102 protein-coding genes, 4 tRNA genes, 3 rRNA genes and 1 riboswitch (2 of these 110 cut by a window edge) are annotated in these 113,021 nt (G+C 62.3%); of the genes, 62 read left to right on the plus strand and 47 right to left on the minus strand.

Annotation, left to right across the window (positions count from 1 at the left end; genetic code table 11):
* Positions 1-192: the start of a redox-sensitive transcriptional activator SoxR gene (gene soxR, locus HMPREF9696_RS18405; protein ID WP_002714559.1), read on the minus strand. It extends 276 nt beyond the left edge of the window; only the first 192 of its 468 coding nucleotides appear in the window; the start codon lies at positions 190-192; the stop codon falls past the left edge of the window.
* Positions 193-290: 98 nt separating this feature from the next.
* On the opposite strand from soxR, the gene HMPREF9696_RS18410 reads away from it, so the two are divergent.
* Positions 291-680, plus strand: a complete 390-nt coding sequence (locus tag HMPREF9696_RS18410) for an antibiotic biosynthesis monooxygenase family protein (RefSeq protein ID WP_002714560.1) — start codon at positions 291-293, stop codon at positions 678-680.
* 16 nt (positions 681-696) lie between these two features.
* Here HMPREF9696_RS18410 and HMPREF9696_RS18415 read toward each other — a convergent pair whose 3' ends face one another.
* Positions 697-1,485 carry an SDR family NAD(P)-dependent oxidoreductase gene (locus tag HMPREF9696_RS18415; protein ID WP_002714561.1) on the minus strand — a complete coding sequence of 263 codons (789 nt, stop codon included), beginning with the start codon at positions 1,483-1,485 and terminating at the stop codon, positions 697-699.
* 152 nt (positions 1,486-1,637) lie between these two features.
* On the opposite strand from HMPREF9696_RS18415, the gene HMPREF9696_RS18420 reads away from it, so the two are divergent.
* The gene (locus HMPREF9696_RS18420) at positions 1,638-2,855 is read left to right on the plus strand and encodes a multidrug effflux MFS transporter (protein ID WP_002714562.1); all 1,218 of its coding nucleotides are present in this window, start codon (positions 1,638-1,640) and stop codon (positions 2,853-2,855) included.
* 16 nt (positions 2,856-2,871) lie between these two features.
* On the opposite strand, the gene HMPREF9696_RS18425 is transcribed toward HMPREF9696_RS18420, so the two are convergent.
* Both HMPREF9696_RS18425 and HMPREF9696_RS18430 read right to left on the minus strand, forming a co-directional pair.
* Complete coding sequence (locus HMPREF9696_RS18425) at positions 2,872-3,246, minus strand: response regulator (protein ID WP_002714563.1); 375 nt, start codon at positions 3,244-3,246, stop codon at positions 2,872-2,874.
* A complete protein-coding gene (locus tag HMPREF9696_RS18430; RefSeq protein ID WP_002714564.1) occupies positions 3,247-4,110 on the minus strand; it encodes an MJ0042-type zinc finger domain-containing protein in 864 nt (287 codons plus the stop codon).
* Between the two features lie 162 nt (positions 4,111-4,272).
* Here HMPREF9696_RS18430 and HMPREF9696_RS18435 point away from each other — a divergent pair, with 162 nt between their 5' ends.
* From HMPREF9696_RS18435 to HMPREF9696_RS18450, 4 genes are all read left to right on the plus strand, one after another.
* Positions 4,273-4,932, plus strand: a complete 660-nt coding sequence (locus tag HMPREF9696_RS18435) for a cell division ATP-binding protein FtsE (protein ID WP_002714565.1) — start codon at positions 4,273-4,275, stop codon at positions 4,930-4,932.
* Positions 4,925-5,884: a cell division protein FtsX gene (locus HMPREF9696_RS18440; RefSeq protein WP_040301609.1), complete on the plus strand. Its 960-nt coding sequence runs from the start codon at positions 4,925-4,927 to the stop codon at positions 5,882-5,884. The genes HMPREF9696_RS18435 and HMPREF9696_RS18440 overlap by 8 nt, the downstream gene beginning before the upstream one ends.
* Before the next feature lie 224 nt (positions 5,885-6,108).
* Positions 6,109-6,744 carry a YdcF family protein gene (locus tag HMPREF9696_RS18445; protein ID WP_009735215.1) on the plus strand — a complete coding sequence of 212 codons (636 nt, stop codon included), beginning with the start codon at positions 6,109-6,111 and terminating at the stop codon, positions 6,742-6,744.
* 13 nt (positions 6,745-6,757) lie between these two features.
* A complete protein-coding gene (locus HMPREF9696_RS18450) occupies positions 6,758-7,540 on the plus strand; it encodes a lysophospholipid acyltransferase family protein (protein ID WP_002714568.1) in 783 nt (260 codons plus the stop codon).
* Here the strand turns inward: HMPREF9696_RS18450 and HMPREF9696_RS18455 are convergent.
* The gene (locus HMPREF9696_RS18455) at positions 7,531-8,115 is read right to left on the minus strand and encodes a gamma-glutamylcyclotransferase (protein ID WP_002714569.1); all 585 of its coding nucleotides are present in this window, start codon (positions 8,113-8,115) and stop codon (positions 7,531-7,533) included. The two genes, HMPREF9696_RS18450 and HMPREF9696_RS18455, sit on opposite strands and share 10 nt — an antisense overlap.
* A gap of 178 nt (positions 8,116-8,293) precedes the next feature.
* Here HMPREF9696_RS18455 and HMPREF9696_RS18460 point away from each other — a divergent pair, with 178 nt between their 5' ends.
* Positions 8,294-9,421 carry a DUF2125 domain-containing protein gene (locus HMPREF9696_RS18460; protein WP_002714570.1) on the plus strand — a complete coding sequence of 376 codons (1,128 nt, stop codon included), beginning with the start codon at positions 8,294-8,296 and terminating at the stop codon, positions 9,419-9,421.
* Between the two features lie 3 nt (positions 9,422-9,424).
* Here the strand turns inward: HMPREF9696_RS18460 and HMPREF9696_RS18465 are convergent, their stop codons facing one another.
* From HMPREF9696_RS18465 to HMPREF9696_RS18475, 3 genes are read right to left on the minus strand one after another with little or no spacing between them, the layout of a single operon-like run.
* Entirely contained in the window at positions 9,425-10,369 is a 945-nt protein-coding gene (locus HMPREF9696_RS18465; RefSeq protein ID WP_040301611.1) for a prephenate/arogenate dehydrogenase family protein, read from the minus strand.
* Positions 10,366-11,460, minus strand: coding sequence for a histidinol-phosphate transaminase (gene hisC / locus HMPREF9696_RS18470; RefSeq protein WP_002714572.1), 1,095 nt, complete (start codon positions 11,458-11,460; stop codon positions 10,366-10,368). The genes HMPREF9696_RS18465 and hisC overlap by 4 nt, the downstream gene beginning before the upstream one ends.
* A gap of 22 nt (positions 11,461-11,482) precedes the next feature.
* Complete coding sequence (locus HMPREF9696_RS18475; RefSeq protein ID WP_002714573.1) at positions 11,483-12,322, minus strand: chorismate mutase; 840 nt, start codon at positions 12,320-12,322, stop codon at positions 11,483-11,485.
* Between the two features lie 214 nt (positions 12,323-12,536).
* Positions 12,537-12,616, plus strand: a riboswitch (SAM riboswitch).
* An 88-nt stretch (positions 12,617-12,704) separates the two neighbouring features.
* Between HMPREF9696_RS18475 and metX the strand changes: the two genes are divergently transcribed.
* The 3 genes from metX (at position 12,705) to HMPREF9696_RS18490 (ending at position 15,399) form a co-directional block, all read left to right on the plus strand.
* Complete coding sequence (gene metX / locus HMPREF9696_RS18480) at positions 12,705-13,904, plus strand: homoserine O-acetyltransferase MetX (RefSeq protein ID WP_002714574.1); 1,200 nt, start codon at positions 12,705-12,707, stop codon at positions 13,902-13,904.
* A gap of 1 nt (position 13,905) precedes the next feature.
* Positions 13,906-14,568 (plus strand): methionine biosynthesis protein MetW, encoded by a 663-nt coding sequence (metW, locus tag HMPREF9696_RS18485; RefSeq protein WP_002714575.1) that lies wholly within the window; start codon positions 13,906-13,908, stop codon positions 14,566-14,568.
* Positions 14,569-14,778: 210 nt separating this feature from the next.
* Positions 14,779-15,399 carry a TIGR02594 family protein gene (locus tag HMPREF9696_RS18490; protein ID WP_002714576.1) on the plus strand — a complete coding sequence of 207 codons (621 nt, stop codon included), beginning with the start codon at positions 14,779-14,781 and terminating at the stop codon, positions 15,397-15,399.
* Here the strand turns inward: HMPREF9696_RS18490 and HMPREF9696_RS18495 are convergent.
* Entirely contained in the window at positions 15,396-16,160 is a 765-nt protein-coding gene (locus HMPREF9696_RS18495; protein ID WP_002714577.1) for an MOSC domain-containing protein, read from the minus strand. The two genes, HMPREF9696_RS18490 and HMPREF9696_RS18495, sit on opposite strands and share 4 nt — an antisense overlap.
* A 222-nt stretch (positions 16,161-16,382) precedes the next feature.
* On the opposite strand from HMPREF9696_RS18495, the gene clpB reads away from it, so the two are divergent.
* Positions 16,383-19,016 (plus strand): ATP-dependent chaperone ClpB, encoded by a 2,634-nt coding sequence (clpB, locus tag HMPREF9696_RS18500; RefSeq protein ID WP_002714578.1) that lies wholly within the window; start codon positions 16,383-16,385, stop codon positions 19,014-19,016.
* A gap of 72 nt (positions 19,017-19,088) precedes the next feature.
* On the opposite strand, the gene HMPREF9696_RS18505 is transcribed toward clpB, so the two are convergent.
* Positions 19,089-20,723, minus strand: a complete 1,635-nt coding sequence (locus HMPREF9696_RS18505; RefSeq protein ID WP_002714579.1) for a Vgb family protein — start codon at positions 20,721-20,723, stop codon at positions 19,089-19,091.
* A gap of 147 nt (positions 20,724-20,870) precedes the next feature.
* Positions 20,871-22,907 carry a peptidoglycan DD-metalloendopeptidase family protein gene (locus tag HMPREF9696_RS18510; protein ID WP_002714580.1) on the minus strand — a complete coding sequence of 679 codons (2,037 nt, stop codon included), beginning with the start codon at positions 22,905-22,907 and terminating at the stop codon, positions 20,871-20,873.
* A 964-nt stretch (positions 22,908-23,871) separates the two neighbouring features.
* Here HMPREF9696_RS18510 and HMPREF9696_RS18515 point away from each other — a divergent pair.
* The 7 genes from HMPREF9696_RS18515 (at position 23,872) to HMPREF9696_RS18545 (ending at position 31,183) form a co-directional block, all read left to right on the plus strand.
* Positions 23,872-25,360, plus strand: a 16S ribosomal RNA gene (locus tag HMPREF9696_RS18515).
* A gap of 223 nt (positions 25,361-25,583) precedes the next feature.
* A tRNA-Ile gene (locus HMPREF9696_RS18520) sits at positions 25,584-25,660 on the plus strand.
* A 53-nt stretch (positions 25,661-25,713) separates the two neighbouring features.
* A tRNA-Ala gene (locus HMPREF9696_RS18525) sits at positions 25,714-25,789 on the plus strand.
* A gap of 461 nt (positions 25,790-26,250) precedes the next feature.
* Positions 26,251-29,068, plus strand: a 23S ribosomal RNA gene (locus HMPREF9696_RS18530).
* Positions 29,069-29,139: 71 nt separating this feature from the next.
* Positions 29,140-29,254 (plus strand): 5S ribosomal RNA (gene rrf / locus HMPREF9696_RS18535).
* Together the 16S, 23S and 5S rRNA genes with 2 tRNA genes alongside form the textbook arrangement of a ribosomal RNA operon.
* Positions 29,255-29,519: 265 nt before the next feature.
* On the plus strand, positions 29,520-30,134 hold the full coding sequence (locus HMPREF9696_RS18540; RefSeq protein WP_002714581.1) for a hypothetical protein: 615 nt from the start codon (positions 29,520-29,522) through the stop codon (positions 30,132-30,134).
* Between the two features lie 116 nt (positions 30,135-30,250).
* A complete protein-coding gene (locus tag HMPREF9696_RS18545) occupies positions 30,251-31,183 on the plus strand; it encodes a DUF5996 family protein (RefSeq protein ID WP_002714582.1) in 933 nt (310 codons plus the stop codon).
* 5 nt (positions 31,184-31,188) lie between these two features.
* Here HMPREF9696_RS18545 and HMPREF9696_RS18550 read toward each other — a convergent pair whose 3' ends face one another.
* From HMPREF9696_RS18550 to HMPREF9696_RS18580, 7 genes are all read right to left on the minus strand, one after another.
* Entirely contained in the window at positions 31,189-32,280 is a 1,092-nt protein-coding gene (locus HMPREF9696_RS18550) for a hypothetical protein (protein ID WP_002714583.1), read from the minus strand.
* Between the two features lie 7 nt (positions 32,281-32,287).
* Positions 32,288-32,905, minus strand: coding sequence for a glutathione S-transferase family protein (locus tag HMPREF9696_RS18555; RefSeq protein WP_002714584.1), 618 nt, complete (start codon positions 32,903-32,905; stop codon positions 32,288-32,290).
* 72 nt (positions 32,906-32,977) lie between these two features.
* Positions 32,978-33,820, minus strand: coding sequence for a fumarylacetoacetate hydrolase family protein (locus tag HMPREF9696_RS18560; RefSeq protein ID WP_002714585.1), 843 nt, complete (start codon positions 33,818-33,820; stop codon positions 32,978-32,980).
* A 100-nt stretch (positions 33,821-33,920) separates the two neighbouring features.
* Positions 33,921-34,772: an MBL fold metallo-hydrolase gene (locus HMPREF9696_RS18565; RefSeq protein ID WP_002714586.1), complete on the minus strand. Its 852-nt coding sequence runs from the start codon at positions 34,770-34,772 to the stop codon at positions 33,921-33,923.
* 81 nt (positions 34,773-34,853) lie between these two features.
* On the minus strand, positions 34,854-35,639 hold the full coding sequence (locus tag HMPREF9696_RS18570) for an SDR family oxidoreductase (protein WP_002714587.1): 786 nt from the start codon (positions 35,637-35,639) through the stop codon (positions 34,854-34,856).
* Between the two features lie 102 nt (positions 35,640-35,741).
* Entirely contained in the window at positions 35,742-37,349 is a 1,608-nt protein-coding gene (locus HMPREF9696_RS18575) for a GMC family oxidoreductase (RefSeq protein ID WP_002714588.1), read from the minus strand.
* Between the two features lie 72 nt (positions 37,350-37,421).
* Positions 37,422-38,852 (minus strand): coniferyl aldehyde dehydrogenase, encoded by a 1,431-nt coding sequence (locus HMPREF9696_RS18580; protein ID WP_002714589.1) that lies wholly within the window; start codon positions 38,850-38,852, stop codon positions 37,422-37,424.
* A gap of 317 nt (positions 38,853-39,169) precedes the next feature.
* On the opposite strand from HMPREF9696_RS18580, the gene HMPREF9696_RS18585 reads away from it, so the two are divergent.
* A tRNA-Met gene (locus HMPREF9696_RS18585) sits at positions 39,170-39,246 on the plus strand.
* Positions 39,247-39,322: 76 nt separating this feature from the next.
* Here HMPREF9696_RS18585 and HMPREF9696_RS18590 read toward each other — a convergent pair.
* From HMPREF9696_RS18590 to HMPREF9696_RS18605, 4 genes are all read right to left on the minus strand, one after another.
* Complete coding sequence (locus HMPREF9696_RS18590) at positions 39,323-40,600, minus strand: acyl-CoA dehydrogenase family protein (RefSeq protein ID WP_002714590.1); 1,278 nt, start codon at positions 40,598-40,600, stop codon at positions 39,323-39,325.
* A 180-nt stretch (positions 40,601-40,780) separates the two neighbouring features.
* Positions 40,781-41,839 carry a ketopantoate reductase family protein gene (locus tag HMPREF9696_RS18595; RefSeq protein ID WP_002714591.1) on the minus strand — a complete coding sequence of 353 codons (1,059 nt, stop codon included), beginning with the start codon at positions 41,837-41,839 and terminating at the stop codon, positions 40,781-40,783.
* Positions 41,840-42,057: 218 nt separating this feature from the next.
* Positions 42,058-43,998: an alkyl/aryl-sulfatase gene (locus HMPREF9696_RS18600; protein WP_002714592.1), complete on the minus strand. Its 1,941-nt coding sequence runs from the start codon at positions 43,996-43,998 to the stop codon at positions 42,058-42,060.
* A gap of 38 nt (positions 43,999-44,036) precedes the next feature.
* The gene (locus HMPREF9696_RS18605; protein ID WP_002714593.1) at positions 44,037-44,564 is read right to left on the minus strand and encodes a GNAT family N-acetyltransferase; all 528 of its coding nucleotides are present in this window, start codon (positions 44,562-44,564) and stop codon (positions 44,037-44,039) included.
* A gap of 115 nt (positions 44,565-44,679) precedes the next feature.
* Here HMPREF9696_RS18605 and HMPREF9696_RS18610 point away from each other — a divergent pair, with 115 nt between their 5' ends.
* From HMPREF9696_RS18610 to HMPREF9696_RS18675, 14 genes are all read left to right on the plus strand, one after another.
* Positions 44,680-45,921, plus strand: a complete 1,242-nt coding sequence (locus HMPREF9696_RS18610) for an MFS transporter (RefSeq protein ID WP_002714594.1) — start codon at positions 44,680-44,682, stop codon at positions 45,919-45,921.
* 155 nt (positions 45,922-46,076) lie between these two features.
* A complete protein-coding gene (locus HMPREF9696_RS18615) occupies positions 46,077-46,673 on the plus strand; it encodes a superoxide dismutase (protein WP_002714595.1) in 597 nt (198 codons plus the stop codon).
* Between the two features lie 67 nt (positions 46,674-46,740).
* Positions 46,741-47,115 carry a fluoride efflux transporter CrcB gene (gene crcB / locus HMPREF9696_RS18620; RefSeq protein ID WP_002714596.1) on the plus strand — a complete coding sequence of 125 codons (375 nt, stop codon included), beginning with the start codon at positions 46,741-46,743 and terminating at the stop codon, positions 47,113-47,115.
* Between the two features lie 38 nt (positions 47,116-47,153).
* The gene (locus HMPREF9696_RS18625) at positions 47,154-47,738 is read left to right on the plus strand and encodes a permease (RefSeq protein ID WP_002714597.1); all 585 of its coding nucleotides are present in this window, start codon (positions 47,154-47,156) and stop codon (positions 47,736-47,738) included.
* Positions 47,735-48,232, plus strand: coding sequence for a hypothetical protein (locus tag HMPREF9696_RS18630; protein ID WP_002714598.1), 498 nt, complete (start codon positions 47,735-47,737; stop codon positions 48,230-48,232). The genes HMPREF9696_RS18625 and HMPREF9696_RS18630 overlap by 4 nt, the downstream gene beginning before the upstream one ends.
* A gap of 108 nt (positions 48,233-48,340) precedes the next feature.
* Positions 48,341-48,553: a hypothetical protein gene (locus HMPREF9696_RS18635; RefSeq protein ID WP_002714599.1), complete on the plus strand. Its 213-nt coding sequence runs from the start codon at positions 48,341-48,343 to the stop codon at positions 48,551-48,553.
* Between the two features lie 2 nt (positions 48,554-48,555).
* Entirely contained in the window at positions 48,556-49,308 is a 753-nt protein-coding gene (locus HMPREF9696_RS18640) for a metal ABC transporter ATP-binding protein (RefSeq protein WP_002714600.1), read from the plus strand.
* A gap of 7 nt (positions 49,309-49,315) precedes the next feature.
* Positions 49,316-50,185: a metal ABC transporter permease gene (locus HMPREF9696_RS18645; protein ID WP_002714601.1), complete on the plus strand. Its 870-nt coding sequence runs from the start codon at positions 49,316-49,318 to the stop codon at positions 50,183-50,185.
* A gap of 9 nt (positions 50,186-50,194) precedes the next feature.
* Positions 50,195-51,103: a metal ABC transporter substrate-binding protein gene (locus HMPREF9696_RS18650; protein ID WP_002714602.1), complete on the plus strand. Its 909-nt coding sequence runs from the start codon at positions 50,195-50,197 to the stop codon at positions 51,101-51,103.
* Positions 51,104-51,242: 139 nt separating this feature from the next.
* The gene (locus HMPREF9696_RS18655; RefSeq protein WP_002714603.1) at positions 51,243-52,298 is read left to right on the plus strand and encodes a CobW family GTP-binding protein; all 1,056 of its coding nucleotides are present in this window, start codon (positions 51,243-51,245) and stop codon (positions 52,296-52,298) included.
* The gene (locus HMPREF9696_RS18660) at positions 52,298-53,314 is read left to right on the plus strand and encodes a WD40 repeat domain-containing protein (protein ID WP_002714604.1); all 1,017 of its coding nucleotides are present in this window, start codon (positions 52,298-52,300) and stop codon (positions 53,312-53,314) included. Before HMPREF9696_RS18655 ends, HMPREF9696_RS18660 begins: the two co-directional genes overlap by 1 nt.
* A gap of 16 nt (positions 53,315-53,330) precedes the next feature.
* Positions 53,331-54,047 (plus strand): MgtC/SapB family protein, encoded by a 717-nt coding sequence (locus HMPREF9696_RS18665; protein WP_002714605.1) that lies wholly within the window; start codon positions 53,331-53,333, stop codon positions 54,045-54,047.
* 142 nt (positions 54,048-54,189) lie between these two features.
* Positions 54,190-54,525, plus strand: coding sequence for a hypothetical protein (locus HMPREF9696_RS18670; RefSeq protein ID WP_040301615.1), 336 nt, complete (start codon positions 54,190-54,192; stop codon positions 54,523-54,525).
* Between the two features lie 111 nt (positions 54,526-54,636).
* The gene (locus HMPREF9696_RS18675) at positions 54,637-55,377 is read left to right on the plus strand and encodes an acetoacetate decarboxylase (protein WP_002714606.1); all 741 of its coding nucleotides are present in this window, start codon (positions 54,637-54,639) and stop codon (positions 55,375-55,377) included.
* A 139-nt stretch (positions 55,378-55,516) separates the two neighbouring features.
* Here the strand turns inward: HMPREF9696_RS18675 and HMPREF9696_RS18680 are convergent, their stop codons facing one another.
* From HMPREF9696_RS18680 to HMPREF9696_RS18720, 9 genes are all read right to left on the minus strand, one after another.
* Entirely contained in the window at positions 55,517-56,911 is a 1,395-nt protein-coding gene (locus HMPREF9696_RS18680) for a homospermidine synthase (protein WP_051053337.1), read from the minus strand.
* A 160-nt stretch (positions 56,912-57,071) separates the two neighbouring features.
* A complete protein-coding gene (rnk, locus tag HMPREF9696_RS18685; RefSeq protein WP_002714608.1) occupies positions 57,072-57,476 on the minus strand; it encodes a nucleoside diphosphate kinase regulator in 405 nt (134 codons plus the stop codon).
* Between the two features lie 262 nt (positions 57,477-57,738).
* Entirely contained in the window at positions 57,739-59,043 is a 1,305-nt protein-coding gene (locus tag HMPREF9696_RS18690) for a TRAP transporter large permease (protein ID WP_002714609.1), read from the minus strand.
* Positions 59,040-59,558, minus strand: coding sequence for a TRAP transporter small permease (locus tag HMPREF9696_RS18695; protein WP_002714610.1), 519 nt, complete (start codon positions 59,556-59,558; stop codon positions 59,040-59,042). The genes HMPREF9696_RS18690 and HMPREF9696_RS18695 overlap by 4 nt, the downstream gene beginning before the upstream one ends.
* Positions 59,559-59,567: 9 nt before the next feature.
* Complete coding sequence (gene dctP, locus HMPREF9696_RS18700; protein ID WP_002714611.1) at positions 59,568-60,563, minus strand: TRAP transporter substrate-binding protein DctP; 996 nt, start codon at positions 60,561-60,563, stop codon at positions 59,568-59,570.
* Between the two features lie 218 nt (positions 60,564-60,781).
* Positions 60,782-61,168 (minus strand): RidA family protein, encoded by a 387-nt coding sequence (locus HMPREF9696_RS18705; protein WP_002714612.1) that lies wholly within the window; start codon positions 61,166-61,168, stop codon positions 60,782-60,784.
* Positions 61,169-61,241: 73 nt separating this feature from the next.
* Positions 61,242-61,844, minus strand: coding sequence for a GNAT family N-acetyltransferase (locus tag HMPREF9696_RS18710; RefSeq protein ID WP_002714613.1), 603 nt, complete (start codon positions 61,842-61,844; stop codon positions 61,242-61,244).
* A gap of 121 nt (positions 61,845-61,965) precedes the next feature.
* Complete coding sequence (locus HMPREF9696_RS18715; RefSeq protein WP_002714614.1) at positions 61,966-63,108, minus strand: type III PLP-dependent enzyme; 1,143 nt, start codon at positions 63,106-63,108, stop codon at positions 61,966-61,968.
* Positions 63,109-63,763: 655 nt separating this feature from the next.
* Complete coding sequence (locus HMPREF9696_RS18720; RefSeq protein WP_002714615.1) at positions 63,764-64,024, minus strand: hypothetical protein; 261 nt, start codon at positions 64,022-64,024, stop codon at positions 63,764-63,766.
* Between the two features lie 129 nt (positions 64,025-64,153).
* Here HMPREF9696_RS18720 and HMPREF9696_RS18725 point away from each other — a divergent pair, with 129 nt between their 5' ends.
* The 6 genes from HMPREF9696_RS18725 (at position 64,154) to HMPREF9696_RS18750 (ending at position 70,822) form a co-directional block, all read left to right on the plus strand.
* A complete protein-coding gene (locus HMPREF9696_RS18725) occupies positions 64,154-66,229 on the plus strand; it encodes a M3 family metallopeptidase (protein WP_002714616.1) in 2,076 nt (691 codons plus the stop codon).
* Between the two features lie 16 nt (positions 66,230-66,245).
* Positions 66,246-66,896 (plus strand): DUF1007 family protein, encoded by a 651-nt coding sequence (locus HMPREF9696_RS18730; RefSeq protein ID WP_002714617.1) that lies wholly within the window; start codon positions 66,246-66,248, stop codon positions 66,894-66,896.
* Between the two features lie 143 nt (positions 66,897-67,039).
* Positions 67,040-68,158 carry a nickel/cobalt transporter gene (locus tag HMPREF9696_RS18735; protein WP_040301618.1) on the plus strand — a complete coding sequence of 373 codons (1,119 nt, stop codon included), beginning with the start codon at positions 67,040-67,042 and terminating at the stop codon, positions 68,156-68,158.
* Between the two features lie 49 nt (positions 68,159-68,207).
* Entirely contained in the window at positions 68,208-69,245 is a 1,038-nt protein-coding gene (hemH, locus tag HMPREF9696_RS18740) for a ferrochelatase (protein ID WP_002714619.1), read from the plus strand.
* Between the two features lie 138 nt (positions 69,246-69,383).
* Entirely contained in the window at positions 69,384-70,367 is a 984-nt protein-coding gene (locus HMPREF9696_RS18745) for an SPFH domain-containing protein (protein WP_002714620.1), read from the plus strand.
* Positions 70,368-70,378: 11 nt separating this feature from the next.
* Positions 70,379-70,822, plus strand: a complete 444-nt coding sequence (locus HMPREF9696_RS18750; RefSeq protein WP_002714621.1) for an NfeD family protein — start codon at positions 70,379-70,381, stop codon at positions 70,820-70,822.
* Between the two features lie 107 nt (positions 70,823-70,929).
* On the opposite strand, the gene HMPREF9696_RS18755 is transcribed toward HMPREF9696_RS18750, so the two are convergent.
* A complete protein-coding gene (locus HMPREF9696_RS18755) occupies positions 70,930-71,943 on the minus strand; it encodes a KpsF/GutQ family sugar-phosphate isomerase (RefSeq protein WP_002714622.1) in 1,014 nt (337 codons plus the stop codon).
* Between the two features lie 246 nt (positions 71,944-72,189).
* Here HMPREF9696_RS18755 and HMPREF9696_RS18760 point away from each other — a divergent pair, with 246 nt between their 5' ends.
* The gene (locus HMPREF9696_RS18760; RefSeq protein WP_002714623.1) at positions 72,190-73,881 is read left to right on the plus strand and encodes an outer membrane beta-barrel protein; all 1,692 of its coding nucleotides are present in this window, start codon (positions 72,190-72,192) and stop codon (positions 73,879-73,881) included.
* Positions 73,882-74,106: 225 nt separating this feature from the next.
* Positions 74,107-74,310 carry a hypothetical protein gene (locus HMPREF9696_RS18765; RefSeq protein ID WP_002714624.1) on the plus strand — a complete coding sequence of 68 codons (204 nt, stop codon included), beginning with the start codon at positions 74,107-74,109 and terminating at the stop codon, positions 74,308-74,310.
* A gap of 178 nt (positions 74,311-74,488) precedes the next feature.
* Here the strand turns inward: HMPREF9696_RS18765 and HMPREF9696_RS18770 are convergent, their stop codons facing one another.
* The 4 genes from HMPREF9696_RS18770 to HMPREF9696_RS18785 form a co-directional block, all read right to left on the minus strand.
* Entirely contained in the window at positions 74,489-75,814 is a 1,326-nt protein-coding gene (locus HMPREF9696_RS18770) for a serine hydrolase domain-containing protein (RefSeq protein WP_002714625.1), read from the minus strand.
* A 152-nt stretch (positions 75,815-75,966) separates the two neighbouring features.
* Positions 75,967-76,347, minus strand: coding sequence for a BA14K family protein (locus HMPREF9696_RS18775; protein ID WP_002714626.1), 381 nt, complete (start codon positions 76,345-76,347; stop codon positions 75,967-75,969).
* A gap of 162 nt (positions 76,348-76,509) precedes the next feature.
* A complete protein-coding gene (locus HMPREF9696_RS18780) occupies positions 76,510-78,195 on the minus strand; it encodes a glycosyltransferase family protein (protein WP_002714627.1) in 1,686 nt (561 codons plus the stop codon).
* A 240-nt stretch (positions 78,196-78,435) separates the two neighbouring features.
* Positions 78,436-79,548 carry an ATP-dependent DNA helicase gene (locus tag HMPREF9696_RS18785; protein ID WP_002714628.1) on the minus strand — a complete coding sequence of 371 codons (1,113 nt, stop codon included), beginning with the start codon at positions 79,546-79,548 and terminating at the stop codon, positions 78,436-78,438.
* Between the two features lie 185 nt (positions 79,549-79,733).
* On the opposite strand from HMPREF9696_RS18785, the gene HMPREF9696_RS18790 reads away from it, so the two are divergent.
* From HMPREF9696_RS18790 to HMPREF9696_RS18800, 4 genes are all read left to right on the plus strand, one after another.
* A complete protein-coding gene (locus tag HMPREF9696_RS18790; RefSeq protein WP_002714629.1) occupies positions 79,734-80,126 on the plus strand; it encodes a DUF4345 domain-containing protein in 393 nt (130 codons plus the stop codon).
* 6 nt (positions 80,127-80,132) lie between these two features.
* Positions 80,133-80,288, plus strand: coding sequence for a hypothetical protein (locus HMPREF9696_RS21855; protein WP_002714630.1), 156 nt, complete (start codon positions 80,133-80,135; stop codon positions 80,286-80,288).
* A 121-nt stretch (positions 80,289-80,409) separates the two neighbouring features.
* On the plus strand, positions 80,410-81,654 hold the full coding sequence (locus HMPREF9696_RS18795; RefSeq protein WP_002714631.1) for an aminotransferase-like domain-containing protein: 1,245 nt from the start codon (positions 80,410-80,412) through the stop codon (positions 81,652-81,654).
* Between the two features lie 5 nt (positions 81,655-81,659).
* Positions 81,660-82,229, plus strand: coding sequence for an SRPBCC family protein (locus HMPREF9696_RS18800; RefSeq protein WP_002714632.1), 570 nt, complete (start codon positions 81,660-81,662; stop codon positions 82,227-82,229).
* A gap of 320 nt (positions 82,230-82,549) precedes the next feature.
* On the opposite strand, the gene flbD is transcribed toward HMPREF9696_RS18800, so the two are convergent.
* The 8 genes from flbD to HMPREF9696_RS18840 form a co-directional block, all read right to left on the minus strand.
* The gene (gene flbD, locus HMPREF9696_RS18805; protein WP_002714633.1) at positions 82,550-83,926 is read right to left on the minus strand and encodes a sigma-54-dependent transcriptional regulator FlbD; all 1,377 of its coding nucleotides are present in this window, start codon (positions 83,924-83,926) and stop codon (positions 82,550-82,552) included.
* 65 nt (positions 83,927-83,991) lie between these two features.
* Complete coding sequence (fliN, locus tag HMPREF9696_RS18810) at positions 83,992-84,345, minus strand: flagellar motor switch protein FliN (RefSeq protein ID WP_002714634.1); 354 nt, start codon at positions 84,343-84,345, stop codon at positions 83,992-83,994.
* The gene (locus HMPREF9696_RS18815) at positions 84,342-84,989 is read right to left on the minus strand and encodes a FliH/SctL family protein (protein WP_002714635.1); all 648 of its coding nucleotides are present in this window, start codon (positions 84,987-84,989) and stop codon (positions 84,342-84,344) included. The genes fliN and HMPREF9696_RS18815 overlap by 4 nt, the downstream gene beginning before the upstream one ends.
* Positions 84,989-86,089, minus strand: coding sequence for a flagellar motor switch protein FliG (fliG, locus tag HMPREF9696_RS18820; protein WP_002714636.1), 1,101 nt, complete (start codon positions 86,087-86,089; stop codon positions 84,989-84,991). The genes HMPREF9696_RS18815 and fliG overlap by 1 nt, the downstream gene beginning before the upstream one ends.
* Before the next feature lie 6 nt (positions 86,090-86,095).
* Positions 86,096-87,709, minus strand: a complete 1,614-nt coding sequence (gene fliF, locus HMPREF9696_RS18825; RefSeq protein WP_040302175.1) for a flagellar basal-body MS-ring/collar protein FliF — start codon at positions 87,707-87,709, stop codon at positions 86,096-86,098.
* 193 nt (positions 87,710-87,902) lie between these two features.
* Positions 87,903-88,178 carry a CtrA inhibitor SciP gene (gene sciP, locus HMPREF9696_RS18830; protein WP_002714638.1) on the minus strand — a complete coding sequence of 92 codons (276 nt, stop codon included), beginning with the start codon at positions 88,176-88,178 and terminating at the stop codon, positions 87,903-87,905.
* Between the two features lie 193 nt (positions 88,179-88,371).
* On the minus strand, positions 88,372-89,079 hold the full coding sequence (locus HMPREF9696_RS18835; RefSeq protein WP_002714639.1) for a flagellar hook assembly protein FlgD: 708 nt from the start codon (positions 89,077-89,079) through the stop codon (positions 88,372-88,374).
* A 10-nt stretch (positions 89,080-89,089) separates the two neighbouring features.
* Positions 89,090-90,619 carry a flagellar hook-length control protein FliK gene (locus HMPREF9696_RS18840; RefSeq protein ID WP_002714640.1) on the minus strand — a complete coding sequence of 510 codons (1,530 nt, stop codon included), beginning with the start codon at positions 90,617-90,619 and terminating at the stop codon, positions 89,090-89,092.
* A 15-nt stretch (positions 90,620-90,634) separates the two neighbouring features.
* On the opposite strand from HMPREF9696_RS18840, the gene HMPREF9696_RS21960 reads away from it, so the two are divergent.
* The 5 genes from HMPREF9696_RS21960 to HMPREF9696_RS18860 all read left to right on the plus strand — a co-directional run bounded on the left by HMPREF9696_RS21960 (position 90,635) and on the right by HMPREF9696_RS18860 (position 93,443).
* Positions 90,635-90,853, plus strand: a complete 219-nt coding sequence (locus HMPREF9696_RS21960) for a hypothetical protein (RefSeq protein WP_210161307.1) — start codon at positions 90,635-90,637, stop codon at positions 90,851-90,853.
* Between the two features lie 59 nt (positions 90,854-90,912).
* Positions 90,913-92,085: a tRNA 2-thiouridine(34) synthase MnmA gene (mnmA, locus tag HMPREF9696_RS18845; RefSeq protein ID WP_040302177.1), complete on the plus strand. Its 1,173-nt coding sequence runs from the start codon at positions 90,913-90,915 to the stop codon at positions 92,083-92,085.
* A gap of 80 nt (positions 92,086-92,165) precedes the next feature.
* Entirely contained in the window at positions 92,166-92,804 is a 639-nt protein-coding gene (locus HMPREF9696_RS18850) for a class I SAM-dependent methyltransferase (RefSeq protein ID WP_002714642.1), read from the plus strand.
* Positions 92,805-92,856: 52 nt separating this feature from the next.
* Entirely contained in the window at positions 92,857-93,219 is a 363-nt protein-coding gene (locus HMPREF9696_RS18855) for a hypothetical protein (protein ID WP_040302178.1), read from the plus strand.
* Positions 93,220-93,366: 147 nt separating this feature from the next.
* A tRNA-Met gene (locus HMPREF9696_RS18860) sits at positions 93,367-93,443 on the plus strand.
* Between the two features lie 78 nt (positions 93,444-93,521).
* On the opposite strand, the gene HMPREF9696_RS18865 is transcribed toward HMPREF9696_RS18860, so the two are convergent.
* Positions 93,522-95,561, minus strand: a complete 2,040-nt coding sequence (locus tag HMPREF9696_RS18865; protein ID WP_040302179.1) for a YgiQ family radical SAM protein — start codon at positions 95,559-95,561, stop codon at positions 93,522-93,524.
* Between the two features lie 278 nt (positions 95,562-95,839).
* Between HMPREF9696_RS18865 and HMPREF9696_RS18870 the strand changes: the two genes are divergently transcribed.
* Positions 95,840-96,826 (plus strand): Bug family tripartite tricarboxylate transporter substrate binding protein, encoded by a 987-nt coding sequence (locus HMPREF9696_RS18870; RefSeq protein ID WP_002714645.1) that lies wholly within the window; start codon positions 95,840-95,842, stop codon positions 96,824-96,826.
* A 10-nt stretch (positions 96,827-96,836) separates the two neighbouring features.
* On the opposite strand, the gene HMPREF9696_RS18875 is transcribed toward HMPREF9696_RS18870, so the two are convergent.
* Positions 96,837-97,499, minus strand: a complete 663-nt coding sequence (locus HMPREF9696_RS18875) for a GntR family transcriptional regulator (protein WP_040302181.1) — start codon at positions 97,497-97,499, stop codon at positions 96,837-96,839.
* A gap of 222 nt (positions 97,500-97,721) precedes the next feature.
* Between HMPREF9696_RS18875 and HMPREF9696_RS18880 the strand changes: the two genes are divergently transcribed.
* Together HMPREF9696_RS18880 and HMPREF9696_RS18885 are read left to right on the plus strand one after the other, a co-directional pair.
* A complete protein-coding gene (locus HMPREF9696_RS18880) occupies positions 97,722-98,522 on the plus strand; it encodes a phytanoyl-CoA dioxygenase family protein (RefSeq protein ID WP_002714647.1) in 801 nt (266 codons plus the stop codon).
* A 121-nt stretch (positions 98,523-98,643) separates the two neighbouring features.
* Positions 98,644-99,948: an NAD(P)H-dependent oxidoreductase gene (locus tag HMPREF9696_RS18885; RefSeq protein WP_002714648.1), complete on the plus strand. Its 1,305-nt coding sequence runs from the start codon at positions 98,644-98,646 to the stop codon at positions 99,946-99,948.
* A 4-nt stretch (positions 99,949-99,952) separates the two neighbouring features.
* Here the strand turns inward: HMPREF9696_RS18885 and HMPREF9696_RS18890 are convergent, their stop codons facing one another.
* Positions 99,953-100,315: a nuclear transport factor 2 family protein gene (locus HMPREF9696_RS18890; protein ID WP_002714649.1), complete on the minus strand. Its 363-nt coding sequence runs from the start codon at positions 100,313-100,315 to the stop codon at positions 99,953-99,955.
* Positions 100,316-100,508: 193 nt separating this feature from the next.
* Here HMPREF9696_RS18890 and HMPREF9696_RS18895 point away from each other — a divergent pair, with 193 nt between their 5' ends.
* From HMPREF9696_RS18895 to HMPREF9696_RS18935, 9 genes are all read left to right on the plus strand, one after another.
* Entirely contained in the window at positions 100,509-101,675 is a 1,167-nt protein-coding gene (locus HMPREF9696_RS18895) for an acyl-CoA dehydrogenase family protein (protein ID WP_002714650.1), read from the plus strand.
* Positions 101,676-101,785: 110 nt separating this feature from the next.
* The gene (locus HMPREF9696_RS18900; RefSeq protein WP_002714651.1) at positions 101,786-102,319 is read left to right on the plus strand and encodes a cupin domain-containing protein; all 534 of its coding nucleotides are present in this window, start codon (positions 101,786-101,788) and stop codon (positions 102,317-102,319) included.
* A 292-nt stretch (positions 102,320-102,611) separates the two neighbouring features.
* Positions 102,612-103,664 carry an efflux RND transporter periplasmic adaptor subunit gene (locus HMPREF9696_RS18905; protein ID WP_430642321.1) on the plus strand — a complete coding sequence of 351 codons (1,053 nt, stop codon included), beginning with the start codon at positions 102,612-102,614 and terminating at the stop codon, positions 103,662-103,664.
* Positions 103,665-103,700: 36 nt separating this feature from the next.
* On the plus strand, positions 103,701-106,838 hold the full coding sequence (locus HMPREF9696_RS18910) for an efflux RND transporter permease subunit (RefSeq protein WP_002714653.1): 3,138 nt from the start codon (positions 103,701-103,703) through the stop codon (positions 106,836-106,838).
* 28 nt (positions 106,839-106,866) lie between these two features.
* Entirely contained in the window at positions 106,867-107,490 is a 624-nt protein-coding gene (locus HMPREF9696_RS18915) for a TetR/AcrR family transcriptional regulator (protein ID WP_002714654.1), read from the plus strand.
* A gap of 179 nt (positions 107,491-107,669) precedes the next feature.
* Entirely contained in the window at positions 107,670-108,287 is a 618-nt protein-coding gene (locus HMPREF9696_RS18920; RefSeq protein ID WP_002714655.1) for a flavin reductase family protein, read from the plus strand.
* A gap of 225 nt (positions 108,288-108,512) precedes the next feature.
* Complete coding sequence (locus HMPREF9696_RS18925) at positions 108,513-110,774, plus strand: acyl-CoA dehydrogenase (RefSeq protein WP_002714656.1); 2,262 nt, start codon at positions 108,513-108,515, stop codon at positions 110,772-110,774.
* Positions 110,774-112,060 (plus strand): acetyl-CoA C-acetyltransferase, encoded by a 1,287-nt coding sequence (locus HMPREF9696_RS18930; RefSeq protein ID WP_002714657.1) that lies wholly within the window; start codon positions 110,774-110,776, stop codon positions 112,058-112,060. Before HMPREF9696_RS18925 ends, HMPREF9696_RS18930 begins: the two co-directional genes overlap by 1 nt.
* A 10-nt stretch (positions 112,061-112,070) precedes the next feature.
* Positions 112,071-113,021, plus strand: the start of a protein-coding gene (locus tag HMPREF9696_RS18935; RefSeq protein WP_002714658.1) for a 3-hydroxyacyl-CoA dehydrogenase NAD-binding domain-containing protein. Its footprint extends 1,137 nt past the window's final position; the window shows 951 of its 2,088 coding nt (coding positions 1-951); the start codon lies at positions 112,071-112,073; the stop codon falls past the right edge of the window.

The following is a 113,021-nucleotide window of genomic DNA, read 5'->3' on the forward strand; positions in this document are numbered from 1 at the left end:
GATGACGGCGATCCGGCGCAGCACGGCGCGGGAATAGCGGCGCTGGTTGCCTTTGTTGCGCGAGCTCGCGATCAGTCCCTTCGATTCATAGAAGTGAAGGGCCGATACCGTGACGCCGGAGCGGCGCGCGACATCGCCGACAGTCAGTTCGCGGGGGATCGCCGCCGGCTTTCTATCGTTTCCAACCGTCATCGCTTGACCTCAAGTTAACTTGAGGTTGTAGGCTGGCTTGAATGTCGCCGCAAGCATTCGCGGAACCGGCAAGCCACCTAAACAGTCAGGAACCAACGATGAGCAGTCATCACGATCGGACCCAGTCACCCGGCAGCACGCCGCGGCCGTTTGTTCTCATCAACAGCTTCACGCCGAAGCCCGGCAAGCTGGATCAACTTGCCGATCTTCTGGAAGCCGCGCGGGATCGTTTCGCCGACGAGGTGTCCGGATTCCACGGCGGCCGGGTCTATCGCGATGTCGATGGAAGCTCGGCGCTGATGATCGGGGTGTTCGAGACCGAGGATCACTACGAAAGCTGGATCGCATCGAGCCTGTTTGTTCGTTACCGCGAACAAATTCAGCCGCTGATCGACAGCATGGGACAGTCACGGGTAGAGGCGGGCAATGCACGCAAAGCCGCACAGCACAGACCGGCGGATCATCAGGGCGGCGCAGCGGCCTGCTGACCGCTGCTTGTTGCCGTCAGCCGTTGCGGCCTTCGCCGCGCAAGGTCGGCAGGCCGATGCCTGTCGCCTCGAAACCGCCGTCGACGCACAGCATCTGGCCGGTGATGTAGCTGGCGCGGTCGCTGCACAGGAAGAAGATCGCCTCGGCGAGCTCTTCCTCGAGGCCGTAGCGGTTAAGCGGAATAGTGTCATGATAATCGGCGCGGATCGCCGGTGTGTGAACCGCTTTCGCCATGGCGGTATCGACCGGGCCCGGCGCTACGGCATTGACGCGAATACCGAGTCCGGCCAATTCGACCGCGAACTGCTTGGTCAGATGGGCGAGGCCTGCCTTGCTGGTGCCGTAGGCGGTGCGCAGGGTCGAGGCGCGAAGCGCCGAAATCGACGTGATGTTCACAATGGCGCCGCCGCCAGTCTCGCGCATCAGCGGCGCGGCGGCCTGGGTGCAAAGAAACGGCCCGGTCAGATTGACCGCCAGCACGCGGTCCCAGTCGGCCTGTGTAGTTTCGAGCAGCGGCTTGAAGATCGCAATGCCGGCATTGTTGACCAGCGCATCGAGCCGGCCGAAATGTGCAATGACCTGCCGGAACGCGGCATCGACCGCACCGGCGTCGGAGACGTCGCAGTGAATCGCCACCGTCGTATCGGGCGCATTGAGCGCTTTGAAAGTCTGGGCCAGCAACTCCTTCTCGATATCGAGAAGCGCCACATGCCAGCCCTCGGCGAGAAACCGCTTCGCGGCCGCAAGGCCGATACCCCGTGCCGCACCGGTCACCAGCGCAACTTTTACCTGTCCCTTGGTCATATCCCGTTCCGTTTCTTGATTGATGCCTCAAGCGTCCGATCTGGCATTGACCATTTTTCCCGGCGGATCACAACCGCTTCCCGCAGGCCGCACGCCGCCTGACCGCGCGACGGCCCATACAATCGCCCAGAATATCGAGGATATCTCACGTCATGCCGTCCAGTTCGATGTCATCCAGCTTTGTCAGGAACGCGATCGTTCTCGGTCTTCTGTCCGCGATCGGGCCGTTCGCCATCGATATGTATCTGCCGGCGCTGCCGGCGATTGCGACGGACCTGCAGGCGTCCACCGCCGCGACGCAGATGACGCTGATGGCGTTCTTCGTCGCCTTCGGTGTCTGCCAGATCGTCTATGGCCCGGTCTCCGACATGGTGGGCCGCAAGCCGCCGCTCTATTTCGGGATTGTGCTGTTCGCGCTCGGCAGCGTCGGCTGCGGTCTTGCGCCCAGCATCACATGGCTGATTGTCTTCCGCTTCGTGCAGGGCCTCGGCGCGGCGTCGGTGATGGTGATTCCGCGCGCGATCATTCGCGATCTGCACACCGGCGCCGATGCGACACGGCTGATGTCGCTGGTCATGCTGGTGTTCAGCGTCTCCCCGATCCTTGCACCGCTGGTCGGCAGCGGCCTGATCGTGCCGTTCGGCTGGCGCGCGGTATTTGTCGCGGTCACGCTTGCGTCCGTCCTGTCGGTTCTGCTGGTCGCCTTCGTGTTGCATGAAACCCGTCCGCCGGAAGAACGGGTCGAGGTCAGTGTCCGCAGTGTGCTCGAAGGTTTCGGAGAACTGTTCCGTGACTGGCGCTTTCTTGGCCTGACCTTCATCGGCGGCTTCGGCATGGCGAGCTTCTTCGCCTTCCTTGCCAGTTCGTCCTTCATCTATATCGGCCATTTCGGCCTGACTCCGACGCAGTATGGCCTCACCTTTTCCGTTAACGCCATCAGCTTCATCGGCGCATCGCAATTCAGCGGCTACCTCGCCGAACGCTTCGGCATCGCGCGGGTGGTCTCGGTAGCGGTGAGCTGTTTCACGGTCGCGACACTGGCGCTGTTTGCGATCACCGCGGCCGGTGTCGACAGCCTGGCGGTGCTCGTGGTGATGCTGTTCATCGCCAATGCCTGGCTTGGCCTTGTCATCCCGTCCACCATGGTTCTGTCGCTGGAGGACCATGGTCCGATTGCGGGCATGGCATCGGCGCTCGGCGGCACGCTGCAGATGATCACGGGGGCAGTGATGATCGCTGCAGCCAGCGCGTTCTTCAACGGCACGGCGCTGCCGATGGTGGCGACCATCGCGGTCTGTGCGGTCGCCGCTTTCATTCTGACGCGGCTGACATTGCGTTCCGGCAAGGCCGCGCCGCAACTGGCGGAATAACGTGAACTAAAATGTCTCAGGCCTTGCGTGATGCCAGCGCGTCGGCGACCGCAGTGCGGATATCGGCGACGGCAAACGGCTTGGTGATGACATCGTGGACGATGGCGTCCAGCCCCGAGGCCCGCTCGCGCTGATCGGCAAAGCCGGTCATCAGCAGAATAATCACCCGCGGAAAATCGCGCGCTGCCGCGAGCGCCAGCGCGATGCCATCCATCACCGGCATCTTGATGTCGGTGAGCAGAAGATCGAATGCGCCATTGTCGCGGGTGAGGATGTCCAGCGCCTCTGCGCCGTCTTCCGCTGTGACGACGTCATGACCGTCCAAGGCAATCGCGCGCGCGACGAGCAGGCGCATCGACTCTTCGTCGTCGGCAATCAGGATGCGCGGCATTCAGGTTCCTCCGGACGCGATGTCCAGCTTGTGGAAGAACCTGACGGCAATTTCGCGGCCTTCGGCCGGCGGGGATGCAAGGCGCGTCTTGAACCAGGCTTTCTCGCCGGGATTGAGCACCGGTTGTTCCAGCACGGCGTTCCATGCGTAGATGTCCGCGCCCCTGGCGTCGCGCACGATGAACCGCAGCCGCGGAATCTCGACCGGCTTGCGGGTGATATCGACGATCGCGCCCTCGATCAGCAGCACCGGCTTGTTGTTCACGGTCTCTGTGCTGATCTTGAGATCCTCGAACGCGAGACCGCGCAGGTTCACGCCCATGCCGGTCAGCTTGAAGAAAGCGGCGGTCTGCGGCATGGCACGCACCACATCGGTGCGCCAGATCATCAGGCTGAACACCATCGCGCTCAACACCACCGCGACGGTGGACATGTTGAAGGCACGGGGCAGGGCGTTTGACCACGTTCCGAACTGGAGAGAAGGAACCGCCGAGGCCTTGAGCTTCCCGAACCGGGTGGCTTTGGCCGGTGCCGCTTCGATCATCGCATCCTGCCGCGCCAGCGTCGTCCAGGTTCCATCGGCCTCGCTCGCAGGTCCGGCGGTGTCCGGTTCCGGCCATCCCGCGGAGATCGACGGGCTTTCGATGTGAGGGGTAGTTTCGTCACGCCAGTCGTCGGCCGCGCCGGTGGGTGATCCGAAGCCGCTTTGCGGACGGCCGTCCTCGACATCGGAAGAAACCAGCTCTTGCGGCACTGCCAGCCAGATTTCCTGACAGCGCGCGCAGCGGACTTTCCGCCCGCCTGACCCGAAATTGGCCGGATCGACCGCGTAAGATGTCGTACAATGGGGGCAAACGATATGCATGGACGAATCGCCGGAGTGACCAGGAACAGACGCAGCCAGAAGCTATCCTGCGTCCGTTAACGAATCGGAAACCATAACGGCCTCAAAAGCGTTTACGGCGTCCGCTTCCGCGGTTGGGCCACTAGGCGGCGTCTCCATCGGTCATGTCGAACGGAGCTGAGATTGGTCCGGTTCGAAAATGTCGGTTTGCGCTACGGGCTTGGCCCGGAGGTCCTGCGTGACCTGACCTTCCAGATCCCCGCGCGTTCGTTCCAGTTCCTCACCGGACCCTCCGGCGCCGGCAAGACGTCGCTGCTGCGGATGCTGTTCCTGTCGCTGCGGCCGACGCGGGGACTGGTCAACCTGTTCAACAAGGACGTCTCGCTGCTCGACAAGGACGGGCGCGCCGAATTGCGCTCGCGCATCGGAATCGTGCTGCAGGATTTCCGGCTGCTCGACCACATGACGACCTATGAGAACGTCGCGCTGCCGTTCCGCGTGATGGGCCGCAGCGAATCCAGCTACCGCAAGGAAGTCATCGACCTGCTCAACTGGGTCGGCCTCGGCAAGCGTATGGACGCGCTGCCGCCCATTCTCTCCGGCGGTGAAAAGCAGCGCGCGGCGATCGCGCGCGCGGTGATCGCCCGCCCGCAATTGCTGCTGGCGGACGAGCCGACCGGCAATGTCGATCCGTCACTGGCGCGGCGGCTGCTCAGTCTTTTCATCCAGCTCAACAAGTCCGGAACCGCCGTCATCATCGCGACCCACGATATCGCGCTGATGGATCAGTACGAGGCGCGGCGCATGGTGCTCCACGAGTCGCGGCTGCACATCTATGACTGAGCGCAAGATCATGATGGATCTCGGCGACAGCACATCGGAAGTGGCGGCGCATGCGCGCAACATGTCGCCGATCGTGCCGCGCGGGTCGATCGCGGGGCGTGCGCTGATCGCCGTCGTCGCGATCATGACCTATCTGGCCTCGATGACGACCGGCGCGGTGCTGCTGGTGCGGGCGTCCGCAGCCGAGTGGCAGTCCGATGTCTCCAGCGAACTGACGATTCAAGTGCGGCCGTCGCCGGGACGCGATATCGAGCGGGATATCCGCAGTGTGGTGGATGTGACGCAGGCGCAGCCCGGCATTCTTGAGGTGCGGCCCTACACCAAGGATGAATCCGCGAAGCTGCTGGAGCCGTGGCTCGGCGCCGGACTTTCCCTGAACGACCTGCCGGTCCCGCGTGTGATCGTGGTGCGCGTCGCGCCGGGCGCATCTCCTGATCTGGCGGCGCTGCGCCGCAGTGTGTCGCAGGCCGCGCCGTCGGCAACCATCGACGATCATCGCGCCTGGATCGAGCGGATGCGTTCGATGACCGGCGCTATCGTTTTGGCAGGCACCGGCATTCTCATTCTGGTGATCATCGCGACGGTGATTTCGGTGTCGTTCGCGACGCGCGGCGCGATGGCCGCCAACCGTCCGATTGTCGAGGTGCTGCATTTCGTCGGCGCGCAGGATCGCTACATCGCCAACCGTTTCCTGCGCCATTTTCTGCGGCTCGGCCTTGAAGGCGGCCTGATCGGCGGTCTGGCGGCGATGCTGACCTTCGGCTTTTCGGAATCCATCGCAAGCTGGTTTTCCGGCACGCCGGTCGGCGATCAGTTTGCCGCGCTGCTCGGCACCTTCGCGTTGCCGGCGTCAGGTTATCTGGTGCTGGCGGCCCAGACCCTGATGATCGCCGCCGTCACGGCCTGGGCCTCGCGGCGGACGCTGTTCGCGACCCTTGAGGAGATTGACTGAAGGCATTTGCGTGCGGGCGGGTATGGGCTAGAACCTCGTCAAAACATGGTGTTGGCGGTGTTTCAGGCCACAGCCGCGCCGGATTTTGCAATAGACTGGCGGGTGAACGCGCAGCACCCGTCAACAGCACCCGTGACATGCGCCTGAGCGAGTTGGGATTGTCCGAAGCCTCACAGAGTTACAGGACTGGACGCACGCACGGGCGGCTGCGCCACCGTGTCGCGATGCTGGTTTTCTGCGGCCTGCTGCTGTTCGTCGGTCTTGGTTTTGTCGATTTTCTGTCGCGCGTGCCGCCTGCCGAGGAGCGGCCGTCGCGTAATGCCGATGGCATCGTGGTCCTGACCGGCGGATCGTCGCGGATTTCGGACGCGCTCGAATTGCTCTCCGCGGGTTATGGCAAGCGGCTCTTGATTTCCGGTGTGCATCCGACCAACGGCTACAGCGATATCCAGCGCACGCTGCCGGACAGCAAGCGCCTGTTCGCCTGCTGCGTCGACCTCGATTATTCCGCGGTCAACACCCGCAGCAACGCGACAGAGACGCGGCGCTGGGCCACGGAGAGGGGATTCCACTCGCTGATCGTGGTGACGTCGAACTATCACATGCCCCGCGCGATCGTCGAACTGTCCCATTCCATGCCCGATATCGAGCTTGTTCCGTTCGCCGTGGTCGGCGAAAAGTGGCGCGAGGAGCCATGGTGGACGAGTGGCGCGGCATTGCGGCTCCTGCTATCGGAATATGCGAAGTATGTTTTTGCGCAGGCGCGGGTGGCCTTTGGCGGCGTGGGGCAGGGCGGTATGCCGGAAACCGGCATGCAGGCATCACCGCCACCGAAGCCGGCCACCGCATCCGCCAATTAAATCGGATTGATACATGGTTTCGGTCTTTCTGCGGTCGCTGCTCTACAATATCGTTTTCTATCTGAACCTTGCGTTCTGGGTTTTGCTCGGCTTGCCGACCTACTTCATGCCGCGCAAGGGCATCATCTGGATTGCGACCAACTGGGGCAAGACTAGCATCTGGTGGATGCGGATCATCTGCAACACCAAGGTCGAGTATCGTGGCGTCGAGAAAATCCCGAAAGGTCCGCTGATCGTTGCCGCCAAGCACCAGTCGGCGTGGGAAACCTTCGCGCTGCTGCAGTTCTTCGACGAGCCGCTCTACATTCTCAAGCGCGAATTAACCTGGCTGCCGCTGTTCGGCTGGTATCTGCTCAAGGCCGGCATGATCGGTGTCAACCGCAGCGCCGGCGGCCGGACGCTGATCGAGACCACGAAGCGCGCTGCTGAAGAAATCCGGCGCGGCCGTCAGCTCCTGATCTTTCCGGAAGGAACGCGCCGCCCGGTCGGAGCGCCACCGGCTTACAGAAACGGCGTCAGCCTGATGTATGGCGCAGCCGGTGTGTCCTGCATTCCCGTTGCGCTGAATTCCGGTTTGTTCTGGCCGCGCCGGACATTCCTGCGCTATCCGGGAACGCTTGTGATGGAATTTCTGGATCCAATTCCGCCGGGCCTTCCGCGCGATGAATTTGGGCCGCGCCTGCAGGCCGTCATCGAGGAAGCGTCGAACCGGCTGGAAAAAGCCGGGCGCGAAGAGCAGGTCCGGCTGATCGGCTTTTCCGCGCCGATTGCAGCCTCCGCCGCCGATCAGGCGTGACGGTGCAGCGCGGCCTCGCCGTGCAGAAGGGCGGCGAGGCGATGCAGCGGCGCATCGCGGACGCCCTGGGCTTCCAGCGCCGTCACCGTTGCGATGACATACTCGTCGTTCGGCCCGTAGGCACCGTGTCCCTGCCGCACCAGCTTTAGCTGTTCATCCATGGTGAGGCGGCCTGCATACTGTTCGTGGCTTCTGTCCGCGACATAGGCGAGGGCACGGACACGCTGGCGCGCATCGCCCTCAAGCCAGACCGAACGCATCACCTCGCGATAGACCCCGGTGACCTGCTCGCGTTCCCGCAGATAGGCGACAGTGTTCTTTCTCTCGGTGGCGGCGACGCGGAATGCAACGCCCTGACATGCGCCGCCGCGGTCGAGACCGAGCACAAGTCCCGGCTTTTCCGGTGTGCCGCGATGGACCATCGAGTAGATGCAGAGCGAGCGATGCTCGCCGATCAGCCGCGCCGGCTTCTGCTCCAGGAAGGTGAAGCCCGGTTTCCAGATCAGCGATCCATAGCCGAACACCCAGAGGTCGCCCTCGGGAAACTCCGATTCTGAAAGGATTTTTGCGGCCATGGCGAGCTTACCTGAAGGCCCACGCCTATCAGCCCGGCAACCCGCGTGCAACTATCTGGACTTCAAGGAAATTTGCGAGAAAGGTGCAATCTTTCAATTGCCCGATTCCAGTGATCTAGCTTCTGCCATGCCGACATCGCCCATCGCACCTCGCCGCCGTCTCTGGCCCGTTTTTGTAATGCCCGTGCTTGTTCTTGTCGTCGCGGTGGCATGGAGCGGGTTCTGGTTCTATGCGGCCTCGCATGTCGACGAGAAATTCGACGAGTGGCGCACGCGCGAGGCCAGGTCCGGCCGCGCCTATGATTGCGCCAACCGCTCTGTCGCGGGTTTCCCGTTCCGTCTTGAGGTCCGTTGCGGCGATCCGGTGGTGACGCTGACCTCGCAGACCGCGGACCGGACGCAACTTACCGCGCGGCTGAAGGATATTCTGGTGGTCGCGCAGGTTTACGATCCGGCCAAAATCATCGCCGAATTCACCGGCCCGGCCACGGTGAACGCGGGTAGCGAATCGCCGTCGTTCGTCGCGGGATGGACCACCGGCCGCGCCAGCGCGTCCGGTCTTCCGACGCCGCAGCGCGTGTCGCTGGTGTTCGACGATCCGGCGGTCGATCGCATGAACGGCACGACGCAGTCGCCGCTGCTGCGTGCCAAGCATCTCGAACTGCACACGCGCCTGCTGGAAGGCTCGCTGTCGAGCAACCCGGTGGTGGAGACGGCGCTGCAGATCAATGCCGGAAGCCTGCAGGGGCTGCATCCGATCCTCGCCGAACCGTTCGATGCGGATATCCGCGCGCTTTTGCGCGGCCTGAAGGATTTTGCGCCGAAGCCATGGCCCGAGCGCTTTCGCGAAATTCAGGCGGCGGGGGGTCGTCTCGATTTCACCCAGTCGCGCGTGCAGCAGGGCGAGACCATCGCGGTCGCAGCGGGCTCCCTCGGCCTCACGCCGACCGGGTATCTCGACGGCGAACTGACCATGACAGTGGCGGGCATGGAGCGCATTGTTGCGCAACTCGGCATCGACAAGCTCTTGATGGACGGCGTGCCGCAGTCGACGGTGGATCGCATCGCGCCGGGCGTCAGCGCGCAGGATGTCAACAAGGTGATCGGCGCGCTTGACCGGATGATTCCCGGGCTCGGCAATCTGGCGCGGAAGAATGCCAATGCGGGCGTTGTCGCGGGCATCAACATGCTCGGCCAAGCCTCGACGCTGGAAGGCAAGCCCGCACGCGCGTTCCCGCTGAAGTTCACAGAGGGCGTGATTTCCATCGGCCCGCTGCGGATCGCGCAGACCGCGCCACTGTTCTGAGCGTCACTTTCCGTCAGGCTTCGGCAGGTTCGCGTGCTTGCGGCCGAAGTCGGGATCGGCGGTTTCCTGCCCGAGATTGACAATGCCGCGGCGGATCGCGCGGGTTCGGGTGAAATGATCGAACAGCGCCTCGCCGTCGCCGCGCCTGATCGCGCGGGTGAGCTTCGACAGGTCTTCCTGAAACGCGCCGAGCATTTCCAGCACCGCGTCCTTGTTGGCAAGGAATACGTCGCGCCACATGGTTGGATCGGACGCCGCGATACGGGTGAAGTCGCGAAAGCCGCCAGCCGAGAACTTCAGCACTTCGGCCTGCGTCACGTCTTCCAATTCATCGGCGGTGCCGACGATGGTGTAGGCGATCAGATGCGGCAGATGGCTGGTGACGGCAAGCACCAGATCATGATGATCCGCCGCCATGGTCTCGACATTGGCGCCGATCGCGCGCCAGAACGCCGCGAGCTTCTCGACCGCGGCGGGATCGGCGTCCGGCGGCGGGGTGAGAATGCACCAGCGGTTGATGAACAGTTCGGCGAAGCCTGAATCGGGTCCGGAATGCTCGGTGCCCGCGACAGGATGTGCCGGAATGAAATGCACGGTCTTGGGCAGATGTGCGGCCATGTCCCGCAGCACCATGCCTTTGACGGAGCCGACATCGGAGACGATGGCGCCCGGCATCAGATGCGGCGCGATCTCCTCCGCGACGGGGCCGCAGGCGCCGACCGGAATCGACAGGATAACGAGGTCAGCGTCCTTCACAGCCTCGGCGTTCGTCTCCACCACGCGATCGACGATGCCGAGTTCCTGCACACGCTTGCGGGTCGCGGGCGAGCGCGCAGTGGCCACGATTTCGCCGGCAAGCCCCTGAGCGCGGGCCGCGCGCGCAATCGAGCCGCCAATCAGGCCGAAGCCGATCAGCGCAACCCGCTTGAACATCGGCGAGGCGCTCACTTCTGCCCCATGAATTCGGCCAGCGCCGCGACCACGAGGCGATTGGCTTCCTCGGTGCCGACGGTCATGCGCAACGCATGCGGCAGCTTGTAGTTCTTCAGCGCGCGCAGGATCAGCCCGCGCCTGGTGAGAAACGCATCGGCCTCGTCCGCGGTCTTGCCCGCGGTTTGCGGGAAATGGATCAGCACGAAGTTCGCAACGCTGGGCGTCACCTCGAGGCCGAGCTTGCCGATTTCCTCGGTCAGCCAGGTGCGCCAGGTGTCGTTATGCATCCGCGACTTGTTCTGGTGCTCAGTATCTTCCAGCGACGCAATGGCGGCGTCGGAAGCGGGCGTCGAGACGTTGAACGGACCGCGAATGCGGTTGACGGCGTCGATGATGTTGGCAGGGCCGTACATCCAGCCGACGCGCAGTGCGGCAAGGCCGTGAATCTTCGAGAAGGTGCGGGTCATCACCGTGTTGTCGGTGGTGGCGACCATCTCGATGCCGGCCTCATAATCGTTCTTCGAGACGTATTCCGAATACGCCGCGTCGATCACCAGCAGGACATGCGCCGGTAGACCGGCGCGCAGGCGCTTGACCTCGTCGAACGGCACGTAGGTGCCGGTCGGATTGTTCGGATTGGCGAGCCAGACCATCTTGGTGCGCGGCGTCACCGCGCCGAGGATGGCGTCGACGTCGGCGGTATAGTTCTTCTCCGGTGCGATCACGTTGATCGCTCCGTTGCCCATGGTGGCGATCGGGTACACGAGAAAGCCGTGGGTGGTGTGGATCGCCTCGTCGCCCTGGCCAAGATAAGTGTGCGCGAGATAGTTCAAAAGTTCATCCGAGCCCGCGCCGCAGATGATGCGGTCGGGATCGAGGCCGTAGGTGCGCCCAATGGTTTCGCGCAGTTCGCGCGAAGTGCCTTCCGGATAGTCTTCCAGATGATCGGCGGCAGCCTTGTAGGCGGCAATGGCCTTCGGCGACGGGCCAAGCGGCGTCTCGTTGGCGGAGAGCTTGAACACGCGGCCGGTCAGCCCCGCGCCGCTCTTGCCCGGCGTATAGGGTGCGATATCGAGAATGCCCGGCTTCGGCACTGGACGAGACATCAAGGTAACTCCGAAAGAAAGACTAGCTGGCTGCGGCAGCCGGCGGGACCGTATAGCGCGTTGCATGGCTCCCGACGAGGGCCGATGAGCGCACCGAGGCCCCCGCGGCCACCAGCGCGGCGGTGATTTTGGTCAGGCCATCCGTGCCCGGAACCGAGATCAGCAGGGCAGCGCCGTCGGATGCGGTGTCGGGAACGGCGATGATCTCGGAAAAAGGGGAGAGCGCGCGCGCCACATCCGCGCTCCAGCCAGAGACGCGGACGCTCCACATCTCGACCTCGGTGACCATGGCGTCGGCGGCGACGCGCGAGATCACGAACACGGGCAAAGCTGCGGGATGATCGGCGCGTTCGACGAACGGCAGGCGCGCGATGATCTTCGGTGCGCCCGCAGGCTCCAGTGCCAGCCACCATGGCGAGCGGCTGCTCGCCGCCGAGATCAGCGCAAGATCGCCTTTGGATTTGGCGACGGCCTCGACCGCAGCTTCGGCATTGAAGTGCGGAATGAAGGGAACAGTAAAGCCGAAATGAAACCGCGCCGAATCCCGCATCGCGGATTCGCCGGTCGAGAGATCGGCATGCACGGAGAACGGCGCCTGCACGTAAGTGAACGTCGAGATGATGACGCGCCAGATGCTCTCCACCGTGTCGAGCGGCAGGATGCCGCGATGACGCTGCACCAGGCGGCGCATCATGTCGGCCTCGCGCGCAGGCCGGAAGGCCGAGCCGACTTCCTGGGTCTTCTTCACCGAGATCAGGCGGTCGATGATGTCGCCGCGCTTCATCAGCAGCTCATGCACCTGCTCGTCGATGGAATCGATTTCGCGGCGCAGGTCCTGCAGGGATGGCGGTTGCTGGGTCATCGTTTCAACTTGGGCCGAACTTGGTGCCGAACGCGGCTTGCGGCGCGCAGGGCTTCTGGAAATCATCGAAAACGGGATTGGTTGGCCGCATTGATAGGCAGGAGAGAGCCTGAAAGCAAAGAAAACATTGGCAATTCCGCCCTTCAACCCGAGCAGGGGCGCCTTGCGCTTTTGCGCTGCAGCTTGACGAAAAGGCCGTTCGTGACTAGTAACTTAGCCATTCCGTGGTCATTTGAGCCGGCCGGCTTGCAGCCACGTTAAACAACTCGCTAAACAGGCCGGGGATGTAAGTGATCCCGGCCGAACCTCGTTTCAGGCCGGGTTTTTTGTGCCTGATTTCCGACGTTGGTCCTCGCGACCCGCTGAGGAGGCCAGAAACAAGATGGTTAATGTCAAACCGCTGAAGGGCGATACGACGTCCACTGAACGCGCACACGAGGCGGATCATCCGTCGTCATTGGTCGCGCAGTTCGGCGCCGACATGCCGCTGCATCTCGACTGCGGCATTGATCTCGCCCCGTTTCAGATCGCCTATCAGGCTTACGGCACGCTGAACGCCGATCGCTCCAACGCGATCCTGATCTGCCACGCGCTGACGGGCGATCAGCATGTGGCCAACGTGCATCCGGTCACCGGCAAGCCCGGATGGTGGCAGACGCTGGTCGGCCCCGCCAAGCCGATCGACACCGACCGCTATTACGTTGTCTGCTCCAATGTGGTCGGCGGCTGCATGGGCTCGACCGGCCCGTCATCGACCAATCCCGCGACCGGCAAACTCTGGGGCCTGGATTTTCCGGTCATCACCATTCCCGACATGGTGCGCGCGCAGGCCATGCTGCTCGATCATCTCGGCATCGACAAGCTGTTCGCCGTGGTCGGCGGTTCGATGGGCGGCATGCAGGTCCTGCAATGGACCACGGCCTATCCGGAGCGCGTATTCTCCGCGCTGGCAGTGGCATGTAGCACGCGGCACTCGGCGCAGAACATTGCCTTCCATGAGCTTGGCCGTCAGGCGGTGATGGCCGATCCGGACTGGCGGGGCGGGCGTTATTTCGAGGACGGCACTCATCCGCATCGCGGGCTTGGTGTTGCGCGGATGGCCGCGCACATCACGTATCTCTCCGACGCGGCGCTGCATCGCAAGTTCGGCCGCCGCCTGCAGGACCGCGAACTGCCGACCTTTTCGTTCGATGCGGATTTCGAGGTAGAAAGCTATCTGCGACATCAGGGCTCGTCCTTTGTCGAACGGTTCGACGCCAACAGCTATCTCTATCTGACCCGCGCGATGGACTACTTCGACATCGCCGCCGATCATGATGGCGTGCTGGCGGAAGCGTGGCGCGGCACGCGCACGCGCTTCTGCGTGGTGTCCTTCACCAGCGACTGGCTGTTCCCGACCTCGGAATCGCGCGCCATCGTCCATGCGCTCAACGCCGGCAGCGCGCGGGTGTCGTTTGCCGAAATCGAGACCGACAGGGGGCACGACGCCTTTCTGCTCGATGTGCCCGAGTTCATCGAAATCTCCCGCGCGTTTCTGGAGTCGGCGGCGTCGGCTCACGGCCTGAATTCAGCGAGCAGCTAACATGGCACTTCAGGATCAGGCGTTTCGCCCGACGGCAGTTCTTCCCGTCACCGAAAACGGCTATCGCGCGGATCATCTATTGGTCGCGGAGATGGTCGAGCCCGGCTCCAAGGTGCTCGATGTCGGCTGCGGCGAGGGCGATCTGCTGCGTCTTCTGGAGACGCGCGGCGTCGACGGTCGCGGCATTGAGCTGTCGCGCGAAGGCGTCAACCGCTGCGTCGCCAAGGGCCTCGCCGTGGTGCAGGGCGACGCCGATACCGATCTCGTCAACTATCCGGACGACTCGTTCGACTATGTAATTCTGTCGCAGACCCTGCAGGCGACACGTCAGCCCCGCGTGGTGCTCGAAAATCTCTTGCGGATCGGGCGCAGCGCCATCGTCTCGTTTCCGAATTTCGGTCACTGGAAAATGCGGCTGCAACTCTTGATCAAGGGTCAGATGCCGCGCACGGAAAACCTTCCGGCCACTTGGTACGACACGCCGAACATCCATTTCTGCACCATCAAGGACTTCGTGCAGTTGTGCGACGAGATCAACGTGAAGATGGAGCGTGCAGTGGCGCTCGATCTTTATGGCCGGCCGCTGCGGCTCAATGCGCCGTGGTGGTTCTGGAATATGTTCGGCGAGCAGGGCGTGTTCCTGCTCAAGCGCCGCGACACCTGACTTGATCAAACGGGCTTAACGTCTACGGCTGCAATGCGGCCGTGTATGTCCGCATTCTCGCCATGAAATGGTCCCGCGATCGCCGCGAAATGACTCCGCGCGCGCCTTTTCCCGTCTTGCTCTCGTCACATCCAACCGTTTTGTGCACTGCGGCATATCGCTCCGCCCGCGGGGCGATGGGGGATCTGGATGTTACGAGGGACTTATTGGATGACTGTATCGCGTAAACTTAGCCTGCCACTTCGAGGCGCCGCGCTGGCGCTGTGTTCGGTGGCTGTTGTTGCACTGGCGACGCCGGCCTCGGCGAGGCCGCGCCACGGCGCAAGCCACCACCATCATGTTCACCATTCCAAACATCACGCCAAGAAGCATTATGGCCATCGGCATCGGCATCATGCGCGGCGTGGCCGTTACGCTGCGGCAGCGGCTGCGGACACGTCAGCCTCGCAGGGGTTTGGCGGCTTTGGTGGCTTTGGCGGATCGAACGTGGTCGCTGAAGCGCGCCGTTACATCGGCAGTGGCAACCCGACCGGCCGCGCCAGTCTCTGGTGCGCGCGTTTCATGAACATGGTTCTCGAGCGTTCGGGCCATAAGGGCACCGGTTCGGATATGGCCCGCTCGTTCGCGAGCTACGGCCATCGCATTTCCGGCCCGCAGGTCGGCGCCATCGCGGTGATGTCGCGCGGCCGCCGTGGCGGTCATGTCGGCGTTGTCAGCGGCATTGACGCCAAGGGCAACCCTATTGTGATCTCCGGCAATCACGGCCACCGTGTCGCCGAGGCGACCTATTCGCGCGGGCGCATCTACGCCTACGTGATGCCGTCGAGCTAAGTCTGTACCGCATCGCCGGTGGCAATATCGCCGCCGGCGATCACCTCGGCATAGACGCCGCAATCGGCATGATCGAACATCTGCATCAGGGCCTGCGGAATGTTCAGATCGCGTTCGGCAGTGTCCGGATCGACATTCACGGCGGCGCAGCGGACGATCCGCTTAACCACCTTCAGCCGTGCGGTGCCGATGGTCAGTTCCTGTCCCAGCAGATCGAATTCGTGCCAGGCGGGCCAGCCGCTGACATAAAGATTGCCGCGAAAGCGTAGCGGATTGACCGGCTGTCCGACCATGGTCTCGATGCTGGCCACGCTGGCCAGATTGATGATCGACACCACCTTGGCCGCGACATCCGAGAAACTGTGGCCCGGTGCGGCGAGGATTTTCGGCGGCCCCCGCAGTTCGCTGGCAAAGTTGTCCGCGAAGAATCTTTCAATGGAGGCGCGCCCTTCTGCGGTTTCCAGGTCGCCCCGCGCCGCCTCCGCATTGTTGTGGCGGATGGTCAGGACATTGCTGGCGTCATCAAACCGGGTCTGCAGCCCGGCGAGACGCTCGTTCCGCATCAGCATCAGGAAGCGGATTTTCGGAAAATACTTCGGGTCCGCCGGATCGAATCCGATGGGGCCGTTCTCGATCGCATAGCGCCGGTCGGCGGGCAGGGTTCCGCCTACCTCCAGGGTGGTCTGCCGGAGCAGTTCCGGCGACAGGCCTTTGACGGGATAGCGATAGATGCTCTGGAGCGTTGCGGCGGGGTCTGACATGCCCAACTCCTTATGCGGATTCGCCGTTTCCCGCTACATCTGCCAAATTTTCAGCCCTGCCTCTTTCGCTGGCGCAGCCAAGTTCCCACATGTGGCTCAAGCCGGTGCAACGCCGGTCCCCGTCCCGGGTTGAGGAACGTCAATGCCGGCGGCGGAACCCCATTGAAGATGCTAACATCCGTGCCTTCGGGGCGGACATGTAGCAGGCTGAGGGAAACCCGAATGAACATTGAAAAATATACCGACCGCGTGAAGGGATTCATCCAGTCGGCACAGACACTGGCCATGCGTGAGGGCCATCAGCAATTCACGCCCTTGCATATCCTCAAAGTGCTTCTCGACGACAGCGAAGGTTTGGCTGGCGGTCTGATCGATCGGTCCGGCGGCAATTCGCGCGCGATCCTGAAGGCAACCGAGGATGCGCTGAACAAGATGCCGAAGGTTTCAGGCGCGGGAGCAGGACAGGTTTACCTTGCTCCGGCGACGGCGCGTGCCTTCGACGCTGCCGAACAGGCTGCCGAGAAGGCCGGCGACAGTTTCGTGACCGTCGAGCGCCTGCTGCAGGCGCTTGCCGCCGACAAGGAAAGCGATGCAGGCGCGCTGCTCGCCAAGGGCGGCGTCACCCCGCAGAACCTCAATGCGGCGATCAATGCGCTCCGCAAGGGCCGTACCGCCGACAGCGCGTCGGCGGAAAACGCCTATGACGCGCTGAAGAAATATGCCCGCGACCTGACCGAGGCGGCGCATGACGGCAAGCTCGATCCGGTGATCGGGCGCGACGAGGAAATCCGCCGCACGATTCAGGTGTTGTCACGCCGCACCAAGAACAATCCCGTCCTGATCGGCGAACCCGGCGTCGGCAAGACCGCCATCGTCGAAGGCCTCGCGCTGCGCATCATCAACGGTGACGTACCGGAGAGCCTCAAGGACAAGAAGGTGCTGTCGCTCGATATGGGCGCGCTGATTGCCGGCGCGAAATATCGCGGCGAGTTCGAGGAGCGGCTGAAAGCCGTGCTCTCGGAGGTCACCAGTTCCGACGGCCAGATCATCCTGTTCATCGACGAAATGCACACGCTGGTCGGCGCGGGCAAGGCTGACGGCGCGATGGATGCGTCCAATCTGCTCAAGCCGGCGCTGGCGCGCGGCGAACTGCATTGCATCGGCGCGACCACGCTTGATGAATATCGCAAGCATGTCGAGAAGGACGCTGCATTGGCCCGCCGCTTCCAGCCGGTGTTCGTGTCCGAGCCGACGGTGGAGGACGCGGTGTCGATCCTGCGCGGCCTGAAGGAGAAGTATGAACTTCATCACGGTGTCCGCATCACGGATTCCGCGATCGTCTCCGCCGCCACGCTGTCGAACCGCTACATCACCGACCGTTTCCTCCCCGATAAGGCCATCGACCTGATCGACGAGGCCGCGGCGCGGCTGAAGATGCAGATCGATTCCAAGCCGGAAGAACTCGACAACATCGACCGCGAAATCGTGCGGTTGAAGATCGAGCAGGAGGCGCTGAAGAAGGAAACCGATTCGGCGTCGAAGGATCGCTTGCAGCGGCTCGAGAAGGAGTTGGCCGACCTTGAGGAGAAGGGCGCTGCGCTGACTGCGAAGTGGCAGTCGGAGCGTGACAAGCTGTCCAATGCCCAGAAGGTCAAGAGCGAACTCGAACAGGCGCGCCAGGAACTGGCCGACGCGCAGCGGCGCGGCGAATTCCAGAAGGCGGGCGAACTGGCCTATGGCCGGATTCCCGAACTGGAAAAGAAGCTGAAGGCGCTGGAAGAGAGCGAGAAGGCCGGCAATGTCGTGCTGGAAGAAGCCGTAACGTCAAGCCATGTCGCGCAGGTCGTGTCACGCTGGACCGGCATTCCGGTCGACAAGATGCTGGAAGGCGAACGCGAGAAGCTGCTCAAGATGGAGCTGCAGCTTGCGGAGCGCGTGATCGGTCAGGCCGAAGCCGTCGGCGCGGTCTCGACCGCGGTGCGGCGTTCGCGCGCCGGACTGCAGGATCCGAACCGTCCGATCGGATCCTTCATGTTCCTGGGCCCCACCGGCGTCGGCAAGACCGAGCTCACCAAGGCGCTCGCCGAATATCTGTTCGACGACGAGACTGCGATGGTGCGCCTCGACATGTCCGAGTTCATGGAGAAGCACTCCGTCGCACGGCTGATCGGCGCGCCTCCGGGCTATGTCGGCTATGACGAGGGCGGCGTGCTCACCGAGGCGGTGCGGCGCAGGCCGTATCAGGTCGTGCTGTTCGACGAGATCGAAAAGGCGCATCCCGATGTGTTCAACGTGCTGCTGCAGGTGCTCGATGACGGCCGCCTGACCGACGGTCAGGGCCGCACCGTCGATTTCCGCAACACACTGATCATCATGACCTCCAATCTCGGGTCCGAGTTCCTCGTCAGCCAGGCTGAGGGCGAGGATACATCAGCGGTGCGCGAGCAGGTGATGGCCGTGGTGCGGGCGAGCTTCCGTCCGGAGTTCCTCAACCGCGTGGATGAGATCATCCTGTTCCACCGGCTGCAGCGGACCGAAATGGGCCGTATAGTCGACATCCAGATGCGGCGGCTGCTCAAGCTGCTGGCGGATCGCAAGATTACGCTGACGCTCGATGAGAAGGCGCGTGAGTGGCTGGCGGCAAAAGGGTGGGACCCGGCTTACGGCGCGCGTCCGCTCAAGCGTGCGATCCAGCGCGCGGTTCAGGACCCGCTCGCGGAAATGATCCTGTCCGGCCGCATCCACGACGGCGAGAACGTCGTGGTGTCCGCGAAGGACGAAGGTCTGACCTTCAACGGTCAGCTTGCCCGGATCGACACCGAGACGCCGCCGGTGCCGAAAAGCAAGCTGAATTGACAAGAACGAGCTGAACCGAAACGAAAGAGCCGGGTGCTGCACCCGGCTCTTTTTTTATCGTCTCTGTGCCGCCTACTTCTTCTTCAGCGTATAGATCGCGTTCTCGATATCGGACGACACATAGATCGTCCCCGCTGCGCCAACGCCGACTCCGGTTGGAATGTTCGTCGGCAGCGTTCCTGCCGCCCCTGCAAGGCCGATCGGCAGGTTGCCGGCGATTTCGGTGACTGTGCCGTTTGCCGGATCGACCGAAATCACACGCTTCGCGCCGACCTCGGCGACGATCAGTTTGCCGTCAGGCGCAAGCGCGATGCCTTCCGGGCCTTTCAGGTCTTTGGCAACAACGGTTTTGTTGCCGCTCGCAAGATCGACCTTCGACACCAGCCCGGCGAAGGCCTCGGTCAGATAGACGGTGCTGTCGTTCGCGGCGACAAGTCCGACAGGACCGGCAAGATCGCCCGCCACCGTCTTGCGGTCCTTGCCATGTTCGCCGCTGGCGCGGACCAGCGATTTAGTGCCGAGTTCGTTGACCAGAATGCTGCCGTCACCGAGGCGCACCGCATCATGGGGGGCCTTGAAGCCGTGCAGCATCTCGATGGTCTTGCCGCTCTTGCGGTCGATCAGTTGCACCGTGCCAGTGAACCAGCTCGACAGCACGACGAAATCGCCCTTCGCCGTGGCGCTCATCGGATATTCCAGCGTCACGTCCGCGGCGTGCATGCGCGCAGGTTCGCTGACCTTGCCGGTGGCGCCGTCAACGGTGCGGTAGGCGAAGACGTCGGCGACGTAGACCGTGTCCTTGGCTCCGTCGCTGACGACACCGATGCCGCCGGGCAATGAAAGCTGGCCGATAATGACCTGCTTGGCGGTGCCGGTCTCTGGATCGACCTCCTGAATGCCGTTATCGGCCATGTTGGAGACGAAGATGCGGTCGTTGCTGTCGATGGCGAGATTGTCGAGCGCCGGCTTGAGCTGAGCCGCGACCTTCTTGGCACCGGTTTTCGGATCGACCTTCACCAATTGTCCGAGCGCGGTATCCACCACCCAGAGATTGCCCTTGGAATCGAAGTTGACGGCGGCCGGGACCTTGAAGCCTTCGGCGACGACGGCGAGATCGCCCTTGTCGACATCGACCTTCACCACTTGTCCCTTGAACCAGAGCGGACCGTAAAGCAGGCCGTCGGGGCCGAATTCGAATCCGTTCAGCCCGCCCATCTTTTCCATGATCTTGCGCGGCGGCTTCACGCCTTCGACGTCGATTTCATAGAGCGCGTCGCCGAGGAAAACCTGCGTGGCATAGAGCCGGCCGTCCTTGCGGAAGGCGAGGGAATTGATGCCGGGGAGACCCGAGGCGAGCTTTTTGATCGGGCCATCGCCCTTGCGGGCATAAAGATCGCCGGTGAGAAAGCCGGTCCACGCCATGGTCCCGTCGGGCGCAAACGCGATGTCGTCGGCCATGCCGCCGTCGGCGGTGGAGATCGCAATCTTCGCGGTGCCTGCTGCGCGATCCACTTCGTAAAGCGCCGCGCCCGCGACGCTGCCGGCGAACAGACGTCCGCTCTTGTCGATGCCAAGGCCATGCACGCCGTGAAAAGCCGAGCCGGGCACAAGTTTCGTCACCTCATAGGCTTGCGCGAAGGCCGCGGTGGCTGCGCCGAGCGTGAGCGTAGCTGCAAGAGTCGCGCGTGCGACGAAACGATGTTTCATATTCAAAACCTCCCGGCAGAATGATTTTTATGCCGGAAAGTATTTGTCGCAGCGCGCCGCTTGGCAATGAAAACCGACATTGCGACGCACGCGCACAACCACTCGCTGCGTCGTTTGTTTTAAACGCCGGGATGTTTGTCTTGAATTTTAGCGGTCGCTGGCCTGAGCCGTCTTCTGGCTCTTGGCGGCTTGCGGCTGCGGACGCGTGCCGCCCGGACGATTGTTGATCATCGCGTCAAGCCGGTCACGTTCGGCTTCAAAGCTCGCCAGCATCGGCCCTTCAAGCGAGCGTCCGCGCGGCAGCTTGATGCGCATCGGATCGACAAAACGGCCGTTGACCAGAATTTCGTAGTGGACATGCGCTCCGGTGGAGAGGCCGGTCGATCCGACGAAGCCGATCACTTGGCCCTGCCGCACGCGCTTGCCGGGCTCCATGCCCTTGGCGAAAGCGGTCATGTGGCCATAGGCGGTTTCATATCCGTTGGGATGCTTGATGCGGATGTACTTGCCGTAGCCGCCTTCCCAGCCGGCCTTTTCGATCACGCCGTTGCCGGAGGCGAAGATCGGCGTGCCGTAAGGCGCGGCCCAGTCCACACCGGTATGCATCTTGGTGTAGCCGAGGATCGGATGGCGGCGTCCACCGAAGCCCGAGCGCATGATCGCGTTGTTGACGGGTTTGCGGACCAGGAACTTCTTCGCGCTCTTGCCGGTCTCGTCGTAGTAATCGACGATCGAGTCATCGGGCGCCTGGAAGCGATAGTATTTCTTGGTTTCGCCGCCGACGGTGAGGGCGGCGTAGAGGACGTCGTTCTTCTCGACGGTGCCGGTGGTTTCGTCGTCGCCGGCAAAGAAGACCTCGAACGAATCGCCGGCCTGAACCCTGCGCTGGAAGTCGACGTCGTAGGAGTAGATCCGGATCATGTCCTCGATGACGGTGGCCGGAACCTTGTTGCGCAGCGCGGTCTCATAGATGCTCTGATAGAGCCGGACACCGGTGCCGTCATCCTCGTCGTCATCATCGTCGCGGCTGTTAGCGGCGGTTTCCGTGACGCTGTTGAAGCTCGCCGGATCGACCGCGACGTATTTGCCGAGATCGGACAATGCAGCCACCGCCTCGATGGTGGTTTCGTTGGCGACAATGACGCGGACCGGCTGCTGGCGCTGCAAGCCCGGACCGGTGCCGGCCATCATGATGCGCAGCTTCTGGCCTTCCCTCAGCCCGCCGTCGCGGCCGCGCGCGCCGAGATTGTTGGCGATCGCCAGCGCCTCGCCGGGTGTCGCACCGAGGTCGCGCAGAACCGACTGGACGGTGTCGCCCTTCTTGACGACGTGAATCTTTTCGCTGGAGGGATTGCCGCCGGTGATCTGGTCCTTGGTCTTCGGCAGCAGGGTGACGTTTTCCGGGACCACGCGGGCCTCGAAGCCGGCGTAAAGATCCGGCGTGCCTTCCGCGGCATAGGCCATCCGCAGGTCGGACGGCGTGTTGGATGCGTATTTGACTGCGCTGTTGCCGCGCCAGCTCGAGGCGTCGCGCACCCGCATCAAAACCTCGTCGATGGCCACGCTGGCCGCGATTTTCGCGCGCGGCAGCACCGAGGCGAGGTCGCGCGTGACAAACGAGACTTCGGCATCCGGCTCGGCGGCATTGGGATTTTGCGAATCGTCGCTGTCCGAAGCCGCCGAGGTGCTGACATCGGTCAGCAGACGCTGGGCGTTAAAGGCGGGGACCTTGGCTGAGAGATCGCTGGTCGTGAGGGACAGATTGCCTGCGATCCGCACGAACGGGCGAACCCGCATCACGTCGCGTCCGCCGGCACGCACCGCTGTCGAAACGCGAATGACCTGACGGGCGGCGGCCGATTCGCTCGGAGGCGGAAGGCGATCGCTCTTTCGGGCGACCGCGCCCTTGTCATTGGCGCCGAACGCGCCGCGCAGCGTGGCTTCCACCCGCTCGGGCACCTTGGCGAAGGTCATTTCGCCGTCGAGAGATGCGAAAACGGCGCCGCCGATCAAAGCCGCGCCGCACAGACCGGTGAGAATTGTGCCGCTGAACCACTGAACGGAGACCCGGCGGCGATCAATGACCGCGGCTTCCGAACCATCGACGGACAGCGGAGGCTCGTGACCGAGATCAATGATCCCGACACGCCCGTAATGGCCCCCGCGTGACGTCCCGTGGCTCAAAACCGAAGTCCCCCCAAAGCCTGTGTCCCCCCAACGCCTGTCAAAGTTTTTTGCCTTCAGGTCTTGTCTTCGTTGTCAGGTCTTCAGCGCTTCACGAACGCCACTTCAAGAACGGCCGCCTCAAGATCAGCCAGTGTGACGTCATCCGGCTCGTCGTGCCCGGCGGGATCGCCCCGGGCGGTTAAGAGCCAATAGCCTCTGGCTGACTTTCAGTCACCGGTATTCGTCGCAAGCCAAAGAAACAGCGAGTCGTCGAGCACCGGTTCCGCACAACTTCCGAAGATGACGATCCCTTAATCTGGCGGCGGCCCCCAATCAGCCGCCGAATCTTCGTCCCGGACATCGAAACTATACTTGTATTCGACCGGCCGAGGCATATTTCCTGTGCAGGACGTCGCAGGAATGTGGCTCAAGTACGGCGCGAAGGCCTGATAAATCAGGGGTTCTTGGCAGTCGAATTTTTTTGGGTGCGTTGCGACGATTTTTTGACATTGGCGTTGACAAGCTCTGATGGCCGGGCCTATAACCCGACCACTGAGCGCGGCGGCGCCGGGGCACACAGCCCAGGCTAGCTTCCGCGCCTGTCAAGCTCCTCTCCACGGTGAGTGAACAAACAGCCGATAGTTGTCGGTTGTCATTCGGCGTCGGATGGGTAGCGGGGTCTCTATTAAGTAGAGACACACGAGATTTTCGCCCAGCCATGGGCGAGTGAAACCCTCGGGTTTCGGGCTGTTTGACAAGTAAAGATGAAGAAAGAGAAACGTGGACGGCGGAGTCCTTGCGGGTCTCGGGTTTGAGAGCTTCGGCTTTCAGGTCGGGACCGGACGAAAGACTTCGGCGGTACACGTTTCAAAGGTTACACCATCGTTGTCAGCGATGTGAATCGCAGACAGCAGGTTGGCTTCGGCCGACAATGGTGGGACCTCGTCAAACGTTGTGATCAGCCGGTTTAAAGTTTCAAGTCCAACTTGAGAGTTTGATCCTGGCTCAGAGCGAACGCTGGCGGCAGGCTTAACACATGCAAGTCGAACGGGCGTAGCAATACGTCAGTGGCAGACGGGTGAGTAACGCGTGGGAACGTACCTTTTGGTTCGGAACAACACAGGGAAACTTGTGCTAATACCGGATAAGCCCTTACGGGGAAAGATTTATCGCCGAAAGATCGGCCCGCGTCTGATTAGCTAGTTGGTGAGGTAACGGCTCACCAAGGCGACGATCAGTAGCTGGTCTGAGAGGATGATCAGCCACATTGGGACTGAGACACGGCCCAAACTCCTACGGGAGGCAGCAGTGGGGAATATTGGACAATGGGGGCAACCCTGATCCAGCCATGCCGCGTGAGTGATGAAGGCCCTAGGGTTGTAAAGCTCTTTTGTGCGGGAAGATAATGACGGTACCGCAAGAATAAGCCCCGGCTAACTTCGTGCCAGCAGCCGCGGTAATACGAAGGGGGCTAGCGTTGCTCGGAATCACTGGGCGTAAAGGGTGCGTAGGCGGGTCTTTAAGTCAGAGGTGAAAGCCTGGAGCTCAACTCCAGAACTGCCTTTGATACTGAGGATCTTGAGTTCGGGAGAGGTGAGTGGAACTGCGAGTGTAGAGGTGAAATTCGTAGATATTCGCAAGAACACCAGTGGCGAAGGCGGCTCACTGGCCCGATACTGACGCTGAGGCACGAAAGCGTGGGGAGCAAACAGGATTAGATACCCTGGTAGTCCACGCCGTAAACGATGAATGCCAGCCGTTGGAAAGTTTACTTTTCAGTGGCGCAGCTAACGCTTTAAGCATTCCGCCTGGGGAGTACGGTCGCAAGATTAAAACTCAAAGGAATTGACGGGGGCCCGCACAAGCGGTGGAGCATGTGGTTTAATTCGACGCAACGCGCAGAACCTTACCAGCCCTTGACATGTCCAGGACCGGTCGCAGAGATGTGACCTTCTCTTCGGAGCCTGGAGCACAGGTGCTGCATGGCTGTCGTCAGCTCGTGTCGTGAGATGTTGGGTTAAGTCCCGCAACGAGCGCAACCCCCGTCCTTAGTTGCTACCATTTAGTTGAGCACTCTAAGGAGACTGCCGGTGATAAGCCGCGAGGAAGGTGGGGATGACGTCAAGTCCTCATGGCCCTTACGGGCTGGGCTACACACGTGCTACAATGGCGGTGACAATGGGATGCAAAGGGGCGACCCCTAGCAAATCTCAAAAAGCCGTCTCAGTTCGGATTGGGCTCTGCAACTCGAGCCCATGAAGTTGGAATCGCTAGTAATCGTGGATCAGCATGCCACGGTGAATACGTTCCCGGGCCTTGTACACACCGCCCGTCACACCATGGGAGTTGGTTTTACCTGAAGACGGTGCGCTAACCCGCAAGGGAGGCAGCCGGCCACGGTAGGGTCAGCGACTGGGGTGAAGTCGTAACAAGGTAGCCGTAGGGGAACCTGCGGCTGGATCACCTCCTTTCTAAGGATGGTCCTTCAGTCTGCTTCGGCGACTATCGGATCGTTTTAGAAACATCAGTGGCCAGTGATTGGATCAATCGCTGAGCTGCATTGGCGGGACACCGCCGTCTTCGTTTCTCTTTCTTCGCGGACGAACACGCGCCAGGGGCGGCGCTGAAGCGTCGACGTTGCTTGCAACGTCGTGCCAGCTTGAGCCTCATATCCTTCAATGGACATGGTCGTTAGGGCTTGTAGCTCAGTTGGTTAGAGCGCGCGCTTGATAAGCGTGAGGTCGGAAGTTCAAGTCTTCCCAGGCCCACCACTTTGATTGCGTCATGCGTCTCTTCGTTGCTTCGAGCATTCGTCTTCTGGAACGGGGGCATAGCTCAGCTGGGAGAGCGCGTGCTTTGCAAGCATGAGGTCGTCGGTTCGATCCCGTCTGCCTCCACCAGAAGTCTGGTTGGGGTGACGGTTTGGTTGCAGTGTTCACGGTGCGCTCCATACGGGTAGCGCTCGTTTCAATGTCCGCGATACATCACTTCGCATGCAGAAGGTCTTCACCAAGACATCTGCCTGCGTGATTTCTGACATCGTAAAGAGGAGATCGATCCGAGCAGGATCGCCACAAAGCGTTTTGCAAAACTTGTTTTGCTTTTCGCCGGCGAGACCTTGCGCGTATCTCCAGACTGTTTTCGGCGCTTGGCCATCGTGAGATGTTCAGGTTGTAAAACGGTCCTTGTCGGCAACGCTTGACCGCATTGCCGTCGGTTCGATCTTACGAAGCAATCTGGTCTTTCTAATCATATCCAGCTTCATGCAGCCTCTATCGAGGGGGCGCGCTGATGATCTTCGGATCTTCAGCAAGTGTGGAGCCAACATTCTGCCGAGTGTGTGGATATTGATAATGAGAGCAATCAAGTGCCTTAAGGGTGTTCGGTGGATGCCTTGGCGATGAGAGGCGACGAAGGACGTGCTACGCTGCGATAAGCCGTGGGGAGCTGCGAAGGAGCTTTGATCCACGGATTTCCGAATGGGGAAACCCACCTTCGATAGCCGAAACTCTAAGTTCACAACGACGCAAGTCGGTGTGGATTTGGATTTTCGGTTATCAAGTGAAGGTATGAGACTTCTGAATACATAGGAGGTTTCAAGCGAACCCAGGGAACTGAAACATCTAAGTACCTGGAGGAAAGGACATCAACCGAGACTCCGCTAGTAGTGGCGAGCGAACGCGGACCAGGCCAGTCATCAATGTGAGACAATTGGAATCTGTCAGGAAAGCAGAGCCTTAGAGGGTGATAGCCCCGTACAAGTAATGCGAACATTGATGCTCGAGTAAGGCGGGACACGTGAAATCCTGTCTGAACATGGGGGGACCACCCTCCAAGCCTAAGTACTCCTCATCGACCGATAGTGAACCAGTACCGTGAGGGAAAGGTGAAAAGCACCCCGACGAGGGGAGTGAAATAGACCTGAAACCGGACACCTACAAACAGACGGAGCCCAAGACTTGTTCTGGGTGACGTCGTACCTTTTGTATTATGGGCCAGCGACTTAATTTAACGAGCAAGCTTAAACCGATAGGTGTAGGCGTAGCGAAAGCGAGTCTTAATAGGGCGCCAAGTTCGTTGTATTAGACCCGAAACCTAGTGATCTAGCCATGAGCAGGTTGAAGGTGAGGTAACACTCACTGGAGGACCGAACGGGTGCCTGTTGAAAAAGGCTCCGATGACTTGTGGTTAGGGGTGAAAGGCCAATCAAACTGGGAAATAGCTGGTTCTCCGCGAAAGATATTTAGGTATCGCCTCGGATGAATACCTCAGGGGGTAGAGCACTGGATGGGCTAGGGGGACTTACCGTCTTACCAAACCCAACCAAACTCCGAATACCTGAGAGTACTATCCGGGAGTCACACGGCGGGTGCTAACGTCCGTCGTGGAGAGGGAAACAACCCGGACCTACAGCTAAGGCCCCTAATTCGTGGCTAAGTGGGAAAGGATGTGGAAATCCCAAAACAACCAGGAGGTTGGCTTAGAAGCAGCCATCCTTTAAAGAAAGCGTAACAGCTCACTGGTCTAAATAAGGGTTTCTGCGCCGAAAATGTAACGGGGCTCAAGCCACGAGCCGAAGCTTAGGGTGTGCGCGCAAGCGTACGCGGTAGCGGAGCGTTCTGTAAGCCTGCGAAGGGTGACCCGTGAGGGCGCCTGGAGGTATCAGAAGTGCGAATGCTGGCATGAGTAACGACAAACAGTGTGAAAGACACTGTCGCCGAAAGTCCAAGGGTTCCTGCGTAAAGTTAATCTTCGCAGGGTTAGCCGGTCCCTAAGGCGAGGCCGAAAGGCGTAGTCGATGGGAATCACGTGAATATTCGTGAGCCAGTGGATGGTGACGAATCCCTTATGTTGTTCGACCTTATTGGATTGGTCGGGCCTCGACGGGGTTCCAGGAAATAGCCTCCACATCAGACCGTACCCGAAACCGACACAGGTGGACTGGTAGAGTATACCAAGGCGCTTGAGAGAACTATGTTGAAGGAACTCGGCAATTTACCTCCGTAACTTCGGGATAAGGGGGACCTCTGCCTGCGCAAGCAGTCAGGGGTGGCACAGACCAGGGGGTGGCAACTGTTTAGCAAAAACACAGGGCTCTGCGAAATCGCAAGATGACGTATAGGGTCTGACGCCTGCCCGGTGCCGGAAGGTTAAAAGGAGGAGTGCAAGCTCTGAATTGAAGCCCCGGTAAACGGCGGCCGTAACTATAACGGTCCTAAGGTAGCGAAATTCCTTGTCGGGTAAGTTCCGACCTGCACGAATGGCGTAATGACTTCCCCGCTGTCTCCAACATAGACTCAGTGAAATTGAATTCCCCGTGAAGATGCGGGGTTCCTGCGGTCAGACGGAAAGACCCCGTGCACCTTTACTGTAGCTTTGCGCTGGTATTCGTGACTGTTTGTGTAGAATAGGTGGTAGACTTTGAAGCTTGGGCGCCAGCCTGAGTGGAGTCGCAATGTGAAATACCACCCTAATGGTTATGGGTATCTAACCGCGTTCCGTTATCCGGAACCGGGACAGCGCATGGTGGGCAGTTTGACTGGGGCGGTCGCCTCCCAAAGAGTAACGGAGGCGTGCGATGGTAGGCTCAGAACGGTCGGAAATCGTTCGTCGAGTATAATGGCATAAGCCTGCCTGACTGCGAGACCAACAAGTCGAGCAGAGACGAAAGTCGGTCATAGTGATCCGGTGGTCCCGCGTGGATGGGCCATCGCTCAACGGATAAAAGGTACGCCGGGGATAACAGGCTGATGACGCCCAAGAGTCCATATCGACGGCGTCGTTTGGCACCTCGATGTCGGCTCATCACATCCTGGGGCTGGAGAAGGTCCCAAGGGTACGGCTGTTCGCCGTTTAAAGTGGTACGTGAGCTGGGTTCAGAACGTCGTGAGACAGTTCGGTCCCTATCTGCCGTGGGTGTTGGAATTTTGAGAGGATTTGTCCCTAGTACGAGAGGACCGGGATGAACGTACCTCTGGTGGAGCTGTTGTCGCGCCAGCGGCAGTGCAGCATAGCTATGTACGGACGGGATAACCGCTGAAGGCATCTAAGCGGGAAACCCACCTCAAAACGAGAATTCCCTTGAGAACCGTGGAAGACGACCACGTTGATAGGCCGGGTGTGGAAGTGCAGTAATGCATGTAGCTTACCGGTACTAATCGTTCGATTGGCTTGATTGCTCTCATTTTCAATGTCCACACACACTCTGTGTGTGATGACGAGATTGCTTCGTATTTCTGTCCTTCGCCGGCCTGGTGGTTTTAGCGAAGAGCCTCAACCCGATCCCATTCCGAACTCGGCCGTTAAACTCTTCAGCGCCAATGGTACTATGGCTTAAGCCCTGGGAGAGTAGGTCGCTGCCAGGCCTGCAAAGGACAGAAATTCTCCTCATACGATGTTCGATACACAAAACGCCGCCTCCTTCGGGAGGCGGCGTTTTTCGTTTTGAGACATGGATCCGCACGCGCCGAAGCGATCGCACGCCATCCGCGGGACTGTTGTCTCGGACGGAAACACGCGCTGTTGCTTTGTTTTTGTCACGATCTGCGACAATCATTCTGCATTGCCTTGAACCGCACCCCGATTCCCCGCGACTGCTTTTTGATCTGCCTCAGCCTTCAGGAGATATCCATGCGCCTTGCCGTTCGTACTCCCTTTGCCGCCCTGACCGTGGCCGCGGCCTTTCTGCTTGGTGCCATCGCGGCGAGCGGCTCGGCCTTCGCTCAGGCCAAGCCGCAAGCGGCTCCGCCGGCGAAGCAAGCGCCTGCGCCCAAGCAGGCCGCGGCGCCCGAGCCTCCGCCGCCGCTCAAGCAGATCGAACTGACCGAAAAGCAGATCGAATCGCTGATCGCCGCCCAGAAGGAAATGGACGCGGTCACCGACAAGCTGCCGCAGGGCGCGGCGGACAAGCCTGATCCCAAGCTGCAGGCCCAGCTCGAAGGCATCGCCAAGAAAAACGGTTTTGCCGATTTCAGCGATTACGGCGCGGTGTACGACAATGTTTCGCTGGTGATGTCGGGGATAGACCCGAAGACCAAGGCCTTTACCGAACCGCCCGAGATGCTGAAGAAGCAGATCGCTGCGGTGCAGGCGGATGCGAAGATTCCCGCGAAGGAGAAGAAGGCGATTCTTGAGGATATGAACGGCGCGCTGAAATCGCTCGAGCCGGTGAAATTTCCCGGCAATGTGACGCTGGTGACGAAGTATTTCGACAAGCTCGGCCCGCTGTTTCAGGAAGACGAGTAATCGTCACATTTTCTCAAGCCAAAGTTCATCCACGCCGCCCTTCGGGGCGGCGTTTTTCTTTCGGGAGCCTCTGGTTTTGGCTAGGCTATCCCCCGGAATGAGGGTGGAGATGTGTCATGGCGCCGATCGAATCATCCGGAGCAGGGTCCATCGCGGCATGGCCGGCGTTGCCCTATATCGGCTGGCAGGACACCTGCACGACCCTGCACATGTGGACCCAGATTGTCGGCAAGATCCGCCTCGCTCAAGAGCCGATGCTGAACCAGTGGTGGCAGGTTCCGCTTTATGTGACCGCGACCGGGCTGACGACGTCTGCGATGCCTTATCAATCGCGCAGCTTTCAGATCGATTTCGATTTCTGTCACCATGCCCTTGTGATCCGGACCAGCGACCCGCAGCACAGGGAATTCGCGCTCGCGCCAATGCCGGTTGCGGACTTCTATGACAGAATCATGCAGACGCTGCGCGATCTTGGCATCGAGGTGAAGATCTGGACCATGCCGGTCGAAGTGGCCGATGCGATTCCCTTTGAACGGGACCATCAGCATAAATCCTACGACGCGGATGCCGCCCAGCGATTCTGGCGCGTGCTGGTGCAGGCCGACCGTATCATGAAGCAGTTTCGCGCCGGCTTCATCGGCAAGGTCAGCCCCGTGCATTTCTTCTGGGGCAGTTTCGATCTGGCCGTCACGCGCTTTTCGGGGCGGACAGCGCCGCCGCATCCCGGCGGCATGCCCAATCTCGGCGACTGGGTCGCGCGCGAAGCCTACTCGCATGAAGTGTCGAGTTGCGGTTTCTGGCCCGGCAATGGCGGCTTCGGCAAGGCGGCGTTTTACTCTTACGCCTATCCAGCGCCGCCGGGATTTGCCGATGCGCCCTTGCGGCCGCCGCAGGCGACGTTCGACCGGGCGCTTGGCGAATTCATTCTGGATTACGAAACCGTCCGGCTGTCTCCTGATCCAGATGCGATGGTGCTGGATTTTCTTCAGAGCACCTACGATGCCGCCGCCAACGCGGGCAAATGGGATCGCGCCGCGCTGGAGTGGTAGAGGCCTTACGCCGGAAAGCGCCCGTCGTCGGTTGGCGCGAGCGGTTTCTGCGTGATGATCCAGCGCAGCGGGCCGGGCGCGCGGTCGTTCTCGGCGGTGAAATCCAGCACCAGTCGCCGGTCGTGCGCCGTCATCAGGCCTTCGATCAAGCCGCGCAGCGCCTGCAGGCACATCGGATGATAGTCGGGCACGCCCGCGATCAGGCCCCATTGCTTTTGTGAGATTGTCACCTGTCCCTGCGCATGGGCGAAGTCGGCATCGTCGCCTTCGGCGCGTAGAAATTCGAGCAGGAATGCACCGAAGCCCTGCGGGCCGGAGTCATGGGCTGCGGGAAAACTCGCGGCGATGTCGGGATAGAACTGCATGCCGACCAGCTTGCCGGTCAGATACAGAAGATGGCCCGCATCGGACGGGCTGAACTGGTTGACGATCACCGGCAGCGAGGAGCGCACGTATTCCATCGCATAATTGCGATAGGCCTTTTCCAGCCGTGCGCGCGGCCAGGTGTCGCTGGCGAGCTTCGGCGCGGCTGCGGGATCGAACAGCGGCGCCTCGAGATGCCGCGCGAAGACGAGGCGCTCCTCGGGCAGCAGATCGCGGTCGTATTCGTAATAGAAGCCTTCAAGCCCGTTCTGGCCGTCGACGGTTTGTTTGGTGCAGACGAATCCCATGCGCGGATTTTTGAACGACACGCCGTTGTGGGCGTGCCAGCCGCGCAGCATTCCGGCGGACACCTCGCCCGGAATCGCGCAGATCGCGGTGCCGCGCCAGACCCAGCGCGGCGGCGGATAGCGGATCCAGGCCTTGCGGTCGGACTCGCGCATGTATTCAACGTTCACGCCGCCGATCTGGTTGCTGAGATAGTGATATTGCGCGGCGGCGACCGCATGCGGCGCATTGGTCAGGCCGAACTTCTCGATCCCGGCGAGAAAGCGCTCGTGATGCTGGCGGCGAAACACCCGAAACATGAATTCTGCCGCATCGGCGGCGTTGCGGCGTGTCACCAATGACATGACGAGGCCGGTGAAATAGGCGTGATAGAGATCGGCGACCGCGTGCCAGGCCCTGAAATCGCTGTCGTCTGCGCGATTGCTCATTGTCCGATCAGGCCGGCGGCGGAAGCGTGGTCTTCACTGACTCGCGTTGCATCATCTTTTCGTGGAAGGCGTCGAGCTTCGGAAACGTCTTGCGCCAGCCGCAATCGGGAAAGCGGAAATCGAGATAGCCGAGCACGCAGACAATACCGATCTGCACGATATCCAGCGGGCGGGTCAGAACATCGGGATGCGCCTCGTAGCGGGCGAGGCCGTCCCATGCGCGCTTGAACTGGTCGTCCGCCCATCCGTCCCAGAGAAGCTCCTTCGGCCGCAGCATCCGCTCGTAGCGGCACAGCAGCAGCGCATCGAGCATCCCCTGCAGGATGGAATGGTCGGTCTTGGCCTGCCACTTCGCGGGCCCGGATGCGGGGATCAGCTTGCCGCCGGCGAGTTCGTCGAGATACTCGGCGATCACATAGGAATCCACGATCACCTGGCCGCTGTCGAGGATCAGCGCGGGAATTTTCCGCAACGGCGAAACGTTGCGCGCATACTCTTCGTTCTCGGTGACCGGGATCGCCTTGATCGGAGAGATGAATTCGATCTTGTCGAACAGGCCAAGCTCCATGGCCGCGATACGGATCTTGCGTGCGAACGGCGACGCCGGGGAATAGGCAAGTTTCATGGAGCGTTCCTGTCATGAGTAAATTGAAAAACAGGCTCCGGCGCGAACGCCGGAGCCCGAAATGGAGACAGCTCAGGCCGCGACGATTTCCTGACGCTGCGCGCCGAGGCCGTCGATGCCGAGGGTGACGACGTCGCCGGCGTTGAGGAATTTCGGCGGCTTCATGCCCATGCCGACGCCGGGCGGCGTGCCGGTGGTGATGATATCGCCGGGATACAGCGTCATCAGACCGGAGACATAGGCGATGATCTTCGGCACATTGAAAATCATGGTCGCGGTCGAGCCGGTCTGGCAGCGCGTGCCATTGACATCGAGCCACATGCCGAGCTTGTGGACGTCCGCGATTTCATCGGCGGTCACCAGCCACGGGCCGACCGGGCCGAAGGTGTCGTGCGACTTGCCCTTGGTCCATTGTCCGCCGCGCTCGATCTGGAAGTTACGCTCCGATACGTCGTTGCAGACCGCATAGCCCGCGACATGCTTCAGCGCATCGGCCTCGGTGACATACTTGGCCCTGGTGCCGATGATGATGGCGAGTTCAACTTCCCAGTCCAGCTTGGTTGAGCCGCGCGGCTTCTCGACATTGTCGTTCGGGCCGCACAGGCTGGTGTTGGCCTTCATGAAGACGATCGGCTCGGACGGGATGGGCATGCCGGCTTCGGCGGCGTGGTCGGCATAGTTCAGACCGATGGCGACGAACTTGGTGATGCCGGTGACAGGTGCGCCGAGGCGCGGATCGCCATCCACAAGCGGCAGTGAAGCCGGATCGACAGCGGCGATCTTGGCAAGCGCGGCGGGCGAGAGCGCGTCGCCGTCGATGTCCTTGACCAGCGCGGACAGGTCGCGAATGCGGCCGGAGCGGTCGAGCAGTCCGGGCTTTTCCTGACCGGCGGCGCCGTAACGAACCAGTTTCATGGATAGTTCCTTTTCGTTCTTGCCAGATGTTTCATTCGTCGGATGTTTCATGCGACAGGGCGAGGGGAAATTCAACCTTTCCCGGCGTTGTGCAGCGCGCTCATTTCGCAGCCGCGATCAGCCGGAAAGCGTCGCCGTCGCGCACAATGTGTCCGGGGTCGTAGTGGCCGCCAAACACCAGGGTCGGCGTATCCGCGAAACGTGAAAACAGCATTTTCCGGGACTCGATGGATTGCACCGGATCGGAATCCGCAGTCGATGACCAGTCCAGATGCGCCATCTGACAAGGGTGATGGGCAACGTCACCAGTCAGCAACGCCTGCTGGCCATCGGATGTGACCAGAATGCTCATGTGGCCGGGTGTGTGTCCGGGGGTCGCGATCAGGGTGACTTCGTCACCGATGCGGTGATCGCTGCCGATCAGGTCGGCGCGTCCGGCATCGACAATCGGCTGCACCGAGTCCTCGAACACCGCCTGGTGTTCGCCCTCCGGACTATGCGCGGCCCAGTGCTCGTATTCGGTCTTGCCGAACAGATAGCGGGCATTGGCGAATGTCGGCGCCCACTTGCCGTCCACGAGTTTCGTATTCCAGCCGACATGATCCACATGCAGGTGCGTGCAGAGCACCGTGTCGATGGTCTCGGGCGGATACCCTGCAGCGGCGAGATCATTCAGGAACGGCTTGTTCAGTCCGTTCCATGCGGGCACAGAACGGCCCGCCTTGTCGTTGCCGATGCAGGTATCGACAATGATCTTGTGCGTCGGTGTTTCCACGATCCAGGACTGGACGTTGAGCCGCAGGCGGCCCTCCGCATTGGCATAGTGCGGCACCAGCCATGGCATGTTCTGCGCTTCCTGGGGCGTCGCCTGCGGAAGAATAAACCGCGTGCCGCCGGTCGCGCCAATCTCCACGACATTGGTGATTTTGACCCGGCCCACGGTCCACTGCATGTCGTCAACTCCCGGTCACTTGTTCTTGCCCTCGGGTGTTTCACCCGAGGGAGCATGTGTGATGATCGTGCGTCCGGCGTTTTACATCGTGCCGGGATAGGCGCCGCCGTCCATCAGCAGGTTCTGTCCGGTGATGAAACCGGACTTGGCGCCGCAGAGAAACGCGCAGGCGAGGCCGAATTCTTCAGGATCGCCGAAGCGGCCCGCGGGGTTGGCTTTCATCCGCTGCTTGAGCACTTCGTCCGGCGAAATGCCTTGCGCCTTTGCGGCGGCTTCCAGCATCGGGCCGCGCACGCGGTCGGTATCGAACGGGCCGGGCAGCAGTCCGTTGATGGTGACGTTGTTGATCACCGTCTTGCGGGCGAGGCCGGCGACAAAGCCGGTGAGGCCGGAGCGCGCGCCATTCGACAGGCCCAGAATGTCGATCGGGGCCTTCACGGCGGCGGAGGTGATGTTGACGATGCGGCCGAACTTGCGCGCCATCATGCCGTCGACCGTTGCCTTGATCAGCTCGATCGGGGTGAGCATGTTGGCGTCGATGGCCTTGATCCAGTCGTCGCGGGTCCAGTTGCGGAAATCGCCGGGGGGCGGGCCGCCGGCATTGTTGATCAGGATGTCCGGATTGGGGCAGGCTTTCAGCGCGGCCTCGCGGCCTTCCGGCGTGGTGATATCGCCGACGACTTCCGTCACCGTCACGTTGGGATTGAGCTTGCGGATATGCGCCGCGGTCTTGCCCAGTGCTTCGGCACCGCGCGCGGTGATGGTGACATGAACGCCTTCATTGGCGAGCGCGATGGCGCAGGCGCGGCCCAGTCCCTTGCTTGCCGCGCAGACAATCGCATGCCGTCCTGAAATTCCGAGATCCATGGATCGTTCCTTTTCGTTGTCTTTATTGCCGGGTCGAGGCCAATCATCGGACCTTTGCCGTTCTACGGTAAGCGTCTTGCCTCATTGCGGGTGGGGGCGCAATCAGTGAACGCGCATCTCTGCCCTGATCATGTCGGCGGCCTTCTCGCCGATCATGATGGTCGGTGCGTTGGTATTGCCGCCGATGATGTCGGGCATGATCGAGGCATCCGCGATGCGCAGGCCCTCGACCCCGTAGACCTTCAGGCTCGGGTCGACCACGGCCATCGGATCATTGACGCCCATCTTGCAGGTGCCCACCGGGTGATAGACCGTATCCGTCCGCGCGCGCAGGGCGTCGCGAATCTGCTCGTCGGTTTCCACGCCGGCGGTAAAGGCGTCCGAGGTCTGGATCGCTTTCAGCGCAGGCGCATCGAGCAGGCGCCTGGTGGTTCTGAACCCGGCGACCATCGCTTCGAGATCGGCGGGATCGCCGAAGAAATTCGGATCGATCGCGGGCGGCTGCATCGGATCGGCGCTCTGCAGCCAGACGCTGCCTCGGCTTTTCGGGCGTAGCAGGCAGACATGGCAGGAGAAGCCGCTGCCGAAAAACGGCGTGCGGCCATGGTTGTTCACCACCGCCATGCAGAAGTGCAACTGGATGTCCGGCAAATCCAGATCGGGCCGGGTTTTCAGAAACCCGCCGCATTCGGCGATGTTCGAGGTCATCGGGCCGCGGCGCTCGCGCCGGTACTGGAAGATCGACTTGATGATGCGCCGGATGCCCGGGAAGGTCAGGCCGGTGAAGTTCGGATTGTCGGAGCGGAAGCCGAACACGAAATCGGGATGGTCGTGCAGGTTCTTGCCGACGCCGGGCAGGTGATGAACCGGGGCGATGCCATGTTTGGCGAGGTCATCCCTGTCGCCGATGCCGGACAGCATCAGCAGTTGCGGTGTCTGGAATGCGCCGAGGCCAAGCACGATTTCCTGCCGTGCCTTGACCTGCTTCGTCTCCTTGCCCTGACGATATTCGATGCCGGTCGCGCGCTTGCCATCGAACAGGATGCGGGTTGCGTGCGCACCGGTGATGACGTGGAGGTTCTTGCGGCTCTCCATGAATGGATGGATGTAGCCGCGTGCGGCGCTCCAGCGCTCGCCGTTCTTCTGCGTCACCTGATAGACGCCGAGACCTTCCTGTTCCGCGCCGTTGAAATCCTCGTTGATGCGAAACTGCGCTTCGCGTGCGGCCTGCAGATAAATATCCTGCACGGGATTGTCGGTCTGCAGCTTCGTGACACTGAGCGGGCCGCCCTTGCCGTGATAAAAGCCGTCAAGCTCGCTGTTGTCTTCGGAGCGCTTGAAGTAAGGCAGCACATCCTCATAGGACCAGCCGATGTTGCCCATGGCGGCCCAGCGGTCGTAATCGGCCTTGTGGCCGCGGATGTAGCACATCGCATTGATGGCGGACGATCCGCCGAGGCCCTTGCCGCGCGGCTGATAGCCCTTGCGGCCGTTGAGGCCGGGCTGCGGCACGGTCTCGAACGACCAGTTGTTGACCGGGCCTGACACCATCAGGATCAGCGCGCCGGGCGTGGTGACGACCCAGTTGTCGTCCTTGCCGCCGGCTTCCAGCAGGGCGACAGAGACATTGGGATCTTCCGACAGCCGGCTTGCGACTGCGCAGCCACCGGAGCCCGCGCCCACCACCACGTAATCGAACGTGTCCGTCATCCTCATGTCCCCCCAACTTTTCTAGGCAGTATTTTTGACGCCGGCTTTGAGGCCGGTCGGATTCCAGAATGATTACGACATGAAACGCAGCAGCTTGATCAGACGCGCGATCTTGCTGCCGTAAGGCGGATAAAGGTCGGCGAGGCGATTGAGCGGCGAGCGGTAGAACACCGGCTTCATCTTGCTCAGGGTGCGGAAACCCCATTCGCCATGATAGGCGCCGATGCCGGACGCGCCGACGCCGCCCATCGGCTGATTGGCCTGCACGAAATGAAACAGGCAATCATTGATGGTGACCCCGCCGGAGACGGTGCGCGCCAGAACACGATCGCGCGCGGCATTGTCCTTGCCGAACCAGTAGAGCGCCAGCGGACGGTCATTGGCGTTGATATGCGCGATGGCCGCATCGGTGCTCTCGCAGGCAAACACCGGCAGGATGGGTCCGAAAATTTCCTCCTGCATCACCTTCATGTCGGTAGTGGCGCCGCGGACGAAGGTCGGCGGAAATTTGCGTTTCGATTTCCAGGCCGGATCGTCGGGCTTCGCGGGCTGAACGATGGTCGCGCCATGGGCGGCGGCATCCTGCACCAGACCTTCGAGCCGGGCATAATGTTTGTCCGACACGACAGAGGTGTAGTCCTTGTTGTCGGGGCTGGTGCCGAACATGCGCGCGACCACGCTGTTGGCCCTGGCGACGAACTCGTCCATGGCGTTCGGCGCGATCAGCACATAGTCGGGCGCGATGCAGGTCTGCCCGGCATTCATCAGCTTGCCGTAAACGATGCGCTCGGCGGCCTCCGCAATATTGGCGGAACGGTCGATGATGGCGGGGGACTTGCCGCCAAGCTCCAATGTCACCGGGGTCAGGTTACGGCCCGCGGTCTCGGCCACCAGCCGCCCGACACGGGTCGAGCCGGTGAAGATCAGATGATCGAACGGCAGCGCCGCGAAGCGCTCGGAAATGTCACCGTCGATTCCGGTGACCGTCAGTTCGGTGTCGTCGAATTTTTCCGCGATCAGCTCTTGCAGCAGCGCCGAGAATTGCGGCACCAGTTCGCTGGGCTTGATCATGACGCGGTTGCCGGCGGCAATCGCCGCGACCGCAGGCGCGAGCGTCAATTGCAGCGGGTAATTCCAGGGCGCGATGATGCCGACCACGCCGAGCGGTTGCGGGATCAACGTGTTCTTCGCGGGAAAGTACTGCAGCTCGGTCGCGACATGTTTTGGCGCCATCCAGCGGTCGAGATGTTTGGTCGCATGCTTGATTTCCGCGAGCACGAACAGCGTTTCGGCGATCAGGGTCTCGGTCGTCGAGCGGTTGCCGAAATCGGCGGAAATCGCGTCCGCGAACCGGGTCTCGTTTGCGGCCACCAGCGCGCGGAGCCGGGCAAGCCGGTCGCGCCGCTCGGCAAGCGTGGGTTCAGCGGCCCGCGACAGGGCGACGGCACGGTGGAACACATCCTCGATGCCGCCCGTGGCAGGATTCCTCACAATCTGGTTCATGCGTTTCCTCGCGCTTCCCTGAGCCTGTTGGAGCCGGTTCCAGAGGTCCGACATTTTGTTGGCTGAAGGCTGATCGCTCAAAGCCTGCTTGGCAAGTCCGGCGGCAAAAATGCCCCGGGATCAGGCCTTTGGCGGGGCGTCATAAAATCGTGAAAAAGATCGCCCGCAGGCCTTTCCAAAGCGGGGTGGCGTTGGTACATACCCCTCGCACCACGGGCTTTGCCCTGGTTGCCTTCTCTCGCCTCCGGACGGGTTGGAACGACGCCTTTGGCGTTGACTTGTCGTCCGTCTGCCCAAGAAGGCTTGCACCGGTTTATCGCGGGGTGGAGCAGCCCGGTAGCTCGTCAGGCTCATAACCTGAAGGTCGTTGGTTCAAATCCAGCCCCCGCAACCAAGTTGCTGAATTATCAGCTAAAAAGCCGCCCTTTCGGGCGGCTTTTTGTTTTTCATCGAAGTTCCGATCAGGCGGCTCACGCCATGCTGAGTTCGTGGCGGCCGACCACCATCCAGTGCACCTCATCTGGGCCGTCGGCGAAGCGAAGATGGCGCACGTCGGCGTACATGTCGGCAAGCGGCGTCCATTCGGAGATGCCGGTGGCGCCGTGGATCTGGATCGCCTGGTCGATGATCTTGCAGGTGCGCTCCGGTACCATGGCCTTGACCATGCTGACCCAGACGCGCGCTTCCTTGTTGCCCAGCACGTCCATTGCTTTCGCGGCCTTGAGCACCATCAGGCGCATGGCTTCGATCTCGCAGCGGGCCTGCGCGATGATCTGCAGATTCCCGCCGAGATGGGCGAGCGGCTTGCCGAAGGCTTCGCGGGTCAGGCCGCGCGCTACCATCAGGTCGAGCGCCTTCTCCGCCTTGCCGATGGTGCGCATGCAGTGATGAATGCGGCCCGGCCCGAGGCGGACCTGCGAAATCTCGAAGCCGCGGCCTTCGCCGAGCAGGATGTTTTCCTTCGGCACGCGGACATTGTTGAAGCGCATGTGCATGTGCCCGCGCGGCGCATGGTCGGCACCGAACACATGCATCGGGCCGATGACCTCGACGCCGGGCGTGTCGACGGGCACCAGAATCTGCGACTGCTGCTTGCCGCGCGGCGCATCGGGATTGGTCTTCACCATCGCGATCATAATCTTGCAGCGCGGATCGCCAAGACCGGAGATGTAGTACTTCTCGCCGTTGATGACCCACTCGTTGCCGTCGAGCTTCGCGGTGGTGGTGATGTTCTTGGCGTCCGACGACGCGACGGCAGGCTCGGTCATGGCATAGGCCGAACGGATTTCGCCGTTCAGCAGCGGCTTCAACCACTTTTCCTTCTGCTCCTTGGTGCCGACGCGCTCCAGCACTTCCATGTTGCCGGTGTCCGGCGCGGAGCAGTTCATGGTTTCGGAGGCCAGCGGGTTCTTCGCAAGCTCGACCGCAATGTAAGCGTAGTCGAGGTTCTTCAGGCCTTCACCGGTTTCGCTGTCCGGCAGGAAGAAGTTCCAAAGACCTTCTTCCTTGGCCTTCGCCTTGGCTTTTCCAAGAACATCGAGTTGACCCTGCGTGAAGCTCCAGCGATCCTTCTTGCCTTCGCCGTGCTTGGTGTATTCGACCAGCATAGGATCGACAGTTTCGCGGATGAACTTCTTGACGTGCTCGAACAGCGGGCGGACCTGATCCGACATTCGCAGATCGTTGAGTTCATCGCCCGGATTGAGTCCGTAGCTGGTCGCGCGCGGCACGTAAGCATGATGTTTCATACAAAGTTTCTCCCGTGAATGTTTTCTCGATGTTTGGTCGGCGAAAGTCATAACGCACCCACGCGCCGCTTGATAGGTGCGGGCAGGGTTGCATCATTGCCGGGACGACAAAAGAAAAGCCCTTCCAGATGATGTATCTGGAAGGGCTTTTTGGGGATTGGTGTTTTAAACGGCAGGCGACTAGCCGCCGCCACCAACAACAATCTTCTCGCTCAGTTTCTGATCGACCACCTGCACGGTGCGGTCGATCTCGGCATTCGGCATGTCGATCTGATGCGAGATCAGCTTCACCAGCAGATCGACGCGCTCGATAAAGGGAGCGCCGCTCGCGACCGCACGCGCCGCCGACGAGGGCTTGAGCAGGCTTTCTGCGGCCTTGGCATACTTTTCGAACGGCACCTGGTCTTCCGCTTCCGCGCCGAGCTTGCGCGCGATGGCGTCGACGTGATTGTAGATCGACTTCGACAGGTTCAGGTCGCCATGCACGGCATCGCGGATCGGGCGCGGATCGGTCGGGGTGATGCAGCGATAGTTTCCGGTGAGCAGCATCGACCACTTCGCCAGCGGAACGAACAGCGAGTCGAACACCTTCAGCTTCACCGGCACGTCCTGACCGTCGAGCTTCACAGCGTCGATGTCGGCTTCCAGTTCGCGCAGCAGCTTGTTATGGGCTTCGTCCTCGAAGGTCGCTGCCTTGAAGTTGGTCGGCAGGCCGACATGAAGCACGTTGGCGCCTTCTTCCGGCGGACGGAAGGCCTGCGGATCGGGCGAGCACAGCGTCACCAGGCCCGGCTTGAAGCGTTCCCAGACCTGCGCGTTGGTGTAGGCCTCTTCGAGGTCCATGTTCGCCAGCGCCGGAATGCGCTTGAGATACGGCAGCGGCGGCATGTTCATGATCGAGAGGCAGGGCAGATTCGCCGCCGCGATCTTGATCATCAGAACGCGGATGGTGTGGTTGGTGTACTGCGGCTCCTGCATCGCCAGAGCGACCATGTCGTAGCGCGACAGATCGACCTTGTCGGGCGAGGTGGCGTCCAGCTTGCCGGGCAGGGTGCGCGAGAAGATCGAGCGATGGGTCGGCTCGTCGCGCAGCTTGATGCGCACTTCAGTGCCATCGCGGTTGATGAGATCGGCAGTGTTCCTGCGGCACACCAGGGTCACGTTGTGACCGGCCATCAGAAGTTTCGTGCCAAGCAGCGAGCCGTAGGAGGCTCCGAGAATCAGAATGTTGCGCGCCATGCTCACTCGTCCACAAAATGGTTTTAATGCTCCGGCCTACGGCCGGACATGTCCATCACATCAAAATCCGCACCGGGCCAGACGGAGGCACCAGCAAGACCCTTGAAATGACAGGGGAAATGGCTCCCGTTGGCAGGAGCCTCCGGTGTCTAGCGCAAACTGGTATACGAGACAATCGTTATACCAGCGGCCAGGGCGGCAGAGATGCCGCAGCGCTGTCAGGAATTGCGCCGCGTCCGCGGCTCGACGATCTCGAACATGCGCTCGAAGTTATCCATCAGCGCCATCAACTCGTCGAAGCGCGACGCATTTCCGCTGACGCGGGCTTTTCCGGCCGTCACGGCATCGGCCAAGGTCGATGTCTGCAGCACCAGTTCGTTGAAGGTCGTGCGGTCGAGCGCGATGGTCGCGTCGGCATGGGCCGCGTGACGCCCGCTGGTATGGGTGAGCGCGCAGTTCTCCAGATTGAGCACGAAGCGCTCGCCGCTGCCGGTGAACTCCCAGTTCAGCACGATGGTCTTGCCTTCGGCTTTCGGGCCGTTGAGGCGCACGCCAAGATATTCGAACAACTGGCCGGTGTGCAGCGCGCGCACCGTGTCGTTTGAAATCGGACTGCGGCTCGGCACCTTGGGCATGCCGTGGCGCAGCTCCTGCGCGCCGAACAGATAGGCGTTGCGCCAGGTCGCGCTTTCGCTGGCGTAGCCAAGCTGTTCATAGGTGTCGGCCAGCAGCAGCCGTGCGGCTTCGTTGTCCGGTTCGGCGAACACCAAATGATTGAGAACTTCCGCGACGATCCGGAATTCGCCGGCGACCAAGTCCTCCTTTGCTTTCGCCAGCACGCGCTCCGCGCCGCCCATATAGGCAACGAGTTTCTTACCGAGCGCGACAGGCGGAAGCGGATCGAGGTTGGCCGGATTGGAATCGTACCAGCCGAGCGTGCGCTGATAGATCGCCTTCACGTTGTGACGGATGTGGCCGTAGTAGCCGCGCGTGTGCCACGCGCCTTCGAGGCTCTTCGGCAGTTGGATCGTCTCGGCAATCTCGGACGCTGTCATGCCGTGATTGATCATGCGCAGCGTCTGGTCGTGCGCGAACTTGTAGAGGTCGCGCTGCTGTTTCAGATGAGTCTGCACGCGCGCGTTGCTCCAGACCGGCCAGTGATGCTGGCCGACCAGAATTTCGGCGTCATCGCCCCACATCTGCAGTGCTTCATTCAGATAGCCGGACCAGGCCAGCGCATTGCGGACTTCCGAACCCCGGAAGGGCAGCAGGTTGTGGAAGTTATGCGAGGCATTCTCCGCCATGTTGAGAACCTTCAACTGCGGCAGATAGAAATGGAATTCGGCGGGTGCCTCGCTCTCCGGCGCCATCTGGAACACGAATTCGAGGCCGTCGATCGTCCGTGTGTCGCCGGTCGCCATCACAAGATCGGTCGGCGCCACCAGCGCGACCGTGCCGGCGGCCATCGACTTGCCGAGGCCGCAATCGACCTGGCCGCGCGCGCCGCGCGGAATGAACGGCCCGAACTGATACTGCGCCCGCCGCAGCATCGCATTGCCGGCGATCACGTTTTCGGAAACGGCGAATTCCATGAACAGGTTGGGCGCGATGATCGGAACGCGTCCGCTGGTGATGTCCTCGTCGCTGAGAACACCGCGCGCACCGCCCCAGTGATCGGTATGCGTGTGGGTGTAAATCACCGCGCTCACCGGCTTGCGTCCGCGATGCTTGAAATAGAGTTCAAGTCCGGCGCGCGCGCCTTCGGTGGATGTCAGCGTATCGACCACGATGACACCGGTGTCGCCTTCGATCAAAGTCATGTTCGCGATGTCGAGGCCGCGCACCTGATAGACGCGGTCGCGGACCTCGAACAGGCCGTGGTTCATGTTGAGCTGCGACTGCCGCCACAGGCTTGGATTGACGGTGGGCGGCGCTTCCGCCGGTGAAAGGAAGCCGTAAGGCTTGAGCGTCCAGACAACGCGGTCCTGCGCATTGGTGACGGTGGCGTCGGGAAGCGTGTCGATGAAGCCGCGGCTGGCGTCCTCGTAATCCTGACGGTCCTCGAACGGCAGCGCTACGCGCATGGCGGCGTTGGAGGCGGCAACGGCGGGATGAGCGTCTTTCGGCAGCTTGCGCGGATCGGTCTGTGCGTCAGTCATGGCATGTCCTCCGAGGTCGGTTTCTTGTTTCGCCCAGATCACCACGGCAGGCCGCAAAGGTCGATGGTGCCCTCGCGCAGCAGGCGCTTGATCCTGAAGACGTAAGGGATCATGGCGTCGAATGTCGCGCGCCCGGACGAGGGCTGCTCGGCATAGACGGTGCCGTTGAAGCTCTGCCAGCCGAGTTTTTCATAGAATGCACTGTTGTGCGGCTCGCAGAACAGCATGCCGAAGTCGGTGGCGCGCTCTTCGGTCAGGGTATGGAGCGCCGCGCTGATGGCCAGCCCTGCGTAACCCCGCCGCCGGCAGTCCTCCCGTGTCGCCACGCCGCCTATCCCGCCGATGATGACTTTGCGGCCATTCCATGTGCCGGCGCGGCGATAGATGCCCACATGGCAGACGACCTCGCCGTCGAGGTCGATCATGACCCGCAGGTCGGCATGGGCGAAGACGATGTGGCCCCATGGCGCGGCCTTGACGGCCTCGGGCGGCCAGACCGACGCGAGCAGCGGTTTGACAGCCGGCCAACTGGAATCTCCGGTCGCAATATCAATCTCGATGCTCATTTTCTTGCTTGCCGTTTCTGCTATCCGCCGCGCACATCAGCCCTGTTCTCCGCGCAGATGGTAAAATACCGATTCCGATGCGATGATGGACGTCATCTCAGGAGATTTTTCTACAATGCAGGCCGCCCAGCTCTCTCCCTATCAGAAGTGGTCGATCTTGATCGGCGCGTCCGTGATGTTGAGCCTGTCCATGGGTATGCGGCAGAGCTTCGGGCTTTTCCAGCCCTCGATCCTGCACGACACCCAGATCACCAGTGCCGACTTCTCGCTGGCGACCGCTATCCAGAACATCGTGTGGGGCATTACGCAGCCCTTCGTCGGGGTATTCGCGGATCGCTATGGATCCCGTTACGTGATGCTGGCCGGCGTTCTGGTCTACGTTCTCGGCCTCGTCACCATGATCTTCGCAACCTCGGCGCTGGCTCTGACCTTCGGCATGGGTATCTGCGTCGGCATCGCGCTGTCCTGCACGGCGTCGAGCATGAGCATGACGGTCTCGGCGCGCGCGGTGTCCGCCGCCAAGCGCAGCGTCACCATGGGCGCGATTTCCGCCGCCGGTTCGATCGGCCTCGTCATCGCCTCGCCGATGGCGCAGGCGCTGATTTCGACCGCAGGTTGGCAGATCGCGCTGGTTGGCTTCATCGGCCTTGCCTGCGTGATGCTGCCGTCGGCCTTCGGCGCGGGCGGCGCCGACAAGATCGAAATCGACAAGGCCGATGACGTGAATCAGTCGCTCGGTGCGGTGCTCCAGTCCGCGCTCGGGCACTCCGGCTATGTCATCATGGCGCTGGCGTTCTTCGTCTGCGGCCTGCAGCTTGTCTTCATCACGACACATCTGCCGAACTATCTTGCGATCTGCGGCCTCGATCCGTCGCTCGGCGCAACCGCGCTGGCGCTGGTCGGACTGTTCAACGTGTTCGGATCGTATGCATTCGGCTGGCTCGGCGGCCGGTATCCCAAGCAGTTGTTGCTGGGCGGCGTCTATATCGTGCGTTCGCTGGCGATCGCGGTGTATTTCATTCTGCCCGCCACGCCGACATCGACGCTGATCTTCGCGGCGGTGATGGGATCGCTCTGGCTCGGCGTTATTCCGCTGGTCAATGGTCTGGTCGCGCAACTGTTCGGCCTGCGGTACATGGCGACCCTGACCGGCATTGCCTTCTTCAGTCATCAGGTGGGGTCCTTCATTGGTGCATGGGGCAGCGGGCTGATCTTCGATCACCTCGGCAGCTACGACATGGCCTGGAAGGCTGCCGTCATCATCGGATTGATCGCAGGCTCATTCCAGATGCTGATGAATGTGCGTCCGCCGAAGGCCAAGGACGAACTCGCAGGTGCGCTGCCGAAAGCGGCCTGAGAACAGCCTGAAAAATACTCCCAAATTGCTGCCCCGCCACAGGCGAGGCGGGGCTATATGTCTATTGAGGCCGCATGGCTGTTTCCCTTGCCGGGAAACCTTCTATAGTGCGCCGCGTTGACATCTCGTCACCCACAATTTCCGGAAGTAGACCCATGACCTTCACGCTCCCGAACCTGCCTTATGCTTACGACGCGCTCCAGCCGTACATGTCGAAGGAGACGCTCGAGTACCACCACGACAAGCATCACCAGACTTACGTGACCAATCTGAACAACCTGATCAAGGGCACCGAGTTTGAAGGCAAGTCCCTTGAAGACATCGTGAAGGGATCGTTCGGCAAGAACGCGCCGATCTTCAACAATGCCGGTCAGGACTACAATCACAACCATTTCTGGAACTGGATGAAGCCCAACGGCGGCGGTGACAAGCTGCCCGGCAAGCTCGCCAAGAAGATCGACGAGGATCTCGGCGGTCTCGAAAAGTTCAAGACCGACTTCGCCGCCGCAGGTGCCGGTCAGTTCGGCTCGGGCTGGGCGTGGCTATCGGTCAAGAATGGCAAGCTCGAAGTGTCGAAGACGCCGAACGGCGAGAACCCGCTGGTGCATGGCGCAACGCCGATCCTCGGCGTCGATGTGTGGGAGCATTCCTACTACATCGACTACCGCAACCGCCGTCCGGATTATCTCAAGGCGTTTGTCGATCATCTCGTGAACTGGGAATACGTCGAATCCCTGTTCGAAAAGGCGTGATCGGCGCATTCAATCGGGGGCCGCATTCGCGGCCCCTTTTTTCTGCAACGTCGGGGCGTGAGCCTTCATGAACTATCTTCTGGTTTTTCTTGGCGGCGGTCTCGGCGCTTCGCTTCGTCATACAGTCAATGTCGGTTGCGCCCGCGCCTGCGGCCTCAACTTTCCCTATGGCACGTTCGTGGTGAACATTACCGGATCGCTGGTGATGGGCATCATCGCAGGTTATCTCGCCTTCAAGGGTGAGGCCTCGCAGCCGTGGCGGCTGTTCGTCATGACCGGCATTCTCGGTGGCTACACCACGTTTTCGGCATTCTCGCTGGATGCTGTGACGCTCTACGAGCGCGGTCAGATCGGGATGGCGCTGTTCTACGTGCTGGGATCGGTGGCGCTGTCCATCGCGGGACTTTTTGCCGGTCTCGCCCTGGTGCGGCATTTTGCATAAAAATCAAAAACAAGATCCCGTCCTTGCCCGAACCGTCCGTGAAAACCGAACCTCCCGATAACGGGGAGGGCCTTGAGGCGAGCGCGCCGCGGAAAAAGGGCAAGCCGTTCGGCTGGTCCACATTCGTGATCGCGGTGCTGGTCGTGGTCAGCGGCGCGCTGGTTTGGCGGCGCGACGGGATCGACGGTGTCTGGGCAATCCTGTTCCACGACGTCTCGCTGTTTGGCGAAATCATGCCGCGCGTTCTGGCAGGCTGCCTGCTCGGCGGATTGATCGCCGCGGTGCTGCCCCACGACAAGGTGTCGAAATCGCTCGGTCCGGAATCCGGCCTCAAGGGCCTGCTGATCGGAACGGCGTTCGGCGCCATCCTGCCCGGCGGGCCGTTCACCGCCTATCCCGTCGCCAGTGCCTTGCTGGCGGTCGGCGCCGATTTCGGCGCGACCATCGCCATGGTGGTGAGCTGGACGCTGATCGGCTACGGCCGCGCGGTGGCGTGGGAAATGCCGATCATGGGCGCGGACTTCACGCTCTGGCGCATCGTGATCTCACTGCCGATGCCGATCCTCGCGGGCGCTCTAGGCCGCTTCGTCTATGTCCGCGTCCGTCACAGGATCAAGCTGTGACCGCGCTGATCATCGACATCCTGCTCTGGGGCTCGCTGGCCGGCGTCAGCATCATTGCGTGGCGTCAGGACAAGACCGTGCTGACCTCGGCGTTGCGCAACGGCGGGATGGATTTCATCGGCATCGTGCCGCGCATTGCGCTTGGCGTGATCGGCTCGGGCTTCATCGCCGCCATCATTCCTTCCGAGGTGATCGTCGGCGGCCTTGGGCCGGACACCGGATGGCTCGGGGTCGCCACCGCTGTGGTGGCCGGTGCAGCGACCCCAGGAGGGCCGGTGGTTGGTTTTTCCATCGGGGCGGTTGCGCTCAAGAGCGGCGGTGGAACCCCGCAGGTGGTCGCCTATGTGGTCGCGTGGGCCCTGTTCGCATTCCAGCGGGTGATCTTGTGGGAAATCCCCTTCATGCCGGCCCGTTTTGTCTGGTTCCGGTGCGCGGTGTCGGTTCCATTCCCGTTTCTGGCTGCCGCCCTGGTGATGCTTATCGGGAAACCATAAGTCCGGGCCGCCTTGCGGCACCGTGGACGCGGGCTATGTTATAATATAACATTTCTTGGAATTGAGGGGTTTCCGGACCGCTCGCTGATCCGGTTTGGAAAGCTGACCATGGCCCAGTCGCACGGGCATACCCACACTCACGACCCTTCCCACGGCCATCACGGGCACAGTCATCATGTACACAGCCATGACCCGGCCGCGCCGCATCCGGCCCAGCCGCTGCACTGGTCGATCCTGCGGATGACGCTCGGCGGGCGGCTGGCCGCTGCCGCCGCGATCAGCGCAGCGCTGTGGGCCGTCGTGCTGCTGGCCATGAGGTGAGCATGTCCGCGCAACTGACATTCCGCGACGTCACGCTCGGCTATGACCGGCATCCCGCCGTGCATCATCTCAGCGGTGAGGTTACACCGGGCGCGCTTGTGGCAGTGGTCGGCCCGAACGGCGCGGGCAAGTCCACGCTGTTTCGCGGCATTGTCGGCATTCTCAAGCCGCTGTCCGGCGTCATTGGCCTCGGCCATCTCAAGGCCCGCGACATCGCCTACCTGCCGCAAACCGCCGACATCGACCGCAGCTTTCCGATTTCGGTCTACGATTTCGTCGGCACCGGGCTATGGCGCCGCCGCGGCATTTTCGGCGGGCTTGGCAAGGCGGAGCAGGCACGGATTACCGAGGCGCTGGCCGCCGTCGGACTGAGTGGATTTGAAAACCGGCCCATCGGCACCCTGTCCGGCGGACAGATGCAGCGCATGCTGTTCGCCCGCGTGTTGCTGCAAGACGCGCGCGTCATCGTGCTCGACGAGCCGTTTAATGCCATCGACGCGAAAACCACGGCGGATCTGATTGCGCTGGTGCGGCGCTGGCATGACGAAAAGCGCACGGTGCTGGCGGCGCTGCACGACATGGAATTGGTGCGCGCGAATTTCCCCGAGACGCTGCTGCTGGCGCGCTCAAAGGTGGCGTGGGGCAAAACGGCGGATGTGCTGACGGCCGAAAACCTGCTCGCTGCGCGGCATATGTGCGAAGCCTTCGATGACGGCGCTGCGCCATGCATTGACACACCATCGCAGGCGGCGTGAGGCGATCATGATTTATGATGCGCTGATCGCGCCCTTCACCGAATTCGAATTCATGCGGCGCGCGCTGGCCGGCGTGATTGCGCTGTCGCTGGGCGGCGCGCCGATCGGGGTGTTCCTGATGCTGCGGCGGATGAGCCTTGTCGGCGACGCCATGGCTCACGCGATTTTGCCGGGCGCGGCGGTGGGATTCCTGCTCTCGGGCCTCAACCTGTTCGCGATGACCTTCGGCGGTTTGATCGCGGGCTTTACCGTCGCGCTGCTGTCCGGGCTCGTCGCACGCAGCACCGAACTGAAGGAAGACGCCTCGCTGGCGGCGTTCTATCTGGTGTCGCTGGCGCTCGGCGTCACCATCGTGTCAGTGAAAGGCACCAACATCGACCTGCTGCATGTGCTGTTCGGCAACATTCTGGCGATGGACGACCAGACCCTGCTGGTGATTGCGTTCAATGCCACCATTACGCTGCTGGTGCTGGCGGTGATCTATCGCCCGCTGGTGATCGAATGCGTCGATCCGGTCTTTTTGCGCACCGTCAGCCGGGCAGGCGCGCCCGCGCATCTGGCGTTTCTCGCGCTCGTTGTCATCAATCTGGTCAACGGCTTTCACGCGCTGGGCACTCTGCTCGCCGTGGGACTGATGATCCTGCCCGCTGGCATCGCCCGGTTCTGGTCGCGCGACATTACCGGCATGATCGGCATCGCTGTCGCAAGTGCTGCACTGTCCGGGTTTGCAGGCCTGCTGCTGTCGTTCCACACCAAGGTGCCGTCGGGACCGGCGATCATTCTGGTCTGTGCGATGCTGTATATCGTCTCGGTACTGTTCGGCAGCGTCAGCGGTCTGGTGCGTCAGCTGTTTCCGGGCCGTCATCTCGAAGCGTGAGGAAAAACCGTGCTTCGATTTGTCAGTATCATGATCGCTGCGCTGGCTTTGGCGGCCGCTCCCGTTTCCGCACAACAGGCGGACGGCGGCCCTCTCAATGTGGTCGCGACATTCTCGATCCTCGGCGACTTTGCCAAGAACGTCGGCGGCGATCGCGTCAACGTCACGACGCTGGTCGGCCCCAACAGCGACACCCATGTCTATACGCCGACACCGTCCGACGCGAAGAAAATCACCGACGCCAAGCTGGTGATCATTAACGGTCTTGGTCTCGAAGGCTGGCTGCCGCGCTTGATCAAGTCGTCGGGCGGCAAAGCCGTGACGGTGGTTGCGACCAAGAACATTGCAGCGCGGAAGATCGAGGACGGACACAGCCATGATCCATCGGACGCCGATCCCCATGCATGGCAATCGGTGCCGAATGCCAAGATTTACATCGCCAATATCCGGGATGCCCTGATCGCCGCCGATCCGGCGGGTGCGGAGGGATACAAAGCCAATGCTGCCGCCTACCTGTCAAAGCTCGACACGCTGGATCGCGACGTTCGCGAGATGGTGGCGAAAATTCCGCCCGAACGCCGCAGCGTGATCTCGACTCACGATGCCTTCGGCTATTTCGCCGCCGCCTATGGGATCAAATTCATCGCGCCGCAGGGTGTTTCGACCGAATCCGAGCCCAGCGCCAGGGACATTGCTGCCATCATCACCCAGATCAGAAAGCAGAAAATTCCGGCTGTTTTTCTGGAAAATGTCAGCGATCCGCGCCTGATGCGGCGGATCGCCGCCGAGACCGGGGCCAATATCGGCGGAACGCTCTATTCGGACAGTCTGACCGGCGAAAAGGGGCCTGCCCCCACTTACATTGATATGGTCCGGCACAATATAAAGGCCCTGACCAGCGCGCTGTCGCAAGGATAGCGCCGTCTCCGCCTCATCCTGAGGAGCCCGCCGCAGGCGGGCGTCTCGAAGGAGAGGCGGACCACCCCTTCCGGTCTCATCCTTCGAGACGCGCGCAGGAGCGCGCTCCTCAGGATGGGGTCCGTTTCTGGAGCGCCCGATGTCCTCTGTTTCGTCCGCCAAGATTCCCGTGACCGTTCTGACCGGCTACCTCGGTGCCGGAAAGACCACGCTTCTGAACCGCATCCTGTCCGAGAACCACGGCAAGAAATATGCGGTGATCGTCAACGAATTCGGCGAGATCGGCATCGACAACGATCTGATCGTCGGCGCGGACGAGGAAGTGTTCGAGATGAACAACGGCTGTGTCTGCTGCACCGTGCGCGGCGATCTCGTGCGCATCATCGACGGCCTGATGAAGCGCAAGGGCAAGTTCGATGCGATTATTCTGGAGACCACGGGTCTCGCCGATCCTGCTCCCGTGGCGCAGACCTTCTTCGTCGACGAAGACGTGCGCGAGAAGACCGCGCTCGACGCGGTTGTCACCGTGGCCGACGCCAAGTGGCTGAGTGACCGCCTCAAGGACGCGCCCGAAGCCAAGAACCAGATCGCCTTCGCCGATGTCATCGTGCTGAACAAGACCGATCTTGTGACCAAGCCGGAACTCGCCGAGGTCGAGGCCCGCATCCGCGCCATCAATCCCTACGCGACGCTGCACAAGACCCAGCGCGCGCAGGTTGCGCTGTCCGATGTGCTGGAGCGCGGCGCCTTCGATCTCGACCGTATTCTCGAAATCGAGCCGGAGTTTCTCGATGACGGCGGCCATGACCACGATCATCACCATCATGATCATCACGGCCATGACCATCATCACCACGACCACGGTCATTCCCACGGCGGCATGAAGCACTATCACGACGAGGATATGCAGTCCCTGTCGCTGCGCACCGAGAAGCCGATCGATCCGACCAAGTTCATGCCGTGGCTGCAGGAGCTGGTCGCCAAGGACGGCGAGAAGATCTTGCGCTCGAAGGGCATTCTGTCGTTCAAGGGCGACGATGATCGCTACGTGTTCCAGGGCGTTCACATGATGCTGGAGGGTGACCACCAGCGGGAATGGCGCAACGACGAGAAGCGCGAAAGCCGCGTCGTGTTCATCGGCCGCGAGTTGCCCGAACAGGCGATCCGCGAGGGCTTTGAGAAGACCATCGCGTGATGTCGAAGTTCGGCCTGCCTCCGGAAGAGGCTTCCATCGTCTCCGTCACCGATCGCGTCACCAAGGTTGCGTTGAGCGCGCCGGCGTCCGCCGTGCATTTCCTCGGCGATGTCGCCGCGTTCGTCGGCACAGAAGAAAGTATCACGCTGGCAACCGGCGGCGAGACGAATACCATCGCCGTGCATGGCGGCGGCATCCTATGCTCGGCGTCCGACGGCCAGCGCATCGTCATGGGCGGCGATGACGGCAAGCTGGTAGCGCTGGACGCGAAGGCGAATGCCGAAATGCTCGCGACCGATGCCAAGCGCCGCTGGATCGACAATGTCGCTCTGCATGCAGATGGCGCAGTGGCATGGTCCGCCGGAAAGACTGCCTTTGTCCGCAATCCGAAAGGTGGCGAGAAATCGCTCGATGTGCCGTCGACGGTCGGCGGTCTGGCCTTTGCGCCGAAGGGCGTGCGGCTCGCGGTGGCGCATTACAATGGCGTGACGCTGTGGTTTCCCAATATGGGCGCGAAGCCCGAGTTTCTGGAGTGGAAGGGGTCGCATCTCGGCGTCACCTTCAGCGCCGATAACCGCTTTCTCGTCACCTCGATGCATGAATCCGCGCTGCATGGCTGGCGGCTGGCTGACTCTCGTCACATGCGGATGACCGGCTATCCCGCCCGTGTGCGCTCGATGTCGTGGAGCGCGGGCGGAAAATTCCTCGCCACTTCCGGGTCGGACAGCGTGATCCTCTGGCCGTTCGCCAGCAAGGACGGACCGATGGGCAAGGAGCCTTTGATGCTCGCCCCGCTGCAGGCCAAGGCGACGGTGGTCGCCTGCAATCCGAAGGAAGAAGTCTTTGCGGCGGGTTACAGCGACGGCACCATCCTGATGGTGCGGATCGAGGATGGCGCTGAAATTCTCGTGCGCAGAAATGCCGGCGAGCCGATAGCCGCGCTGGCATGGAATGCGAAGGGATCGCTGCTCGCGTTCGCAACCGAGGATGGCGACGCTGGACTGCTCACCCTCTAATGGATAAGCAGTCGTCATGCGGTTTCTGACGACATTCCAGACCTATGATTTCCTCGACACGCTTGTCAGTCTGACGGCGGCGTTTGTGCTCGGCACCCTGATCGGGGCCGAGCGGCAATACCGTTTGCGTACAGCAGGTCTGCGGACCAATGTACTTGTCGCGGTGAGTGCCGCAGCTTTTGTCGATCTGGCGATGCAGCTTGCCGGCGCCGACGGGGCGGTGCGCGTGATCGCCTATGTGGTGTCGGGTATCGGCTTTCTCGGCGCCGGCGTCATCATGAAGGAAGGCATGAATGTCCGCGGCCTGAATACGGCGGCGACGTTGTGGGGTTCTGCCGCTGTGGGATGTTGCGCGGGCGCCGACATGCTGGCGCAGGCGGTGACGCTGACGGCCTTCGTGCTGGCCGGAAACACGCTGCTGCGGCCGCTGGTCAACGCTATCAACCGCAGCCCGCTGGACGAGCGCGCGTCGGAAGCCACTTATGAGATCAGACTCACGGTGGATGCGGCATCCCTCGACGCGGTACGCGATGTTCTGGTCGAAAAACTGGAAGCGGCGAGCTATCCGGTCAGCGGTGTCAACGTGATCGAACGTGGTGAGGACGTGCTGGAGATCGTCGCCACGCTGGTCAGCACCGCGGTCGATGCGAAGGAGCTCGATGCGGTGACGGCAGAACTCGCGCGGCGTCCGGGCGTGCGCCATGCGACATGGGATGTGAGCACGAAAGACTGATCCGGCGGCGTCCGCGCATCCGGGTTCCAGATTTTTCCTTGCTATTCATTGCGTGCGACATAGGGGTTGCGGGCAAATTCCGGAACCATCGCTGGGGCCGCCCGTTGGTTCGCTGGAACGCAGTGACCAAACGGGTGCCGAGATGACTCCGGACGAACAGCGAAAGGTGAATCGGACAGATCTCCTTCTGTCAGCGATCCTGATTGCAGGCGGTCTGGTTCTGTCCGGAATTTCGCTGATGCAGTTCGCCTCGCGCGGCGACATTCATCTGGCGCAAACGACACAGCCATCGGATCAATCGCCTCCGCCGCCGGCAGGCAAGATGGATGGTCCGGCGGAATCGAAGCCCGGCGGCACGCGGCCGACGACACCTGCGCCAGAACCGGCTCGTCCAGACGCCGACGCACAGAAGGCCGGCGCAAAGCCGGCGCTACCACCCGCGCCGGCCGAGAAAACGGGCGAACCGATCAAGAACTAAGTTCACGCGTTAATGAGCATTCTGCCGCTTTTAACGTCTCGCAAGTCATCAGGTCGGCCTTCATAGTAACGCGTCGCGACAAATGCGACGCACAGCTATGGGGCATCCAAGATGAAAATCGATGACGTCAGGCGCACGGCCTACGCCATGCCGCTTACCAATCCCTCTTTTCCGCCCGGACCCTATCGTTTCTTCGATCGCGAGTTTTTCGTCATCACCTATCGCACCGATCCAGAGGCGTTGCGGGCTATTGTGCCTGAACCGCTCGAGGTAACTGGTGATCTGGTAAAATACGAGTTCATCCGGATGCCCGACTCCACCGGTTTTGGCGACTACACCGAAACCGGGCAAGTGATACCCGTTCGTTTTAACGGCGAAGAAGGCGGCTACGTCCATTCGATGTATCTGGACGACGATGCTCCGATCGCAGGCGGACGCGAGCTGTGGGGATTTCCCAAAAAACTTGCTTCACCGAAACTTGCGGTCGAGACAGACGTGCTCGTCGGCACGTTGCATTATGGCTCGGTGCTCTGTGCGAGCGCGACCATGGGCTACAAGCATCGCGCGGTCGATCATGACTCGCTGCTGAAAGCGCTGGGTGTGCCGAACTTCATGCTGAAAATCATTCCGCATGTCGATGGCACACCGCGCATCTGCGAACTGGTGCGCTACTATCTGGAAGATGTCACGCTGAAAGAGGCATGGACCGGCCCAGGCGCGCTGGGTTTGTTTCCCCATGCCCTCGCCGATGTGGCGCGCCTGCCGGTGCGCGAGGTGGTCTCTGCGCTTCACTACAAGACCGACCTGACGCTAGGGCTCGGGTCGGTCGTGTTCGACTATCTGGCGAAGTAGTGCAAAGCGCAAACGGCGCACCCAACACAGACCGTCATTGCCGGGCTTGACCCGGCAATCTAACTCTTACGTCAAATGCTGTTTTGATAAGACGGATACGCGGGTCAAGCCCGCGTATGACACGCTTGCTGTTCGGTCCTTACCGCACCAGCACGTTCTTGAACTGCCAGGGATCGCTGGTGTCGATGTCTTCCGGGAAGAGACCCGGGCGATCGGTCAGCGGCGTCCAGTCGGTGTAGTAGCCCTTCACCGGCCCGAGATACGGCATCTGGATTTCAAGCAGACGGTCGAAATCCATCTCGTCGGCTTCGACGATGCCTTCGTTCGGATTTTCCAGCGCCCACACCATGCCGCCGAGCACGGCGGAGGTCACCTGCAGGCCGGTGGCGTTCTGATAGGGCGCGAGCTTGCGCGTCTCCTCGATGGAGAGCTGCGAGCCGTACCAGTAGGCGTTGTTGTCGTGCCCGAACAGCAGCACGCCAAGCTCGTCGATGCCGTCGACGATCTCGTTTTCATCCAAGATGTGATGCTTCTCCTGCATCTTGGCCGCGCGGCCGAACATTTCGTGCAACGAGAGCACCGCATCATCCGCTGGATGATAGGCATAGTGGCAAGTCGGTCGATACATAACCGTGCCCGATGCGTCGCGCACCGTGAAATAGTCGGAGATCGAAATCGACTCGTTGTGTGTGACGAGGAAGCCGTATTGCGCGCCGCGAGTCGGGCACCAGGTGCGCACGCGCGTGTTGGCGCCGGGCTGCATCAGATAGATCGCAGCACCACAGCCGGCTTCGTGGGTGTGTGCATTTTCAGGCATCCACTTTTCATGGGTACCCCAGCCGAGTTCGGACGGTTGCACGCCTTCCGACAGAAAGCCTTCCACCGACCACGTGTTGACGAACACGTCTGGCTCTTTCGGCTTCTTCGAGCGCTGGGTGTCGCGCTCGGCGATGTGAATACCCTTGATGCCGGCCTGACGCATCAGGTCCGCCCATTCCGCTTTGGTCTTCGGCCGTGGCGCGTTGAGCTTGAGGTCGGAGGCGACGTTCAGCAGCGCCTGCTTTACGAAGAACGAGACCATGCCGGGATTGGCGCCACAGCAGGAGACAGCGGTGGTCGAGCCCGGAGGGCGCGCCCGCTTGGCGGCCAGCGTGTTTTCGCGCAGCGCGTAGTTGGAGCGTGCCTCAGGCCCCTTCGATGCATCGAAATAGAAGCCGAGCCACGGCTCGTTGACCGTGTCGATATAGAGCGCGCCGAGTTCGTTGCAGAGCTCCATGATGTCGGTGGAGCCGGTGTCGACCGACAGATTGACGCAGAATCCCTGACCGCCGCCCTCGGTGAGCAGCGGCGTCAGCAGTTCGCGATAATTGTCTTTGGTCACGGCCTGCTGGATGAAGCGCACATTGTGCTTCTCGCAATGGGCCTTGCGGCCTTCATCCTTGGGATCAATCACCGTGATGCGCGACTTGTCGTAGTCGAGGTGCCGCTCGATCATCGGCAGGGTGCCCTTGCCGATGGAGCCGAAGCCGACCATGACAATCGGGCCGCTGATGCGCGCGTAAACGGGGAACTTGCTCAAAATCAAAACTCCGGATCACAGGGAAAAATGCTGCCGCAAGACCTACGGCAACTCTGGCGTGGCGGCAACGACGGTTTACCAGCGGATTTTCACAAAACCGTCTTGAAACGGCTGGTTAGCGAGGCTGCTTCACTTTCAGCACGGTCAGCGAGCGCCAGCGGCCGCCGGGCGTCTGGAATTCGATGGTCTGTCCCACCGACAGGCCGATCAGGGCCGCGCCAATCGGGGTCAGGATCGAGATTTTTCCGGCGTCCACATCGGCGGCCTCCGGATACACCAGCGTGACGGACCGCTCCTGCATGCTGATGTCGTCGCGGAAGGTCACGTCCGAGTCCATGGTGACAAGTCCGGGCAACAGCCGCGCGTCAGGCACGATGTCGGCGCGCTCGATTTCCCGCGCCAGGAAATCGGTGGTCTGCGGATACTTGTCCGAGGCGGCCTCGGCAATGTTGCGCAGACGATCGGCGTCGCACATGCGCAGGGAAATCGGCGGCAGCGCGGGCTGCAGATAGGTCGCCATGAATGTCTCCATCATTTGGCTCGGGATGCACAACGCAACAGGCCCGCGCATGGCGCGGGTTCCGTCACGGACTGATTTTCGGGGTAAAGGACGTCAAATCCCGGTACGGCGCGCACGCGCAGCCGTCCGGGCTACCTTCCAGTTTGAAGGCGGCCTGCGCGATTCAACAAGCAGTTGTTGCGGGCGTTCGACATGATGGCCTTAAGCTAGGACAGGCAGCCGGAAAGTCAACCGGCCGCCCACGGTCCCGGGGTTGCGGCCATCACATGACGCGATCAGGCAGCCAAGTCGCAAGGCCCGGAAATATGCTGATCAGGATGATCGCCAGCACCATCAGCAGCATGAACGGGAAAGCGCCCTTCAGGATCGTCGGCAGCCGCACGTCGGGAACGATGCCGTTGATCACGAACAGGTTGAGGCCGACCGGCGGCGTGATCAATCCCAATTCCATGTTGATGGTGAGAATAACGCCGAACCACACCGGATCGAAGCCGGCATTGTGAATGATGGGTGCAAGGATTGGCGTCGCCATCAGGATGATCGCCGCGGGCGGCAGGAAGCATCCGGCCACCAGCAGCAGCACGTTGATGTAGAACATCAGCACCCAGCGGTTGATGTCGAGACTGGCGATCCATTCCGCGACGGACTGCGTCACATAGAGGCTCGACATCATGTAGCCGAACAGGATCGAGGTGCCGATAATGAACAGCAGCATGCCGGATTCGCGCATGCCGTCGCGCAGGATCTGCCAGACCTGCGCCGGACGCCACATCCGGTAGATCGCCATCACCATGACGATACACAGAACCGCGCCGACGCCGGCAGCTTCGGACGGTGTGGCGATGCCGCCATAGAGCGAATAGATCACGCCGATGATCACCGCGATCAGCGGGAGCAGCTTCGGCATCAGTTCGAGCTTTTCCTTGAGCGTATAGATGCGGTCGTGGTCGATCAGCCGCGTGCCGCGCTTCCAGCTCAGGAAGATCGCCCACGCGATGAAAAGCGCGGTGAGCAGCAATCCGGGAATGATGCCCGCAATGAACAGCCGGCCGATCGACGTCTCGGACGCGATGCCGTAGAGGATCATGGTGAGACTCGGCGGAATCAGAATACCGAGCGTGCCTCCCGCCGCGATCGAGCCGGTGGCGAGGTCGGCGTCGTAACCGCGCCGCCGCATTTCGGGAATTCCCATCTTGCCGATTGCGGCGCAGGTCGCCGGAGACGAGCCGGTCAGCGCGGCGAAGATTGCGCAGGCGCCGAGATTCGATGCGACGAGCGAGCCGGGCACCTTGTGGGTCCAGCGCGATAGCGCCTCGTACAGGTCGCTGCCGGCGCGCGATGACGCAATCGCCGCTCCCATGATGATGAACATCGGGATCGAGACGAGAGTGAAATCGTTGAGGCCGGCGAACAGCGTTTCGGTCAGGAAGTTGATGCTGCGCATGCCATCGAAGATGATCATGAAAGCCAGCGCGACGGCGCCAATTCCGAATGCGATGGGAATGCCGGTGGCGAGCACGCAGAAGGTGATGGCGCAGATGAGGAGGCCGATGACAAGGGGACTCACAGCCGGTCCTCGGGTTTGAGGCCGAACGGCATCGCGCGGCCGGTGGCGAGCGCGAGGATATCGGCGATGTACTGAAGGCAGAGCAGCGCCATGCCGACGGGGACGGGCAGATAGGCGATCCAGAGCCGCGCCCGCCAGATTGAACTGGTGTGCTTGTCGGTGGTCCAGGCCTCGTACCACCAGTCGATGCTGTTGACGAACAGCACCAGACAGAAAGCCAGCGCGACCAGCGATGCAAAGAAAGCGAGAATCACGCGCCAGCGCTGCGGCAGCACCAGCGGTAGCAGGTCGACATTGACATGACCGTGGGTCATCAGGATGTACGGCGCGCCGATGAAGGTCGCCGCGATCAGGGCAAAGGTGACGAACTCGGTCTGCCAGATCGAGGATTCGCCCAGCACCGACCTGACGAAGATCATCTGGCAGACCACGAGCGCGGAAATCAGGATCAGCAGGGTCGAGACGACCCCGCTGACCTGCGACAGCCGCCGGACGCCATTAAGGAAGATATCCACGGCCGCCGCCTACTTGACGGCGAGCGCTTCGTCGATGAGCTTTTTCCCGCCGGGCACCTTGTCGCTGAAGGTCTTGAACGATGTGGCTGCGGCGATCTTGCGCCATTTGTCCGCCTGTTCGGCGGTCATGGTCACGACCTGAACATTGGCTTTCTTGAAGGCGTCGATCATCTTTTCGTCGAGCTTCTTCGATTCGCCCGCGAAATAGTCTTCCGCCTTTTTGGCGGCCGCCATAACGGCCTTCTTCTGGGCATCATTGAGCTTGTCGAACGAGGCCTTGGACATCAGCAGCGGCTCGTACATGAACCACAGGGCGTTGTCGCCGGGCGCGGTCACGCACTTCAGCTGTTCATACAGACGAAAGGACGCGAAGCTGCCGGTCGATGTATCCGTGCCGTTGGCGACGCCGGTCTGCAGGGCGTTGTAGACTTCGTTAGAGGGCACCGAAACGATCGAGGCGCCTGCACCCGCCCACATTTCGGAGAACGTCGCTCCTGCCGATCGGACCTTGAGGCCCTTGGCATCGTCGGGTTCGAGAATGCATTTGTCCTTGCCGCCGAAGGCACCGGCAAGCCATGCATCGGCGAGCACGACGACGCCGGCCTTGTTGATGACGTCCTTGATGTCTTTCATGAACTGCGACTTGTTGATGCGCAGTGCGTGTTCGTGGCTCTTGACCAGTCCCGGCATCAGGGTCGCGCCGAACTGGGGTTCTGATCCCGAAGCATAGTCCAGCGGGAACGACGAGATATCGATCTGGCCGCGTTGCATGGCGCGCCATTGCTCTGCGGCTTTCACCAGACTTGCGCCGGGGAAGACCTTGATTTCGAGGCCGACATTGGCGGCGTTGACCTCGCGCGCGAGGATCTGAACCATTTCGTCGCGGGCGTCGCCCTTGCCGCCGGGGAACTGGTGCGAAGCCTTCAGCACAACCTGGGCGGATGCGACGGTGGACGTGGCAACAAGCGCAAATGCGGCCACAATGGCCGGAATAGTCTTGGTCATGTTCTCTCCCTCTACGATGCCGTGTCTTGCCGCCGGACGATTTGGGGTCGCCCGGCGTCAGCCAGCTTGCGGGGGAGTATGAAGCGTCTCGGGACGGCTCACAAGCTCTGGTATCCCAGACATTGGTCGCAAGATGCCAGAGTCTGATTGCCGAGGAGACCGGTATCGGGCTGCGGTGCGGTATTGAAGGGCGACGCTCTATGAACCGCAGCGCATTATCAGCCCCGGCGCTTGGCGGTGACTTCGATCTCGACTTTCATCTCCGGCTTGTAGAGCGCGGAGACGGCAACGATCGTCGCCGCCGGGCGGATGTCGCCGAGGGTTTCGCCACACACGGCGAACACAGCGTCAAAATCGTTGGCGTCGGTGACGTAGTAGGTCGCGCGCACGAGGTCGGCCATCTCGAAGCCGCCTTCCTTCAGCGCGCTGGCGATCACCTTGAAGCAGTTGCGGGTCTGCTCGGCGACGTCGTCCGGCAGAACCTTGGTCACGGGATCGTAGCCGGTGGTTCCGGCGACAAAGCACATATCGCCTTCGACCACGGCGCGGCTGTAGCCGGCGATCTTCTCGAACGGCGATCCGGATGAAATCAGGCGGCGGGACATCGGTCTTTTCCTTGTGACAACGAAATTGCGGGGCTTGTTTCAGGCCCCGCAATGCCGTGTCCTGACGCTCAAATCAAGCGGCCCGGACGAAAACCTGTCGAGCTTTTCCAGCGGCGCGGGCCCGCGGACGGCGGGCCTTGTCGCCGGTGGCGACGATCATGCCGAAGGCGTCATCCAGCGCGCCTTCCCGCAGTTCGACCGCCAGTAGCCGCTCGCGCTCGAACGGGCCGGGCAGCGCGAGCTCGCCGGTCTTGTCCGCCGAAAAGCCGAACCGGCGGTAATAGGCCGCGTCGCCGCGCAGGATCACCGCGCCATGGCCGCGCGCCCTGGCCGCAGCCAGTGCGCGCTCCATCAGCGCCGCGCCGACGCCGAGCGAGCGGCACGATGCATCCACGGCCAGCGGGCCGAGCACCAGCGCGGGGAGGCCTCCCGCGCTGACGTGCCACAACCGCACGGTGCCGACCACGCGGCCGTCACGCACCGCCGAGAAGGCGAGGCCTTCGGCGGGCATGCGTCCGTCGCGCAGGCGCTGACAAGTGCGCGCGTGCCGGCCTTCGCCGAAGCTCGCATCCAGCAGCGCTTCACGCGCAACGACGTCCGAGGCTCGTTCCGCACGGATCGCGAACGGAGCGGCATCGGGGGTGAGGGCGGTGGTCTTTTTCCAAACAGCAGTCATGGCACGTCAGTCCCCACTCCGGACGGCGAAAGCGCCGCGGAGTGTTGTCAGCAAACAGCGATGTGACGGGATGGACGCTGGCGAGCCGGCGTCCGGTTGTTCAAGCCTCAGAGGAGGCTGTTCAGATGTGATACGTCTTCAGCGGCGGGATGCCGTTGAAGGCAACCGACGAGTACGTCGACGTATACGCACCGGTGCCTTCGATCAGCAGCTTGTCGCCGATCTCGAGCGTGACGGGCAGCGGGTACGGCGCCTTCTCGTACAGCACGTCTGCGGAGTCGCAGGTCGGGCCGGCGAGAATGCAAGGCGCCATGTCCGCGCCGTCATGCGGCGTGCGGATCTGGTAGCGGATCGACTCGTCCATCGTCTCGGCGAGGCCGCCGAACTTGCCGATGTCGAGGTAGACCCAGCGGTTCTCATCGTCGTCGCTCTTCTTCGAGATCAGAACGACTTCGGTCTCGATGATGCCCGCATTGCCGACCATGCCGCGGCCCGGCTCGATGATGGTCTCCGGGATCTGGTTGCCGAAGTGCTTGCGAAGCGCGCGGAAGATCGACCGGCCGTATTGCACGACCGGAGGAACGTCCTTGAGGTACTTCGTCGGGAATCCGCCGCCCATGTTGACCAGGGACAGGTTGATTCCACGCTCGGCACAGTCACGGAACACCGTCGAGGCCATCGCCAGCGCACGATCCCACGCCTTCACCTTGCGCTGCTGCGAACCGACGTGGAACGAAATGCCCACCGGCTCGAGGCCCAGCTTCTTGGCGAGGTCGAGAACGTCGACAGCCATCTCCGGGTCGCAGCCGAACTTCCGCGACAGCGGCCACTCGGCGCCGGCGCAGTCGTACAGGATGCGGCAGAAGACCTTCGCGCCGGGAGCGGCACGGGAGATCTTCTCGACTTCGGCGGCGCAGTCCACCGCGAACAGGCGGATGCCTAGCGCGAAGGCGCGCGCGATGTCGCGCTCCTTCTTGATCGTGTTGCCATAGGAGATGCGGTCCGGGGTTGCGCCGGCGGCGAGCGCCATTTCGATCTCCGCGACGGTCGCGGTGTCGAAGCACGAGCCGAGCGACGCCAGCAGCGACAGCACTTCCGGCGACGGGTTGGCCTTCACCGCGTAGAACACGCGGGAGTCCGGCAGCGCCTTCGCGAAGGTCTGATAGTTGTCGCGCACGACTTCGAGGTCGACGACGAGGCACGGCTCGGTGTCGAGGCCCTCGCTGCGGCGGTTGCGCAGGAATTCCTGGATACGATCGGTCATAGCACCCTCCCAAACGCCCAGCGACGGGACGTCCAAAAATGATGTCGGATGAGCGATAGACCTGTGCCGCACTGTGGAGACGCGACAGAGCCTAAAACTCAAACCAAACTGTGCTGCCGTGGATTGGTTGGGATTTTCCCGCCCGCACACCTGGCAATGAAGGACAAGCCTTTTCAGTAGCCCGCGCCGGCGGTGGAATGCCGGTAGAGACCAAAAAAGCCCGATCCGTCGTTGCTTTAAGTCGCGTCCCCCGTTGAGAGCGGGGTGCGCCGGTTCGCCTCCGGCTGCCAGTCACGGTTGCAAGGAGAGAAGTCACCTTCAACGGCATCCCTTGAGAGAGATGCTGGCCTCTTGAGTCTCACGACTGAAGCGACCCTCGGTTCTTCGTCCCCTTGGCGGCTGTCCGGCCTCTTGTCCGGATACCTACCGACTGACACACGACCACAGGCACGTGCGAAATTGGGCAAGCGTGGAAATATGAGTTTTGAGTCTGGTTCGCAAGTATTTTTTGCGCCACGAGACAACTTTCCCCATGACGTGATCGAAATGTCGCGCTTGCGTTAACGAACGGCGAGAAAGATGAACGCGCGTTAAGTTTTCAGCGTGCGAAAAGCGCCTGTGGCGCAGCGGGATCTTAGATCTTCCGGGTGCGACCTTAAATCTTCCGGGTGAAAGGCTCGACGCGCTGCGCGCCGCGCACGAAGGCGATCATGATCGCGACGCCGATCAGGAAAAGCACGGCCTGCACGATGTGCGCGGCGGTGTCGCTGAGGCCGAACAGGATCGCGAGCGCCCAGCCGCCAGCGAAGGCGGCGCCGAACACCTCGGCGCCGATCAGAATGGCGGCGCTGAGGACGGTGACGACGCTGGGCCACGCGATTTCGCGGGCGTTGGCTTCGAGCTTCTTGGCGTTCATGATTTTGTGATCCCGTTTCGGGCCGCAATCTCTGCGAAATCGCGCCCCCGATCAAGGGTTAGGGCGCAAAAAAGCCCCACCCGATGGTATAGAGAAGCACCTGAAAATCGCTGCAAATAAGGCCTCGCAATGTCAAAATCGACCGCTGCCTCCCGAGCAAACCCGCTGCTGGCCCCCTGGCAGACGCCGTTCGAGACGCCGCCTTTCGCCGAAATCCGCCCCGAGCACTTTCCGGCCGCATTCGACAAGGCGTTCGCGGAGCACACGGCTGAGATCGAGGCGATCAAGGCCAATCCGGCGGAGCCGACTTTCGAGAACACCGTCACCGCGCTGGAGCGGGCCGGCAAGCTGCTCTCCAGGGTCTCGGCAGTTTTCTATGACCTCGTGGGCGCACACTCCAACCCGGAGCTTCTCAAGATCGAATCCGAGGTGGCGCTGAAGCAGGCCCGGCACTGGAATCCGATCAGCATGGACGCTGTGCTGTTTGGCCGCGTCTCCAAGCTGCGCGACAAAGCGTCTTCGCTCAAGCTGACGGGCGAGCAGGCGCGGCTACTGGAGCGGACCTGGACCGGCTTCCACCGCGCCGGCGCGGGCCTCTCCGAGGCAGCCAAGGCGCGGACCGCCGAGATCAACGAGCGGCTGGCTCACCTCTCGACAGATTTCAGCCATCATCTGCTCGGCGACGAGCAGGAGTGGACCATGGAGCTTGGCGAAGGCGATCTGGCGGGTCTCCCGGACAGTTTTGTCGCCGCCACCAAAGCCGCGGCCGAGGAACGCGGGATGCCGGGCAAGATGGTGGTGACGCTGTCACGCTCCTTCGTCGAGCCGTTTTTGAAGGATTCCGCCCGCCGCGATCTGCGCGAGAAGGTGTTCAAGGCCTTCACCGCCCGCGGCGACAACGGCAATGCCAACGACAACAATGCGGCCATTCTCGAAATCCTGAAGCTGCGGGAGGAGCGGGCAAAGATCCTCGGCTATCCGAGCTTCGCCGCCTACCGGCTGGAGGATTCCATGGCCAAGACGCCGGAGGCCGTGCGCGGTCTGCTGGAACGGGTCTGGAAGCCGGCCCGCGCCCGCGCCCTGGCCGACCGCGACGCGCTGCAGGCGCTGATTGCGGAGGAGGGCGGCAACTTCAGGCTCGCTGCCTGGGACTGGCGGTATTACGCCGAAAAGCTACGCCAGCGCAGGGCCAATTTCGACGATGCTGCGATCAAGCCGTATCTCGCACTCGACCACATGATCGACGCCGCCTTCGATGTGGCGACCCGATTGTTCGGGGTGACTTTCACCGAGCGCAAGGACATCCCGGTCTGGCATCCGGATGTGCGGGTCTGGGAGGTCAAGGACGCCAAGGGTCACCACAAGGCGCTGTTCTATGGCGACTACTTCGCGCGTCCGTCCAAGCGCTCCGGCGCGTGGATGACCTCGCTGCGCGACCAGCAGAAGCTCGATGGCGATGTCGCGCCGCTGGTCATCAATGTCTGCAACTTCTCCAAGGGCACCGACGGCCAGCCGTCGCTGCTCTCGCCGGATGACGCCCGCACCCTGTTTCATGAATTTGGCCATGGGTTGCACGGCATGCTGTCGAATGTGATGTACCCGTCGCTGTCCGGCACTAGCGTGTTCACGGATTTCGTCGAACTGCCCTCGCAGCTTTATGAGCACTGGCAGGAGCAGCCGCAGGTGCTGCAAAAGTTCGCGCGGCACTACCAGACCGGCGAGCCTTTGCCGGAGGATCTGCTCAAGCGTTTCATTGCCGCGCGCAAGTTCAATCAGGGCTTCGCCACAGTGGAATTCGTCTCTTCCGCGCTGATGGACCTCGAATTCCACACCCAGCCGGCGGCCTCGATCACCGACGTGCGCGCCTTCGAGAAGCAGGAACTGGACAAGATCGGCATGCCGGCCGAAATCGCGCTGCGCCATCGTCCGACCCAGTTCGGCCACATCTTCTCCGGCGATCACTATGCGTCGGGTTACTACAGCTACATGTGGTCCGAGGTGATGGACGCGGATGCCTTCGGCGCATTCGAGGAAGCGCACAACATTTTCGATCCGGCGGTCGCCAAGCGTCTGCTCGACGACATCTACTCATCGGGCGGATCGCGCGACCCGGAAGACGCCTACATCGCCTTCCGCGGGCGCAAGCCCGAGCCGGACGCGCTGCTGCGCCGCCGTGGCCTGCTCAACGAACCCGAAGCGGCATAAGGTCGAATAGCGCATCATGACACGCCGTCTCATTCAGACCTTGGGCGTGATTGTCGCAACCGTGCTGGGAAGCGTGGCTGCGCAGGCCCATCCGCATGTCTGGATCACGGCCAAAAGCCAATTGATCTATGCGCCGGACGGCACCATCACCGGGGTGCGCCACGCATGGACCTTCGATGACATGTTTTCGACCTATGCCCTGCAAGGGATCGAGAGCAAGACCAAGGGCGTCTACACCCGAGACGAGTTGAAGCCGCTGGCGCAGACCAATGTGGAGTCGCTGAAGGAATATGCCTTCTTCACCTTCGCCAAGGCGGGCGCAGCAGGCAGCCAGAAAAAAGAGAAATTCAGCGATCCGGTGGATTACTATCTCGACTACAAGGATTCCGCGCTGACGCTGCATTTCACCTTGCCGTTCAAGACGCCGTTCAAAACGCAGGCGCTGGCGGTCGAGGTGTTCGATCCGTCCTATTTCATCGACTTCAAGCTGCATGAAAAGGATCCGGTGACGCTGGTCGGCGCCCCGCCCAACTGCAAGCTGGCGTTCCAGCGTCCGACCGACGGCAGCGCGCAGGCGCAGACCATGAACGAACAGACGTTCCTGAACGGCGACAACTCGAACTATGGCGCGATGTTCGCCAACAAGATCACGGTGGATTGCCCCTGATGTCAGAAAAACGCCATTCCGGGGGGCGCGCATCGCGTGCGAACCTGAACTCCAGAGACATAGCGAGAAGACTGGATTCCGGGTCTGCGCCAAAAGGCGCATGCCGGAATGACGTCTGGAGCAAAGTTGCTGTCGTTGCGCTGATGCTGGTTGCGGCGCTTTATCTCGATAGTGCCATCCATGCAGCTCTCGCGCAAAATCCCTTCGGCGCTCCGAAGGGCGCGGCTGCCGAGCCGCAGGCGAGCGGCGTTATCGGCTGGCTGCTCGCCAAGCAATCCGAATTCTATCTCCAGATGTCGAAGACCATTCGCGCGGCGAAAACCGATGGCAGTGCGGTGTGGGCGCTGCTCGGCATTTCGTTCGCCTATGGCGTGTTTCATGCGGCAGGCCCCGGTCATGGCAAGGCGGTGATCTCGTCCTATCTGGTCGCCAATGAAGAAACCGCGAAACGCGGGATCGTATTGTCGTTCGCCTCGGCGCTGATGCAAGCGCTGGTGGCGATTGCGATTGTCGGGATCGGCGCGCTGCTGCTGAACGCCACCGCGAAGACTATGTGCGGCGCCGAGCGCGTGATCGAAATCGCGAGCTACGGCCTGATCGCGGCCTTCGGCGCGCGGCTGGTCTGGACCAAGGGGCGGGGTCTTGTCCGTGCCTTGGGGGCCTACCGCTCCGCGCCGCAACTGGTGCCGGCCATGGCCCATGTCCAAAGTCATGCGCACAGCCATGCACATGACCACGGTCACCACGATCATTCTCACGGTCACGATCACGGTCCGGGTCAAGGTCACTCACATGCGCGCGCGGCCCATCACGATCACGATCATCATCACTCCAGCCACACGCATCATGACCACGCCGGTCATGTTCATGACGAACATTGCGGCCACTCGCATGGCCCGGAGCCGAGCGAACTGGCCGGTCCTGGCGGCTGGTCGCGAGGCTTGAGCGCGATCCTGACAGTCGGCATCCGGCCCTGTTCCGGCGCGATCCTGGTGCTGGTGTTCGCGCTGGCGCAGGGCCTGTTCTGGACGGGCGTCGCCGCAGCCCTGCTGATGGGTCTGGGCACCGCGATCACGGTGTCCGTCATCGCGATCCTCGCAGTGTCGGCGAAGGGAGTTGCCGCCCGTATCGCCGCCGGCCGCGATGGCAGCGGCGCCGTGCTGCTGCGCGGGATCGAGTTTGGCGCGGCGACTCTGGTGCTGCTGTTCGGCACCGGCCTTCTGCTGGGATACATTGCCGCGGAGCGCGTCACCTGCTTCTGATCACGCTCGCCTTGACAACATTTCGGCAACGCGCGATGCCACACCCATCATGACAGCCGTCATTCCCCTCGACGCCCACCGTCCCGCTGCGCAACCGGCGCCTTCGCGCGTCGGTGTCCTGCTGGTCAATCTCGGCACGCCCGACACGGCCGATGCGAAGGGCGTGCGCGTCTATTTGCGCGAGTTCCTGTCCGATCCGCGGGTGATCGAGAACAATGGATTGATCTGGCAGATCATCCTCAACGGTATCGTGCTGCAGATTCGCCCGGCCAAGAAGGCCAAGGACTATCTGAAAATCTGGAATACCGAGAAGAACGAGTCGCCGCTCAAGACGATCACGCGCGCGCAGGCCGAGAAACTGGCGGCCTCCATCTCGGACCAGACGCATGTGATCGTGGACTGGGGCATGCGTTACGGCAATCCGTCGATCAAGTCGCGGATCGACGCGCTGACCGCGCAGGGCTGTGAGCGCATTCTGGTGATGCCGCTCTATCCGCAGTATTCGGCCTCGACCTCGGCGACGGTGGTAGACAAGGTCGCGGCCGCGCTCAAGGATATGCGTGCGCAGCCGACGGTCCGGTTCACGCCGCCGTATTATGACGATGAGGTCTACATAGACGCGCTCGCGGTTTCGATCGAGCGTCATCTGGCGACATTGCCGTTCAAGCCGGAAACCATCGTGGCGTCGTTTCACGGCATGCCGCAGTCCTATATCGATAAGGGCGATCCCTATCAGGCGCAGTGCGTCGCCACGGTGAATGCGCTTCGCGCACGCATGGGTCTCGACGAGAAGGGCCTGATGCTCACCTTCCAGTCGCGGTTCGGCTATCAGCAATGGCTGAAACCTTACACAGCCGCGACGGTCGAACAGTTGGCCAAGGACGGCGTGCGGCGCATTGCCGTCGTGACCCCGGGCTTTTCGGCCGACTGTATTGAAACTCTGGAAGAGATCGTGATGGAAAATGCCGAGATCTTCCACCACGCCGGGGGTGAGGAATTCTCCGCCATTCCCTGCCTGAACGATAGCGATGAAGGCATGGACGTGATCCGCCAGATCGTTCTGCGCGAATTGCAGGGTTGGATCTGACGGCCTGATTTTTGGCCGGGTTCGAACCTCACTCCCTGTTTGCCCGACCAAGAATAAGTCAAGAGCGAGAGCGGCTGTCGTGTGTCTGTGCTAGACTGGCCCCAAGCCTCGCGTCCATTCATCCGCAGGGAGTTTTCAATGTCCGGTTTCGATATTTTCGCGATTGCGCTTTTGCTGCTTGTGATCCTCACGCTGTTCGCCGGCGTCAAGACCGTCTCGCAGGGGTATGACTGGACAATCGAACGGTTCGGAAAATACACCCGCACGCTGGGGCCGGGCCTCAATCTCATCATTCCGTATTTCGACCGCGTCGGCCGCAAGGTCAACATGATGGAGCAGGTGATCGAAATCCCGCAGCAGGAAGTCATCACCAAGGACAACGCCACTGTGACGGTGGACGGCGTCACCTTCTATCAGGTGTTCGATGCCGCCAAAGCGAGCTACGAGGTGTCGAACCTCAATCAGGCCATCGTCACGCTGACCATGACCAACATCCGCTCGGTCATGGGCTCGATGGACCTCGATCAGGTGCTCTCGCATCGCGACGAGATCAACGAGCGTCTGCTCCGCGTGGTGGATGCCGCGGTGTCGCCGTGGGGCGTGAAGGTCAACCGCATTGAGATCAAGGACATCGTGCCGCCGCACGATCTGGTCGAGGCGATGGGCCGGCAGATGAAGGCCGAGCGCGTCAAGCGCGCGGACATTCTGCAGGCCGAGGGTCAGCGCCAGTCGGAAATCCTGCGCGCGGAAGGTGCCAAGCAGGCGCAAATCCTGCAGGCGGAAGGCCGCCGCGAGGCTGCGTTTCGTGACGCCGAGGCGCGCGAACGATCGGCCGAGGCCGAGGCAAAGGCGACCGAGATGGTCAGCAACTCCATCGCCAGTGGGGATGTCGCCGCGCTGAACTATTTCATTGCCGACAAGTACATCAAGGCGTTCAGCCAGATCGCGGAGTCGCCGAACCAGAAGATCATCATGCTTCCGATCGAAGCCACCGGCGTTCTGTCTTCGCTCGGCGGCATCGCCGAGATCGCCAAGGCGACTTTCGGCGATGGCGGATCGGCATCCGCGCCGCGGCGTCCGCCGACGGTGCCGAACACCACGCCGCCGCGCTCGACCACATAAGGACGCATCGGATGGTGGACCTTCTTGCCAAACTCGGGACATGGAACTGGCTAATCCTCAGCGTCGTGCTGATGGCGATCGAGACCTTCGCGCCGGGCGTGTTCATGCTGTGGCTTGGCCTCGCAGCCCTGATCGTGGGCGTGCTGTCGTTCGGAATCGCGTGGTCGTGGCAGGCGCAGGTGATCGCGTTCGCGGCGCTGTCCATCGCCATGGTGCCGCTGTGGCGGTACTACTCCGGCAGGAATGCCAAGCCGACCGACAATCCGTTCCTCAACAGGCGCGCGGAAGGACTGGTCGGGCGCGTGTTCACGCTGGAAAAGCCGATTGTCGGCGGTGTCGGGACGGTGCGGGTCGACGATACGGTCTGGCGCGTGTCGGGACCCGATGCGCCGTCGGGCAGCCGGGTGAAGATCGTCAGTGCCGATGGTGCGAGCCTGAAAGTTGAAGCTGTCTAAGCCCACCTGGCGTCATTGCGAGGAGCGATAGCGACGAAGCAATCCAGTTCCGTGCCAGTTCAAAAAGATGGATTGCTTCGCTTCGCTCGCAATGACGGGAAGAGATTTTACGCCACGCCCGCGCGCAGGATGTCGTGCAGATGCACGATGCCGACCGGCTTCTTGCCATCGGTGACGATCAGCGCGGTGATCTTCGACGCGTTGAGGATTTCCAGCGCCTCGCTGGCGAGCAGATCCGGGCCGATGGTTTTCGGATTCCTGGTCATCACCTCATCGACGCTCGCGGCCATCAGATCGGGCCGCATGTGACGGCGCAGGTCGCCGTCGGTGACGATGCCAACAATGTCGCCGCGCGCATCGACGATACCGACGCAGCCAAAACCTTTCGAGGTCATTTCCACCAAGGCGTCGGACATCTTGGTGCCAAGCGGCTTGATCGGCAGCGCGGTGTCCGTGTGCATCAGGTCGCGGACGAATTTCAGCATCGCGCCGAGCTTGCCGGAAGGGTGCAGCGTGCCGAAATCCAGCGCGGTGAATCCCCGGCTTTCCAGCAGGGCGACCATCAGCGCATCGCCGAGTGCAAGCTGCATTACGGAGGATGTGGTCGGCGCGAGATTATGCGGGCAGGCTTCGCGCGCCTTCGGCAGCGTCAGCACCACATCGGCGGCGGCACCAAGGGTGGAGTTCGCCTCCGAGGTCATTGCGATCAAACCGATGCGGAAACGGCGCGAATAGTTGATGAGGTTCTTCAGTTCGGCGGTCTCGCCGGACCACGACAGCGCCAGGATGACGTCGTCGGTGGTGATCATGCCGAGGTCGCCATGGCTGGCCTCGGCGGCATGGACGAAGAATGAGGGCGTGCCGGTGGAGGCGAACGACGCCGCCATCTTCTTGCCGATGTGGCCGGACTTGCCGAGCCCGGTGACGATCAGCCGGCCCTTGGCATTGCGCACCAGATCGACCGCCGCGTCGAACGCGCCGCCGAGGTCGGATTGCAGGGCGTTCACCAGCGCGGTGATGCCGCTGGCTTCCGCATCGAGGGTGCGCAGCGCGGACTCGACCGCGGCTGATGCGGCGCGGGTCGCGGAAGGCGTCGCTGTCCGCGATGTTGAAGAGGCCATGTCAGGTTCCAAGTGAGCGGGGAGGGCGCGCTGCGCGCGTCGGCTCCGGGACGATTACCTAGCACATCGTCTCCGCTGACGCGACGCGCTCCGGGCCGCCTAACCCCCCGTTAACCATAATTGTTTTAACTCTGTTAACGGCGTTTTACCCGCGCCGCGCGGCGGCTTGTCCACCGCAATTGTCTGAATTTGTTCGGTTTTCGGCGCGGCTCCAGGAATGTTCCGGAGCCGGGAAATGAGTGAAACGTGTACGGCTCGCAGCAGCCTGTCCGGGTCTTGGTCCAGGTTCTGGACCATCGCTGGCGTGCGTCTGGATGGCGCGCGCTGCCGGCGTGCGCGCTGCTGCTCCTTTGCCAGCCTGTTTCCGCGCAGACCCTGACGCCGAACATGCTGAACCCGACACAGGGCGGCTTTGCGCCGCGCGAGCAGTCGCTGCTGCGCCGGACCGCGCAAGCCGCGCCCGACGATGACGGCTTGCGGCGCGAACCACGCGCGTCGTCCCGCGTCGGTGCGATACCGACCTACGGCATTGTGCCCGCTTCCGGCGCATCGGACAGCGGCTTCGACTCGCTCAATCGCACACGCAAGAAGCCGAAGCTCTATCCCGGCGCGCCCAAGCCGAAGGTCGTCGGTCCGGGCAATCCGCCGCCTGCGCTGCCCAAGCCCAAGGTTGCCGCGCCGGTGTCACCGTCGGTCGCAGGAACGGCGCCCGGCCAGCCGCCGCGCCGCCGCCTGAAGCCTGACGACGATCCGTTTGCGAATGTCGGCTTTCACACTGGCACGTTTCTCACCAAGGCCGCTGTCGAACTCTGGGGCGGTTACAACACCAATCCCGGCCGCATGAACCAGCCGAAGGGCTCGGCATTCTACACGGTCGCGCCCGAGCTTCTGATTGCGTCGGACTGGGAGCGGCATTCGCTGATCGCCGATCTGCGCGGCTCGTTCACCGGCTACGGCACCACGTTTCCGCCAAGCCTCGATTGCAACTGCAATCCGCCGGTGCCCGTCGCTTCACCGGTGCCGACGAATATCGACACGCCGAGCTTCAACGGCAAGATCAGCGGCCGCATCGACGCCACACGCGACACCCGCATCAACACCGAACTGCGGATGCGGGTTTTCACCGACAATCCCGGCTCGCCGAACATTCAGGCGGGCCTTGCGAAATATCCACTGGCGACGAGTGTCGGGGGCACCGCAGGCATTGAGCACGATTTCAACCGCCTGCAGGTTTCGGTCGCGGGCCTAGCCGATCGCACGACCTATCAGCAATCGAAGTTGACCGACGGCTCGACCTTCACCAACGACGACCGCAACTTCAATCAGTTCGGCGGGCTCGCGCGTGTCAGCTACGATCTGATGCCGGGCGTCAAACCGTTCGGCGAAGTGCAGGCTGATACGCGCCTGCATGATGTGAAGGCCGATCGCTCGGGATATCTGCGCGATTCCAACGGCGGCTATGTGAAGGCCGGCACCACGTTCGAGTTCTCGCGGCTGCTGACCGGCGAAGCAGCGGTCGGCTATTCGCTGCGCACCTATCAGGACCCGCGGCTCACCGACATGAAGGGCCTGCTCACCAGCGCCTCGCTGATCTGGACCGCATCGGGCCTGACCACGGTGACGCTCGCCGCGACGTCATCCATCGACGAGACCACGCTGCCCGGCGTTTCCGGCGTGATCTCCCGCGATTATTCGCTGCAGGTGGATCATGCGTTCCGCCGCTGGCTGATCGGCACGGCGAAAATCGGCACCGGGACATCGGACTATGACGGCACGCGCTTCGACCGCCGCTATTTTGTGGAAGGCGATCTGGTCTACAAGCTGTCGCGCACCTTCCAGCTCAAGGCGCAGGTCCGTCACGACTGGCTGGACAGTTCGGTCAGCGGCGCCAACTCGGCGGCGACGGTTGTGATGCTCGGCATCCGCGTGCAGCGTTAGCAAAGCGCCGATGTCCAAGCATCGTGCGCAATTTACTTTCGCGAGGACGACATCTCGAGTGTTGCGGCATTGGCCGCTTTGCCAGGCGATTGTGGATGATTCCTTCAGCCGGTGGTTGACAGCAAAATCCCGATAGGAACAAATAGAGAACAATCGAAATCATCGCGACTCGCTCTCCGGCGGCGCCGGTTGAGGGGTGCGCCGTCAGCCCTGGGAGGAGCCATCATGTTCAGACCGGCCACACAAACCGACATCGAGCGCTACGAGCGCGCCGTCGACAGCGCGATCGCCACCTGCGGCGGCGACATTCGCGGCGCGCTCAAGGCGCTGATCATCGCGAATGAATATTTGGAGGAAGAATTGCGTCAGGTGCTGGACGCGGTCGAGTCGCATGGGCTGGTGCCGGTCGTGCAGCGGAGTGTGGCGTAGGGATTTGAGACTTTTCGGGTCGTCCCGGCGGAGACCGGGACCCATAGTCCTAAGTCTCCGTCTTGAAAGAGATGATGGAGCGGCCTTCGGCTTATTGGCACAATGTGCGGTGGTTATGGGTCCCCGCTTTCGCGGGGACGACATCATTGTTGCAGCCGCAAGATGTATGAGAAGGCGCTTACTTCATCAGTTCCTTCGCCAGCGCCATGTACATCGGCAGCGAGACCGGATCGTTGGCGGCGTTGGCGGCCATCGGATGCGAGGCGTAGCGCGCGATCACCATTTCGGCGGTCGGATCGACATAGATGCTCTGGCCGTAGATGCCGCGCGCCGTATAGGCGTTGTGCTCGTTGTGGGTGATCCACCACATGTCGCGATACGACCAGCCCTTCAGGGCGTATCCGGCCTTGGCGAAGTCGTCCTTGTTGCCGCCCTTGGTGATGTCGGCGACGGCGGCTTCCGGAATGATCTGCTGGCCGTTGAACTTGCCTTTGTTGCGCATCATTTCGCCGAAGCGGGCGAGGTCGCGCAGCACGGTGTTGTAGCCGCCGCCGCCGGACTCGGTGCCGATGCTGTCGACCATGAAGTAGCCGTCTTGCTCGGCGCCGAGCTTCGACCAGATTTCCGATGACAGCAGCGCGGCCAGCGACTTGTTCGCGGCGCGCTTGACGATCCATGCCAGGACTTCGGCGTTCGAGGTCTTGTAGGCGAAGGCCTGGCCGTGCTCGCCTTCCTTCTGCAGCTTGACGAGGAAATCGAAGAAGGTGCGCGGCCCTTGATAATTGGGCGGAAGCGGCATCATGCCGCCGGCACGGGCATAGTCGAACACTTCGGCCTTCGGATCGGTATATTTCTCCGAGTATTTCACGCCGATGGTCATGTCCATCACCTGACGCACGGTGGCGTCGCCATAGGCGCTGTCTTTCAGTTCGGGGACGTATTTGATCACAGGCGCTGCGGGATCGAGCTTGCCGTTGGCGGCCAGAACCGCGGCCAGCGTGCCGACAAAGGACTTCGTCACCGAGAAGGCGATGTGCGGCAGTTGCGGGCTGCCTTCGCCGAAATACTTCTCATAAACGATCTTTCCCTTGTGCAGCACGACGATGCCGTCGGTGTAGGTCAATTGCAGCGCGTCGTTGAAGGTGATCGCCTTGCCGTCCAGAGTGGTGATCGCGACGGCGCCGAGATCACGCTCGGCGCGCGGCAGCGGAACGACCGGTCCTTCGCCGCGCGAGACGGCCGCGGTCGGCACCAGTTCGCGGAAATGGCTGAACGACCAGCGTGTGTTCGGAAAGCGCGACGACGAACCGTCGATGAAGCGGATGGTCTTGTCCGGCGGCGGCGGAAAGCCCTGCATCAGGCCAAGCGTTTTCGGATCGGTCTGCGCTGCGGTCGGAAGCGGCTTGGCATCTTGCGCGTCCGATTCCGTGGAAAGCACCACGGTGACTCCGGTGAGTGTGAGCAAGGCAAAGGCGTAGCGTGCGGCAGATCTACGAATGGTCATGGCATTTCCCCGGCAGTTATTCTTGGAGTGGTCTTGCGAAAAGCCTAGCCGAGCACCTCACCTCAAACCACAGATATTGCCCCTGAAAGTGAAATAAAAAACCGCGAGACTTTCGTCTCGCGGTTTGATCGTGATTTTTGCTGTGCGGAAATTTACGGGCAGGGATAACGGTTGCCGTCGTTGTTGAGATAGGTGCCCGACGCCGGATCGTAGGACCGATAGCGCTGTGCGCAATAAGCCTGGTTCTGCTGGGCCTGCGCCTGAGAAGCGGCGATCGCGCCGCCAATGATCGCGCCGGCGGCGAGACCGATGCCGACGCCAGCGGCGGTGCCGCCATAGCCGCGGCGATGATAGTGATGACGATGACCGTAGCCGCGGCGATAATACTGCACGTTCTCGATATTGCTTGAACCGGTGGCCGCGCCGGCGAGGACGGAGCTGTTCATCAGCGGGGCAGCGGCTGCGGGTTGGGCGGCGGCAAGGGCGGTGGAGCCTGCAAGCAGGGCTGCTGCGAGAAGTTTTGCAGTTCGCATTTATTTTCCTTCAGTTTTGGGAATGGGGAGTCGCGAGCCGGAACGCGCTGGCGGACCGATTGAGGCACGAACGAAACTAACCCTTCGAGCGGGGAAAGGTTCCGTATCATTACACCTCAATTTTGGCGGCGGGACACAAGTCCGTGTGCCCGCGCCAGAGGCTCATTCTTCGGTTTCGCGGACCCTGCGGCGATCCTTCACCACGCCGATGGTCACGCCCATGCGTTCGACCTTGGCAATGACCTTGCCGGCGAGAATGCGGTCGCAGTTCATGTGGGTCGGCGCGATGTAGAAGTCCGCGAAGCGCCAGTCATACATCCTGATCCATTTCAGATTCGGACGCGCATATTCCTCGTAGGATACGCGCTCACCGCAAACCGCGACCTTGTACTGCTTGGTGTGAGACGTGGCGGGTTCGGTGCGGTCGAGGAAGTCATGCAGTTCGTCGACGGCTTCCGGCATGCTGTTGACCCAATAGTCGGTGACGAAGCGCCGCGATGCGCCTTCGAGGCCGCCGACAAGCTGGTTGTAGTAGAGATATTCATAGGGATGCAGGTGATAGAGCTTGCCTGCAGTCCAGGTGTAGCAGGTTGCAAGAATCGCGAGCCAGACCACCAGCGTTGAGCGGTGAAACCGCGTCAGTGCGCCGATCGAACTGCTCAGGCCGACACCGGCGAGCACGGCGATGGCCGGAAACACGAACAGGAAGTGGCGGCAGCCGTCGAATGCCGGTCCCTCGACCACGACCTGACATGCCACGGGAAAGATCGCGGTGAATGCGATCAGGCCGAGTTCGCGGCGCTGGATGCCGGTGACGCCGCCGGCGCGCGCCGGGAGCACAAGCAGCAGCAGGGAGAACAGCGTGGCGCCGAGCGTCAGCAGCGGCAGCCGGATCGCGATATAGGTCGGCACATAGTAGCGCGGCACGTCCGCCATCTCGTAGGTCTGGCCGAACAGGATGGTACGGATGTGATAGTGGAATTCGCCGAACGACATCAATCCGCGAATCGGGTTGAGCGGCGACAGCGCGGCCCAGGGCCAGGTCGCGGCCATGATCAGATAGGCGATCACAAACGCCGGCATGAACCACAGCACCGAGCGCAGGACGAAGCGCGTGCGCTCGCGCCAGTGCCCCACGATCGGGCGCGGGATGTTCATGAGAATGACAAGACCGAAATAGCCGACCAGCAGCAGGCTCAACGATTTGATGCCGAGCGCGGCGCCGGTCATGATGCCGAAGCCGATTATATCGCGCATGCGCGGCGTCGGCAGGTCGCGGCTGGCGCGGATCAGGAAGTACATCGCGCCCGCCATGAAGGCGGCGAGCGGAATGCCTTTGGTGTGGTTGTACATCGCGCCGTACCACGAGCCGCACAGCGCCAGTGCGACGATGGTGAAGAATGCCGCGCGGGGGCTTGCGATCAGCCGCGCCGTTGCAGCGGCGGCGCCGATGCCGCCAATGCCGATCAGCGCGCATAGCAGGTGACGCAGTTCGTATTGATCGACGGGAATGATCTGGCTGAGACCAAGGCCGAGGATATCGAACAGCCCGCCATAGAGATAAAGATTGTCGAGCTTGAACACCGAGCGGTCGGCGAAGCCGCTCTTGTAATAGGCGACGATCAGTTCGCCATACTGATGCTGGACGCCTTCGTCGTTCGAGATGGCGTAGTCCTGGAAGGTCCACAGCGCGATCACGATCAATGCGGCAAGGGCCGCGCAGGAGGCCAGATCGAACACGTTGCGCCGGCTCAACCAGTTCGCACAACGCTTCAGCCGCTGGCCAAGGCTGGCACCCGTGAGATCGCGGCCGGAAATATCCAGCCCGCTGCTTATGGAATCGGTCATCCCCAGGGGTTCCTCAGCCACACCTTATCTATCTGGCGCTGCTCGCGGTTTCCGGCTGCGCGCCCGCCATGCCCCCACGGCGAAAAGCCGGTGATTTTCACCGGTGCGGTTCCACCATAGGTGCGGGAAAGGCACTTGCTCAAGGAAATTGCATTTTGCGCCGCGAAAATAAGCGGGGGTTCGCCCGGCGGACGGCCCGTTGCTTCCGGGAATCCGGTTCCGCAGCCCGAAAATGGGGCGTCAGACCACAACCGTGAGCCGCTTCGCGGCCCGGGTGATCCCGGTGTAGAGCCAGCGGGCACGGCTGTCCTGAAAGGCGAAACTCTCGTCGAACAGCACCACGTCGTCCCACTGCGAACCTTGCGACTTGTGGACGGTCAGCACGTAACCATAATCGAACTCGTCATAGGGGCGGCGCTGCTCCCACGGAATGTCCTCGATACCGCCGCTGAAGCAGTCCTGCCGCACCGAAACTTTCGTGACCTTGGCGGTGCTGACATCCTCATCCGGCGACAGCCGCATGGTGAGAATTTTCGATTTCGACGGCGTGCGTGATTTCACCCGCCACAGCCCGCCGTTGAACAGCGCTTTCTTGCGGTTGTTGCGCAGGCAGACCAGCTTGTCTCCGGCCACCGGCAACGGGTCCTCGATGCCTTGCTTCTGGCGCACGCGCATGTTGTAGGCGCGGCGGGTGTTGTTGCGGCCGACCAGAACCTGATCCGCCGCCATCACCCGGTCCGGATCGAGCCCGTCGCGGCGCACGACTTCGCTTTCGCCGAAGATGCCGAGATCGAGGCTGCGGCCTTCGCGCACCGCCATCGACATCCGTACGATCGGATCGTCCTGCGCCTGACGGTGCACCTCGGTCAGCATCGCGTCCGGTTCGGCATCGGTGAAAAAGCCGCCGCCCTGGATCGGCGGCAACTGCGCCGGATCGCCCAGCACCAGCAACGGACAATCGAACGACATCAGGTCGCGGCCCAGTTCCGCATCGACCATCGAACATTCGTCGATCACGATCAGCTTGGCCTTGGAGGCGGGCGCGTCGTCCCACAGTTCAAAGCTCGGCTGCTCCTCGCCAGACTCGCGGGTGCGGTAGATCAGCGAATGAATGGTCGAGGCGTTGTCGCAGCCCTTGTTGCGCATCACCAGCGCGGCCTTGCCGGTGAAGGCCGCGAATTTCACATTGCCATTCACGCCGTCCGCGATATGCCGCGCCAGTGTGGTTTTGCCGGTTCCCGCATAGCCGAACAGCCGGAACACCTGCGGCGTGCCGTTCCGGCCCGGCTTGGCCTTGAGCCAGTCGGCGACGGCGCGCAGCGCCTGATCCTGATGCGGGGTGAACGTGGTCATGGGCTGTGCTGGATACTTTATATCTCGTCCGGTGCAAGCGGATAAACCGTCCGCGAGCAGGGTCATCTGCATAGCCGAATCGCCGTCCCGTCGCTGGAGAATAATGCGCCGGATTGTGAAGAACATCCGTCGCCATCATGGCCGCTTCTCATATATGGTTGGCGCGAAACAAGGCCGGTGCGTGCATGGAACGCCTCTTTCTTCAGATCGCCACGGCGTTCAGCGCACTGGTGCTGCTCGGGATAGGCCTGTGCGGCATGATTCTCGGCGTCCAGTTCATGCATGGCGTCGGCACGATCACGGTCGATAACTACTTCCGTCTGATGTCCGGCGTGATGGCGGGCATGGGCATCGTGCTGCTCTGCGCGATCCCCCATGCCGAGCTCCACCGCGAGCGGTTCGGCGTCATCACATTCATGGTCGTGCTGGGCGGTCTGTCCGAACTTTATTCGGTGATCCTGCACGGCATTCCCAGCGTCGGCTCGCTGTTCGGCCTGTTCATGACGCTGATCTACGCGCCGCTGCTGTGGCTGCTGCAGCGGCATGTTGCCAGACGCGCCGCGCAGCCGTCGCACTGACAGCCGATGATTATCCTCAAGCGTATCGCTCTCGCTGTGATCATGGTTGCCATCGTCGCAATGTTCGGCCTGTTCGCCTGGAATTTTTATCAGCGCTATACGGCGTCGGATCAGCCGCCGCCGGTGATCTATGAGCGCTCCGACCGGCCGTCGCGCGCGTGAGCCTGCGGCGCGATGCCGGTTGCGTCACCGCAGCCCGGTTCGGTAAGTTGCCTCACCTTGGCGCAACGCCGGCCATGAGGGTCTCCCTCATACAAACAACAACAAACGGGAGACGCCCGCGATGACTTCCACCTCCGGATCGTTCGACTTCACGCCGCTGCTGGCTGCAAATCTGCCGCCCGCAGCCGCGAAATGGAGCGGTTTTCCAAAGTACAATTTCGTCGGCGGCAACAACGATGCCGATCAGGTGCCAGTCGCGAAGCTGCTCGAAGCCTCGACCGCGGTGCTGACCCGGGAGGGCGCGACGCTTGCGACCTACGGTCTCAACAGCGGGCCGCTCGGCTATCGGCCCTTGCGCGAATTTCTGGTCGGCAAGCTGAAGCGCGACGCGGGCATCACCTGCACGGCGGATGAAATCCTGATTACGTCAGGATCTCTGCAGGGCCTCGATCTGGTCAATGGGTTGCTGTTGTCGCCGGGCGACACCGTGCTGATCGAGCAGGAATGCTATCAGGGGTCGATCACGCGGCTGACACGGCGAGGAATCAACATTGTCGGCATTCCGCTCGACCATGACGGGATGCGAGTGGATGCGGTGGAGGCTGCGCTCAAGGAGCTCAAGAGCAGGGGCGTCCGCGCGAAATACATCTACACCATTCCGACGGTGCAGAATCCGACCGGCACGATCATGAGCGAGGAGCGGCGGCGCGAATTGCTCAGACTGGCCGATGAGTACGGCGTGCCGATTTTCGAGGACGATTGCTATGCCGACCTGATCTGGAGCGGCAAGCGTCCGCCCGCGCTTTATGCCATGAGCAAGACCGATAACGTGATTCACATCAGCTCTTTTTCCAAGTCGGTCGCGCCGGCTTTGCGTGTCGGCTACATCGTGGCGCCATGGGCGGTGCTGTCGCGCATCCTCCCCATCAAGACCGATGCAGGCTCCGGCGCGCTGGAGCAGATGGTGCTGGCGGAATTCTGCGCGGCGCATTTCAGCGATCATGTGCCGAAACTGGCGAAGGGCCTGCGCGTCAAGCTGGAGGCGATGATGGAAGCGCTGGCCGAACAGTTCGGCACGGCTGCGGAGTTTGACGATCCGCCGGGCGGAATTTTCCTTTGGGTCAAGCTGCCCGACAATGTCGATACGATGAAGCTGTATCAGGCCGCGTTGGCCGCCGGCATTGCGATCAATCCAGGCGCCGAATGGTCGGTCAACGCCGGGCACAGCAAGAGCCGCTTGCGGCTGTGCTTCGCCAGCCCGTCCGTGCAGGAGATCAGAGACGGCGTTGCCGCGCTGGCCGAAGTCTGCCGCAAGGAATTCGGCGTGCCGAGCCGCAGCGCGAATGTGGAACGGGCCAAGGGCTGAACATAATGATGCAGAAGATCCTGATTGGCGTCATCGCGACCATCGGCTCGTTTGTGGCGCTCATCCTCTTGCAGCCATCCGATTACCGGATTGCGCGGACGACGATGATCTCAGCGCCTGCGCAGGATGTCTCGTCCCAGATCGACGATTTTCATCGCTGGCAGGCGTGGTCGCCATGGGCGGAACGGGACCCGAAGGCGAAGACGTCCTTTCAAGGGCCAAGCAGCGGCAAGGGGGCGGTGTTCATCTGGTCGGGCAACAATGAAGTCGGCGAGGGCCGCATGACGCTGATCGAAAGCCAGCCCGGTGCGCTTGTCAAAATCCGGACAGACTTTGTGAAGCCGTTTGTCGGCACCAGCTATTCCGATTTCGCCCTGAAGCCGGATGGCGACGGCACGTCCCTGACGTGGAGCATGTCCGGAGAGAACGACTTCATCGGCAAGGCGATCTGTCTGTTTGTCAGCATGGACAAGGTGCTGGGCGGCGAGATGGAAAAGGGGCTCGCCGGCATCAAGCGGATTGCGGAAGCTGCTGCGAAAAAGCCGGCGCAGAATTCATCCACGCCGGCGAAATAGTATTCCCTCCACGTCGTCCCCGCGCAGGCGGGGACCCATAACCACCGACTTCGGTTATTTAGCGGGATCGTTCAGCGGCTTTGCTGAGGGTCTAGGGAGTATGGGTCCCCGCCTTCGCGGGGACGACATCTGTTATGTTGTAAGGTGCTAGCGGAACATTGCTGTAGTGGTGTGTTCACATCGTCCCGCTCTTGCGGGGAGAGGTCGCGAGCAATAGCGAGCGGGTGAGGGGCAGCTTGCTGAATTTGCCCCTCACCCGGAGTCTTCGCTGCCGCTCAGTCTCCGACCTCTCCCCGTAAACGGGGAGAGGTGGAAAGGGATCAGGCCGCCGCCGCGCCACGCATGTCGCCGGAATTCGGCGGCGGGATCGGCTGGCCGTCGTCGGCATATTCATTGAGCTTGTTGCGCAGGGTGCGGATCGAGATGCCGAGAATGTTTGCGGCATGGGTCCGGTTGCCGAGGCAGTGCTTCAGCGTTTCCAGAATGAGATCGCGCTCGACATCCGCCACGGTGCGGCCGACCAGCGCGCGGGTCACCTGTTCGGCGGCGAAGGTCGCATGCGCCACGGCGGGCGGCGTCTTCGCGGTGTCGAGGCGATCCCCATCCGGCGAAATGATCGCGTCGGCGCCGATCTCGTCGCCGTTCGCCATCAGCACCGCGCGGTGCATGGTGTTTTCCAGCTCGCGGACGTTGCCCTGCCAGCGGTTGGTGGTGAGCACGCGGCGCGCATCCGCCGAGATGGGCCGCAGCGGCACACCGTTGGCGTCCGCATACTTCTTCACGAAGTGCTGGGCCAGTTCGAGAATGTCGGCGGGGCGGTCACGCAGCGCCGGAATCTTCAGGTTCACGACATTGAGGCGGAACAGCAGGTCTTCGCGGAACGTGCCGGCCTTGACAGCATCGGCGAGATTTCGGTTCGAGGTCGCGATGATGCGGATGTCGACCGGAACGGGGCGGGTGCCGCCGACGCGGTCGATCACGCGCTCCTGAATGGCGCGCAGCAGCTTGGACTGCAGCCGGACGTCCATTTCCGAGACTTCGTCCAGCAGCAGCGTGCCGCCGGTGGCTTCCTCGAACTTGCCGATGCGGCGCGCAATGGCGCCGGTAAACGAACCTTTTTCATGACCGAACAATTCGGATTCGAGCAGGTGTTCGGGGATCGCAGCGCAGTTGATCGAGATGAACGGCTTTTTCGCCCGGTTGGAGCGGGTGTGAACGTAACGCGCCAGCACTTCCTTGCCGGTGCCGGATTCGCCGGTGATCATGACGGACGCATCGGAACCTGCGATCTGCTGCGCCAGCTTGACCACGCGGGCCATGGCGTCATCGCGATAGATCAGGTCACGGGAATCGTTGGCGACCGCGGCAAGGACTGCTGCGATCAGCTCCGGATCGGGGGGCAGTGGAATGTATTCTTTCGCGCCGGCATGAATGGCGGCAACGGCCGCCCGCGCATCGGTGGTGATGCCGCAGGCGACGATCGGAACGTGGATGTGTTCGGCTTCCAGCCGGATCACCAGATCGCGGATGTCGAGGGCGACATCCACCAGCAGCAGGTCGGCGCCCTTGCCGCCGCGCACCACGCGCATCGCCTGTTCCGAATCCTCGGCGTGAGTCACCGTCGCGCCATTGTCCATGGCGATCTTGGTGGCGGTGGTGAGCTGGCCCTTGAGCGTGCCAACGATGAGAAGCCGCATGATGGTCTCCTGTTATTCTCTTGTTCGTCGTCCGGGCCATTTCCGGCGCCGGTGTCATGTTGGGTTTAAGAGCGTTCCGCCTTGATGATTTCGGTCATGGTTACGCCCAGCTTGTCCTCGACCAGGACCACTTCGCCGCGCGCGACCAGCCGGTTGTTCACGTAGATATCAATCGCTTCGCCGACGCGGCGGTCCAGTTCGAGCACGGTGCCGGGACCGAGCTTGAGCAGATCGGCGACATCCATCTTGGAGCGTCCGAGTACGGCAGAGACCTGAACCGGGACGTCGAAGACGGCTTCGAGGTCCTGGGCGATGCGGTTGACGTAGTCGTTGTCGTCGAACAGCGTGTGGTCGTCCGGCAACGGGGCGTCGCTGGCGTTGAGATCGGGAAGCGGGACGTTGGTGTCTGTGTCGCTCATGGCAAGTCCTCATGGCCGGGGAGGCCGGCCTGATTGCGGGACGCCAGATAGCGCCCCACGAGTTCGTTGATCTTGGCGTCGATGGTGGAGCGGTCGAGGGTCACGCCGCCGTCCGCCCATTCGATCTTGCAGTCGCCGGTGGCGATGTCCGGCTCCGCCAGAATGACGAGCTTGCCCTCGAATCCGCTCTGCTTCGCGAGTTGCTCGATGCGCGCGCGTGCGGCGTCATACAGGGCGTCATTGATCCGCACCACGAGATGCGGGGTTGCGGTCAGATGCCGGAAGCAGTCGCTCACCAGCGCCATCATTTCGGTGAGCGGTTCGGCGGCGATCAGTTCGGTGCAGAGCTTGCGGGCGACCGCAAGCGCCACGTCCACCGCCTCGGTCTCCATCCGCTCCTCGATGGTCGAGAACCGGCCGGCGATGGACCTGATGGCAATTCCGATTTCCTCCAGCGCGAGCGCGGCGCGGCGATCGCTTTCGGCTCTGGCTTCGTGACGGGCGGCGTCGAAGCCCGCGCGGTAGCCGCGTGCCTCGGCGTCCGCGATTTGATGCGCGACCTCGGCGGCGCTCGCCACGCGCTCCTTGGCGGCGTCTGGCGCCGCGAAGTCGAGGTCGAACAGGAATTTTGCGGGTGCGCCCATCAGTACACCAGTTCGTCGTCAGCGCGGTTTTTCTGCAGCATGATTTCGCCCTTGGCAGCGAGATCCTTGGCGAGATTGACCAGCAGCGCCTGCGCCTCGTCCACATCGCGCAGACGCACCGGACCCGCGGCCGCCATGTCGTCCATCAGCATCTTGGCGGCGCGGCTCGACATGTTGCCCATGAAGAAGGTGCGCACGGTTTCGTTGGCGCCCTTCAGCGCGATGCCGAGCTTGTCCTTGTCGACATGGCGCATCAGCGTCTGCGCGGAGCCGGCGTCGAGTTTCACCAGATCGTCGAAGGTGAACATCAGCGCCTTGATGCGCTCCGCGGATTCGCGGTTCTCTTCCTCCAGCGAAGTGATGAAGCGGGTTTCGGTCTGGCGGTCGAAATTGTTGAAGATTTCCGCCATAACCTCGTGGGCATCGCGGCGGCGGGTCTGCGACAGGTTCGACATGAATTCGACGCGCAGGGTCTGTTCGACGCGCTCGATGACTTCCTTCTGCACGGCTTCCATTTTCAGCATGCGGCTGACGACGTCGAGCGCCATGTCCTCGGGCAGGATCGCCAGCACGCGCGCGGCGTGTTCGGGCTTCAGCTTTGACAGCACCACCGCGATGGTCTGCGGATATTCGTTCTTGAGGTAATTGGCGAGAACCTCTTCCTGCACGTTGGAGAGCTTTTCCCACATGTTGCGGCCTGCGGGGCCGCGGATTTCGTCCATGATGCCGTTGACCCGGTCTGATGGCAGATATTGCTGCAGCAGCCGCTCGGTGGCGTCGAAATTGCCCATCAGCGCGCCGGAGGCCGACATCCGCGAAACGAATTCGAGCATCAGGTCTTCGACCACATCGGCTTCGACGGTGCCGAGCGAGGACATCACCACTGAAAGCTCGCGCACCTCGTCGTCGTCGAGCATCGACCAGATCTTGCCGCCATACTGTTCGCCGAGCGCCAGCATCATGATGGCGGCGCGCTTGGGCCCGGACAGAGGTGCGGTCTTGGCGCGGCCGTTCTGACGGCTGGCCAGCGTCGCGACGACACCCGCGATATCGTTGGTGTTCTGCGCGTTGCTATTGGTGAGCGCGGGTGCGTTTGCCATGTCGGATCAAGCCGGTTCGGAAAGCCACTGACGGATGATGGAGGCGGTCTCGTTCGGGTTGCGGTCGGCGAGTTCGCCGACGCGGTGCACGGACTGGGCGTGCACCTGGCCCTGCACCTGCGCGACGTCGATCATCTGCGCGGTGGCGTTGTTGGGAATCTGCGGCTGATGGGCAGGCTGTGGCGCCGCTTCGGGCAGCGGCAGCGGCGCGGGCGCCGGCGGAGCCGGGTCCGCGGCCAGCACGCGCTTGAGCAGCGGGCGCACCACCATGAACACCACGATGATGCTGAGGATCAGCATGACGCCAAGTTCGACGAAATACATGATGTCGTCCTTGGTGAACTGGAACATGCCGAGGAAGCCCTTCGGCGTTTCCGCCGGGATCACCGAAGGCACGTCCGCGAAGCGCAGGTTGACGACTTCCACCTGGTCGCCGCGCTTTTGCTCGAAGCCGATGGCCGAGCGGACCAGCGTCGCAATGCGGTCGAGGTCTTCTTTCGAGCGCGCCGCATAGACGACCTCGCCCTTGTCGTTCTTGGTGTAGCTGCCGTCCACCAGCACGGCGACCGAAATGCGATTGACCCGGCCGGCTTCGGTCACTTCCGTCTTGGTGACGCGGGAAATCTCGTAATTGTTGATTTCCTCGCTCTTCTTGCTCTGGTCCTTCGCAGTGGAGCCAGCGCCCTGTCCCTGTCCGCCCGGCAGTTCGTTGTTGACGGTGACCTGGCCGTCGTTGGCGTTGGCGGTGGCGGCGGATTCCTCGCGCGATTGGCTGGAGCGCAGCACGCGGCCTTCAGGGTCGAACTTGTCCGAGGTCTCGGTGATCTTGTTGTAGTCGAAGTCGGCGGTGAGCTGGACGCGGGCGCGGCCCGATCCGACCACCGAGGACACGATGGCCTCGACCTGATCGCGCATGCGCTTCTCGAACGCGGCGCGGCGTTCGTCGCCGCCGCCGCCGTCTGCCGCGCCGTCACCGGCGGCGCCGTTGGCCAGCAACTGGCCGGTCTCGTCGACAATGGAGACGCGCTGCGCCTTCATGCCGTTGACCGCGGAGGCGACGATGTGTCGGATGGCGCGGACTTGCTGCGGTTCGAGCTGGCCGCGCACGCGCAGCACGATGGAAGCCGACGGCTCCGGCGTCTCGCGGGAGAACAGCGGCCGTTCCGGCAGCACCAGATGCACGCGCGCGGCCTGAATCCGGTCGATACCCTTGATGGTTCGGGCCAGTTCGCCCTCGAGCGCGCGCAGGTGATTGATATTCTGGACGAAACTGGTGGAGCCGAGGGCGTCGGACTTGTCGAAGATTTCGTAGCCGATGCCGCCGCCCTTGGGCAGGCCGCCCTCGGCGAGCTTCATGCGCAGGCGGGTGATCTTGTCCTTCGGCACCTGGATCACGGCGCCGTCGTTCTTCATTTCGTAGGGAATGCCCTGGCGTTCCAGGTCCTTGATGATCGCCGAGGAGTCTTCATAGGAGAGATCGGTGAACAGCGTGGCCATCGGCGGGGTGGTGACCCGCATGATGACAAAGCCGAAGAAGCCGACCAGCGCCAGCGTGACAGCGGCCATGGCCGCCATCCGGGCCGCACCCAGACCTTTCAGGAAGGAAAACAAACCCTGCACGAACCACCCCAAAGATTCGGCTCACACGCCGACTGGGCAGAATTTGCCTATCTATGGTTTCCATATGGTTAACGCCGGTTAACGGGTGAGGAGAAAACAGGGACATGCCGAAAACCGGCCTCTCAGGGAGGGGCCGGTTTTCGGAAAATTCGCTGGAAAATGGTCAGGAGCCGTGCGCGAAGCGCCGGAAGGCTTACTGGCGGTACTGCTGAATGCGGGTGGTGCGGAGGCCCGCCAGGCCATGCTGGTCGATGGAGAACTGCCAGGACAGGAATTCGTCAACAGTCAGGGTGTAACGGCTACAGGCTTCCTCGAGGGAGAGGAGGCCGCCGCGCACAGCGGCCACAACCTCGGCCTTGCGGCGGATCACCCACCGTTTGGTACCGGGCGCGGGAAGGTCCGCAATCGTCAGCGGACTGCCATCTGGCCCGATGACGTACTTCACCCTCGGGCGGTGGGGTTCTGTCATGGTGTACTCACAAACTCGAAACAACTGAACTCGTGGGAACAACCTACGCTTCGCGGCTTAAAATTTACCTAAACCCAAGCGTCCAATACGATTCTCCTTCGATCTGCCCAAAACGGGACAGGCCGGCTCCGCGAGGAACCGGCCTTCCGATGACAAATGAGAATGGCGGGGACGACTATCAAGCGGCTCAGCGTCAGGTTGACGATGCGGCCTTCACCACGCGCTTGATCTGGTCGAGGGTGTAGTTCTTGCCGCCGATCGACAGCAGCGCCGGGCTCGCGGTGAGATCCACCGAATCAACCGTGCCCTGCACCTCGGTGGAGATTGCGATGTCCTTGCCGTTGGTGTCCTTCGCGGTGACCGTCATCTTGTAGTCACCAACCGGCCATTGGGTACCGTCATTGCCCTTGCCATCCCAGACGAAGCTCGAATTGCCCGAGCCGATGGCGAAGTTGCCCGAGTAGGCGGTCTGGCCCGCCGAATTGGTGATGGTGACGGTTGCGTTCGAGTTCGACGGCGCGCTGAAATTCCAGGTCGCATTGCCGTCGAAATGCGCGGTGCTGCCATCGACCGCCACGGTCTGGCCGACGAACACCAGCGCCTGGGTCGATTGCGCGGTCTGCTCGATCTTCACCAGCGACTCGAGCTGGCTGTTCGACTTGAGCTGCTGTTCGACCTGCGCGAACTGCACGAGCTGCTGGGTGAACTGGTTGGTGTCGAGCGGATCGAGCGGGTTCTGGTTCTGCAACTGCGTGGTCAGCAGCATCAGAAAGGACTGGAAGTTATCCGCAAGCGTCGCGCCGCTGGTGCTGCTGCCCGAACTCGAATTGCTGGAAGAATTGCTGGTCGTCGCGGGTGCCGAGGTCGGCGTCGTCGCGATGGTTGCTGCATCGACAGCCATAATCGTCTCCTCAGATCCTGATATCGACGCCGCTGCTCGCCCCGAGCATGCGGCCATAGGTCCGCCCCGCGATCTGCGCGGGAATGGTGTCTTCCTCGGCGATCACGACACGCTGGGAATTGCGGCCGGAGCCGTTGTCGCCATCGCGGCCGGACGATGATTGGTCGCGCAGGCTGAACTGCAGTCCGGAGTCGCCGGTCTTCAGGCCCGCGTCTTCCAGAGCCTGCTGCAGGCGGGGTGCGTCATTGCGCAGCATGTCGAGCGTGGAGGGACGTTCCACCGTCAGATGCGAGGTGACGTTGCCGTGCTTGTCGACATCGAGGCGCACGTCGATCCGGCCGAGCTCGGCGGGATCAAGGCGGATTTCAAAGCGGCTGTTGCCGCCCGCGGCGCGCAGCGCGATGTCGGCGGCAAGGCCGTTGAGCGGCACCGGCGCATCGGCGAGCGTTGAATTCGCCGTCGGCACCGGAATCGCGGTCAGATTTGCGGCGTGGGTCTGGATCGGCTGTTGCTGCGGTGTGGCGGAAGGCGGCACCAGCGCCGGGTCGGTGGGCAAGGCGTGCTGGGGCGCCGGAGCAGCGGCGCGGTGTTCCGCCTGCTGCGCGGTTTTAGCAGCGTGCTTTGATGAATCGGTCTCCGTCGAACCGGCTTCCGAAGCGGTCTTTTCGTGCGGCTGCGATTTGTCGCCGCCCTGCTCAGGGCCGGTTTCCGGCTTGATGGCCTGATCCGTTACGGGCTTGGCAGAGGGATCGGCGGCTTGCTTGCTATCCTTGCTGTCCTTGGATGGCGAAGTCTCGTCATTCTTCGCGACGGCTTCGGCCTTGCCGCTGTCGGACGGCTTGATGATCTGCACCGCAGTGGAAACCGCCGTGGCGGCTTCCGGCGTTGCGGTGGCTTCCGCTGCCGCCGACGGGTCCGTTGTGGCGGCTGCGCTGGCGGCAGTTCCATTTGTGGTAGCCGCGGTTTGCGCGACAGCGGTTTCGGCAGATGCGGTGACGGTGGAGAAACCGGTGATCGCGGCCGTCGCCGCGCTTGCCGTCGCAGATGCGCTCTCATCAGGCGCGGCGGTGACCGGTGTGGCAGCGGCAGCAATCACGACCGCGACGGGGTCGGTCACAATGGCGGGAATGACGGAAGCGGCGACGGCCGTTGCCGCGTCGCTGTCCGTTGAGGTGTCATCGGACGTGGTGTCGCCGGATTCGGACTTGGTCTTGCCTGAGGATTTGCCGCCGGTGGTGGACGCATCCGCTGTCTTCGCGGGTTCGGCATCCTGTTGGGCCTTGCCGGAATCGTCGTTTGCAGCGGTGGCCGGCTTGTCGGATGGCTGCCGGTCATTGGCCGGAGGCGGCGCATCGGTTCCGCGCGTATCTCGGCGCGGGGCATCAGGTGCAGGACGGGACGGGCGGTCGCTGTCGGCGGCCGCATTGCTGTCCACCAGCGCGGCAAAGCCGTCCGGGGACGACTGATCGGCGCGCGCCTGGCGGGGCTGCGGATCAAAAGCGGGTTTGGATACGGCGGGTTCCGGGGTGACGCTGAACACGGGCGGCCTTTCACAATGAGTGCCACCTCTGTTCAGCAAGGACCGGGCCATTGTGGAACGAGAAAAATACCAAATAAATTCAATTGGTTGCGCGTTGCTATCGAATCTCATGCCGCCGGAATCGCCGGTGGCTTTCTGCCCGGCGGCAAGAATTTCCTGCCGGAAACGGCCGGTTTCATTGGAATAGATCAAGGCGGACCGCGATTGCCTCGGGCAGGGTCGGACTATAAGTAAAGTGCCAACCGGTGACCGTTGGCGTAAGCGGTTCCGGCAACAGCAAGATCGGCCTTATCATGCTCAACAGCCTCGACCTCGAAGGTCGCCCGGAAGACACCCGGGTCGTCGTCGCCATGTCCGGCGGCGTCGATTCCTCGGCGACGGCTGCGCTGCTCAAGGCTGAAGGTTACGACGTCGTCGGCATCACCTTGCAGCTTTACGATCATGGCGCCGCGACCCACCGCAAGGGCGCCTGCTGCGCCGGTCAGGATATTCACGACGCGCGCGATGTCGCGGCGCGGATCGGCATTCCGCATTACGTGCTCGATTACGAAAGCCGCTTCCGCGAGTCGGTGATCGAGAGCTTCGCCGAGAGCTATGTGCACGGCGAGACGCCGGTGCCGTGCATCGAGTGCAACCGCTCGATCAAGTTTCGCGATCTGCTGTCGACCGCCCGCGAACTCGGCGCCAAGGCGCTTGCCACCGGACATTATGTCGCGTCGCGCCGGCTTGAGGATGGATCGCGCGCGCTGGTTTGCGCCGCCGATGCCGACCGCGACCAGAGCTATTTCCTGTTCGCGACAACGCAGGATCAATTGGCGGACGTGCGCTTTCCGCTTGGCGACATGACCAAGGCGCAGACCCGCGAACTGGCGCGCCGGTTTGGATTGTCAGTCGCGGACAAGCACGACAGCCAGGACATCTGCTTCGTGCCGACCGGCCGCTACACCGACGTGATCGAGCGGCTGAAGCCGAATGCGATGGAGCCGGGCGATATCGTCGATCTGGAAGGCCGCGTGCTCGGACGCCACCAGGGCATTGTCGGCTTCACCATCGGGCAGCGCCGCGGCCTCGGCATCGCCGCCAGCACGCCGCTCTATGTCGTGCATCTCGATGCAAAGACGCGCCGTGTCGTGGTCGGTCCGCGCGAAGCGCTGAACGTGCGCAGGATCATGCTGCGTGACGTCAACTGGATCGGCGGCGGCGACCTCGACAGCGCCATTGGCGAAGGTCTCGAAATGTTCGTGAAGGTGCGCTCCACCCGTCCGGCGCAGCCGGCCTGGCTGCGCCGTGTCGGCGGCCATTACGAAGTCGAACTCGTCGACGGCGAGGAAGGCGTTTCCCCGGGACAGGCCTGCGTGTTCTACGATGCGCCTGCGGGACAAGCCCGCGTTCTCGGCGGCGGCTTCATCAGTGCAGCCCAGCGCGTGCAGCGCGCCGCGACCGTGCGCGAAGCCCTTGCCGGATAACATTTGATCCTCCAAGAATAGAGAAACGTCCGGAAGATCATGCCGGAACAAGAACGGTATTGCGTATCAGGGTGGGGGACATGACCAACGACATCGATCGGGCCGGAGTGGCGAAGGCTTACGCCGCCTGGGCTCCGATCTACGACATGGTGTTCGGCAAGGTGTTCGATGAGGGCCGCAAGTCCACCATTGCGGTTGCGGACGCGATCGGCGGACGTGTGCTCGATGTCGGGGTCGGGACGGGATTGTCGCTGTCGGACTATTCGCGCTCAACAAAACTCCACGGCGTCGATATTTCCGAGCCGATGCTGCGCAAGGCGCAGGAGCGGGTGCGCGCGCACAACCTGACCAATGTTGAAACGCTCTCGGTGATGGATGCGAAGAATCTCGCATTCCCCGATGGCGCGTTCGATGCAGTGGTGGCGCAATATGTGATCACGGCAGTGCCGGATCCCGAAGCCACGCTCGATGATTTCATGCGTGTGTTGAAGCCCGGCGGCGAACTCATTCTGGTGAATCACATCGGCGCCGAAAGCGGCCCGCGGAAAATCTTCGAGCTGTGCTTCGCGCCGCTGGCGCGGCGGTTGGGCTGGCGTCCGGAGTTTCCATGGGAACGGCTGGCGAACTGGGCCGCCAAGCATGGCGGCGTGACACTGATCGAGCGCCGCCCGATGCCGCCGATGGGACATTTTTCGCTGATCCGCTATCGCAAGGGCTGATCGCGCGAGTGCTGTGAAGGGAACATCCGCGCCGCTGCGCCGTTTCCTTGCCATGACAGTGAAACTTTCATGCATGATCAGTGCGGCGTGTGTGCTGCTGCCGGCGGTGAGTGTCGCGCAGGCGCCCCCTGCGCCCGCCACGCCGCAAGCGCAGACCGCGCCGCCAAATCTCGAGCGCGCGACGAATTGCGTGCCGACGGAGCCGGTTCCGCAGGAGGGCACCGTCGCCCCGCGCGGCTCGACCACGGGGCGCGCTGAAACGCTGGGCGAGAAGCTGGCCAAATCCGACGGCGTACTCTGTCCCCCGCCGGGCATCGATCCCGACATGCACGCGCCCACCCCGAAAGGTGGCGCCATGCAGGTGATTCCGCCACCGGGCAGCCCCAGCGGCGATCCCTCGGTCCGTCCGAAGTGAAAATTTCGCCCTGTGATGCAGGCTTTTGGCGGAAATTCCCCCTGAACCCGCAATGATATGGGGCTGGGCGCCGTCATTGCTTGACAGGCATTTGGGTGACTTCTTATATGCCGCCGTTCGCGACCGCGAAGGCGGTTCCGGCACCGTGGCGAGGTAGCTCAGCTGGTTAGAGCACGGGAATCATAATCCTGGGGTCGGGGGTTCGAGTCCCTCTCTCGCTACCATTCATTCGCGCCGCAACGGCACGCTTATCTGCAACATCCCGCCATCAAGTCACGAGAACGCGGTCACTTGCGCACCGATCACTTGCGTATCGGCACGCCCTTTGTGGTGAAGCGCTGCATCCGGCCGTTGCGGACGGGACGGCGCGTACCGGCGGCCTTGCCGGTGCCCGGTGGCTGATGCGCCGGCACCAGTTGATCCGGGCGTGAGCCGATCAGATCGGCGCGGCCCATCTCCTTGAGTGCCTCACGCAGCAGCGGCCAGTTGTCCGGATCATGATAACGCAGGAATGCCTTGTGCAGCCGGCGCTGGCGGAGACCCTTGATCGCCTCGACCTTCTCGCTCGCGCCGTGCCGCACGCCGCGCAGCGGATTGACGCCGGTGTGATACATCGCGGTGGCGGTCGCCATGGGCGAGGGCAGGAAAGTCTGCACCTGATCGGCGCGGTAGCGGTTTCGCTTCAGCCACAGCGCAAGGTTCATCATGTCCTTGTCGGTTGTGCCCGGATGCGCCGCGATGAAATACGGGATCAGGTAGTATTTCTTGCCGGCCTGTTTCGCCGCGGCCTCGAACATTTCCTTGAAGCGATCGTAAGTGCCGATGCCCGGCTTCATCATCTTGTCGAGCGGGCCGCGCTCGGTGTGCTCCGGCGCGATCTTCAGGTAGCCGCCGACATGATGCGTCACGAGTTCCTTGACGTATTCGGGACTCTTCACCGCAAGGTCATAGCGCACACCGGATGCGACCATCACTTTCTTGATGCCCTTGGTCTCGCGCACCTTGCGATACAGGCTGATCAGTTCGTCATGCGAGGTGTTCAGGTTCGGACAGATGTCGGGGAACACGCAGGATGGCAATCGGCAGGCGGCCTCGATCTTCGGGTCCTTGCACGCCATCCGGTACATGTTGGCGGTCGGCCCGCCGATGTCGGAGATCACGCCGGTGAAGCCGGGCGTCTTGTCGCGGATGAGTTCGATTTCTTGCAGGATCGAGCGTTCCGAACGGTTCTGGATGATGCGGCCTTCATGCTCGGTGATGGAGCAGAAGGTGCAGCCGCCGAAGCAGCCGCGCATGATCGTCACCGAAAACTTGATCATGTCCCATGCGGGGATTTTCGCATCGCCATAGGAGGGATGCGGCGCGCGGGCATAGGGCAGATCGTAGACGGAATCCATTTCGTCCGAGGTCAGCGGGATCGGCGGCGGGTTGAGCCAGAGATCGCGGTCGCCATGTCGCTGCACGAGCGCGCGTGCATTGCCGGGATTGGCCTCGCGATGAAGCACGCGCGAGGCGCGCGCATAGGCTTCCTTGTCCTGCTCGACCTGTTCGCAGGATGGCAGGCGGATCACTGTCGCGCCGGACTGGCGGCTTGCGCCTTCGTCGGCAGAGTCCAGATCATCGGCATGAAGTTCGGTGTAGTTCTCCGGCACGCGGCGAAACAGAGCGACGCCGCGCACGTCGTCGAGATCGTGCGGCGCGTCGCCCGCCGCGAGCCGGTGCGCGACTTCGACGACGGCACGTTCGGCATTGCCGTAGAGCAGCAGGTCCGCCTTGGCGTCCGCAAGAATGGAGCGGCGCACTTTCTCGGACCAGTAATCGAAATGCGCAATCCGGCGCAGCGAGGCTTCGATGCCGCCGAGCACGATCGGCACATCCTTGAAGGCTTCGCGGCAGCGCTGGGCATAGACGATGGTGCAGCGGTCCGGCCGCTTTCCGCCTTCGCCGCCCGGTGTGTAGGCGTCGTCGCTGCGGATGCGTCGGTCCGCCGTGTAGCGGTTGACCATGGAATCCATGTTGCCGCCGGTGACGCCGAAGAAGACGCGCGGCTTGCCGAGCGCCTTGAACGGCTCGGCCGAATGCCAGTCCGGCTGTGAGATGATGCCGACCCGGAAACCTTGCGCCTCCAGCAACCTGCCGATAATCGCCATACCGAAGCTCGGATGATCGACATAGGCATCACCTGTCACCAGCACGATGTCGCAGGCGTCCCAGCCGAGCGCCGTCATTTCGGCGCGACTCATGGGGAGGAACGGCGCGGCCTTGCCGGAATGGGTCCGGCCCGGCGCGCGGGACATCAGAGGTGTTTGGAACTGTGTTTGGGCCTGAGCGAGAGCTGTCATGGCGTCACGCATAAGTCTCCGGGCTTGCGAATTCAACCGGCGGGCACGCCTTAATTGCAGGCGCGGGCGTAGCGAGCCTCCAGCCTGGCTGACGATGTTGATGTTTTTGCAGCCCCGGCCGCAGGTTTCGCCGCCCCTCGTTCTTTCACTTCGTCCAACCCTGCAAGGACGACGACGCATTCGCCTGCGTATGGCAATGCGCCATTCTGTCCCGCCCGCCACCCATGGCGGAGCGATGGGGATCGGATACGCTTCCTGAAAAATTCAGGGAGGAAACCATGTCGACCAGTATCACGCGCCGCCGTTTCATCGCGTCCGGTTCAGCCGTTGTCGCAATGCCGTTTCTGTCGCGCGCGGGCACAGCCCAGGGCGCATGGCCCTCACGGCAGATCCGGATGGTTTGCAGCTATCCCGCGGGCGGCCAGACCGACCTGCTGGCGCGGGCGTTCGGCGAATTCATCGGCAAGCAGGTCGGGCAGACCGTCGTTGTCGAAAACAAGGCGGGCGCCTCCGGCTCCATCGGCGCCGGCGAAGTCGCGCGCGCCGCGCCTGACGGCCACACCATTCTCTGCTCCATCTCCACCACCTATGTGATGAACCGGGTGATGATGAAGAATCCGGGTTACGACATGGACAAGGACCTGACACTTGTCAGCGTCATTCCGGGCGCCGGGCTTCTGCTGGTCGCGAGCCCGAAGTCCGGCGTCAAATCGCTGGACGATTTCGTCGCGTTCGCGCGCAAGAACAAGGTAAATTTCGGAACCTACAGCGCGGGCTCCGCGCCGCACATGACCGTTAACGAACTCAACAAGCAGTACGGCCTCAGCGTCGAGCCGGTCCACTATCGCGGCGAAGCGCCGATGTGGACCGGGCTTGCGGAAGGCACGCTCGATGTCGCCATGGGCAGCTATACGGCCGCGCAGGCCGTCCTGCAGAACAACACCGGCGTCTTGTTCGCCGTGCATTCCAAGAAGGTCGATGCGATTCCGGCCGTCAAAACCCTGCCCGAGCAAGGCGCGACCTCGAAATTCTTCACCGTCAGCGGTTTTTCCGGCTGGGCGCTGCCGAAGGCCACGCCGCAGCCGATTGTCGACAGGCTGTCGGAACTGATTGTGGCCGCGAACAACGACCCGAAGGTGAAGGGCGTTCTCACCACATTCGCGCTGGAGCCGGCGATCGGCTTCAAGGAGACCAATGCGCTCTATCAGCGCGAATTGCCGGTCTGGATGGACAGCGCAAAGTCGCTCGGGCTGGAGCCGGTCTAGAGCGGGCCAGTCACACTGGCGTTGAATGATCCGCCTGTCCGGCGCGCTCAAAGGCCTCGACCAGATGCCGCCGCATCAGTTCGGCGGCGGCATCGCCGTCGCCGCGGATCATCTCGTCCAGAATGCGGCCGTGCTCTTTCCAGACGCTGATCGACATGCCGGGATGGCGCAGCACTTCGCCCATGGCGCGGCGCAGATGCCGCCAGTGCAGCCGCATCGTCTCGGCGATCAACGGATTGCCGGAGAGTTCGTAGATGAAGGAGTGGAAGTCCATGTCGGCCTGCAGGCTGGCGCGGCTGTCGCCAGCGGCCACCTGCGCCGCGCCATGGTCGATCAGCGCGCGTCCCCGCGCGACCGAATCCCTTGTTAGACGCGGCGTCGCCAGTTTCACCGCAAGCGGCTCCACCGCCGAGCGGATCTGGTAGATCGCGGCGAAGAAGCCCGGATCGACAGCGGTGACGGTCAGCCCCTGCCGGCCCTGCGCAAGAAATCCCTGCGCTTTGAGGACAGCGAGCGCATGGGTCACCGGCTGGCGTGAGACGTTCAGCCGCGCGGCGATGCTTTCCTGTGTCAGGCGCTCACCCGGCTTGAACATGCCATCGCACAGGGCATCGAGGATCACCTCATAGACCTGATCGACCAGACTTTTCGGCGGGGTCAGGGACTCGAGCACGTCGTCTCCAAAAGTGTCGGGCCTCAAACGGGAATTGGCCTCCAGCGGAATCATGCGCTGCGCGGCAGCATGGTTGCTGCTTGACAGGGTGGGGTGCAAGCCGCATCCTGAGTTTAGAATACTGAATTCAGAATGCAATACTGGCGCACCGCAAGAGTTTGCGGCGCCGGATAAAGAGAACGACAACCGGGAAACGACCTGAAACAAACAAGGAGGATCGTCATGAAACTGACCCCCGCACAGCTCGAGCAATTCACCACCGAAGGCTGGCTGTTCTTGCCCGAGCTTTTCACGCCCGAGGAGGTCGAGGTCCTGCGGCGCGAGGCGGTGTCGATCTATGACGAGCAACGCCCCGAAGTCTGGCGCGAGAAGAGCGGCGCGCCGCGGACCGCCTTTGCCGCGCATCTTTATAATGAAGCGTTCCGTCTTCTCGGCGCACACCCGCGCATGATCAATCCGGTCGAGCAGGTCTTCGGCGAGAAGGTCTACATGCACCAGTACAAGATCAACGCGAAGTCGGCGTTCACCGGCGACGTCTGGCAATGGCATCAGGACTATGGCACCTGGAAGCGCGACGACGGCATGATGTTGCCGCGCGCGATGAACATTTCGATCTTTCTGGACGAGGTGATGCCGATCAACGGGCCGCTGATGCTGGTGCCGAAGAGCCATAATGCCGGCGACCTCAAGGCCGCGCATGATCTGCAAACCACGTCCTATCCGCTGTGGACGCTGGACGAGGAGACCGTGACCCGCCTTGTCCAGGAAGGCGGCATCGTTGCGCCGACCGGCAAGCCCGGCGGCATGCTGATGTTCCATGGCAATCTGGTGCACGGCTCGTCCGGCAATATCACGCCGTATCCGCGCAAGATCGTGTACCTGACGCTGAACGCTGTCTCGAACTATATCCGCACGCCGACGCGGCCGGAGTTCATCGCCCATCGCGACTTCACTCCGATCGAGACGGTGGATGACGATGCACTGATCCGCTACGCGCGCAGCCATCGTCAGGCTGCGGAATAGCACTCCTCGTCATTGCGAGGAGCATTTGCGACGAAGCAATCCAGTCAGTTTGAGAGTGGATTGCTTCGCTTCGCTCGCAATGACAAGGTGACAGCCATCTTTCTTCCAAGAGTTCGTCTCCATGAATCTCCATCACCTTCTCGAAAAGCGCCATGCGGCGGGAAAGCCCGTGCGCGTTGCGCTGATCGGTGCGGGCAAGTTCGGCTCGATGTTTCTCTCCCAGGTGCCGCATACGCCGGGCCTCGAAGTGCCGGTGATCGTCGATCTCGAACCGGAGCGCGCACGCGACGCCTGCCGCACGGTGGGGTGGGATGATGCGCGGATCGCCGCCACCACTTTTACCAAAGACGGTGCTGCCGCAATCGGCGGAAATATCGAAGTGGTTGTTGAGGCGACGGGCAATCCGTCCGTCGGTATTCGTCATGCGCGCGCGGCCATTGTCGCGGGCAAGCATATCGTCATGGTCAATGTCGAAGCCGATGTGCTGGCGGGTCCGCTGCTGGCCGAGGAAGCGCGCACGGCGGGCGTGGTCTATTCGCTCGCTTATGGCGATCAGCCCGCGCTCACCGCCGAAATGGTGGATTGGGCGCGCGCCACGGGTTTCAAGGTTGTCGCGGCGGGCAAGGGCACGAAGTATCTGCCGATCTATCATGACGTGACGCCGGCAGGTGTCTGGGGACATTATGGCCTGACGGCTGCCGAGGCGCAGTCCGCCGGCATGAATCCGCAGATGTTCAACTCGTTTCTGGATGGCACCAAGTCCGCCATTGAAATGGCGGCCATCGCCAATGCCACCGGCCTCGATGTGCCCTCGACGGGTTTGCTGTTTCCGCCGTGCGGTGTCGACGATCTGCCGCATGTGATGCGCCCGAAGGACAAGGGCGGTGTGCTGGAAAAGTCCGGCGTGGTCGAAGTCGTTTCGTCGCTAGAGCGCGACGGGCGTCCGGTGTTCCGCGATCTGCGCTGGGGCGTCTATGTCGTGCTGGAGGCGCCGAACGATTACGCGGCGGATTGTTTCAGGCAGTATGGCTTGAAGACGGATTCCTCCGGGCGTTATGCGGCGATGTACAAACCGTATCATCTGATCGGACTTGAACTGAATATCTCAGTGCTCTCGGCGGCGCTGCGCCATGAGCCGACCGGGCAGCCGCAGGGCTTCCGCGGCGACGTCGCCTCCGTCGCAAAGAAGAACCTGCGCGCCGGCGAAATGCTCGACGGCGAGGGCGGCTATACGGTCTGGGGCAAGCTCATGCCTGCCGCGGAGAGCCTCAGGACAGGGGCGTTGCCAATCGGTCTTGCGCATCACGTCAAGCTGACGAGAGACGTTGCGCACGGCGATGTCTTGCGCTGGTCGGATGTGGAAATCGACGCGAGGGATGAGACGGTCGCTTTCCGCCGCGCGATGGAAGCGAGGTTTTCGCTGTAAGCCTTCAGCGCGTTACATGCGCCGAGACCGCGAGCCACTGGCCGCCGATCCTGGCCCACACATCCGTATAGCGTCCGCCGCCCTGGCTGCCGTCCGGCATCAGATAGGTTGTGCGGGCGTGGATGATGGCGACATCGCCGATGATGCGGATCAGCACATCATCGGCTTTCAGATTTTTGATCGCGACCGGCTGCGCGGTCTGTTTCAGGAATCCGGCGCGGTCCACCAGCGAGCGGTCGGGATTTGAACAATAGAACTCCGGGGCCAAGATCTCGTCGAAGCGTTTGACGTCGCTGTTCTGAACCGAATCGATGTAGTCGCGGTTGAGGCCAACGAGGATGTCGTGATCGGTCACTTTCTGGTCCATGACAGCGACTCCGGTGCCGGGTTCGAGGTTGCCCAACCATATCCCTGTGCTCCGTTTCGGCAAGCGAAACCCAAGTGCTCCGCCCTGCATCACACGCAGGGGGCGCTGCGCTGCAAAAGACCGCGAAACCCTTGCTCAATCCGCCGGGTCACGTATGTCTCGGTTCCGTCATGTCATGCAGGGGCCGGTCACAATGGACTTCGCTTTAAGCTCGCAACAGGAATCCATTCGCGACGCGATTCTGAAAATCTGCGCCCGGTTCGACGACGTCTACTGGCTGGAAAAGGACCGCACCGGCGGCTTTCCGCACGAGTTCTACGATGCAATGGCGCAGGCGGGCTGGCTCGGCATCTGCATTCCCGAGGAATTCGGCGGCGCGGGCCTCGGCATCATGGAAGCGGCAATCATGATGCGCGCGATTTCGGAATCCGGTGCAGGCATGTCCGGCGCTTCCGCGATTCATATGAATGTGTTCGGCCTCAATCCCGTGGTGGTGTTCGGCACCGATGAGCAGCGGGCGCGCATGCTGCCGGGCATCGTCGAAGGCCGCGAGAAAGCATGCTTCGGCGTCACCGAACCCAACACCGGGCTCAACACGACGCAATTGAAAACCCGCGCGGTGCGCAAGGGCGATAAGTATATCGTCAACGGCCAGAAGGTGTGGATTTCGACGGCGCAGGTCGCGCACAAGATCCTGCTGCTCGCGCGCACGACACCGCTGGAAGAGGTGAAAAACCCGACCCATGGCCTCAGCCTGTTCTATGCGGATTTCGACCGCGAGCGCGTGAAGGTGCACGAGATCGAGAAGATGGGCCGCAAGGCCATCGACTCCAACGAATTGTTCTTCGCGGACTTTGAGATTCCGGCGACGGATCGTATCGGCGAGGAGGGTCGCGGCTTCGAGTACATTCTGCACGGCATGAATCCGGAGCGTGTCCTGATTGCCGCCGAAGCGGTAGGTCTTGGCAAACTGGCGCTGGATCGCGCGGCGGCTTATGCCCGCCAGCGCATCGTGTTCAACCGGCCGATCGGACAGAACCAGGCAATCCAGCATCCGCTGGCGAAGAACTGGATCGACCTTGAGGCCGCGTGGCTGATGACCATGTCTGCGGCGTGGCAATACGATCAGGGATTGCCGTGCGGTCCGGCCGCCAACGCCGCGAAATATCTTGCGGGTGAAGCCGGTTTCGATGCCTGTCAGCAGGCGGTGATGACTCACGGTGGTTTCGGCTACGCGAAAGAATATCATGTGGAGCGCTATCTGCGCGAAGTGATGATTCCACGGATCGCGCCGATCAGCCCGCAACTCATTCTCAGCTTCATCGGCGAGAAGGTGCTGGGATTGCCGAAGTCGTATTGAGCGGACACACACCCGCCATGACGGCAGGCGCGTTGACGCCGCGCCCCGCATCTGTTGATTTGCGATCAAGCCCGCGCTGCAGTGCGCCACAAACTGAACGGAAGCAAGCCATGTCCGGATCGCACGATCACCATCACGCTCACGATCACTCGCACGATCCTTCCCACGCGCATGACGACGAGCGCTGGAAGCACGACGGCGTGCGGGTCATTCCCGGCAATCAGCTCGATCCGAATGTGCCGTCCACTGCGGGCATGGACCGCAAGGCCGCGATCAACTTCGCGCGCGTCGGCGCGCAGAAGCTGTGGGCCGGAACGGTGTCGATCAAGCCGGACGCGAAGACCGGCGCGCACCATCATGGCCACCTTGAAAGCATCATCTATGTGGTGAAGGGCAAGGCGCGCATGCGCTGGGGCGAACATTTGCAGTTCACTGCGGAAGCCGGGCCGGGCGACTTCATCTTTGTGCCGCCTTACGTGCCGCATCAGGAAATCAACGCCAGCCCTGATGAAGTGCTGGAATGCGTGCTGGTGCGCAGCGACGGCGAGGCGGTCGCGATCAATCTCGACATCGAGCCGGTCGAAAAGCCGGAGACGGTGCTGTGGGTCGACCCGATTCATCGTGATCCGGCCGCGAAAACCTGAAAGGTCCGGATTTCGCGATCCGCCGCCGCCGATGCCCGCGCCTGTCGCGGGCATTTGCATTCCTGGGGCTGTTTTCTCCGATCACGTTTCCTTGCGCGGAAGGCCCGCCGTGGCGGGAGTTTACATTTCCGGTTCCAGAGCAATGGTTTACCCTGCGGCATTCTGACTAGTGACGATTATTGACATTCGTCAGTCGTTATAAGAAGCTCCTGGAACCTTCCAAGGGGAGCTTCCGATGCCGCGCATGTCGATATTGTCTTTTAAGGCCAATGCCTTGCCAGTTGTTGGCGTCATGGTTTCGGCGCTTGCGCTGGGAGCCTGCAGCAAGGAGCAAGCACAGGAGAGCGACAAGGGGCGCCCGGTGCTGGTCTCCACGGTCCATTATGAGGCGCAGTCGCCCGAGCGCAGTTTTGTCGGCACCATCCGTCCCCGTATCGAGACCGACATGGGCTTCCGCGTGCCCGGCAAGGTCGCCAAGCGTCTTGTCGAAGTCGGGCAGATGGTCGATGTCGGCCAGCCGCTGGCGACCCTCGATGAAGTCGATCTCAAGCTGCAGGCCGAACAGGCCGACGCCGAACTGAGCGCGGCCAAGGGTGTGGTGTCACAGGCTATCGCCGCGGAAGGCCGGGCCAAGGAACTGCGCACCAAGGGCTGGTCCACCGATGCGCAACTCGATCAGGCCAAGGCGGCCGCCGACGAGGCGCGGGCGCGGCTCAATCGCGCCGAACGCTCGGTCGAACTCACCAGAAACTCACTCTCTTACGCGAGCCTCGTTGCCGACGCGCGTGGTGTGGTGACCGCAACCCTGGTCGAACCGGGGCAGGTGGTTGCGGCAGGTCAGACCGCCGTGCGCGTCGCCCGCTCCGCTGAAAAGGAAGCCGTGGTGGCGATCCCCGAAACGCTGGTCGCCTTCGCCAAGACCGGCGCAGCCAGCGTCACGCTGTGGTCGGAGCCCGGCAAGAAATACGCGGCGAAGCTGCGCGAGATCGCGCCGACTGCCGATCCGGCGACCCGCACCTATCTCGCAAAATTCTCTCTGCCCGGTGCGGACGACGCTGTCTCGCTCGGCATGACCGCGACGCTGACGCTGGCGGATCCCGCCACCGAGCGCGTGGCGCGGCTGCCGCTCTCCGCATTGTTCAGCCAGGGCGAGGGGCCGTCGCTCTATGTCGCGGACAGCAAGACCGGTTCGGTTTCGCTGAAGCCGGTGACCGTGAAGGCTTACGAGAGCAAGGACGTGATCATCACCGGCGGCGTCGAGGAAGGCGCCAGCGTGGTGGTGCTCGGTGTGCAAAAGCTCGATCCGGCCCAGAAGGTCCGTGTCGTTTCGTCACTGTCGTTCTAACGCAACGCCTATCCCCCGCAGACCTACGAGGGTCCGATGAAGCGATTCAATCTCTCCGCCTGGGCCGTGGCGCACCCGACGCTGATCCTGTTCTTCATCGTGATGCTCGGCATCGCGGGGTTCTTCTCCTATGAGCGGCTGGGCCGCGCGGAAGACCCGTCCTTCACCATCAAGGTCGTCATCCTTAACGCGATCTGGCCCGGGGCCACCGCGAAGGAGATGCAGGCGCAGGTCGCCGATCCGATCGAGAAAAAGCTGCAGGAACTGCCTTACTTCGACAAGGTGCAGACCTATACCAAGCCGTCGTTCGTGGCGATGACGCTGACCTTCAAGGACAACACGCCCGCGAAGGATGTGCCGCAACTGTTCTACCAGTTGCGCAAGAAACTCGGCGACATCAAGAATGACCTGCCGCCGAATCTGGTCGGGCCGAACATCAACGACGAATATGGCGACGTCGATTCGATCCTCTACATGATGACAGGCGAGGGCGCAGACTATGCGCAGCTCAAGAAGGTCGCCGAAGGCCTGCGCCAGCGACTTCTGAAGGTCGAGAACGTCACCAAGGTCAATCTCTACGGCACGCAGGACGAGCGCGTGTTTGTCGAGTTCTCCCATGCCAAGCTCGCCACGCTCGGCATCACCACGCAGGCGCTGTTCGATTCGCTCGCCAAGCAGAATGCGGTGGTGCCGGCCGGTACGGTGGAAACGTCATCCCAGCGCGTGCCGCTGCGCGTCACCGGCGCCTATGACAGCGTGAAGGCTGTGGCGGAAACGCCGGTCGAGGGCAATGGCCGGGTGTTCCGGCTCGGCGACATCGCCACCGTGACTCATGGGTTCGTCGATCCGCCGACCTATCAGGTCCGGCAGGAGGGCAAGCCCGCGCTCGGCATCGGCGTGGTGATGGCCAAGGGCGCCAACATTCTCGAACTCGGCGAGAAGGTTCAAAAGGCGACCAGTGAATTCATGGCCGCCGTGCCGCAGGGCATCAACATCGAGCAGATCGCGGATCAGCCGAAGGTGGTCGAGCACGCGGTGGGCGAATTCGTGCACTCCTTTATCGAGGCGCTGGCGATCGTGCTGTTCGTGAGCTTCCTCGCGCTCGGCTGGCGCACCGGCATCGTGGTGGCGCTGTCGGTGCCGCTGGTGCTGGCGATTGTCTTTATCGTGATGAACGCGATGGGCATGGACCTGCACCGCATCACCCTCGGCGCGCTGATCATCGCGCTCGGCTTGCTGGTCGATGACGCCATCATCGCGGTGGAGATGATGGTGGTGAAAATGGAGCAGGGTTGGGACCGCGTGAAGGCGGCCTCTTTTGCCTGGGAATCGACTGCGTTTCCGATGCTCACGGGAACGCTGGTCACGGCCGTTGGCTTCCTCCCCATCGGCTTTGCCAATTCGTCCGTCGGCGAATATGCCGGCGGCATCTTCTGGGTGGTGGCGATTGCGCTGGTGGCCTCGTGGTTCGTTGCGGTGATCTTCACGCCCTATATCGGCGTCAAGCTGCTGCCGAACTTCAATCACGGCAAGCACAACCACGATCCGCACGCAATTTATGAAACGCGGATGTACCGCGGCCTGCGCAAGGTGATCGAGTGGTGCGTGCGCCGCCGCGGCACGGTGGTGCTGGCGACTGTCGGCATCTTCGCTCTGTCCATCGTCGGCTTCGGCCATGTCCAGCAGCAGTTCTTTCCGTTGTCGGAACGTCCCGAACTATTCCTGCAGTTGCGCCTGCCGGAAGGCACCGCCTTCAACGTCACCAAGGACAGCGTGAAGAAGGCCGAAGCGCTGCTCAAGGACGACAAGGATATTGTGACCTACACGACCTATGTCGGGCAGGGCTCGCCGCGCTTCTGGCTCGGCCTCAATCCGCAATTGCCGAACGAGGCGTTCTCGGAAACCGTGATCGTGTCGAAGGACGTCGCCGCGCGCGAGCGCATCAAGGCAAGGCTGGAGAAGGCGGTGGCCGACGGCGCATTGTCGGAGGCGCGCGTGCGCGTCGATCGCTTCAATTTCGGCCCGCCGGTCGGCTTCCCGGTTCAGTTTCGCGTGGTCGGTCCGGACACCAAGACGGTGCGCGATATCGCCTATCAGGTGCGCGAAGTGATGCGTGCCAACGACAAGGTGGTTGATCCGCATCTCGACTGGAACGAGCAGACGCCCTACCTCAAGCTCGCCGTCGATCAGGACCGCGCCCGTGCGCTCGGTCTGACGCCGCAGGACATCTCGCAGTCGCTGGCCATGCTCATCTCCGGCGTGCAGGTGACGACCCTGCGCGACGGCATCGAGAAGGTCGGCGTAGTCGCCCGCGCGGTGCCGTCGGAACGTCTCGATCTTGCTCATGTCGGCGATCTGACGATCTATGCGCGCAATGGCGTCGCCGTGCCGCTCTCGCAGGTGGCCAAGATCGAATACGCCCACGAGGAGCCGATCCTGTGGCGGCGCAACCGCGACATGGCGATCACGGTGCGCGGCGATATCGTCGACGGCGTGCAGGCGCCCGACGTCACCAATGCAATCTGGCCGAAGTTGGAGGGCATCCGCAAGAGCCTGAAGCCGGCCTACCGCATCGAGATCGGCGGTGCGATCGAGGAGTCCGAGAAGGGCAATGCCTCGATCAACAAGCTTTTCCCGCTGATGGTGATCGGCATGCTGACGCTGCTGATGATCCAGTTGCAGAGTTTCTCACGGCTGGTGCTGGTGTTCCTGACCGCGCCGCTTGGAATTGTCGGCGCCTCGCTCGGGCTGAACGTCGCCGGAAGCCCGTTCGGCTTCGTGGCGCTGCTCGGCCTGATCGCGCTGGCCGGCATGATCATGCGCAATTCGGTGATTCTGGTCGATCAGATCGAAACCGACGTGGCCCATGGCCTGACCCGCCGCGAGGCCATCGTCGAGGCCACGGTACGGCGTGCCCGCCCGGTGGTGCTGACCGCGCTGGCGGCGATCCTGGCGATGATTCCGCTGTCGCGGTCGGCCTTCTGGGGTCCGATGGCGATCACCATCATGGGTGGATTGTTCGTTGCAACATTCCTCACCCTGCTGTTCCTGCCCGGCCTCTATGCGCTATGGTTCAGGAAGAGTCTGGACGAGCGCGGCGAGGGCGAGATTCCGGTGCCCGCGCAACCGGGCCAGATTCAGCACGCGCCACCGCTGGCGCATGCTGCGGAATAAGTGACTAGATACGAGACTTAGAAACAAGATGGCTCTGCTTCACGACGATACCGAAACGGAAATGAGGTGCCGCATTCTCGCGACAGCTGAGCGGCTGTTTCGCGAGCTCGGCTATCTCAAGACAACCGTCGCGGACATTGCCAAGACGCTGAAGATGTCGCCGGCGAACGTCTATCGCTTCTTCGACTCCAAGAAGGCGATTCATGAAGGCGTGGCCCGGCGGCTGATGGCGGAGGTGGAGGATGCGGCTGAAGCGATTGCCGCCAAGCCGACACCGCCGGTCGAACGCATGAAAGAGTTGCTTGCGACCGTCAGCGTCATGAATGCCGAGCGCTTTGTCGGCGATGCCAAAATCCACGAGATGGTCGCCATCGCGATGGAAGAAAGCTGGGACGTCTGCGACGCCCACATCCAGCGCATTATCATGTCGATCGGTGCGGTGATCGCCGATGGCGCCAAGGCCGGTGTCTTCAAGGTCACGGATATCGAGCTTGGCTCGAAATGTGTCTGCGCCGCCATGCTGCGCTTCTTTCATCCGCAGATGATCGAACAGAGCGCGAAGAAGCCGGGGCCAAGCCTCGATCAAATGATAGACTTTATCATCGCCGGCCTTACGCTGGGCACGCCCGATCTCTCGGGTGGCGCTCGCTAGTGGTCCGATTCTAACATTCGCATCTCGTTTCAGCAGGCATTCTGCGAATGTTAGAATCAAGGGACCACTAGCAAAATATAAGTTTCTGGTGGAGTTTAGGATTTGACATTCGCTTTGAGGACTCGCTGCGAGCGGGGTGCGAATGTCAAATCCACTCCACCAGGCAGGCAAGGCAGGTCATGGCTGATATTCACTATTACGAACCTTCAAAGGGCCACGGCCTCCGGCACGATCCGTTCAACGCCATTGTCGGCCCCCGGCCCATCGGTTGGATCGCCTCGAAGGATGCCAAGGGGCATGTCAATCTTGCGCCCTACAGTTTCTTCAACGCATTCTGTTATGTGCCGCCGATCATCGGCTTTTCGTCCACCGGCTGGAAGGACAGCGTTGCCAATATCCAGGAAACAAAGGAATTCACCTGGAATCTGGTGACCAAGCATGTCGCCGAACAGATGAACATGACCTCGGCGAGCGTGCCGCACGAGACCGACGAGTTCACGATTTCCGGATTGACCAAAGCGCCGAGCCGCAAGGTCGATGTGCCCCGCGTCGGCGAAAGCCTCGTCTCGTTCGAGTGCAAACTGACCCAGATGATCCAGCTCCAGGGAGCAGATGGCAAAAAGGCCGATGCCTGGGTGACGTTCGGCGAGGTCGTCGCGGTCCATATCGACAAAAGCCTGATCCGGGATGGGGTTTACCAGACCGCCGAGGCTTACCCGATCCTCCGTGCAGGGCGGATGGGCGACTATGCCCAGATCCGACCCGACATGATGTTCGAAATGGTCCGGCCGCGCTGAGTTTGCACGGCGTCTCAAGTCCTTGTGACATCTGAGTGATTACGACGCAGGCCGGAACGATCCGGCTGCGCGCAGGTTATTGAACCGTAGGTGTTTTCCGGGGCTTTCGCGTCAAACGCGACAAAACATCGACCTTGTTTTTCAAGGATATTGTCTTCCACGTCTGGCAGGCTAGCATTTTGGCGATTGTCCGCGGGCCGCCCGAACCTGCAAAGGATTCGTCTCATGAGCTTCTCCTTCCGTCGCGATCTGATCACCCGTCCGATCTATGCCTGGGCGCATAAGGCGCTGCCGCCGATGTCCGATACCGAGCGCGAGGCGCTCGAAGCCGGCGACGTATGGTGGGATGCCGATCTGTTCACCGGCAATCCCGACTGGTCGAAGCTGCTGGCCTTCGCGCCTGCCAAGCTGACCGACGAAGAGGTGGCCTTCCTGAACGGTCCCGTCGATGAACTCTGCGGAATGATCGACGACTGGAAGGTGAACTGGGAATGGCGCGATCTGCCCCCCGAGGTCTGGGAGTTCATCAAGCGCAATCGCTTTTTGGGCATGATCATTCCGAAGGACTATGGCGGCCTCGGCTTCTCGCCCTATGCGCATTCGGAGGTGGTACGGAAGATTTCGACCCGCTCGGTCACGGCCGCTGTCACGGTGATGGTGCCGAATTCGCTCGGGCCGGGCGAGCTCCTGATGCACTTCGGCACGAAGGAGCAACGCGACAGGTGGCTGCCCGGTCTGGCGGCGGGCCGCGAGATTCCCTGTTTCGGGTTGACCAGTCCGGAAGCCGGCTCCGACGCGGCCTCAATGATCGACACCGGCATCATCTGCAAAGGCACCTTCAACGGCAAGGAAACGCTCGGCCTGCGTTTGAACTGGCACAAGCGCTACATCACGCTGGGGCCAGTGGCGACGCTGCTGGGCCTCGCCTTCAAGGCTTACGATCCCGATCATTTGATCGGCAGCGAGGACGAACTCGGCATCACGGTGGCGTTGATCCCCACCGACCTGCCAGGTGTCAGCATCGGCCGCCGCCATCTGCCCGCGATGCAGGTGTTCCAGAATGGACCGAACTGGGGCAAGGACGTTTTTATTCCGATGGACTTCATCATCGGCGGGCAGGAGCGCATCGGTCAGGGCTGGAAGATGCTGATGACGGCGCTGGCCGCGGGCCGCGGCATTTCCTTGCCGTCGCAGTCGTCAGCGGGTGCTGCCTATTGCGCCCGCGCCACCGGCGCTTACGCGCGGATCCGCGAACAATTCCATGTGCCGATCGGAAAATTCGAGGGCATCGAGGAGCCGCTGGCGCGCATCGCCGGCACGGCCTATCAGCTTGACGCCGCGCGCCGGCTGACGTGCGCCGCGCTCAATCAGGGTATCCACCCGGCGGTGATCTCCGGCATCATGAAGCTGCACGCCACCGAGCGGTTGCGCATCGCGACCGATGACGCGATGGATGTTCACGGCGGCAAGGCCGTGATCGACGGCCCGCAGAACTACATGGGCAGTCTTTACCGCTCGGTGCCGGTCGCGATCACGGTGGAGGGCGCGAACATCCTGACCCGCAACCTGATCGTGTTCGGGCAGGGATCGGTGCGCGCGCATCCGTTCCTCCTCAGCGAGATGACGGCGATCGGCGAGGCCGACCAGAAGAAGGGGCTCGCCGATTTCGACACCTCGTTCTGGAAACATGTCGGCCACGCCATCACCAATACGTTCAGGGCATGGGGCCGGAGCTGGACCGGCGGCGCGTTTGCACCGGCACCGGATGCGGGCGCTGCCACCGGCTACTATCGCCAGCTATCGCGTTATTCGGCAGCCTTCGCGCTGTGTTCGGACATGGCGCTATTGACGCTGGGAGGCGCGCTGAAGCGCAGGGAAATGCTGTCCGCGCGCCTCGGCGATATTCTCTCCGAGCTTTATCTGCTCTCCGCCGCCCTGAAGCGCTGGGAAGACGAAGGCCGTCAGGAAGCCGACTTCCCGGCGCTGGAATGGGTGATGGCGAATGGCATCCGCACCATCGAAAACCGGCTTGCGGAAGTGATCGCCAATCTGCCGAACCGCTTTGTCGGCGTGATCCTGAAAGTTTTGATCCAGCCGCTCGGCGCTAATCCGCTTGGGCCGTCGGACGATATCGTGCATCGCTGTGCGCAACTGATCCTTGCGCCCTCGGCGGCGCGTGACCGGCTGACGGCGGGTCTCTATCATGCCAACGACGACGGGCCGCTGGCGCGCCTTGAAAAGGCATTCCTGCTGGTGACCGCCAACGAGGCAATCGAGAAGAAGATGCATGCGGCGCATCTGCGCGACTGGAGCCAAGCTGTGAAGAAGGGTGTGATCACCGCCGACGAAGGCGAGAAGATCAAGGCCGCGCATGATGCGGTCGCGCGGGTGATCGAGGTCGACGACTTCGCTCCGGAAGCGCTGTCGCCGATCTACCATAAGCAGACTGAAGCAAAGCAGACCACGCCGGACCGGGCGGCAAGCTGATGGCGCGTCGTCCGGTCTATATTGTCGACGGCGCACGCACACCGTTTTTCAAGGCACAGGGCGGGCCGGGGCCGTTCACCCCGGTCGATCTCGCTGTTCAGGCCGGACGGCCTCTGCTGGCGCGGCAGCCGTTTGCGCCGACGGCGTTCGATCAGGTCATCCTCGGCTGCGTCAATGTCATTGCCGACGAGATGAATCCCGCCCGTGTCGCGGCGCTGCGCCTCGGCATGGGCGAACGCATGGTGGCCTTTACGGTGCAGATCAATTGCGGCTCCGGCATGCAGTCGATCGACACCGCCTACCGCTACATCGAAGCGGGCAAGGCCGATATGATTCTGGCGGGCGGCGCGGAGGCCTTGAGCTATGCACCGCTGGTGTTTCCGCGATCGGGCGTGCGCTGGTTTGCGCGGCTGGCATCCGCAAAAGATACGCTTTCAAAAGCGGCGGCGTTTCTGAAAGCGCGCCCAGGGGACTTCAAGCCGATCATCGGCCTTGAGCGCGGGCTGACCGATCCGATTACCGATCTCAACATGGGACAGACCGCCGAGGTCATCGCGCATTTGATGGGCGTGACTCGCGCGCAGGCTGACGCCTATGCGGTGGAAAGTCATCAGCGGCTGGCGACGGCGCAGGCGCAAGGATACCTGCGCGGCGAAGTCGAGACGGCTTTTGCGCGCGACGGAAAATTCTACGACCACGACGACGGTGTTCGTCCGGATTCATCCATTGAGAAACTGGCGAAACTCAAGCCGGCTTTCGAGCGGCCGTGGGGGCAGGTGACGCCGGGTAACTCGTCGCAGATCACCGACGGTGCCTGCTGGACCATTCTGGCGTCGGAGGATGCCGTCAACAAATATGGCCTCAAGCCGAAGGCGATCATCGTCGACAGCCAGTGGGCGGGGCTCGATCCGGCGATTATGGGTTTCGGTCCTGTCCTGTCCTCGAATGAACTCCTGAAACGCAACAAGCTGACGCTGCAGGACATCGAGACCTGGGAAATCAACGAAGCCTTCGCTTCGCAAGTCCTGGCGTGTCTGGCCGCGTGGAAGGACGACAAGTTCTGTCGTGAGGTGCTGGGCCTTGACGGTGCGGCGGGCGAGATTAATCGCGCGAAGCTCAATGTCGATGGCGGTGCGATCAGCCTCGGCCATCCGGTCGGCACCAGCGGCAACCGCATCGTGCTGCACCTTGTGAATGCGATGAAGCGGCTCGGCACCCGGCGCGGTATCGCTACTGAATGCATCGGCGGCGGCCTCGGCGGCGCGATGCTGATCGAGACAGTGTAAGGGAACGGACATGGATTCACGCATCATGGATGTTCTCAAGGACCGCGTGCTCGAACTCGGGCCGGAGCCCTTAGCCGGGCCTTACAGGAACTTCAAGCTGGCGCGCGATGAAGATGGTATCGCGTGGCTGCTGTTCGACCGCGACGGCACCAGCGCCAATACGCTGTCCGAGGACGTGCTGGTCGAATTCGAGACCGTCATCGCCGCGCTGGAGCAGGATCGTCCTGCAGGCATCGTCATCCGCTCCGCGAAGCCGTCGGGGTTCATCGCCGGCGCCGACGTCAATGAGTTTCGCGGGGTCAGCGATCCGCGCGAGGTCGAAACCCGGATGGCCCGCGCGCATGCGGTCGTCGACCGGCTGGAGGCGCTCAAGGTGCCGAGCGTCGCCGTAATCCACGGCTTCTGTCTTGGCGGCGGCCTCGAAGTGGCGCTGGCCTGCAACACGCGCATCGCCATCGACAACGCGCGCTTTGGATTTCCTGAGGTGATGCTCGGCCTGCATCCGGGCCTCGGAGGCACCGCGCGTTTCACGCATCTGGTCAGCCCGCTCGAGGCGATGACCATGATGCTGACCGGAAAGACCATTGACGCCCGCAAGGCGAAGGCGCTGGGTCTTGTCGATGCGGTGACGCAGGAGCGCCATGTCCGCAATGCCGTCAAGGATGCGATCTTCGGGCGGCTGCGGCCGCACAGGCAGGGGCTGCTTGCGCAGGCCATGAATCTCGGGCCGGTGCGTGGCCTGCTTGCAAACCGGATGCGCGGCGAGGCAGCCAAGACCGCGCCGAAGGAGCATTATCCCGCTCCCTATGCGCTGATCGACCTGTGGGAGAAACACGGCGGCGACCGCAAGGCGATGCTGGCGGCGGAAAAAACCTCGTTCGCTAATCTGATGGTGACGCCGACGGCGCAGAACCTGATCCGCGTGTTCTTCCTGCGCGAGCAGATGAAAAAACTCGCCGAC

This window comes from Afipia clevelandensis ATCC 49720, assembly GCF_000336555.1.
Classification (GTDB): Bacteria; Pseudomonadota; Alphaproteobacteria; order Rhizobiales; family Xanthobacteraceae; genus Afipia; species Afipia clevelandensis.

What these genes read in the sequence shown, in the direction of transcription:
- HMPREF9696_RS18880 (WP_002714647.1), top strand. Translation starts at nt 97,722, where the DNA reads ATGAAACTGACCCCCGCACAGCTCGAGCAATTCACCACCGAAGGCTGG.
- HMPREF9696_RS18490 (WP_002714576.1), top strand. Translation starts at nt 14,779, where the DNA reads ATGACTGTATCGCGTAAACTTAGCCTGCCACTTCGAGGCGCCGCGCTG.
- HMPREF9696_RS18925 (WP_002714656.1), top strand. Translation starts at nt 108,513, where the DNA reads ATGAGCTTCTCCTTCCGTCGCGATCTGATCACCCGTCCGATCTATGCC.
- HMPREF9696_RS18920 (WP_002714655.1), top strand. Translation starts at nt 107,670, where the DNA reads ATGGCTGATATTCACTATTACGAACCTTCAAAGGGCCACGGCCTCCGG.
- HMPREF9696_RS18885 (WP_002714648.1), top strand. Translation starts at nt 98,644, where the DNA reads ATGAATCTCCATCACCTTCTCGAAAAGCGCCATGCGGCGGGAAAGCCC.
- HMPREF9696_RS18610 (WP_002714594.1), top strand. Translation starts at nt 44,680, where the DNA reads ATGCAGGCCGCCCAGCTCTCTCCCTATCAGAAGTGGTCGATCTTGATC.
- HMPREF9696_RS21960 (WP_210161307.1), top strand. Translation starts at nt 90,635, where the DNA reads ATGAGTGCCACCTCTGTTCAGCAAGGACCGGGCCATTGTGGAACGAGA.
- HMPREF9696_RS18785 (WP_002714628.1), bottom strand. Translation starts at nt 79,548, where the DNA reads ATGACCACGTTCACCCCGCATCAGGATCAGGCGCTGCGCGCCGTCGCC.
- HMPREF9696_RS18455 (WP_002714569.1), bottom strand. Translation starts at nt 8,115, where the DNA reads ATGGCCGCAAAAATCCTTTCAGAATCGGAGTTTCCCGAGGGCGACCTC.
- HMPREF9696_RS18865 (WP_040302179.1), bottom strand. Translation starts at nt 95,561, where the DNA reads ATGACAGCTCTCGCTCAGGCCCAAACACAGTTCCAAACACCTCTGATG.
- HMPREF9696_RS18540 (WP_002714581.1), top strand. Translation starts at nt 29,520, where the DNA reads ATGCGCCTTGCCGTTCGTACTCCCTTTGCCGCCCTGACCGTGGCCGCG.
- hisC (WP_002714572.1), bottom strand. Translation starts at nt 11,460, where the DNA reads ATGTCTCGTCCAGTGCCGAAGCCGGGCATTCTCGATATCGCACCCTAT.
- HMPREF9696_RS18715 (WP_002714614.1), bottom strand. Translation starts at nt 63,108, where the DNA reads ATGACCGATCGTATCCAGGAATTCCTGCGCAACCGCCGCAGCGAGGGC.
- HMPREF9696_RS18600 (WP_002714592.1), bottom strand. Translation starts at nt 43,998, where the DNA reads ATGACTGACGCACAGACCGATCCGCGCAAGCTGCCGAAAGACGCTCAT.
- HMPREF9696_RS18765 (WP_002714624.1), top strand. Translation starts at nt 74,107, where the DNA reads ATGTTCAGACCGGCCACACAAACCGACATCGAGCGCTACGAGCGCGCC.
- flbD (WP_002714633.1), bottom strand. Translation starts at nt 83,926, where the DNA reads ATGCGGCTTCTCATCGTTGGCACGCTCAAGGGCCAGCTCACCACCGCC.
- HMPREF9696_RS18705 (WP_002714612.1), bottom strand. Translation starts at nt 61,168, where the DNA reads ATGTCCCGCCGCCTGATTTCATCCGGATCGCCGTTCGAGAAGATCGCC.
- HMPREF9696_RS18590 (WP_002714590.1), bottom strand. Translation starts at nt 40,600, where the DNA reads ATGAAACATCATGCTTACGTGCCGCGCGCGACCAGCTACGGACTCAAT.
- HMPREF9696_RS18795 (WP_002714631.1), top strand. Translation starts at nt 80,410, where the DNA reads ATGACTTCCACCTCCGGATCGTTCGACTTCACGCCGCTGCTGGCTGCA.
- HMPREF9696_RS18815 (WP_002714635.1), bottom strand. Translation starts at nt 84,989, where the DNA reads ATGGGCGCACCCGCAAAATTCCTGTTCGACCTCGACTTCGCGGCGCCA.
- HMPREF9696_RS18565 (WP_002714586.1), bottom strand. Translation starts at nt 34,772, where the DNA reads ATGCAGTGGACCGTGGGCCGGGTCAAAATCACCAATGTCGTGGAGATT.
- HMPREF9696_RS18605 (WP_002714593.1), bottom strand. Translation starts at nt 44,564, where the DNA reads ATGAGCATCGAGATTGATATTGCGACCGGAGATTCCAGTTGGCCGGCT.
- sciP (WP_002714638.1), bottom strand. Translation starts at nt 88,178, where the DNA reads ATGACAGAACCCCACCGCCCGAGGGTGAAGTACGTCATCGGGCCAGAT.
- crcB (WP_002714596.1), top strand. Translation starts at nt 46,741, where the DNA reads ATGAACTATCTTCTGGTTTTTCTTGGCGGCGGTCTCGGCGCTTCGCTT.
- HMPREF9696_RS18415 (WP_002714561.1), bottom strand. Translation starts at nt 1,485, where the DNA reads ATGACCAAGGGACAGGTAAAAGTTGCGCTGGTGACCGGTGCGGCACGG.
- HMPREF9696_RS18745 (WP_002714620.1), top strand. Translation starts at nt 69,384, where the DNA reads ATGTCCGGTTTCGATATTTTCGCGATTGCGCTTTTGCTGCTTGTGATC.
- HMPREF9696_RS18420 (WP_002714562.1), top strand. Translation starts at nt 1,638, where the DNA reads ATGCCGTCCAGTTCGATGTCATCCAGCTTTGTCAGGAACGCGATCGTT.
- HMPREF9696_RS18770 (WP_002714625.1), bottom strand. Translation starts at nt 75,814, where the DNA reads ATGACCATTCGTAGATCTGCCGCACGCTACGCCTTTGCCTTGCTCACA.
- HMPREF9696_RS18800 (WP_002714632.1), top strand. Translation starts at nt 81,660, where the DNA reads ATGATGCAGAAGATCCTGATTGGCGTCATCGCGACCATCGGCTCGTTT.
- HMPREF9696_RS18895 (WP_002714650.1), top strand. Translation starts at nt 100,509, where the DNA reads ATGGACTTCGCTTTAAGCTCGCAACAGGAATCCATTCGCGACGCGATT.
- HMPREF9696_RS18475 (WP_002714573.1), bottom strand. Translation starts at nt 12,322, where the DNA reads ATGACCCAGCAACCGCCATCCCTGCAGGACCTGCGCCGCGAAATCGAT.
- HMPREF9696_RS18835 (WP_002714639.1), bottom strand. Translation starts at nt 89,079, where the DNA reads ATGGCTGTCGATGCAGCAACCATCGCGACGACGCCGACCTCGGCACCC.
- metW (WP_002714575.1), top strand. Translation starts at nt 13,906, where the DNA reads ATGGCACTTCAGGATCAGGCGTTTCGCCCGACGGCAGTTCTTCCCGTC.
- clpB (WP_002714578.1), top strand. Translation starts at nt 16,383, where the DNA reads ATGAACATTGAAAAATATACCGACCGCGTGAAGGGATTCATCCAGTCG.
- hemH (WP_002714619.1), top strand. Translation starts at nt 68,208, where the DNA reads ATGACAGCCGTCATTCCCCTCGACGCCCACCGTCCCGCTGCGCAACCG.
- HMPREF9696_RS18855 (WP_040302178.1), top strand. Translation starts at nt 92,857, where the DNA reads ATGACAGTGAAACTTTCATGCATGATCAGTGCGGCGTGTGTGCTGCTG.
- dctP (WP_002714611.1), bottom strand. Translation starts at nt 60,563, where the DNA reads ATGACCAAGACTATTCCGGCCATTGTGGCCGCATTTGCGCTTGTTGCC.
- HMPREF9696_RS18640 (WP_002714600.1), top strand. Translation starts at nt 48,556, where the DNA reads ATGTCCGCGCAACTGACATTCCGCGACGTCACGCTCGGCTATGACCGG.
- HMPREF9696_RS18670 (WP_040301615.1), top strand. Translation starts at nt 54,190, where the DNA reads ATGACTCCGGACGAACAGCGAAAGGTGAATCGGACAGATCTCCTTCTG.
- HMPREF9696_RS18915 (WP_002714654.1), top strand. Translation starts at nt 106,867, where the DNA reads ATGGCTCTGCTTCACGACGATACCGAAACGGAAATGAGGTGCCGCATT.
- HMPREF9696_RS18450 (WP_002714568.1), top strand. Translation starts at nt 6,758, where the DNA reads ATGGTTTCGGTCTTTCTGCGGTCGCTGCTCTACAATATCGTTTTCTAT.
- rnk (WP_002714608.1), bottom strand. Translation starts at nt 57,476, where the DNA reads ATGGCGACCTATCTGCAGCCCGCGCTGCCGCCGATTTCCCTGCGCATG.
- HMPREF9696_RS18550 (WP_002714583.1), bottom strand. Translation starts at nt 32,280, where the DNA reads ATGAGCAATCGCGCAGACGACAGCGATTTCAGGGCCTGGCACGCGGTC.
- metX (WP_002714574.1), top strand. Translation starts at nt 12,705, where the DNA reads ATGGTTAATGTCAAACCGCTGAAGGGCGATACGACGTCCACTGAACGC.
- HMPREF9696_RS18665 (WP_002714605.1), top strand. Translation starts at nt 53,331, where the DNA reads ATGCGGTTTCTGACGACATTCCAGACCTATGATTTCCTCGACACGCTT.
- HMPREF9696_RS18615 (WP_002714595.1), top strand. Translation starts at nt 46,077, where the DNA reads ATGACCTTCACGCTCCCGAACCTGCCTTATGCTTACGACGCGCTCCAG.
- HMPREF9696_RS18425 (WP_002714563.1), bottom strand. Translation starts at nt 3,246, where the DNA reads ATGCCGCGCATCCTGATTGCCGACGACGAAGAGTCGATGCGCCTGCTC.
- HMPREF9696_RS18555 (WP_002714584.1), bottom strand. Translation starts at nt 32,905, where the DNA reads ATGAAACTTGCCTATTCCCCGGCGTCGCCGTTCGCACGCAAGATCCGT.
- HMPREF9696_RS18720 (WP_002714615.1), bottom strand. Translation starts at nt 64,024, where the DNA reads ATGAACGCCAAGAAGCTCGAAGCCAACGCCCGCGAAATCGCGTGGCCC.
- HMPREF9696_RS18440 (WP_040301609.1), top strand. Translation starts at nt 4,925, where the DNA reads ATGACTGAGCGCAAGATCATGATGGATCTCGGCGACAGCACATCGGAA.
- HMPREF9696_RS18790 (WP_002714629.1), top strand. Translation starts at nt 79,734, where the DNA reads ATGGAACGCCTCTTTCTTCAGATCGCCACGGCGTTCAGCGCACTGGTG.
- HMPREF9696_RS18660 (WP_002714604.1), top strand. Translation starts at nt 52,298, where the DNA reads ATGTCGAAGTTCGGCCTGCCTCCGGAAGAGGCTTCCATCGTCTCCGTC.
- HMPREF9696_RS18430 (WP_002714564.1), bottom strand. Translation starts at nt 4,110, where the DNA reads ATGCATATCGTTTGCCCCCATTGTACGACATCTTACGCGGTCGATCCG.
- HMPREF9696_RS18595 (WP_002714591.1), bottom strand. Translation starts at nt 41,839, where the DNA reads ATGGCGCGCAACATTCTGATTCTCGGAGCCTCCTACGGCTCGCTGCTT.
- HMPREF9696_RS18675 (WP_002714606.1), top strand. Translation starts at nt 54,637, where the DNA reads ATGAAAATCGATGACGTCAGGCGCACGGCCTACGCCATGCCGCTTACC.
- HMPREF9696_RS21855 (WP_002714630.1), top strand. Translation starts at nt 80,133, where the DNA reads ATGATTATCCTCAAGCGTATCGCTCTCGCTGTGATCATGGTTGCCATC.
- HMPREF9696_RS18460 (WP_002714570.1), top strand. Translation starts at nt 8,294, where the DNA reads ATGCCCGTGCTTGTTCTTGTCGTCGCGGTGGCATGGAGCGGGTTCTGG.
- HMPREF9696_RS18635 (WP_002714599.1), top strand. Translation starts at nt 48,341, where the DNA reads ATGGCCCAGTCGCACGGGCATACCCACACTCACGACCCTTCCCACGGC.
- HMPREF9696_RS18580 (WP_002714589.1), bottom strand. Translation starts at nt 38,852, where the DNA reads ATGAACCAGATTGTGAGGAATCCTGCCACGGGCGGCATCGAGGATGTG.
- HMPREF9696_RS18900 (WP_002714651.1), top strand. Translation starts at nt 101,786, where the DNA reads ATGTCCGGATCGCACGATCACCATCACGCTCACGATCACTCGCACGAT.
- HMPREF9696_RS18735 (WP_040301618.1), top strand. Translation starts at nt 67,040, where the DNA reads ATGCTGGTTGCGGCGCTTTATCTCGATAGTGCCATCCATGCAGCTCTC.
- HMPREF9696_RS18930 (WP_002714657.1), top strand. Translation starts at nt 110,774, where the DNA reads ATGGCGCGTCGTCCGGTCTATATTGTCGACGGCGCACGCACACCGTTT.
- HMPREF9696_RS18505 (WP_002714579.1), bottom strand. Translation starts at nt 20,723, where the DNA reads ATGAAACATCGTTTCGTCGCACGCGCGACTCTTGCAGCTACGCTCACG.
- HMPREF9696_RS18445 (WP_009735215.1), top strand. Translation starts at nt 6,109, where the DNA reads ATGCTGGTTTTCTGCGGCCTGCTGCTGTTCGTCGGTCTTGGTTTTGTC.
- HMPREF9696_RS18780 (WP_002714627.1), bottom strand. Translation starts at nt 78,195, where the DNA reads ATGACCGATTCCATAAGCAGCGGGCTGGATATTTCCGGCCGCGATCTC.
- HMPREF9696_RS18495 (WP_002714577.1), bottom strand. Translation starts at nt 16,160, where the DNA reads ATGTCAGACCCCGCCGCAACGCTCCAGAGCATCTATCGCTATCCCGTC.
- HMPREF9696_RS18655 (WP_002714603.1), top strand. Translation starts at nt 51,243, where the DNA reads ATGTCCTCTGTTTCGTCCGCCAAGATTCCCGTGACCGTTCTGACCGGC.
- HMPREF9696_RS18410 (WP_002714560.1), top strand. Translation starts at nt 291, where the DNA reads ATGAGCAGTCATCACGATCGGACCCAGTCACCCGGCAGCACGCCGCGG.
- HMPREF9696_RS18545 (WP_002714582.1), top strand. Translation starts at nt 30,251, where the DNA reads ATGGCGCCGATCGAATCATCCGGAGCAGGGTCCATCGCGGCATGGCCG.
- HMPREF9696_RS18850 (WP_002714642.1), top strand. Translation starts at nt 92,166, where the DNA reads ATGACCAACGACATCGATCGGGCCGGAGTGGCGAAGGCTTACGCCGCC.
- HMPREF9696_RS18890 (WP_002714649.1), bottom strand. Translation starts at nt 100,315, where the DNA reads ATGGACCAGAAAGTGACCGATCACGACATCCTCGTTGGCCTCAACCGC.
- HMPREF9696_RS18570 (WP_002714587.1), bottom strand. Translation starts at nt 35,639, where the DNA reads ATGGATCTCGGAATTTCAGGACGGCATGCGATTGTCTGCGCGGCAAGC.
- HMPREF9696_RS18645 (WP_002714601.1), top strand. Translation starts at nt 49,316, where the DNA reads ATGATTTATGATGCGCTGATCGCGCCCTTCACCGAATTCGAATTCATG.
- HMPREF9696_RS18575 (WP_002714588.1), bottom strand. Translation starts at nt 37,349, where the DNA reads ATGACGGACACGTTCGATTACGTGGTGGTGGGCGCGGGCTCCGGTGGC.
- HMPREF9696_RS18870 (WP_002714645.1), top strand. Translation starts at nt 95,840, where the DNA reads ATGTCGACCAGTATCACGCGCCGCCGTTTCATCGCGTCCGGTTCAGCC.
- HMPREF9696_RS18730 (WP_002714617.1), top strand. Translation starts at nt 66,246, where the DNA reads ATGACACGCCGTCTCATTCAGACCTTGGGCGTGATTGTCGCAACCGTG.
- HMPREF9696_RS18725 (WP_002714616.1), top strand. Translation starts at nt 64,154, where the DNA reads ATGTCAAAATCGACCGCTGCCTCCCGAGCAAACCCGCTGCTGGCCCCC.
- HMPREF9696_RS18560 (WP_002714585.1), bottom strand. Translation starts at nt 33,820, where the DNA reads ATGAAACTGGTTCGTTACGGCGCCGCCGGTCAGGAAAAGCCCGGACTG.
- HMPREF9696_RS18755 (WP_002714622.1), bottom strand. Translation starts at nt 71,943, where the DNA reads ATGGCCTCTTCAACATCGCGGACAGCGACGCCTTCCGCGACCCGCGCC.
- mnmA (WP_040302177.1), top strand. Translation starts at nt 90,913, where the DNA reads ATGCTCAACAGCCTCGACCTCGAAGGTCGCCCGGAAGACACCCGGGTC.
- HMPREF9696_RS18775 (WP_002714626.1), bottom strand. Translation starts at nt 76,347, where the DNA reads ATGCGAACTGCAAAACTTCTCGCAGCAGCCCTGCTTGCAGGCTCCACC.
- HMPREF9696_RS18905 (WP_430642321.1), top strand. Translation starts at nt 102,612, where the DNA reads ATGGTTTCGGCGCTTGCGCTGGGAGCCTGCAGCAAGGAGCAAGCACAG.
- fliN (WP_002714634.1), bottom strand. Translation starts at nt 84,345, where the DNA reads ATGAGCGACACAGACACCAACGTCCCGCTTCCCGATCTCAACGCCAGC.
- HMPREF9696_RS18710 (WP_002714613.1), bottom strand. Translation starts at nt 61,844, where the DNA reads ATGACTGCTGTTTGGAAAAAGACCACCGCCCTCACCCCCGATGCCGCT.
- HMPREF9696_RS18910 (WP_002714653.1), top strand. Translation starts at nt 103,701, where the DNA reads ATGAAGCGATTCAATCTCTCCGCCTGGGCCGTGGCGCACCCGACGCTG.
- HMPREF9696_RS18680 (WP_051053337.1), bottom strand. Translation starts at nt 56,911, where the DNA reads ATGGTCGGCTTCGGCTCCATCGGCAAGGGCACCCTGCCGATGATCGAG.
- fliG (WP_002714636.1), bottom strand. Translation starts at nt 86,089, where the DNA reads ATGGCAAACGCACCCGCGCTCACCAATAGCAACGCGCAGAACACCAAC.
- HMPREF9696_RS18750 (WP_002714621.1), top strand. Translation starts at nt 70,379, where the DNA reads ATGGTGGACCTTCTTGCCAAACTCGGGACATGGAACTGGCTAATCCTC.